The 109,180-nt window shown below is 50.4% G+C and carries 102 protein-coding genes, 6 tRNA genes and 1 pseudogene; 51 read left to right on the forward strand and 58 right to left on the reverse strand.

Going from position 1 to position 109,180, the window contains the following annotated elements:
* Positions 1-137: 137 nt before the first annotated feature.
* From tal to amiA, 3 genes are all read right to left on the reverse strand, one after another.
* Entirely contained in the window at positions 138-1,088 is a 951-nt protein-coding gene (gene tal, locus JK198_RS11210; RefSeq protein ID WP_212708447.1) for a transaldolase, read from the reverse strand.
* A 205-nt stretch (positions 1,089-1,293) separates the two neighbouring features.
* Positions 1,294-2,202: an oxygen-dependent coproporphyrinogen oxidase gene (hemF, locus tag JK198_RS11215; RefSeq protein ID WP_212708448.1), complete on the reverse strand. Its 909-nt coding sequence runs from the start codon at positions 2,200-2,202 to the stop codon at positions 1,294-1,296.
* Between the two features lie 36 nt (positions 2,203-2,238).
* Positions 2,239-3,093 carry an N-acetylmuramoyl-L-alanine amidase AmiA gene (amiA, locus tag JK198_RS11220; RefSeq protein ID WP_212710548.1) on the reverse strand — a complete coding sequence of 285 codons (855 nt, stop codon included), beginning with the start codon at positions 3,091-3,093 and terminating at the stop codon, positions 2,239-2,241.
* A 225-nt stretch (positions 3,094-3,318) separates the two neighbouring features.
* Here amiA and JK198_RS11225 point away from each other — a divergent pair, with 225 nt between their 5' ends.
* From JK198_RS11225 to JK198_RS11275, 11 genes are all read left to right on the forward strand, one after another.
* Positions 3,319-3,744 carry a GNAT family acetyltransferase gene (locus JK198_RS11225; RefSeq protein WP_212708450.1) on the forward strand — a complete coding sequence of 142 codons (426 nt, stop codon included), beginning with the start codon at positions 3,319-3,321 and terminating at the stop codon, positions 3,742-3,744.
* 50 nt (positions 3,745-3,794) lie between these two features.
* Entirely contained in the window at positions 3,795-4,253 is a 459-nt protein-coding gene (locus tag JK198_RS11230; protein ID WP_212708512.1) for a DUF2919 domain-containing protein, read from the forward strand.
* A 63-nt stretch (positions 4,254-4,316) separates the two neighbouring features.
* Positions 4,317-4,949, forward strand: coding sequence for an RpoE-regulated lipoprotein (locus tag JK198_RS11235; protein WP_212708451.1), 633 nt, complete (start codon positions 4,317-4,319; stop codon positions 4,947-4,949).
* A 95-nt stretch (positions 4,950-5,044) separates the two neighbouring features.
* Positions 5,045-5,944 carry a Dyp-type peroxidase gene (locus JK198_RS11240; protein ID WP_212708452.1) on the forward strand — a complete coding sequence of 300 codons (900 nt, stop codon included), beginning with the start codon at positions 5,045-5,047 and terminating at the stop codon, positions 5,942-5,944.
* Positions 5,945-6,157: 213 nt separating this feature from the next.
* Positions 6,158-7,171 (forward strand): thiosulfate ABC transporter substrate-binding protein CysP, encoded by a 1,014-nt coding sequence (cysP, locus tag JK198_RS11245; protein ID WP_212708453.1) that lies wholly within the window; start codon positions 6,158-6,160, stop codon positions 7,169-7,171.
* Positions 7,171-8,004, forward strand: coding sequence for a sulfate/thiosulfate ABC transporter permease CysT (cysT, locus tag JK198_RS11250; RefSeq protein WP_212708454.1), 834 nt, complete (start codon positions 7,171-7,173; stop codon positions 8,002-8,004). The genes cysP and cysT overlap by 1 nt, the downstream gene beginning before the upstream one ends.
* Positions 8,004-8,879 carry a sulfate/thiosulfate ABC transporter permease CysW gene (cysW, locus tag JK198_RS11255; RefSeq protein WP_212710547.1) on the forward strand — a complete coding sequence of 292 codons (876 nt, stop codon included), beginning with the start codon at positions 8,004-8,006 and terminating at the stop codon, positions 8,877-8,879. The genes cysT and cysW overlap by 1 nt, the downstream gene beginning before the upstream one ends.
* Complete coding sequence (cysA, locus tag JK198_RS11260; protein WP_212708456.1) at positions 8,869-9,957, forward strand: sulfate/thiosulfate ABC transporter ATP-binding protein CysA; 1,089 nt, start codon at positions 8,869-8,871, stop codon at positions 9,955-9,957. The genes cysW and cysA overlap by 11 nt, the downstream gene beginning before the upstream one ends.
* 82 nt (positions 9,958-10,039) lie before the next feature.
* Positions 10,040-10,924: a cysteine synthase CysM gene (cysM, locus tag JK198_RS11265; protein ID WP_212708457.1), complete on the forward strand. Its 885-nt coding sequence runs from the start codon at positions 10,040-10,042 to the stop codon at positions 10,922-10,924.
* 108 nt (positions 10,925-11,032) lie between these two features.
* A complete protein-coding gene (locus JK198_RS11270; protein WP_212708458.1) occupies positions 11,033-11,713 on the forward strand; it encodes a response regulator transcription factor in 681 nt (226 codons plus the stop codon).
* On the forward strand, positions 11,710-13,032 hold the full coding sequence (locus tag JK198_RS11275) for an ATP-binding protein (protein WP_212708459.1): 1,323 nt from the start codon (positions 11,710-11,712) through the stop codon (positions 13,030-13,032). Before JK198_RS11270 ends, JK198_RS11275 begins: the two co-directional genes overlap by 4 nt.
* A gap of 33 nt (positions 13,033-13,065) precedes the next feature.
* Here the strand turns inward: JK198_RS11275 and arnF are convergent, their stop codons facing one another.
* The 12 genes from arnF to cysZ all read right to left on the reverse strand — a co-directional run bounded on the left by arnF (position 13,066) and on the right by cysZ (position 26,212).
* Positions 13,066-13,449 (reverse strand): 4-amino-4-deoxy-L-arabinose-phosphoundecaprenol flippase subunit ArnF, encoded by a 384-nt coding sequence (arnF, locus tag JK198_RS11280; RefSeq protein WP_212708460.1) that lies wholly within the window; start codon positions 13,447-13,449, stop codon positions 13,066-13,068.
* Positions 13,449-13,784 carry a 4-amino-4-deoxy-L-arabinose-phosphoundecaprenol flippase subunit ArnE gene (gene arnE / locus JK198_RS11285; RefSeq protein WP_212708461.1) on the reverse strand — a complete coding sequence of 112 codons (336 nt, stop codon included), beginning with the start codon at positions 13,782-13,784 and terminating at the stop codon, positions 13,449-13,451. Before arnE ends, arnF begins: the two co-directional genes overlap by 1 nt.
* Positions 13,781-15,430 (reverse strand): lipid IV(A) 4-amino-4-deoxy-L-arabinosyltransferase, encoded by a 1,650-nt coding sequence (gene arnT / locus JK198_RS11290; protein WP_212710546.1) that lies wholly within the window; start codon positions 15,428-15,430, stop codon positions 13,781-13,783. The genes arnE and arnT overlap by 4 nt, the downstream gene beginning before the upstream one ends.
* Before the next feature lie 4 nt (positions 15,431-15,434).
* Positions 15,435-16,334 (reverse strand): 4-deoxy-4-formamido-L-arabinose-phosphoundecaprenol deformylase, encoded by a 900-nt coding sequence (arnD, locus tag JK198_RS11295; protein WP_212710545.1) that lies wholly within the window; start codon positions 16,332-16,334, stop codon positions 15,435-15,437.
* The gene (gene arnA, locus JK198_RS11300) at positions 16,331-18,313 is read right to left on the reverse strand and encodes a bifunctional UDP-4-amino-4-deoxy-L-arabinose formyltransferase/UDP-glucuronic acid oxidase ArnA (RefSeq protein ID WP_212708464.1); all 1,983 of its coding nucleotides are present in this window, start codon (positions 18,311-18,313) and stop codon (positions 16,331-16,333) included. The genes arnD and arnA overlap by 4 nt, the downstream gene beginning before the upstream one ends.
* Entirely contained in the window at positions 18,313-19,299 is a 987-nt protein-coding gene (gene arnC, locus JK198_RS11305; RefSeq protein ID WP_212708465.1) for an undecaprenyl-phosphate 4-deoxy-4-formamido-L-arabinose transferase, read from the reverse strand. Before arnC ends, arnA begins: the two co-directional genes overlap by 1 nt.
* A gap of 1 nt (position 19,300) precedes the next feature.
* Positions 19,301-20,440: a UDP-4-amino-4-deoxy-L-arabinose aminotransferase gene (arnB, locus tag JK198_RS11310; RefSeq protein ID WP_212708466.1), complete on the reverse strand. Its 1,140-nt coding sequence runs from the start codon at positions 20,438-20,440 to the stop codon at positions 19,301-19,303.
* A gap of 840 nt (positions 20,441-21,280) precedes the next feature.
* Positions 21,281-21,784, reverse strand: coding sequence for a PTS glucose transporter subunit IIA (gene crr / locus JK198_RS11315; protein WP_212708467.1), 504 nt, complete (start codon positions 21,782-21,784; stop codon positions 21,281-21,283).
* Positions 21,785-21,826: 42 nt separating this feature from the next.
* Complete coding sequence (ptsI, locus tag JK198_RS11320) at positions 21,827-23,554, reverse strand: phosphoenolpyruvate-protein phosphotransferase PtsI (RefSeq protein ID WP_212708468.1); 1,728 nt, start codon at positions 23,552-23,554, stop codon at positions 21,827-21,829.
* Positions 23,555-23,711: 157 nt separating this feature from the next.
* Positions 23,712-23,969, reverse strand: a complete 258-nt coding sequence (gene ptsH / locus JK198_RS11325; protein ID WP_038022729.1) for a phosphocarrier protein Hpr — start codon at positions 23,967-23,969, stop codon at positions 23,712-23,714.
* A 388-nt stretch (positions 23,970-24,357) separates the two neighbouring features.
* Positions 24,358-25,329, reverse strand: coding sequence for a cysteine synthase A (gene cysK, locus JK198_RS11330; RefSeq protein WP_212708469.1), 972 nt, complete (start codon positions 25,327-25,329; stop codon positions 24,358-24,360).
* 91 nt (positions 25,330-25,420) lie between these two features.
* Positions 25,421-26,212 (reverse strand): sulfate transporter CysZ, encoded by a 792-nt coding sequence (gene cysZ / locus JK198_RS11335; protein WP_212708470.1) that lies wholly within the window; start codon positions 26,210-26,212, stop codon positions 25,421-25,423.
* A 214-nt stretch (positions 26,213-26,426) separates the two neighbouring features.
* On the opposite strand from cysZ, the gene zipA reads away from it, so the two are divergent.
* Genes zipA through JK198_RS11350 form a run of 3 tightly spaced genes read left to right on the forward strand, consistent with a single transcriptional unit; the run spans position 26,427 to position 29,740 of the window.
* Positions 26,427-27,440, forward strand: a complete 1,014-nt coding sequence (gene zipA, locus JK198_RS11340) for a cell division protein ZipA (protein WP_212710544.1) — start codon at positions 26,427-26,429, stop codon at positions 27,438-27,440.
* Between the two features lie 60 nt (positions 27,441-27,500).
* Positions 27,501-29,519: an NAD-dependent DNA ligase LigA gene (gene ligA, locus JK198_RS11345; protein ID WP_212710543.1), complete on the forward strand. Its 2,019-nt coding sequence runs from the start codon at positions 27,501-27,503 to the stop codon at positions 29,517-29,519.
* A 2-nt stretch (positions 29,520-29,521) separates the two neighbouring features.
* Complete coding sequence (locus tag JK198_RS11350; protein ID WP_212708513.1) at positions 29,522-29,740, forward strand: DUF3820 family protein; 219 nt, start codon at positions 29,522-29,524, stop codon at positions 29,738-29,740.
* A 35-nt stretch (positions 29,741-29,775) separates the two neighbouring features.
* Here the strand turns inward: JK198_RS11350 and JK198_RS11355 are convergent, their stop codons facing one another.
* The 4 genes from JK198_RS11355 to JK198_RS11370 form a co-directional block, all read right to left on the reverse strand.
* The gene (locus tag JK198_RS11355) at positions 29,776-31,323 is read right to left on the reverse strand and encodes an efflux transporter outer membrane subunit (RefSeq protein ID WP_212708473.1); all 1,548 of its coding nucleotides are present in this window, start codon (positions 31,321-31,323) and stop codon (positions 29,776-29,778) included.
* Positions 31,320-32,894 (reverse strand): DHA2 family efflux MFS transporter permease subunit, encoded by a 1,575-nt coding sequence (locus JK198_RS11360; protein ID WP_212708514.1) that lies wholly within the window; start codon positions 32,892-32,894, stop codon positions 31,320-31,322. Before JK198_RS11360 ends, JK198_RS11355 begins: the two co-directional genes overlap by 4 nt.
* Positions 32,895-32,899: 5 nt before the next feature.
* Positions 32,900-34,039: an HlyD family secretion protein gene (locus JK198_RS11365; protein WP_212710542.1), complete on the reverse strand. Its 1,140-nt coding sequence runs from the start codon at positions 34,037-34,039 to the stop codon at positions 32,900-32,902.
* Positions 34,040-34,257: 218 nt separating this feature from the next.
* A complete protein-coding gene (locus JK198_RS11370) occupies positions 34,258-35,268 on the reverse strand; it encodes a bile acid:sodium symporter family protein (RefSeq protein WP_212708475.1) in 1,011 nt (336 codons plus the stop codon).
* 91 nt (positions 35,269-35,359) lie between these two features.
* Between JK198_RS11370 and JK198_RS11375 the strand changes: the two genes are divergently transcribed.
* A complete protein-coding gene (locus tag JK198_RS11375) occupies positions 35,360-36,277 on the forward strand; it encodes a LysR family transcriptional regulator (protein ID WP_212708476.1) in 918 nt (305 codons plus the stop codon).
* Positions 36,278-36,354: 77 nt separating this feature from the next.
* Here the strand turns inward: JK198_RS11375 and JK198_RS11380 are convergent.
* The 3 genes from JK198_RS11380 to JK198_RS11390 form a co-directional block, all read right to left on the reverse strand.
* Positions 36,355-36,430 (reverse strand) — tRNA-Val (locus JK198_RS11380).
* Positions 36,431-36,531: 101 nt separating this feature from the next.
* Positions 36,532-36,607 (reverse strand) — tRNA-Lys (locus JK198_RS11385).
* Positions 36,608-36,610: 3 nt separating this feature from the next.
* Positions 36,611-36,686 (reverse strand) — tRNA-Val (locus tag JK198_RS11390).
* A 270-nt stretch (positions 36,687-36,956) separates the two neighbouring features.
* Between JK198_RS11390 and gltX the strand changes: the two genes are divergently transcribed.
* Positions 36,957-38,372: a glutamate--tRNA ligase gene (gene gltX / locus JK198_RS11395; protein ID WP_212708477.1), complete on the forward strand. Its 1,416-nt coding sequence runs from the start codon at positions 36,957-36,959 to the stop codon at positions 38,370-38,372.
* Between the two features lie 40 nt (positions 38,373-38,412).
* Here the strand turns inward: gltX and JK198_RS11400 are convergent, their stop codons facing one another.
* On the reverse strand, positions 38,413-38,769 hold the full coding sequence (locus JK198_RS11400) for a YfeC-like transcriptional regulator (RefSeq protein WP_212708478.1): 357 nt from the start codon (positions 38,767-38,769) through the stop codon (positions 38,413-38,415).
* Between the two features lie 279 nt (positions 38,770-39,048).
* Here JK198_RS11400 and JK198_RS11405 point away from each other — a divergent pair.
* The 4 genes from JK198_RS11405 to JK198_RS11420 all read left to right on the forward strand — a co-directional run bounded on the left by JK198_RS11405 (position 39,049) and on the right by JK198_RS11420 (position 41,930).
* Positions 39,049-39,124 (forward strand) — tRNA-Ala (locus tag JK198_RS11405).
* A 42-nt stretch (positions 39,125-39,166) separates the two neighbouring features.
* Positions 39,167-39,242: transfer RNA gene (locus tag JK198_RS11410), tRNA-Ala, on the forward strand.
* Between the two features lie 207 nt (positions 39,243-39,449).
* Positions 39,450-40,577, forward strand: coding sequence for an AI-2E family transporter (locus tag JK198_RS11415; RefSeq protein ID WP_212708479.1), 1,128 nt, complete (start codon positions 39,450-39,452; stop codon positions 40,575-40,577).
* Positions 40,578-40,883: 306 nt separating this feature from the next.
* On the forward strand, positions 40,884-41,930 hold the full coding sequence (locus JK198_RS11420) for a glycosyltransferase family 9 protein (protein ID WP_212708480.1): 1,047 nt from the start codon (positions 40,884-40,886) through the stop codon (positions 41,928-41,930).
* Positions 41,931-41,988: 58 nt separating this feature from the next.
* Here JK198_RS11420 and JK198_RS11425 read toward each other — a convergent pair whose 3' ends face one another.
* A complete protein-coding gene (locus JK198_RS11425) occupies positions 41,989-43,179 on the reverse strand; it encodes a NupC/NupG family nucleoside CNT transporter (RefSeq protein WP_212708481.1) in 1,191 nt (396 codons plus the stop codon).
* Between the two features lie 388 nt (positions 43,180-43,567).
* Between JK198_RS11425 and JK198_RS11430 the strand changes: the two genes are divergently transcribed.
* Together JK198_RS11430 and glk are read left to right on the forward strand one after the other, a co-directional pair.
* A complete protein-coding gene (locus tag JK198_RS11430) occupies positions 43,568-44,806 on the forward strand; it encodes an Nramp family divalent metal transporter (protein ID WP_212708482.1) in 1,239 nt (412 codons plus the stop codon).
* 294 nt (positions 44,807-45,100) lie between these two features.
* Entirely contained in the window at positions 45,101-46,063 is a 963-nt protein-coding gene (gene glk, locus JK198_RS11435) for a glucokinase (protein WP_212710541.1), read from the forward strand.
* A gap of 47 nt (positions 46,064-46,110) precedes the next feature.
* On the opposite strand, the gene JK198_RS11440 is transcribed toward glk, so the two are convergent.
* Positions 46,111-46,842 (reverse strand): LytTR family DNA-binding domain-containing protein, encoded by a 732-nt coding sequence (locus JK198_RS11440; protein WP_212708484.1) that lies wholly within the window; start codon positions 46,840-46,842, stop codon positions 46,111-46,113.
* Positions 46,839-48,563: a sensor histidine kinase gene (locus JK198_RS11445; RefSeq protein WP_212710540.1), complete on the reverse strand. Its 1,725-nt coding sequence runs from the start codon at positions 48,561-48,563 to the stop codon at positions 46,839-46,841. The genes JK198_RS11440 and JK198_RS11445 overlap by 4 nt, the downstream gene beginning before the upstream one ends.
* Positions 48,564-49,123: 560 nt before the next feature.
* Here JK198_RS11445 and JK198_RS11450 point away from each other — a divergent pair.
* The 3 genes from JK198_RS11450 (at position 49,124) to JK198_RS11460 (ending at position 50,838) form a co-directional block, all read left to right on the forward strand.
* A complete protein-coding gene (locus JK198_RS11450; protein WP_212708486.1) occupies positions 49,124-49,594 on the forward strand; it encodes a universal stress protein in 471 nt (156 codons plus the stop codon).
* A complete protein-coding gene (locus tag JK198_RS11455) occupies positions 49,591-50,394 on the forward strand; it encodes a hypothetical protein (protein ID WP_212708487.1) in 804 nt (267 codons plus the stop codon). The genes JK198_RS11450 and JK198_RS11455 overlap by 4 nt, the downstream gene beginning before the upstream one ends.
* A gap of 147 nt (positions 50,395-50,541) precedes the next feature.
* On the forward strand, positions 50,542-50,838 hold the full coding sequence (locus JK198_RS11460) for a hypothetical protein (protein WP_249213314.1): 297 nt from the start codon (positions 50,542-50,544) through the stop codon (positions 50,836-50,838).
* A gap of 46 nt (positions 50,839-50,884) precedes the next feature.
* On the opposite strand, the gene JK198_RS11465 is transcribed toward JK198_RS11460, so the two are convergent.
* Both JK198_RS11465 and JK198_RS11470 read right to left on the reverse strand, forming a co-directional pair.
* Entirely contained in the window at positions 50,885-52,093 is a 1,209-nt protein-coding gene (locus JK198_RS11465) for an OFA family MFS transporter (protein ID WP_212708516.1), read from the reverse strand.
* A 156-nt stretch (positions 52,094-52,249) separates the two neighbouring features.
* Entirely contained in the window at positions 52,250-53,149 is a 900-nt protein-coding gene (locus JK198_RS11470) for a DMT family transporter (RefSeq protein WP_212708488.1), read from the reverse strand.
* Between the two features lie 174 nt (positions 53,150-53,323).
* Here JK198_RS11470 and JK198_RS11475 point away from each other — a divergent pair, with 174 nt between their 5' ends.
* Positions 53,324-54,190: an AraC family transcriptional regulator gene (locus JK198_RS11475; RefSeq protein WP_212708489.1), complete on the forward strand. Its 867-nt coding sequence runs from the start codon at positions 53,324-53,326 to the stop codon at positions 54,188-54,190.
* 9 nt (positions 54,191-54,199) lie between these two features.
* On the opposite strand, the gene JK198_RS11480 is transcribed toward JK198_RS11475, so the two are convergent.
* Complete coding sequence (locus JK198_RS11480; RefSeq protein WP_212708490.1) at positions 54,200-54,451, reverse strand: DUF2534 family protein; 252 nt, start codon at positions 54,449-54,451, stop codon at positions 54,200-54,202.
* 261 nt (positions 54,452-54,712) lie between these two features.
* A complete protein-coding gene (gene def / locus JK198_RS11485; RefSeq protein ID WP_212708491.1) occupies positions 54,713-55,216 on the reverse strand; it encodes a peptide deformylase in 504 nt (167 codons plus the stop codon).
* A gap of 1,335 nt (positions 55,217-56,551) precedes the next feature.
* On the opposite strand from def, the gene JK198_RS11490 reads away from it, so the two are divergent.
* Genes JK198_RS11490 through cydC form a run of 4 tightly spaced genes read left to right on the forward strand, consistent with a single transcriptional unit; the run spans position 56,552 to position 62,468 of the window.
* Entirely contained in the window at positions 56,552-57,994 is a 1,443-nt protein-coding gene (locus JK198_RS11490) for a cytochrome ubiquinol oxidase subunit I (RefSeq protein WP_212708492.1), read from the forward strand.
* Between the two features lie 16 nt (positions 57,995-58,010).
* The gene (locus JK198_RS11495) at positions 58,011-59,057 is read left to right on the forward strand and encodes a cytochrome d ubiquinol oxidase subunit II (protein WP_212708493.1); all 1,047 of its coding nucleotides are present in this window, start codon (positions 58,011-58,013) and stop codon (positions 59,055-59,057) included.
* Between the two features lie 7 nt (positions 59,058-59,064).
* Complete coding sequence (cydD, locus tag JK198_RS11500) at positions 59,065-60,825, forward strand: thiol reductant ABC exporter subunit CydD (RefSeq protein ID WP_212708494.1); 1,761 nt, start codon at positions 59,065-59,067, stop codon at positions 60,823-60,825.
* Entirely contained in the window at positions 60,822-62,468 is a 1,647-nt protein-coding gene (gene cydC / locus JK198_RS11505; protein WP_212708495.1) for a thiol reductant ABC exporter subunit CydC, read from the forward strand. The genes cydD and cydC overlap by 4 nt, the downstream gene beginning before the upstream one ends.
* Before the next feature lie 90 nt (positions 62,469-62,558).
* Here cydC and JK198_RS11510 read toward each other — a convergent pair whose 3' ends face one another.
* Together JK198_RS11510 and JK198_RS11515 are read right to left on the reverse strand one after the other, a co-directional pair.
* Complete coding sequence (locus tag JK198_RS11510) at positions 62,559-63,020, reverse strand: ester cyclase (protein WP_212708496.1); 462 nt, start codon at positions 63,018-63,020, stop codon at positions 62,559-62,561.
* A 14-nt stretch (positions 63,021-63,034) separates the two neighbouring features.
* A complete protein-coding gene (locus JK198_RS11515) occupies positions 63,035-64,459 on the reverse strand; it encodes a gamma-aminobutyraldehyde dehydrogenase (RefSeq protein WP_212708497.1) in 1,425 nt (474 codons plus the stop codon).
* A 281-nt stretch (positions 64,460-64,740) separates the two neighbouring features.
* On the opposite strand from JK198_RS11515, the gene JK198_RS11520 reads away from it, so the two are divergent.
* Both JK198_RS11520 and JK198_RS11525 read left to right on the forward strand, forming a co-directional pair.
* Positions 64,741-65,466 carry a GntR family transcriptional regulator gene (locus JK198_RS11520; RefSeq protein ID WP_212708498.1) on the forward strand — a complete coding sequence of 242 codons (726 nt, stop codon included), beginning with the start codon at positions 64,741-64,743 and terminating at the stop codon, positions 65,464-65,466.
* The gene (locus JK198_RS11525) at positions 65,466-66,185 is read left to right on the forward strand and encodes a cache domain-containing protein (protein WP_212708499.1); all 720 of its coding nucleotides are present in this window, start codon (positions 65,466-65,468) and stop codon (positions 66,183-66,185) included. Before JK198_RS11520 ends, JK198_RS11525 begins: the two co-directional genes overlap by 1 nt.
* Before the next feature lie 40 nt (positions 66,186-66,225).
* On the opposite strand, the gene JK198_RS11530 is transcribed toward JK198_RS11525, so the two are convergent.
* The 5 genes from JK198_RS11530 to JK198_RS11550 all read right to left on the reverse strand — a co-directional run bounded on the left by JK198_RS11530 (position 66,226) and on the right by JK198_RS11550 (position 72,225).
* Complete coding sequence (locus JK198_RS11530; protein ID WP_212708500.1) at positions 66,226-67,662, reverse strand: FAD-binding oxidoreductase; 1,437 nt, start codon at positions 67,660-67,662, stop codon at positions 66,226-66,228.
* 61 nt (positions 67,663-67,723) lie between these two features.
* Positions 67,724-69,049: an APC family permease gene (locus tag JK198_RS11535; protein WP_212708501.1), complete on the reverse strand. Its 1,326-nt coding sequence runs from the start codon at positions 69,047-69,049 to the stop codon at positions 67,724-67,726.
* Between the two features lie 118 nt (positions 69,050-69,167).
* Complete coding sequence (locus JK198_RS11540) at positions 69,168-70,628, reverse strand: APC family permease (RefSeq protein WP_212708502.1); 1,461 nt, start codon at positions 70,626-70,628, stop codon at positions 69,168-69,170.
* 363 nt (positions 70,629-70,991) lie between these two features.
* Complete coding sequence (locus JK198_RS11545; RefSeq protein WP_212708503.1) at positions 70,992-71,930, reverse strand: 2-hydroxyacid dehydrogenase; 939 nt, start codon at positions 71,928-71,930, stop codon at positions 70,992-70,994.
* Complete coding sequence (locus JK198_RS11550; protein ID WP_212710539.1) at positions 71,866-72,225, reverse strand: hypothetical protein; 360 nt, start codon at positions 72,223-72,225, stop codon at positions 71,866-71,868. The genes JK198_RS11545 and JK198_RS11550 overlap by 65 nt, the downstream gene beginning before the upstream one ends.
* Positions 72,226-72,286: 61 nt before the next feature.
* Between JK198_RS11550 and JK198_RS11555 the strand changes: the two genes are divergently transcribed.
* The 7 genes from JK198_RS11555 (at position 72,287) to JK198_RS11585 (ending at position 78,877) form a co-directional block, all read left to right on the forward strand.
* Positions 72,287-73,321 carry an MsnO8 family LLM class oxidoreductase gene (locus JK198_RS11555; RefSeq protein ID WP_212710538.1) on the forward strand — a complete coding sequence of 345 codons (1,035 nt, stop codon included), beginning with the start codon at positions 72,287-72,289 and terminating at the stop codon, positions 73,319-73,321.
* Between the two features lie 114 nt (positions 73,322-73,435).
* Positions 73,436-74,773 carry an LLM class flavin-dependent oxidoreductase gene (locus JK198_RS16990; protein WP_212708506.1) on the forward strand — a complete coding sequence of 446 codons (1,338 nt, stop codon included), beginning with the start codon at positions 73,436-73,438 and terminating at the stop codon, positions 74,771-74,773.
* Between the two features lie 2 nt (positions 74,774-74,775).
* Positions 74,776-75,714 (forward strand): ABC transporter substrate-binding protein, encoded by a 939-nt coding sequence (locus JK198_RS16995; RefSeq protein WP_212708517.1) that lies wholly within the window; start codon positions 74,776-74,778, stop codon positions 75,712-75,714.
* Positions 75,715-75,723: 9 nt separating this feature from the next.
* Positions 75,724-76,260 carry a GNAT family N-acetyltransferase gene (locus JK198_RS11570; RefSeq protein ID WP_212710549.1) on the forward strand — a complete coding sequence of 179 codons (537 nt, stop codon included), beginning with the start codon at positions 75,724-75,726 and terminating at the stop codon, positions 76,258-76,260.
* On the forward strand, positions 76,253-77,179 hold the full coding sequence (locus tag JK198_RS11575) for an amino acid ABC transporter permease (RefSeq protein WP_212708507.1): 927 nt from the start codon (positions 76,253-76,255) through the stop codon (positions 77,177-77,179). The genes JK198_RS11570 and JK198_RS11575 overlap by 8 nt, the downstream gene beginning before the upstream one ends.
* Positions 77,179-77,958, forward strand: a complete 780-nt coding sequence (locus JK198_RS11580) for an amino acid ABC transporter ATP-binding protein (protein ID WP_212708508.1) — start codon at positions 77,179-77,181, stop codon at positions 77,956-77,958. The genes JK198_RS11575 and JK198_RS11580 overlap by 1 nt, the downstream gene beginning before the upstream one ends.
* A gap of 10 nt (positions 77,959-77,968) precedes the next feature.
* On the forward strand, positions 77,969-78,877 hold the full coding sequence (locus JK198_RS11585; protein WP_212710537.1) for an ABC transporter substrate-binding protein: 909 nt from the start codon (positions 77,969-77,971) through the stop codon (positions 78,875-78,877).
* Between the two features lie 76 nt (positions 78,878-78,953).
* Here the strand turns inward: JK198_RS11585 and JK198_RS11590 are convergent, their stop codons facing one another.
* The 3 genes from JK198_RS11590 to JK198_RS11600 all read right to left on the reverse strand — a co-directional run bounded on the left by JK198_RS11590 (position 78,954) and on the right by JK198_RS11600 (position 80,229).
* Complete coding sequence (locus JK198_RS11590; RefSeq protein ID WP_212708510.1) at positions 78,954-79,139, reverse strand: hypothetical protein; 186 nt, start codon at positions 79,137-79,139, stop codon at positions 78,954-78,956.
* A gap of 113 nt (positions 79,140-79,252) precedes the next feature.
* Complete coding sequence (locus JK198_RS11595) at positions 79,253-79,585, reverse strand: DUF1622 domain-containing protein (protein ID WP_212708511.1); 333 nt, start codon at positions 79,583-79,585, stop codon at positions 79,253-79,255.
* A gap of 71 nt (positions 79,586-79,656) precedes the next feature.
* Positions 79,657-80,229 (reverse strand): HdeD family acid-resistance protein, encoded by a 573-nt coding sequence (locus JK198_RS11600; RefSeq protein ID WP_212710536.1) that lies wholly within the window; start codon positions 80,227-80,229, stop codon positions 79,657-79,659.
* Positions 80,230-80,531: 302 nt separating this feature from the next.
* On the opposite strand from JK198_RS11600, the gene JK198_RS11605 reads away from it, so the two are divergent.
* From JK198_RS11605 to JK198_RS11615, 3 genes are all read left to right on the forward strand, one after another.
* On the forward strand, positions 80,532-80,783 hold the full coding sequence (locus tag JK198_RS11605) for a DinI-like family protein (protein ID WP_212710535.1): 252 nt from the start codon (positions 80,532-80,534) through the stop codon (positions 80,781-80,783).
* A gap of 230 nt (positions 80,784-81,013) precedes the next feature.
* A complete protein-coding gene (locus tag JK198_RS11610; protein WP_212710534.1) occupies positions 81,014-82,642 on the forward strand; it encodes an ABC transporter substrate-binding protein in 1,629 nt (542 codons plus the stop codon).
* Positions 82,643-82,763: 121 nt separating this feature from the next.
* On the forward strand, positions 82,764-83,342 hold the full coding sequence (locus JK198_RS11615; protein WP_212709591.1) for a GNAT family N-acetyltransferase: 579 nt from the start codon (positions 82,764-82,766) through the stop codon (positions 83,340-83,342).
* A 67-nt stretch (positions 83,343-83,409) separates the two neighbouring features.
* Here JK198_RS11615 and oppF read toward each other — a convergent pair whose 3' ends face one another.
* From oppF to JK198_RS11640, 5 genes are all read right to left on the reverse strand, one after another.
* A complete protein-coding gene (gene oppF, locus JK198_RS11620) occupies positions 83,410-84,417 on the reverse strand; it encodes a murein tripeptide/oligopeptide ABC transporter ATP binding protein OppF (protein WP_212709590.1) in 1,008 nt (335 codons plus the stop codon).
* Positions 84,414-85,418, reverse strand: coding sequence for an oligopeptide ABC transporter ATP-binding protein OppD (gene oppD, locus JK198_RS11625; protein WP_212710533.1), 1,005 nt, complete (start codon positions 85,416-85,418; stop codon positions 84,414-84,416). Before oppD ends, oppF begins: the two co-directional genes overlap by 4 nt.
* Before the next feature lie 11 nt (positions 85,419-85,429).
* Positions 85,430-86,338 (reverse strand): oligopeptide ABC transporter permease OppC, encoded by a 909-nt coding sequence (gene oppC, locus JK198_RS11630; protein WP_212709588.1) that lies wholly within the window; start codon positions 86,336-86,338, stop codon positions 85,430-85,432.
* 15 nt (positions 86,339-86,353) lie between these two features.
* The gene (gene oppB / locus JK198_RS11635) at positions 86,354-87,274 is read right to left on the reverse strand and encodes an oligopeptide ABC transporter permease OppB (RefSeq protein WP_212709587.1); all 921 of its coding nucleotides are present in this window, start codon (positions 87,272-87,274) and stop codon (positions 86,354-86,356) included.
* Between the two features lie 74 nt (positions 87,275-87,348).
* On the reverse strand, positions 87,349-88,989 hold the full coding sequence (locus tag JK198_RS11640) for an ABC transporter substrate-binding protein (protein ID WP_212710532.1): 1,641 nt from the start codon (positions 88,987-88,989) through the stop codon (positions 87,349-87,351).
* A 930-nt stretch (positions 88,990-89,919) separates the two neighbouring features.
* Between JK198_RS11640 and cadB the strand changes: the two genes are divergently transcribed.
* Both cadB and cadA read left to right on the forward strand, forming a co-directional pair.
* Complete coding sequence (gene cadB, locus JK198_RS11645) at positions 89,920-91,221, forward strand: cadaverine/lysine antiporter (RefSeq protein ID WP_212710531.1); 1,302 nt, start codon at positions 89,920-89,922, stop codon at positions 91,219-91,221.
* Between the two features lie 25 nt (positions 91,222-91,246).
* A complete protein-coding gene (gene cadA / locus JK198_RS11650) occupies positions 91,247-93,385 on the forward strand; it encodes a lysine decarboxylase (protein ID WP_212710530.1) in 2,139 nt (712 codons plus the stop codon).
* 209 nt (positions 93,386-93,594) lie between these two features.
* Here cadA and pgaB (JK198_RS11655) read toward each other — a convergent pair whose 3' ends face one another.
* Positions 93,595-94,692, reverse strand: a complete 1,098-nt coding sequence (gene pgaB / locus JK198_RS11655; RefSeq protein WP_212709554.1) for a poly-beta-1,6-N-acetyl-D-glucosamine N-deacetylase PgaB — start codon at positions 94,690-94,692, stop codon at positions 93,595-93,597.
* Positions 94,693-95,168: 476 nt separating this feature from the next.
* On the opposite strand from pgaB (JK198_RS11655), the gene pgaA reads away from it, so the two are divergent.
* The 7 genes from pgaA to JK198_RS11690 all read left to right on the forward strand — a co-directional run bounded on the left by pgaA (position 95,169) and on the right by JK198_RS11690 (position 103,531).
* Positions 95,169-97,577, forward strand: a complete 2,409-nt coding sequence (gene pgaA / locus JK198_RS11660; protein ID WP_212710529.1) for a poly-beta-1,6 N-acetyl-D-glucosamine export porin PgaA — start codon at positions 95,169-95,171, stop codon at positions 97,575-97,577.
* Positions 97,578-97,581: 4 nt separating this feature from the next.
* Positions 97,582-99,594, forward strand: coding sequence for a poly-beta-1,6-N-acetyl-D-glucosamine N-deacetylase PgaB (gene pgaB, locus JK198_RS11665; RefSeq protein WP_212710528.1), 2,013 nt, complete (start codon positions 97,582-97,584; stop codon positions 99,592-99,594).
* Positions 99,591-100,919, forward strand: a complete 1,329-nt coding sequence (pgaC, locus tag JK198_RS11670; protein ID WP_212709551.1) for a poly-beta-1,6-N-acetyl-D-glucosamine synthase — start codon at positions 99,591-99,593, stop codon at positions 100,917-100,919. Before pgaB (JK198_RS11665) ends, pgaC begins: the two co-directional genes overlap by 4 nt.
* A 38-nt stretch (positions 100,920-100,957) precedes the next feature.
* On the forward strand, positions 100,958-101,368 hold the full coding sequence (pgaD, locus tag JK198_RS11675) for a poly-beta-1,6-N-acetyl-D-glucosamine biosynthesis protein PgaD (RefSeq protein WP_212711178.1): 411 nt from the start codon (positions 100,958-100,960) through the stop codon (positions 101,366-101,368).
* Positions 101,369-101,528: 160 nt separating this feature from the next.
* Positions 101,529-101,885, forward strand: a complete 357-nt coding sequence (locus JK198_RS11680) for a hypothetical protein (RefSeq protein ID WP_212709549.1) — start codon at positions 101,529-101,531, stop codon at positions 101,883-101,885.
* A gap of 251 nt (positions 101,886-102,136) precedes the next feature.
* A tRNA-Arg gene (locus JK198_RS11685) sits at positions 102,137-102,211 on the forward strand.
* A gap of 162 nt (positions 102,212-102,373) precedes the next feature.
* On the forward strand, positions 102,374-103,531 hold the full coding sequence (locus tag JK198_RS11690) for a tyrosine-type recombinase/integrase (RefSeq protein WP_212710527.1): 1,158 nt from the start codon (positions 102,374-102,376) through the stop codon (positions 103,529-103,531).
* Here the strand turns inward: JK198_RS11690 and JK198_RS11695 are convergent.
* From JK198_RS11695 to JK198_RS16830, 12 genes and pseudogenes are all read right to left on the reverse strand, one after another.
* A complete protein-coding gene (locus JK198_RS11695) occupies positions 103,528-103,725 on the reverse strand; it encodes an AlpA family transcriptional regulator (RefSeq protein WP_212710526.1) in 198 nt (65 codons plus the stop codon). The two genes, JK198_RS11690 and JK198_RS11695, sit on opposite strands and share 4 nt — an antisense overlap.
* Before the next feature lie 351 nt (positions 103,726-104,076).
* Complete coding sequence (locus JK198_RS11700; protein WP_212710525.1) at positions 104,077-104,292, reverse strand: hypothetical protein; 216 nt, start codon at positions 104,290-104,292, stop codon at positions 104,077-104,079.
* 163 nt (positions 104,293-104,455) lie between these two features.
* Positions 104,456-104,686: a hypothetical protein gene (locus JK198_RS11705; RefSeq protein ID WP_212710524.1), complete on the reverse strand. Its 231-nt coding sequence runs from the start codon at positions 104,684-104,686 to the stop codon at positions 104,456-104,458.
* Positions 104,687-104,799: 113 nt separating this feature from the next.
* Entirely contained in the window at positions 104,800-105,384 is a 585-nt protein-coding gene (locus JK198_RS11710; RefSeq protein WP_212710523.1) for a hypothetical protein, read from the reverse strand.
* A gap of 253 nt (positions 105,385-105,637) precedes the next feature.
* Positions 105,638-106,012 carry a hypothetical protein gene (locus tag JK198_RS11715; protein WP_212710522.1) on the reverse strand — a complete coding sequence of 125 codons (375 nt, stop codon included), beginning with the start codon at positions 106,010-106,012 and terminating at the stop codon, positions 105,638-105,640.
* 37 nt (positions 106,013-106,049) lie between these two features.
* Complete coding sequence (locus tag JK198_RS11720; protein ID WP_212710521.1) at positions 106,050-106,643, reverse strand: DUF669 domain-containing protein; 594 nt, start codon at positions 106,641-106,643, stop codon at positions 106,050-106,052.
* Positions 106,640-107,320, reverse strand: coding sequence for an ATP-binding protein (locus JK198_RS11725; RefSeq protein WP_212710520.1), 681 nt, complete (start codon positions 107,318-107,320; stop codon positions 106,640-106,642). The genes JK198_RS11720 and JK198_RS11725 overlap by 4 nt, the downstream gene beginning before the upstream one ends.
* 7 nt (positions 107,321-107,327) lie before the next feature.
* Positions 107,328-107,996 carry an exodeoxyribonuclease X gene (gene exoX / locus JK198_RS11730; RefSeq protein ID WP_212710519.1) on the reverse strand — a complete coding sequence of 223 codons (669 nt, stop codon included), beginning with the start codon at positions 107,994-107,996 and terminating at the stop codon, positions 107,328-107,330.
* A complete protein-coding gene (locus JK198_RS11735; protein ID WP_212710518.1) occupies positions 107,993-108,142 on the reverse strand; it encodes a hypothetical protein in 150 nt (49 codons plus the stop codon). Before JK198_RS11735 ends, exoX begins: the two co-directional genes overlap by 4 nt.
* Positions 108,132-108,332: a hypothetical protein gene (locus tag JK198_RS11740; protein ID WP_212710517.1), complete on the reverse strand. Its 201-nt coding sequence runs from the start codon at positions 108,330-108,332 to the stop codon at positions 108,132-108,134. Before JK198_RS11740 ends, JK198_RS11735 begins: the two co-directional genes overlap by 11 nt.
* 112 nt (positions 108,333-108,444) lie before the next feature.
* Complete coding sequence (locus tag JK198_RS11745; RefSeq protein WP_212710414.1) at positions 108,445-108,585, reverse strand: hypothetical protein; 141 nt, start codon at positions 108,583-108,585, stop codon at positions 108,445-108,447.
* Positions 108,586-108,636: 51 nt separating this feature from the next.
* Positions 108,637-109,180: pseudogene (locus JK198_RS16830) on the reverse strand (hypothetical protein); the annotation flags it as partial.

A 109,180-nucleotide genomic window follows, 5' to 3' on the forward strand; every position in this document is an offset into this window, starting at 1 on the left:
GCCATGCCCATCGGGGCACCCGGGTGACCGGATTTGGCTTTTTGCACAGCGTCCATACTGAGGGCACGGATCGCATTGGCGAGTTCTTTATGTGAGGGCATAGGTAGCTCCGGCTGATTTAAAAATAAGTAACAGAGTTAAAGTCGGGCGGCCAGCATATCTTCCAGTCTTTGCTGGTCAATGGCGAACTGACGGATACCTTCAGACAGTTTATCTACCGCCATTGCATCCTGATTATGTTGCCAGCGGAATTCATCTTCAGAGAGCGGGGCCGGCTGGTGAAATGCTTCCACCGGCGGCCGCAGTTTTTGTACCACCGGTACCTGACTGTTTTTCAGCGCCTGTAATAATGCCGGAGCAATAGTCAGGCGGTCACAGCCTGCCAGTGCAAGAATTTGTTCCGTATTACGGAAGCTGGCACCCATAATGATGGTGGTGTAACGGTGCTTTTTATAATAGTCGTAAATACTGCGTACGGATTTTACTCCCGGGTCCTGGTCTGCCTGATAAGGTGACAGAGGAGTACGGCTGTGGTGCCAGTCATAAATGCGGCCGGCAAAAGGAGAGATCAGATAAACGCCGGCTTCTGCACAGGCTCTTGCCTGAGCAAATGAGAACAATAGGGTCAGATTACAATTGATACCGTTCTGTTCCAGTTCCTCTGCGGCTTTAATTCCTTCCCAGGTGGATGCCAGTTTTATCAGTATCCGCGAACGGTCAATCCCCTGATCTTCATACATCCGCAGCAGTTTTTCGGCTTTTGCTACACACATACCACGGTTAAAAGACAAACGGGCATCTACTTCAGTCGAAACTCTGCCGGGAATGTTTTTCAGAATTTCCACACCGAGATTGACGGCAACGCGATCACTGGCATTAATGATCCGTGTTTCGGTATTCCCCCCTTGCCGACGGGCGTAATCGATAGCTTCGTCGATCAGATGGCGGCAGGCAGGTAATGTGGCTGCTTTTAGTACCAGAGAGGGATTGGTGGTAGCGTCCTGCGGCTGGTAGTCACAAATTGACTGAAAATCGCCGCTGTCAGCGACTACTGTTGTAAATTGTTTTAATGCATCAAGCGGGTTCATGCAGCGTTCTCATTCTTTCTAAAGCAGTTATTCCATCGGTGACGGAACAATTGGTAACAGGAATTTAACACTGTGCCGGAATTTATCGGGGAAGAAAATACGTTTTCTCCGATAATAGCGACAGGTAACACCATGAAACAGGCCAAAAAAAGGCAGGGGCGGGAGAATCATTGCTAAATATTCTCCCGTGTACAGGGATGGCAGGCTATACCCAGTCTTTTACAGGCAGGAATTTTTCATACAGCTCTGCTTCGGCAGAACCTGCAGACGGCTGGTAGTTATATTCCCAGCGTACCTGGGGGGGCATCGACATCAGAATAGACTCAGTTCTGCCCCCGGTTTGTAAACCAAACAGGGTGCCACGGTCCCAGACCAGATTAAATTCAACATAACGGCCGCGACGATAAAGCTGAAACTGCCGTTCACGTTCACCCCAGGTCAGGGCGTTACGCCGTTCGACAATCGGCAAATAGGCGTCGGTAAAACCGGTGCCTACGGCGCGGGTAAAAGCAAAACACTGGTCAAAGTCAGGGGTATTCAGATCATCAAAGAACAGACCGCCGATACCCCGCTGTTCGTTGCGGTGACGCAGATGAAAATAGTCATCACACCATTTTTTATAACGCGGGAAGAGGTCATCTCCGAAGGGCTGACAAATATTTCTGGCCGTCTGGTGCCAGTGAACCGCATCTTCGGTGAAACCGTAGAATGGTGTCAGGTCAAAGCCACCGCCAAACCACCAGATGGGGTCAGCGTCGGGTTTCTCGGCAATAAAAAAGCGCACATTGGCATGACTGGTGGGGATATAAGGGCTATGGGGATGAATAACCAGCGATACGCCCATGGCTTCAAAACTGCGACCAGCCAGTTCCGGCCGGTGAGCCGTGGCTGAGGCTGGCATATTCTCACCGTAAACATGAGAGAAATTAACGCCAGCCTGTTCGAATATCGCGCCATCTCGCAGTACACGGGAACGTCCGCCACCGCCGGCTTCCCGTTGCCAGGCATCTTCCGCGAATCCTCCGGAGCCGTCGGCAGCTGCCAGTTTTTGACAGATTTGGTCCTGTAATGAGAGCAGGAACTCCTTGACCTTATGTTTGTCGGGAACGTTCATATCACATCATTTATTGTGGGGTTTTGCTGATTATACCTAACTTATCCGGCGATTGTGGATAGCGGATTCATTATAATAATTTACAATCCCTGCGGTAATGGCGGTGGCAATTTTATGGCGGAAAACCGCAGAACCCAGCAGTTTTTCTTCTGCCGGATTGGTAATAAACGACGTTTCGACCAGAACCGAGGGGATAGACGGCGATTTTAATACGGCAAATGCCGCCTGTTCCGTGTGCTGACTGTGTAAATGGTGTACCGGCCTGATTTTATCCAGCACATGTTTACCGAGTGTCAGACTGTTTTTGATGGTATTGGTCTGGACTAAATCGAACAGAATCTGTTGCAGGTAGTGATCTTTCTCCTGCACTTTGAGTCCGGCGACATCATCGGCAGCGTTTTCCCGTTCAGAAAGATAACGGGCCATGGCGCTGGTCGCGCCGCGATTGGATAGCGCAAATACCGAAGCCCCGTGTGCCTCCGGGCTGGTGTAACCGTCAGCATGAATTGACATAAACAGGTTGGCGCCGTGCTGGCTGGCAATTTCCACCCGCTGATACAGAGGAATAAAATGGTCACTGTCGCGGGTGAGCCGGACTTCAATATGAGGATGGTCGTTGAGTAGCTGACGAATGGTGCCGGCAATTTCCAGTACCACATGTTTTTCCATGGAGCCTTCTTCACCGACCGCCCCCGAATCAATGCCACCATGTCCGGGGTCAATCATAACGATAAATTTACCATTACTCACGGGTTTTGCCGGCTGGGCGACGGGCTTGATGGTATGTTCCCGGGCTAACACACCACGCGGGGAAAGTACCGCTAATGCCAGACCGGATAAGAGTAACTGGCGGCGATTTACCAGTCGTTTCAGCGGGGATAATTTTTTCATCAGCACTTCCATCGTCATCCGGAGAGTTAGTTTAGATCAACATTCCATTGTTATATCGTAACATTCGGAGGATTGCGACAAGGCAAATATTTCAGCCTTTTACCGGGTGTTTCAGTTCTGTTCTTTACAAAAGGCAGATTTTTCTGCTTTTGTTCACCTCTCAGGGTTGCAGATAAAGGGGAAAACGCCATAATCTGCCCATATCTCAACGACAGAGGCCTCGCGATGGAAATTCGTGGATTTCGCCAGGAAGACTTTGATGAAGTCATCACCCTCTGGGAGCGCTGTGATTTACTGCGTCCCTGGAATGATCCTGAAATGGATATAGAAAGAAAAATGCACCATGATCCGGACCTGTTTCTGGTGGCAATCGCCGGCGGACAGGTGGTGGCAACCCTGATGGGGGGGTACGACGGCCACCGTGGGTCTGTATATTATCTGGGGGTTGACCCTGATTTTCGTGGCCGCGGGTTTGCTAATGCACTGATGAACCGGCTGGAAAAGAAACTGATTGCCCGCGGCTGCCCGAAGATCAATCTGATGGTGCGTGAAGAGAACGATATCGTACTGGGTTTTTATGAAAAACTTGAATACGAAATTGTGGATTCGCTGATTTTAGGCAAACGACTGATTGAAGATCGTGAGTACTGAGCATCAGCGTAGTGATACGGTTTAGTCCGTTCTGACAGGGTGTCTGGTGTATTTTGATCGATTATTCTCCCGAAAATTATGACAATAAAGGGCAACTGCGGTTGCCATTTTTATTCTGGCTGATCCTGATATTTCAGGCACGTACCTGGATAGTGTTAGTGGTTGCCGGTGCATCCCGGCAACAGGGGGAAACCCTGCTGAATTTATTTTATCCGGATACGCAGGGTTTTTACCCTGGTCTGGCGCTGGGACTGAGTGCGGTTGCGGCATTTTTCCTGAGCGGTTACCGGCGGCGTTTTCCTGTGTTATGGAGAGGCTGGCGCTGGTTATTAGTTGCCTGCTCGCTGGTGACTTTTGGCTGGCAGTGCTCACAACTGAGTTATGTATTGTTACAACAGTCTCCGTTACCATTAATTTTACTCATATTTGATCTGCTGTCGGCCTGCTGGTTGCTGACCAGCCGCCGGCTGAAAGACTGTTTTGTTCCGGAATTCCCGGCAGAAGAATAAACTTTTTGCGGTTTTATCACTCCAATCCGGCATTAGCTTATTGCGAAAGGGACAGAAATAGCGATGAAATTACTGAAAACCACACTGCTTAGCGGAGTGATCTTACTGTCAGGCTGTGCCGGCAGCGGAAATCATGATGTCTCCGGCAATGATCCTGTCAGATGGTGGAACCCACTGAGCTACTCCTGGTCATCGGCATTACCCTGGCACTGGTTTGGTGCTTCAGCCACTGTCAGCGAACAAGGTGTTGGCGGATTAACCGGGCTGACGCCGATGACCGAAGCCGGAATCAGTGAGGCGCTGGGCAGCGACTATCAATTGCGGCAGGGGATGCGTACAGAAAACGGCGATATTGTCACTTTCTGGCAGGCGTTACGTGACGGGCAGGTGATGCTGGTTATTCAGGGGCAAAGCACAGTGTCACGTATCGATGTATCTGATCCGGCGATTACTTCGGCCAGCGGCGTGAAAACAGGCAGTAAATTTTCTGAGGTCTACACCCAGGCCTTTGGTCACTGCCAGCCGCTGGAAAACGGAGAGCAGGTCAGTTGTCAGGCACCGGACAGCCAGCATATACGGTATATTTATCAGGGTGAGTGGCACGGACCGCAGGGGATTATGCCGGCAGATGAAACACTGAAAAACTGGACCCTGACCCGCATTGTCTGGCAGCAATCGCTGTCTGGCGGAGTATAATCCCTTGCTTTGATAAAGGTTATGTTAATGAATTTCCGGTATCATAGGGATATGAACAGAGACATTGATTTTACTGACTATCGGAGATACAGACAGTGACGGACTATCAGAGTGGTATTTTGCCGGAGCATTGCCGTGCCGGCCTGTGGCTGGAGGGCGCGTTTAACGGTGATTTAGCGCAGGCAGGGATGCAAATCCGCGAGTATCTCTCGCGGCAGAAAGCCCTGCAGCAAAAATACCCCGATGCGCGGCTGGGCAGTGTTATTGCCTTTGGTGCTGCACTGTGGCGTGATTTGAACGGTGTTTCAGCCTCTGCGCCTGAGCTTAAAGATTTCCGGCCGCTGGGTAAAGGTATGGCTCCGGCAACGCAGCGCGACGTACTGATTCATATCCAGTCCCAGCGACAGGATGTGAACTTCTCTCTTGGACAGATTGCGATGGAACTGCTGGGTCCGCTGATGGATGTCAGTGAAGAAACTCAGGGGTTTCGCTGGGTTGAAGACCGTGATCTGAGTGGTTTTGTTGATGGCACCGAAAACCCGAAAGGTGAGAAGCGTCAGCAGGTTGCCATTATTGCCGACGGAGAAGATGCCGGTGGCAGTTATGTGTTTACTCAGCGCTGGGAACATAACCTCACCTCATGGCATAAACTGCCGGTCGCGAAGCAAGAAGCAATCATCGGACGTACCAAAGACAGCAACGAAGAATTACCCGCGGATACTCGTCCGGTCACTTCTCACCTTAGCCGTGTCGACCTCAAAGAGAATGGTGCCGGGCTGAAAATTCTGCGCCAGAGTCTGCCTTATGGCACCGTCAGCGGCACGCATGGGCTCTATTTTATTGCTTACTGTGCACGGTTGCACAATATTGAGCAGCAATTACTGAGCATGTTCGGCGAAAGCGATGGTAAATATGACGGGCTATTGCGTTTTTCAAAGCCGGTTAGCGGCAGTTATTTTTATGCCCCGTCATTGTCACAATTATCTGCACTATAAACCGTTCCCCCGGGGTACAGGTCGGCGGAGTCGGTCCGCTGACCTGACTATTCCCGCGATCATTGCCTGATAGTATTTATCTGACAGCCCTTATGCGTTTTTATGCTTTTAAAGCAATAATCGGTATATAAAACCGCTACAGCTTTGCCCTGAGAAATAAATACACTAATTATGCGGCTAACAGCGGCCGCGTTTGTGTTCAGGGGTAAGTTAATGAAGGTAAAGGGTAAAAAACGGGTCAGTGGGGTACTGCTGATACTGTTTACTGCCGGTGCAGCACATGCCACCACTCTGCTTAACAGTTCTTACGATGTTTCCCGTGAGTTATTCGCGGCGCTGAATCCGCTTTTTATCGCCCAATGGGATCAGGCGCATCCGGCTGACAAACTCACCATTCGTCAGTCTCACGGCGGTTCGTCGAAACAGGCACTGGCTATTCTGCAGGGGCTGAAGGCGGATGTCGTTACCTATAATCAGGTCTCTGACGTACAAATACTGCATGACCGGGGCCAGCTGATCCCGGCCAACTGGCAACGTCGTTTACCTGATAATAGTTCTCCTTTTTACTCCACCATGGCTTTTCTTGTCCGCAAAGGGAACCCGAAAAATATCCATGACTGGTCAGATCTGACCCGCAGTGGTCTTCAGTTGGTATTTCCTAATCCGAAAACCTCCGGCAATGGCCGTTATACCTGGCTTGCGGCATGGGGAGCAGCAGCAAAAGCCGATGGAAATACGCCGACGAAAACGGAGGCCTTTATGCGCCGTTTTGTGAATAATGTCGCGGTATTCGATACAGGAGGCCGTGGCTCGACCACTACCTTTGCCGAACGTGGTATCGGTGATGTCCTGATAAGTTTTGAATCGGAAGTAAATAATATTCGTCAGCAGTATCCGGCCTCGCAGTTTGAGGTTGTGGTACCGCAGACCAATATTCTGGCAGAGTTTCCGGTGGCCCGGATAGACCGAAATGTCGCCGCAGATGGTAATGCTGAGGCGGCCAGCCAGTATCTCCGGTTCCTGTACAGTCCGCAGGCACAGAAAGTCATCACCAGTTTCTACTACCGCGTCAACAACCCTCAGTTAATGGCCGAAAATAAATCCCGCTTCCCGCAGGTGTCATTGTTTCGTGTTGAAGACCTGTTTGGCAGCTGGGAGAGGGCGATGCAGACCCAGTTCGCCAGTGGCGGGGAATTCGATAAATTGCAGTCAGCAGGACATAAGTAATGAAACAAATGCGTCATAAACGGGTATTACCCGGATTTGGTTTAAGTCTGGGCACCAGCCTGTTTTTTACCTGTCTGATTCTGTTACTCCCGATGAGTGCGTTAGTGATCCAGTTGTCAAAAATGACCTGGGCTGACTACTGGCATGTAGTGACCGAACCAGAATTAGTCGCAGCCTATAAAGTGACCCTATTATCGGCCGCACTGGCATCGGCTTTTAATGCCGTATTTGGCATGCTGATGGCCTGGATTCTGACCCGTTATACTTTTCCGGGAAAAACCCTGCTGAACGGGCTGATGGATTTACCTTTTGCTCTGCCCACCGCAGTCGCCGGTCTGACCCTGGCCGGTTTATTTTCCACCACTGGCTGGTACGGGCAATGGCTGGCACAGTTCGGGATTAAAGTTTCCTATACCTGGCTGGGCATCGCGGTAGCAATGGCATTTACCAGTATACCTTTTGTGATCCGTACCGTTCAGCCGGTGCTCGAAGAGCTGGGGCCGGAATATGAAGAAGCGGCAGAAACCCTCGGTGCACGGCCCTGGCAGGCTTTTTACCGCGTTATTCTTCCCGAACTTGCGCCGTCACTGCTGGCCGGGACCGCTCTGTCGTTTACCCGCAGCCTGGGCGAATTTGGTGCAGTGATCTTTATCGCCGGCAATATTGCCTGGAAAACTGAGGTTATCTCGCTGATGATTTTTATCCGCCAGCAGGAATTCGACTTCCCGGCATCCAGCGCGATTGCTTCAGTTATTATGGCGGCATCACTGGTGCTGCTGTTTGGGATTAATGTGCTGCAAAGCCGCTATGGCCGTCGTTTAGGGGGGCACTGATGACTGAAGTTACTACGCAGCCGCTGCGGGCCAGAAAATCGTTTCACCCGGGCCGTTTACTGCTGATGACTGCCGGGATATTGCTGTCTGTGCTGATGCTGGTGGTACCGCTGATTTCGATTTTCTGGGAAGCGCTGGGTAAAGGCATCGTTGCTTCCCTGGATAACCTGGCAGACCCGGATATGCTGCATGCAATCTGGATGACAGTGATGATCGCCTTAATCACAGTACCGGTGAATCTGGTGTTCGGTACTCTGCTGGCCTGGCTGGTCAGCCGGTTTAATTTCCCTGGCCGGCAATTATTACTGACATTATTTGATATTCCATTCGCAATTTCGCCGGTGGTGGTGGGGCTACTGTATTTGCTGTTCTGGGGAATTAATGGCCCTGCGGGACACTGGCTGGATGCGCATAATATTCAGGTCATGTTTGCCTGGCCGGGGATGGTGCTGGTGACTATTTTTATCAGCTGCCCGTTTGTGATCCGTGAACTGGTGCCGGTGATGTTAAGCCAGGGGAGCCAGGAAGATGAAGCAGCTATCCTGCTTGGTGCCAGCGGCTGGCAAATGTTCCGGCGTGTTACGTTACCTAATATCCGCTGGGCATTATTGTACGGGCTGGTACTGACTAATGCCCGTGCACTGGGTGAGTTCGGTGCGGTATCGGTAGTCTCCGGTTCGATCCGCGGCGAAACTTATACCCTGCCATTACAGGTCGAATTATTACACCAGGATTATAATACAGTCGGTGCATTTACAGCGGCAGCTCTGCTGGCCCTGATGGCGATTGTCACTTTATTTTTGAAAAGCGCACTGCAATGGCGTCTGGAGCGTCAGCATCAGCGTCAGCAACAGGACGGCAACTATGAGCATTAATATTCATCAGATTAATAAGTCTTTCGGTAAAACCCCGGTACTTAATGATATCTCTCTGGATATCGCTTCCGGAGAAATGGTGGCATTACTCGGGCCTTCCGGTTCGGGGAAAACAACCTTATTACGTATTATTGCCGGGCTTGAACACCAGAACAGCGGACAGATTTCGTTTCATAACCGTGATGTCAGCCAGTTACATGCCAGAGATCGCCATGTCGGCTTTGTTTTTCAGCACTACGCCTTATTCCGGCATATGACCGTGTTTGATAATGTGGCATTTGGTCTGACAGTACTGCCGCGGCGGGAACGTCCGTCCTCCGCGGAAATTAAAAAGAAAGTCACTCGTCTGCTGGAAATGGTGCAGTTATCGCACCTTGCAGGACGTTTTCCCGCACAGTTATCCGGCGGACAAAAACAACGGGTTGCGCTGGCCAGGGCACTGGCGGTTGATCCTCATATCCTGCTGCTGGATGAACCTTTTGGTGCGCTGGACGCTCAGGTACGTAAAGAATTACGCCGCTGGTTACGCCAGTTACACGAAGAACTGCAATTCACCAGCGTGTTCGTGACTCATGACCAGGAAGAAGCGATGGAGGTTGCAGACCGGATTGTGGTGATGAGTCAGGGAAATATAGAGCAGACCGGGACCCCGGAACAGGTCTGGCAGCAGCCTGTATCCCGTTTTGTACTTGAATTCCTCGGCGAAATTAACCGGCTGGAAGGCACCATGGCCGGTAATCAGTTACAGGTCGCAGGCCATCACTGGTCGCTGGCTGAGTTACCGGAAGTACAGGGCCAGGTTGAACTGTTTCTGCGCCCCTGGGAGACGGAGATCAGCCGTGAGTACTCAGCCAATACACCACTGGCGGTGAAGGTGGTTGAAGCCAGTCCGCGTGGTCATTTCTGGCAATTGCTGGTGCAGCCGTCGGGCTGGGAAGCCGCCGATCTGACCCTGGTCTGTGACGACGGACATACGCCGCCATCGCGCGGTGAGCGCTTATATATTGGTGTGGATCAGGCGAGAATTTATCAGGGGCACCGGTTAATACAACCTGTTGCCTTTGCAGAAACTGCCTGATACTTTCGTTACCTGGTCTGTAAAACAGCCTGGCGCTTTCACCGCGGACAGGCTGTTTTCGTTTTTATAGGCAGGGATCCCCGTGATAACTCTGGAAAGTACCATAGGTAATACCCCTTTAATCAGTTTGCAGCGGCTGGTCGCGGATAACGGCAGTCAGGTGCTGGTTAAACTGGAAGGTAATAATCCGGCCGGTTCGGTAAAAGACCGGGCGGCGTATTCGATGATACAGCAGGCGGAATGTCGTGGTGATATTGCGCCGGGCGATACTCTGATAGAGGCGACCAGTGGCAATACGGGTATCGCCTTAGCAATGATTGCGGCCATGAAAGGGTACCGGATGAAGTTACTGATGCCGGATAATATGAGCCCTGAACGCCAGGCGGCGATGAAAGCTTATGGCGCAGAACTGATACTGGTCAGCCAGCAACAGGGAGGAATAGAGGGTGCCCGTGATTTAGCCGCGGCAATGGCAGCCAGAGGTGAAGGCAAGGTACTGGATCAGTTTAATAATCCTGATAATCCTCTGGGGCACTTTATGACCACCGGGCCGGAGATTTGGCAGCAGACAGGGGGCCGGCTGACGCATTTTGTTTCCAGCATGGGGACAACGGGGACTATCAGCGGAGTGGGACGTTATCTTAAACAGCAGGATTCTGCGGTACAGGTGATAGGTCTGCAGCCTGAAGAGGGGGCGCAGATCCCGGGGATCCGCCGCTGGTCTGCAGCCTACCGGCCGGGTATTTTTCAGCCGCAATGGGTCGACAGAACCATCGATATGTCAGAAGCCCTGGCGACAGAAACCATGCGTAATCTGGCAAGGCTGGAAGGTATTTTTTGCGGTATGAGTTCCGGCGGGGCAGTGGCCGGTGCACTACAGATTGCCGCGGCCACGCCCGGTGCGAAAGTTGTCGCTATTATTTGTGATCGCGGCGATCGTTACCTCTCCACCGGGGTCTATGAATAGCAAATTATACAGCCGCAGACAGGGCATCATGTAAGGATAGTGAAAATACTGCGGTAACCCGCGCGGGATCGGGTCAGAATGGCGTTATTTTACAGAAAGAGAACGTTTATGAAGATTTTGCTGGTTGATGATGATCATGAACTGGGCAGTATGCTTAGTCAGTATCTTGAAGGTGAAGGTTTTAGCAACGCACTGGTGATGACCGGAAAAGAGGCTATCACCAGTGCGCTCTCAGGCCAGTACAGTGCGATGATCCTCGATATTATGCTGCCAGATATGAGTGGTATTGATGTATTGCGGCAGGTGCGCCATAGCAGCCGCTTACCGGTGATTATGCTGACCGCCAAAGGGGACAATATTGACCGGGTGATCGGGCTGGAGATGGGGGCAGATGATTATGTCCCTAAACCCTGCTATCCCAGAGAACTGGTTGCCCGTCTGCGTTCTGTGATGCGACGTTTTGATGAACAGCCCGCCAGGGAAGAGAAAAAAGAACAGCTTATTCACGGTGATTTGTCCCTGGACCCGGCGACCCGCGTATCCTCATGGAAAGGTCAGGCATTTGATCTTACCGCGTCGGAATTTAATCTGCTGGAACTGTTGCTGGCTGCCAGTGACCGGGTGGTATCAAAAGATGAACTTTCTGAAAAAGCCCTTGGTCGCCAGCGCGAAGCCTATGACCGCAGTGTTGATGTCCATGTCAGTAATATCCGGCAAAAGCTGAGTAAACTGACTAACGACCAACTGAATATCGAGACCGTGCGCAGCATTGGTTATCGTATCCGATGAACTATGATTATCCGGGACGCCTGTTCTGGAAAATGTTACTGGGGTTTATGCTGGTCTTTCTGGTGATCAGCCAGTTTTTATGGCTGGGATTCAGCCTGCTGGGATCAGAACCCCCGGAGCAACAGTTATTGAGACAGACATTAAGTCTGCAGCTGGATCAGGCGGCTAAACAGGTTGAACTACATGGGCCGGCGGGACTTGAGCAGGCAGAAGCCGAATGGCCGGCAGTGCTGCGCTCGGTGACACAGTTACAGCTGGCGAGTGAACGTCCTGAATCTCCCGGCGGCCCGCCTCCGGATCGCCTGACCCGGCAGGTAACGGCACCGGATAATACAGACTATGTGATTTCTATGGATATGCATGCAGACCATCCGCGAAGACGGGGCGGTACTTTGCCTGTTATCCAGCGTTTTCTGCATATACCGATGCCGGTGGTTGTGTTTGCTATCCCGATGGGATTACTGTTCAGTCTGTTACTGGCCTGGAATCTGACCCGGCCAATGCGGCAGTTACGGGAAGGGTTTCGTCATATTTCCAGCGGTGATCTGTCGGTTCGTTTATTCGGCAAAATGCAGCGCCGGCACGATGAATTTTCGGTGGTGGCACGCGATTTTGATGCCATGGTGGAACGGTTAGATGTGCTGGTAAAAGCCCGTGAAGAGTTATTACATGATATCTCCCATGAGTTGCGTACTCCGCTGGCGCGTTTACAGCTGGCAACCGCACTGGCCCGCCAGTCACCCGATAATGTATATGACTCGCTGGAACGCATTGATAACGAAGCCCGCAAGCTGGACAAAATGATCGGTGAACTGCTGACGTTTTCCCGCGCAGAACATGCCCATATGGTGCGCGAACAATATTTTGAACTGACCAGTTTACTGGATGCGGTGGTGGCTGATGCACGTTTCGAAGCTCAGGTTCCGCAGGTAGATATTCATGTCAGTTATGATGAGAATGCCGATTTTATGGTACAGGGTAACGCTGAAATGGTCCGGCGTTGTATCGAAAATGTACTGAGAAATGCCTTGCGGTTCTCTTCGGCCGGACAGTCCATTGATATTATTCTGCAGGCAGAACAGGAGTGGCTGACAATAGTTATCCGCGATCAGGGGCCAGGGGTAGAGCCGGATAAACTATCGAGTATTTTCGACCCCTTTGTGCGGGTTGCATCCGCGCAGTCAGGTAAGGGGTACGGGCTGGGGCTGGCGATTGTACGTAAAGTGATACTGGCACATCATGGGGAGGTCAGGGCCGGTAACCGGCCAGGAGGCGGTCTGGAGATCTCACTGCGGTTACCCCACTGGCATCCGCAATAAGTCAGGTCGTCGGCAGCATTTCGCTCCCGGTGTCTATTTTTTTGCGGTTGCCGGCAGACAGACTAATGTGACGCCGGCGATCACCAATAATATGCCCGTCAGGGTTTTTAACGAAAACTCATCTCCCTGCAGACCCAGCGCTAATGCCAGTGCCCAGACAACAATATAACTCAGGCTGAGCAGTGCATAAGCTTTACTGAGTGGCAGGTATTTTAAGGTCAGGTACCAGCAGCCCATTGATAAAGCATACCCGGCCAGCCCGGCGAACAGAAAACCGGTGGCGGAAAGATGTTGCAGGAAAAACAGACCGGTTTCGCTTATGCCAAGGCCGGACGGTAAACTGCTCATGGCGTATTTCATCGCCAGCTGGGCGAAACTGACCAGTAAGACACTGCACAGTGCCGGAAGATAGCCCATCAGATAGCCCCGCTAAGCAGAATTATTCCGGCTACAATCAGACCGGTGCCGCACCAGTGGCGCGGGCTGACGGGTTCATGCCATATCCAGCGGGCGGCGAGGGTGATCCAGATAAAGTTCATACTCAGCATCGGGTAGGCGATCCCTACGGGTAAGGCACGTAATACCAGCAGCCATAACAACATGGCCACGCCAAGACAGAGTATAGCCAGCCCCAGCCAAAGCAACAGATGCTGGTGGCGGGGACGGCCAGGCCGCGCAGAGGCGGCCTGTTTCTGACATAGCTGTCCCAGGCAGCTTAACAGACTGGACAGCAGCAGTAAGGCATAGGTCATTTCTTCGGACCATATTCAACATACAGCAGACGACCTTGCTGATAGCTGAAATCAGGTGCCGGTAGCTGCATTTGATCAAGGTCCTTGTTTTTCGGTAACAGGAATACCATCGATACCCCTTGCTGACGACGGGGAGCCAGCCAGTCAGGGAATTGCTGACGGGTGATCAATCGTCCTTTTCCGTCCGGATACGCCAGTCCGTAACGCATTTCTCCCGACTCATCAAACAGGTTAATATCCTGACGTTTTAACTGCCAGGCGATGCCGGAAGCGATACCGACATTTTCCGCCAGAATATAGTGACTGCGAGCCATCCGGTGACTGATTTGGTTAAGGAAGTCTTGTGGCTGTTTAGCATCACGGATACGTTCAGGAATGGTATAACCTACGGTCAGCACCAGCACTAACGGGCAGAGCACTGCCGCACACCAGCGTTTTTCGGGGCGCAGTAAGGTTATCAGCCCGATCACAGCCCAGAACAGAAACGCCAGTAATGCCAGTAGCAAACCGGTAATTTCATGGGGAGCAAATAACGGGTGTGACGGCATCAGATAGCTGACCAGTAGCGCAGTGACACCCAGCAGGCCAAATAACAGATTGATCCAGCCATTCGCCGTGGCACTGTGTTTTATCTGCTGGTAAGTGCGACAGGCAACATTTGCCAGCAGAATGGCCAGCGGGGCAAAGCAGGGCAGGATATAAGTCGGTAATTTGCCTTTTGCGATACTGAAAAACAGAAACGGCATCACTGCCCAGCCCAGCAGGTAGACTGCCCCGTGGTTTTGATGGCGTTGCTGCCAGCCGCTTTTCAGGGCTGCTGGCAGGTAACCCAGCCACGGCAGTGTGCCGGCCAGTAATACCGGAACGTAATACCAGAACGGTGCCTTATGCTGTGCATCAGATTCGGCAAAACGCTGAATATGTTCCACCCAGAAGAAATAGTGCCAGAAGTCAGGTTCACGGGCATTAATCGCCAGGGCCCAGGGCAAGGTAATCAGTGTTGCGCTGATGACTGCCAGCGGGCCGTAGATCAGAACTTCCCGCCAGCGGCGGGTGACAATAACCCACGGAATAATACTGATAACAGGAATGGCCAGCGCCAGGAAACCTTTGGTCATCACTCCCATACCGCAGGTCAGTCCTAACAGCAGATAAGCGATAGCCCTTTTTCCCGGGGTTTCGGCACTGGCTGCCAGCCAGAACGCGGCCATAGCAGCTGTCATCCACAGGGTAATCATCGGGTCCAGAACTGCATAAGTACCAATGGCGTATACCAGCATGCAACTCAGATAGATGACGGCAGAAAAGACAGTAATCCGGCGATCCTGCCAGATACGTGAGGCTATCCAACTGACCAGCAACGCGCTGACAGTAATTGAGAATACCGAACCAAATCGTACCGCAAAGTTATTGTGGCCGAACAACAACTGGCTGATATTGTTAATCCAGTAGCCGGCGATCGGTTTTTCAAAATAGCGCAGGCCAAAGAAATGCGGCACCACCCAGTTATGGTTTGCCAGCATTTCTCTGCTGATTTCCGCGTAACGGAACTCGTCCGGTTGCCAGAGAGACCGGAACTCCAGCGGCAGAAGATAGCTGAGTGCGTAAAGCACCAGCAGGGTAAATCCGTATTTTGTTGCTTTCATTGGTTTAACGCCGGGGTAGAAGAGTTTGACATCCCAGCCAGCCCTCACGGCCAGGCAGGGTACCACGGATAATTTTGCCGACAGGCAGTGAAAGTTCAGATTCAGGTAATAACTGGCTGAGCGGAACGAATTCAATCCCTTCCTCGCGGGCCATACCCAGCAACCGGATAAAATCCTCCAGCCCGATAATCCCTTCCACTTCCGCATGGATGGTATAGACCGGTGTTCCTGTGTCGTTGTGCATGGCATCAAGGATAAAACGGTTGAAGTTTTCAGCGGTGACCTGACTACCGACGACTTCATCCCAGGTGGGTAGTGTCACCGGGATCTGTACTGTACCGGGGGTGGATTCAGTGAGTTGCGGGCGGAACGGGGTGGTTCCCCTGCAGTCACTGTTATAACGAAAGCCAAACGGCTGCTTGGCTTTAACGACCCGCTGGTCAGCACGCCATCCTGCCACGGCGGAGCAGGCCACAGGGATACCGGTTATCGCTTCCAGCGCTTGTTTGCCGCGCTGGATTTGTGCAGATAACCGGGGGATTTTCCAGACACCTGCCCACATCTGCCAGGCATGATGATCCCAGGCGTGTAAGCCGGTTTCATGCTGTTGTGCTGCCCTGCGGATGATATCTGCATTTCCCTGACCAATCAGCCGGCCTGGCCAGGCGGTGCCGGCCAGCAGGATATCCCAGCCATACAATGACGGAGCGCCGGAGCGCAGCATTTTCCAGAGAAATTGCGGTTTAATCAGGCGCCATAAATGGCGCCCCATATTGTCCGGGCCGACACTAAAGAAAATGCTGGATCTGACCCCGGCATTTTCCATGGCATCCAGCAGCGCGGGGACACCGTGGCGGGTTCCCCGCCAGGTATCAACATCGATGCGCAGGCCCACTTTTTTCATTGGATCTGATCCGGGGTAGTGACTGTTTTCAGGAAGAAATCCAGTGTCTGTTCGACAGTTTTTTCCATTTCGATTTCCGGGGTCCAGTCCAGTAAACGACGGGCATTACGGATATCGGGTTTACGATGTTCCACATCCTGATACCCTTTACCGTAATAGCTGCTGCTTTCAATTTCACGGAATCCGGCAAACGGCGGGAAGTTATCACGCAGTGGATGCCGTTCGAAACAGCGGTACAGCATTTCTGCCAGTTCACGGATACTTGCTTCATTTTCCGGGTTACCGATGTTGATAATCTGGCCGTCACATTTACCGTTTTTATTTTCGATAATCCGGAACAGCGCTTCAATACCATCGCTGATATCAGTAAAGCAGCGTTTCTGGGCACCGCCATCAACCAGTTTGATTGGTGACCCTTCAACCAGATTAAGAATTAACTGGGTAATCGCACGGGAGCTGCCGATACGGGCTGAGTTCAGGCTGTCCAGGCGTGGCCCCATCCAGTTAAACGGACGGAACAGGGTGAAACGCAGATCTTCTTTTTCACCATAAGCCCAGATAACCCGATCCAGTAACTGTTTAGAAACCGAATAGATCCAGCGTTGTTTATTAATTGGCCCGACCACCAGATTGGAATTATCTTCATCAAAGGTCTTATCGGTACACATACCGTAGACTTCTGAGGTGGAAGGGAAAATGATACGTTTTTTGTATTTGACGCAACCACGGATTATTTTCAGGTTTTCTTCAAAGTCCAGTTCAAATACCCGCAACGGATTACGTGTGTATTCTACCGGTGTGGCAATGGCGACCAGCGGTAAAATGACATCACATTTTTTAATGTGGTAGTCAATCCATTCCGTGTGAATAGTAATGTCGCCTTCGACAAAATGGAAACGTTCATTCGACAGGAAGCGGCCAATAGCATCAGAACCGATATCCATACCAAAGACTTCGTAGTTATCGTCCTGTAACAGGCGTTCGGTCAGATGGTTACCGATAAAGCCATTCACACCGAGGATCAAGACGCGGGTGCGCTTTTTCACCGAGGTTACCGGCTGGCTGCTGAGCAGGGCACCTTCAACCAGACCCAGGGTATTGGCCAGCTCTGAACCCTGCATATAAACGCTGTTGTCTGTCTGACCGGTGACGACCTCCAGAGCCCCCTCAGCGGTCGCAATAATCAGAGGGGACGTTGAGAGAATTTTCCCCGGAACCGCCACCGGCAGGTCCTGGTGTACTCTGGATTTCCAGACGATAAAACGTGTAGTACCCACATAACCGAACGCACCAGGCCAGGGCTCACTGACAGCCCTTACCAGGTTATGCAGTTCTGTGGCGGTTTTAGTCCAGTCGAGTTTTCCATCCGCAGGCGTTCTGCGACCTACATAGGTGGCATTTTTTTCATCCTGCGGTGTCAGGGTGTGCTGACCGGCTTCAATCAGTGGTAACTGTTCTGCCAGCAATTGTTTGGCTGTATGGGTCAGTTTTTTATGCAGACGCAGGACATCATCGTTGGGATCGATAGAGACTTTGTGCTGACCTGCAATATCACCGGCATCCGCGCGCGTCACCATCTGATGCAGGGTAACACCGGTTTCGGTTTCGCCGTTCACCAGTACCCAGTTCAGCGGAGCGCGGCCACGATAGCGTGGCAGCAATGAACCGTGCAGATTAAACGCACCCTGCTGAGGAATGGCCAGGATTTCATCGCAAATCAGGTCACGGTAATAAAAAGAAAAAATAATGTCCGGTGCGCTTTGTTTAATCCGTTCAATCCACAATGGATGGTTAACATTTTCCGGGGAGAATACCGGGATATTATGTTCAGCAGCCAGATGAGCGACGGAACCGAAAAAGTGATTTTCTCCGGGGTTATCAAGGTGAGTATAGATAGCCGCAATCTGATAACCGGCGTCAATCAGTGCCTTAACACCAACACATCCCATGTCATGGTAAGCAAAGACAATAGCTTTCATTATAATTCTTCCTCAGTATCTGTAGTTGAAGCTGTGGCGTGATTGACGACACGCTGCACGAAATAGCGCGGACGGGCACGGACATCACTGTAAATCCGGCCGATATATTCGCCGAGTAATCCCATGCCGATAAACTGTGCGCCAATAAAAATAAATAAAATCGCGAATAAGCTGAAGACCCCTTCGGCACCCCAGCGGGCGCCGAAGATTAAGCGCAGTACCACCAACAGGAAGGCGAACAGGAATCCGGAGCAGGCAATCAGTGCACCAACCACACTGAGCATACGCAGCGGGGTGGTGGTCAGGCAGGTCACCAGGTCATACATCAGGTTAATCAGCCGCATAAAGCTGTATTTTGACGTACCATGCTCCCGCTCTGCATGCAGTACCGGAATTTCAGTCGTATGACGGGCAAAGGTATTCGCCAGAATCGGAATAAAAGTACTTCTTTCCTGGCAGTGCAGCATCGCCTCGATAATCGGGCGGCGATAGGCGCGTAACATACAGCCGTAGTCACCCATAGCCTTACCGGTGGTACTCTGGATAAGACGGTTAATCATTTTTGAAGCAATTTTACGGAACGGGCTGTCCTGACGATTCTGACGAACGGTACCTACCACGTCATAGCCTTGTTCTGCAGTAGTCACCAGCCGCGGAATTTCCTCTGGCGGGTTTTGCAGGTCGGCATCCAGAGTGATAATCAGATCTCCGGTAACATAGCTGAAGCCAGCCATAATTGCCGAGTGTTGTCCGTAGTTACGGTTCAGTAATACCGCCACGATATGGCTGTCAGGCTGCTCTGCTGCATCAATAATCAGCTGTGCGGATTCATCACTGCTGCCATCATCAACCAGCAGAATTTCATAGGGTTTAGCCAATTGTTCACAGGCGGCTGAGGTCCGGGAGATCAGTACTGGCAGACTTTCCTGTTCGTTATACACAGGGATAACGACCGATACTTTTTTTACAACATAAGAATTTAGCATTTCAGCTCTCTGCAATTTCATGAATAGCGGCAATAACTCTGCTGCAATCCTCGTCTGTCATATCCGGGAACAAGGGGATAGAACAGATACGATCACTGTTCCATTCAGTGGCGGGGAGGGATAATGACGGAAAGCGTTCGCGGTAGTACTTCTGGGTATGTACTGCCCGGAAGTGTAATCCGGTACCGATATTTCTCTCTTTCAGCTGCTGCATAAACTGATCGCGGTTCAGACCGCAGCGTTGTGGATCAATACGCAGTACAAACAGATGCCAGGCGTGCTGATGTGGCCATTCAGGCAGAGCCAGTGGCTGGAAAGGCGTATCAGCCAGTTCGCGTAAATAGCGTTGTGCGATAGCTTCACGACGGGCATTGATCTGCGGTAGTTTAGTTAACTGGTTCAGGGCAATCGCCGCCTGAATATCCGTCAGGTTATATTTGAAGCCCGGGGTAATCACTTCGGCCTGAGGCTTGCGGCCGAGGGTTTCCCGGTCGAAGGCGTCGACGCCCAGTCCGTGGAACTTCAGTGTTCTTATCCGGTTAGCCAGTTCATCATCTTCTGTAACGATCAGGCCACCTTCAGCACAGGTGACGTTCTTAATCGCGTGGAAAGAAAAAATAGCGGTCTGGCGGTAGCCGACATGTCTGCCCTTGTAATAACAGCCTGCGGCATGGGCGGCATCTTCGATCACCGGGATATTATGCTGTCTGGCAATGGCATGGATTGCGTCCAGATCGACCGGAGCACCGGCAAAATGGACAGGGATAATAGCTTTGGTACGCGGGGTAATGGCAGCTTCAATGGCCTGCGGAGTTACCATCAGGGTCTGCGGGTCAACATCGACCATCACTGGCTCTGCACCCAGCAGAGAAATCATATTGGCGGTAGATACCCAGGTCAGGGACGGGGTAATCACCTCATCTCCCGGACCTATTCCTAATGCCATTAGAGTGACATGCATACCCCCGGTAGCTGAGCTTACGGCAATGGCATGACGGGCACCGGTTAACTGACAGAATTCAGCTTCCAGTGCCTGATTTTTCGGTCCGGTGGTTATCCAGCCTGATTGCAGCACTTCACGAATTGCCGTGACATCATCTTCATTCAGTGCTGGTCTGGAAAAGGGGAGAAAGTCTGTCATAAGTTTTCCTGGCATTAACTTTAGTACTCACAAAGAGGTAGTACGTATTCCATAACAAATGAATACATGTCTGATGACTGCGATTTTATCTTTGCAGGGATATATCGACCTTCAACAGACAAGCAATGGTTTAATTCAGGCTGATGAATTTACTCCTGTATGATAACGCACTTAAAAAAAAGTTCATGTAGTTGAATAGAATAATTTTATTTATTTTTCCTGCCATAAAAAATTAATCTTTTCTTAATCCTTTATCAGTAATAATAGTTAAATAAAGAGTAAATGAAACTAATATTTCCTGGTTTTTTTTAAATCAACCCTCATTTTTCTGCGGTATGTCATTGACAAAATCCGGCAGTAGTCTACGCCTGTATGCCCTTATCGCCCGCGGGGTGGTGGTAGTCAGGCAACACTCCGATAAGTAAAAATTATTATTTAAGTTCAGCTCCCCCTGTTACGGGAGGCAATATGTTTTTTGCAGGTTGTTAATCGTTATCTGAGTGTTATTGTGCGGTCGCAATGCTTATCCGGAGAGGGGTTACGGACTATATTGACAGTACGGGAGTGGCGGAAAAAATCATGCCAGATTTAAATGAAAATCACGTTATGAAATCATATGACATTATTTTATGTATAATTGTATCAATTAATTATTTATGAAGGTGAGCTGTAACTGAAAAATGAATTTCTCCTGAAGCTGACCGCCGGGAGGACAACCAGACAAAATAACCGGAGCTTTTATGTCTGTGAATAACGACTGGAAAGGGAGTGTTATTAAAAGAAAACCAGCCAGAATGAATGCATTCTGGCTGGCGGTGTACGGATGGCGTCAGCCACCAGCTATTTTTTTATACGGATTACCGGAGTCTCTCCGGCAATGACCTGACCCGTCAGTTTCTGCAGTTCTTTAATTTCGTCCATATTAGAGATAACCACCGGAGTCAGTGTCGATTTGGCTTTCTCTTCCAGTAACGGAAGATCAAACTCGATAACCACATCGCCTTTACTGACTTTTTGCCCTTCAGCAGCAATGCGTTTAAAACCTTCACCTTTCAGCTCAACCGTATCGATACCAAAGTGAACGAACAACTCGATACCGCTATCAGATTCGATGGAGAAAGCATGGTTTGTTTCAAAAATTTTACCAATGGTTCCGTCGACCGGCGCAACCATTTTGTTTCCGTCAGGCCGGATAGCAACACCATCACCGACAATCTTCTCTGCAAAAACCACGTCAGGTACATCTTCAATATTAACAATCTCGCCAGACAGAGGAGCGACGATATCGATAGTACCAGAGGTACTTTCTGCTTTGTCGCCAAATAATTTAGAAAACAATCCCATGATCTTCTCCTGAGCAGTATTTTCGGGCTTGCGTATTGCAGACTAACAGAGAGTTTTTTCTTTAATGAATTGGTCCACCAGCTTCATTAAGTCTTCTGCGGTAGGCTGTTCCAGAGCCTGTTCTGCTAACGCTTTAACGTCCCCAAAATTCGTATTGCGAATAATTTTTTTGATACGTGGAATTGAAATGGCACTCATACTGAACTCGTCCAGCCCCATTCCCAGTAATAATAGTGTAGCACGTTCATCACCTGCTAACTCGCCGCACATCCCGGTCCATTTGCCTTCAGCATGTGAAGAGTCAATAACCTGTTTGATCAGCCCCAGTACAGAAGGACTCATCGGATTATAGAGATGTGAAATTCTATCATTACCACGATCGACGGCCAGAGTATACTGGGTAAGGTCGTTAGTCCCGATACTAAAGAAATCGACTTCTTTGGCAAGATGGCGTGAAATCACGGCTGATGCAGGAGTTTCTACCATGATTCCGATTTCGATGCTTTCATCAAAACTTTTACCTTCGTCACGTAATTGACTTTTAAGTAGCTCAATTTCGTTTTTCAGGAAGCGGACTTCTTCAACAGAGATGATCATCGGGAACATGATACGCAGCTTACCGAAACTGGAGGCACGTAAAATTGCCCGCAGCTGGGCATGAAGGATCTCTTTGCGGTCCATAGCAATACGTATGGCGCGCCAGCCGAGAAACGGGTTATCTTCTTTCGGCAGATTCATATATGGCAGATCTTTATCGCCACCAATATCCATGGTCCGGACGATAACCGCCTGAGAACCCATGGCTTCAGCAACCGCTTTATAGGCTGCGAACTGTTCTTCTTCAGAAGGCAGGGAGTCGCGGTCCATAAACAAAAACTCGGTACGGTACAGACCAACGCCCTCGGCACCATTACGCTCGGCACCTGCCACATCTCTTACGGTACCGATATTTGCACAAACTTCTACCTGATGACCGTCCAGGGTTATCGCCGGCAGATCTTTCAGCTTAGCCATGTCGGCTTTTTCGCTAAGATATTGTTCCTGGATATCTTTCAGGCCGGCCAGTACTTCTGCGGTCGGGTTGATATAGACCTGGTTATTCACACCGTCCAGCACCAGAAAATCACCATTGCTGACCTGGCTGGTGACGTCACCGGTTCCGACAATTGCCGGTAATTCAAGGGAGCGGGCCATAATAGAAGTATGGGACGTTCTGCCACCGAGGTCGGTAATAAAACCAAGCACTTTTTGCAGATTTAACTGGGCAGTTTCTGAAGGGGTCAGATCTCTGGCGACCAGAATAACTTCTTCGGTAATTGCGCTTAAATCGACAATATTCAGGCCCAGAATATTCTGCAGTAACCGCTTACCAATATCACGGACATCAGCAGCACGCTCTTTCAGGTATTCATCATCAAGGTCTTCCAGAGCGATAGCCTGACTTTCGATTACCTTCTGCGCAGCCGCATCGGCTGAGTAGTGATCCTTCCTGATAAGATCAATAATTTCCTGTTCCAGCTCTTCATCTTCCAGCAGCATGATATGTCCTTCGAAGATGGCAGCCTTCTCTGCACCGAAAGTTTCACCGGCTTTGATTCTTATGGCTTCCAGCTGGGTGGCAGCCTTGCTGCGGCCCTCGAGAAAACGGGCCACTTCCGGCTCTGCCTGAGCATCAGTGATTTTGTGCTGGTTGATGACGATCTCATCTTCTTTCAGCAGCAGAGCTTTGCCAAAAGCGATACCGGGTGACGCGAGAATACCTGAAATCATAATCTTACCTTTAAGTACGATGGCCAAAAAGAATGACGGGGTGCCATTTTCCGTAACAACAACAATCTACGGAAAAATAGCGCAGACAGTTTGTCCGCGATCAATACCTATACATTGTTTGTGTTAAATCTGCACCCTTTGCGCAGAAAAGCAACGATTATTCCAGCTCAGCCATTAGTTTTACTAAATGTTCGACCGCCTGCTGTTCATCTTCACCTTCCGCCGCCAGGGTGATGACCGTTCCCTGAGTTAACCCCAGGGTTTGCAGCTTAAACAGGCTTTTGGCACTGGCAGATTTGCCATTGGAAGTGACGGTAATTTCTGACTGGAAAGCTTTAGCTTCTTTTACGAATTGTGCAGCAGGGCGGGTATGTAAACCATTAGGTGCTGTGATAGTGACTTCTTGCTGGAACATTTTATTTCCCCAACGTTATCAGAGTTTATTATAGGTATCAGCACCGGGGACGGTTCCCCCGCAGAACTGTTACCCTATACACGTATAAAAAAAATGTTACATGCGGATGGCAGGCCGGGTTTATCAGGATAACCGGACTGATGCCGTCAGCCTGCGGGCCATTATGCCGCCGTTTTTAATTATGCCCTATCAGTAATTGTGCTGGTTTTGATCCGCTTCTAACAATGACTAATTATTTTAGGCTTCTAAATAAATAGTAGCGTGATAGCAGAACCGCCGGCAGTAAATCAATCTGATGTAGGGTAAAAGTGAGATCCAGAGCACAAAAAAAGCACCGCAAGGGTGCTTTAGTCGTTATCTGAACTGAGGGTTCGCTCGGAACTCAATGTTACTGATTCAGTTCTTTTTCCGTAAACAGGTCAGCAAAAAGTGCGGTACTCAGATAGCGTTCGCCGGAAGAAGGCAGAATAACAACGATAGTTTTATCCGCAAATTCAGGTTCTTGCTGTAGCTGAACCGCCGCAGCGACAGCCGCACCGGAAGAAATCCCCGCAAGAATACCTTCCGATTCCATTAACTGGCGGGCAGTTAAGATAGCATCTTCGTTAGTAATCGTTGCCACACGGTCAACCAGCGACAGGTCAAGATTTTCCGGAATAAAGCCGGCACCGATACCCTGAATTTTATGCGGACCTGGTTTGATTTCTTCACCGGCCAGCGCCTGGGTAATGACCGGAGAGTCAGTCGGCTCGACAGCCACACTGACCAGCGATTTTTTGCCTTTGGTATTTTTCAGGTAACGGCTGACGCCTGTCAGGGTGCCGCCGGTGCCAACACCAGCAATAAAGACATCCACCTCACCATCCGTATCCTCCCAGATTTCCGGGCCGGTAGTCTGCTCATGGATTTCCGGGTTTGCCGGGTTACTGAACTGTTGCAGCAGGACATATTTTGCCGGATTGGTCGCGACAATTTCTTCTGCTTTGGCGATTGCACCTTTCATTCCCTGGGCGCCATTGGTCAGCACCAGGTTGGCACCCAGTGCTTTAAGAAGTTTGCGTCTCTCCACTGACATTGTTTCCGGCATCGTCAGTGTCAGCTTATAGCCACGGGCTGCTGCAACATAGGCCAGCGCAATACCGGTATTACCACTGGTCGGCTCAACCAGTTCGACGCCGGGTTTCAGGATACCGCGTTTCTCCGCATCCCAAATCATGTTGGCACCGATACGACATTTTACGCTAAAGCTTGGATTACGCGATTCAACCTTCGCCAGAATACGCCCGTTACCAATACGGTTAAGTCTGACCAGTGGGGTATGGCCAATGGTTAACGAATTATCTTCGTAAATCTTACTCATAGCTTGTCCTTAACTATTTGAAATGTGGAGAACACAATGAGAATACGCTTTCTGTCGGGACAGTGAAGTAAAGAAATAGTATATCGTTATGTCAGGGGGCAATAACGCCCGGCGGGTTGTGTGCTTTTCGGGAAGCGTTACTGCCACGATACTGGTCAACCCACATTGCGGTTGCACCGCAGACTGCCACCGGCATGATCACCAGGTTAACCAGTGGTATCAGGGTGAACAGGCTGACGAGGGCCCCGAATTGCAGGTGAGCCGTTCTGTCGGCGGCCAGTGTCCGGCGCATATCACTAAAAGGGACCCGGTGGTTATCAAACGGATAGTCACAGTACTGTATGGCCATCATCCAGGCACCAAACATGAACCATAACACAGGGGCCAGGGTCTGGCCGATCAGCGGAATAAAATGCACCAATAGCAGAATAAGTGCCCGTGGCAGATAATATCTGAGTTTTTGCCATTCACGCAGCATCACCCGTGGCAAATCTTTAATCAGTCCTGCCCAGCCGCTGTCAGGTATATTCTGGCCCGTAAGCCGGTTTTCCAGCTGTTCGGCGAGTAAGCCGCAAAAAGGTGCCGCAATCCAGTTTGCCAGGGTCGAAAAAAAGTATCCGAAAATCAGCAATAACGACAGGATAGCCAATGGCCAGAGTAAATAATTGAGCCACTGCAGCCAGCCGGGAACATGCCCGAGTAAACGCGGGATCCACTGTTCAAGGCGAAAAAATAACCAGCTAAAGGCTGAGCCGACGAACAGAATATTGACCAGCAGGGGAACTATCACATAGCGACGGATGCCGGGTAAGGTTGCCAGTTGCCAGCCCTGACGAAAATAGCCGATACCATTTATCGTCGTACCGGAATTCCTGTTCTGCATTACATTATTCTCCTTATTACACTCAATGCGCATCATAACCTTGTTCTGTCACCGGACAAGTAAATTTTTGTTTGAAAAAGCAGCAGTTACACGATAGATATCAGATAATTTGTCAGAAAGTACTAAGCAGACTTGCACTTGTCGGGCCTGGCAAATACATTTAAGGGTAAAGGTGCCTTTAGCAAGGCAAGGTATTGGAACAACAGAGAATACAATGATGCAGGATTTGCGTCTGATATTAATCGTTGTTGGTGCGGTTGCCATCGTTGCACTTCTCCTTCATGGTCTTTGGGCCAATCGTAAGGAGCGGTCTTCCGTGTTTCGCGACCGCCCACACAAACGTTTAAAACAACGTGACAATGATGAGCTCAGTGTCGAAGAAGAACAAGGTGTTGCTGATTTTCGTGCCAGCCGCGAACATCATGAAGAAGAGCCTGTTTATCCTTCTCAGGATAAACGTTCTGAAAATACGCCTGCACCGGCCCCGGCCGCAAAAACGTCGTTACGCCATCGTCAGGAACCGGTCGCTGATCCGTTAATGGATAGCGCTCCCGGTCACGAGTCTGCGCCTGTCCGGCAGCCGTCTGAAGTATCCCATGACAATGAGATTGCTGATCAACCACTACATCAGCCGCAAGCACCTGTCTCTCAGCCGGTAACGCACAACGTTAGTCCTGAACCGGTGGCAGAGCCGTCACAGCAACCTGTGGCTGCTGAACCGGCAGCGCCTGCAGAGATAACTCCGGCTGAGGAACCCGACGCGGTCCCGGCGGCACCTGAACCCGCCCCTGAAGCAGCGAAACCTGCTGCCAAAGAGGCTGTGCTGGTATTACACGTTGCAGCGCATACCGGGGGCGAGCTAAACGGTGAAACCCTGCTGCAGGCAATTTTACAGGCCGGTTTCCAGTTTGGTGAAATGAACATTTTCCACCGCCATCTGAATCCGTCGGGCAGTGGTCCGGTATTATTCAGCCTGGCCAATATGCTGAAACCCGGTTCTTTTGATCCGGATCTGATGGGCGACTTCACCACTCCCGGTGTCTCTGTATTTATGATGGTGCCTTCGTATGGTGATGCCCATCAGAACTTTAAGCTGATGCTGCAGTCTGCACAGCGGATTGCCGATGATGTCGGTGCGGTTGTACTGGATGACGAACGCCGGATGATGACACCACAAAAACTGGAACTGTATAAATCACGGATCCGGGAAGTTACCGGGCTCAGTTAACCTTATTTACCGGTCATTATAACCCCCGCTTGTCGGGGGTTTTTTATCTTATGGGGTAGTATGAACGACATCCTGCAACAGCTAAATAAGCTACGTACACAGTTACGTCATCACGAGTATCTTTATCATGTGCTGGATGCACCTGAAATCCCTGATGCTGAATACGATAAACTGATGCAGGCGCTGAAAGCGCTCGAAGAACAACATCCGGAATTAGTCACCCGCGATTCACCGACCCAGAGGGTAGGGGCGACACCGGTGTCAGCGTTTGAACAGGTACGTCATGAAGTACCGATGCTGTCACTGGATAATGTGTTTGATGAACAGGGGTTTCTGGCGTTTAACAAACGAATTACTGACCGTTTAAAAGATCAGTCAGGGACAGATTATTGCTGTGAGCTGAAACTTGATGGGCTGGCTGTCAGCCTGTTATACGTCGGGGGGGAACTGGTGCAGGCCGCGACCCGCGGGGACGGGACTACCGGTGAGAATATTACGGAAAACGTCCGTACCATCCGGGCAATTCCACTGCGTTTACGGGGGGAGAATATACCCGCCCGGCTGGAAGTGCGTGGTGAAGTTTTTATCCGTCAGCAGGGGTTTGAACAACTGAATGAGGCAGCCCGCAAAAGCGGCGGTAAAATTTTTGCGAATCCGCGTAATGCGGCGGCAGGTTCATTGCGCCAGCTGGATCCTAAAATTACCGGCAAACGCCCCCTGACTTTTTACTGTTATGGTATCGGTATTGCTGAAGGCGGCAGCCTTGCGGACGGACACTACCAACGCTTGCAGCAGCTAAAACACTGGGGGCTGCCGGTTAATGAACTGGTCCGTGTTTGCCACAACCCGCAGGAGGTACTGGCATTTTATCAGCGTATCGCTGAACTGCGTCCGTCGCTGGGATTTGATATCGACGGCGTAGTGATCAAAGTTAATTCACTGGCATTACAGGAACAACTCGGCTTCGTGGCCAGGGCTCCGCGCTGGGCGACCGCCTTCAAATTTCCTGCTCAGGAGCAAATCACTACCGTGCGTGATGTGGAGTTTCAGGTAGGGCGCACCGGCGCAATTACCCCGGTGGCTCGTCTTGAACCAGTACAGGTTGCCGGGGTTATGGTCAGTAATGCCACCCTGCATAATGCAGATGAGATTGCCCGTCTCGGCATTCGTATTGGTGATACGGTGGTTATCCGCCGTGCCGGGGATGTTATTCCGCAGATCGTTAATGTTGTTTTGGATGAGCGTCCGTCCGACACCCGCGAAATCGTTTTCCCGCAACACTGTCCCGTCTGTGGTTCCGATGTTGAACGTACAGAAGGCGAAGCCGTCACCCGCTGCAGCGGCGGGCTGATCTGCGGAGCACAGCGCAAAGAAGCGTTCAAACATTTCGTATCGCGCAGGGCGCTGGATGTTGACGGAATGGGCGATAAGATTATCGATCAACTGGTAGAAAAGGAATATGTGCATACCCCCGCGGACCTGTTTCGTCTGAGTGCCGGTAAACTGACCGGGCTTGACCGGCTGGGACCAAAATCGGCACAGAATATTATCGATGCGTTGCAGAAAGCGAAACAGACAACCTTACCCCGTTTTCTTTATGCGTTAGGGATCCGCGAAGTCGGAGAAGCTACGGCACGCAGCCTGGCGTCGCACTTTACCGGTTTACCGGCGTTAATGGATGCCCCTTTAGAGGCGCTGACCGAGGTGGCCGATGTGGGCCCGATTGTGGCCAGTCATGTCCGTCATTTTATGGATGAAGAAAGCAACCGCGAAGTGATCCGTCAGCTGGTAGACGATATTGGTATTGAATGGCCGCAGCTGCCGTCACAGCCGCTACCGGCAGCAGATAACCCGTTCGCCGGTAAAACCGTGGTACTGACAGGGTCACTGAGTCAGATGACACGTGATGAAGCAAAAGACCGGCTGACAGCACTGGGCGCCAGGGTCAGCGGCAGTGTATCTAAAAAAACCGATTTGCTGATTGCCGGGGAAGCGGCAGGCTCCAAACTGGAAAAAGCCAATTCGCTGGGAATTACGGTATTAGATGAGCAGCAAATGATTGATTTACTGGGAGGCTGATTCTGGAAAAGCAGGATTTAATCGCACTGGCGAATACCCGAATGCCCTTCGGTAAATACCAGGGCAGGGTGCTGATTGATTTACCTGAGGAATATTTACTGTGGTTTGCCCGCAAAGAAATTTTCCCGCAGGGATATCCCGGTGAGCTCCTGCAACTGGCGCTGACGATAAAAATCGAAGGGTTGCAGGGATTAGTCGACCCGTTGCGTCAGCAGCCCTGACGCACTCTGTTTTACAGCGTGCGCCAGGGGAGAGACTAACCGGCGGTTACGCCTGTGGCCGGCGTATCGCCAAATACGGAATAGCGGGGCAGAGATATTTGCTGCTGGTTCTGCCATCCGCCGCCCAGTGCTTTATATAATGCCACCAGATCTGTCGCAGTCTCTGCCTGAACCTGCACCAGCTGTTGCTGAGTGGCGGATAGCTGGCGCTGGGCATCCAGCACATCAATATAGCTATTTATTCCTTTCGCATAACCTTCTTCAGAGAGTGAAAACGCGTGCTGCAGGGCGTCAGCGGACGCCTGCAGTGATATCAGTTGCTGTTGATCGGCACGGTAACTGACCAGCGCATTCTCTGCATCCTGTAAGGCGGTTAATACTGTCTGACGGTAGCTGAGAGCTGCTTCAGCCTGTTGCGCCCTGGTCAGTCTGACTTCTGATACCAGTTGTCCGCCCCTGAATATCGGCAGTGAGATCCCCGGACCAATACTGTAAAAATGGCTGCTCCAGTTATCGAGGTAGCCGGCATCGGTATTTCTGACACCAAGCTGGCCTGTCAGTGAGACGTCGGGGAACAGTTGCGCGACAGAAACACCAATAGCGGCTGTTCGGGCATGCAGTATTGCTTCTGCCTGACGGATATCAGGACGGCGACGGGCCAGTTCCGCAGGTACCCCGACACCGACGACCGCCGGCAGTGCCGGTAACGGACGCACAGTTTGCAGCTCGTTATCCAGTGCTCCCGGGGCTTGCCCTGATAATACCGCCAGGCCGTTCATTGCCTGGCTGATAAGTGACCGGTAACCGGGTAACTGTGCCTGCAGCGCGGTAACGCGGGCGGTCGCATTCTCAAGATTTGCGGCCGGAGCCAGTCCGTGCTCCAGCTGACTGGCTGTCAGTTGTTGTGTCTGCTGTGCAATATCAATTTGCTGCTCAATCACTTTTACCGTTGCCTGGGCTGCACGTAACTGCAGATAGGTGCGGGCGACTTCGGCTTCCAGAGACACCAGAGCATCGTTATGCTGTTCGGTTGCCGCCTGCTGCTCTGCCTGTGCCATCTCGGTCTGGCGCCGCGCTTTTCCCCACAGGTCAAGTTCCCAGCTGGCATCGAACCCTCCCTGATAAAAACTAACGCTGCCACTGGTTTTATCTAACAGGCTGGTTTGCTGGTCCGTCAGGTTGTCATAGGCATGATGTGATTTCAGTATTCCCTTTAGCCCGGCTTGCTGTCGTGCATAGCTCGCCTGAGCATCCAGGGTCGGGAGCAACGTTCCGCTGGCCTGAGTGACCTGTTCACGGGCTCCTGCAATACGCAGAACCGTTTGTTGCAGGGTCAGGTTTCCGCCGATCGCCCGGCGAATCAGGCTGTTGAGCAGCGGATCGTTAAAGTTTTTCCACCAGTCTGTCGCAGGATCAGCTGATGATGGTCTTGATTGTTGCGAGGAAGACAGCTGCTGCCATTGATCCGGCAGGTGATTGACCGGAGGACTGAAGTCAGGTCCGACACTACAGCCAGCCAGTGACAGGCTGATAAACAGCGTGCTTAGCCGGTAACGGACAGGTTGCATAGTTATTTCCTTCATGAGTGGCCTTCTGCACTGCCTTCACTTTTTACCGGAGCCAGTAACAGACAGAATGGGATCATTACCAGTCCTGCCAGACAGAACCCGGAGAATACATCGACGTAAGCCAGGAAACGTGCCTGGCTGATCATTTGTTGATATAACTGCCCTGCGGCCAGCAAACTGCTATCCCCGGCGATACTGGTAAAGTTTTTTATGGCAAAGGCCATCCGGGTAACGGCCTGATTAAACGGCTGATCGAGGAGGCTCATATGGCCGGAAAGATAGGCTGAGTGCACCTGTTGTCGTTCGGTGATCGCGGCTGTTGAAACGGAGATACCGATTGATCCGGCGACGTTACGGAACATCGTAAACAGTGCTGAGGCATCCCCATTCAGCCGCTGAGGCAGACTGATAAAAGCGATAGTCGTTAAAGGGACAAATAAGAAGCCTAAGCCGACAGACTGGATACTGCGCATAATGACCAGCGAGGTAAAATCGAGACCCGGAGTCAGGGTCAGGGCTGAATAGTAAAACGAGGCGGCCAGACAGATAAATCCGGCTATAATGATATAGCGTGTCTGAACGACAGGCATCAGCCGCAGCACCACAGGGATTGTCAGGATAATACAGATAGCCCCCGGCGTCAGCACCAGCCCCGCCAGGGTGGCGGTATAGCCGAGATCCTGCTGTGCCAGCTGCGGAATCACCACCGAACTGCCATATAAAATAAATGCCATGACTGCCATCAGCAAACCGGCTACCCGGAAGTTACGGTCACGCATCACCAGGATATCAACCACCGGTTTTCGGGCGTATATCAGCCAGTATATTGCCCCGATAATCCCTGTCGCAGCCAGTACCGCGAAGACAATAATAAACGGTGAACTGAACCAGTCTGCATCTTCCCCGCGGTCGAGGAATACCTGTAAACAGCCAAGACCTAACGTAATCAGGCTGATACCAATATAGTCAATACTGAGGGTCCCTTTGGCGGCTTTTCTTTCCCATGGCGGATCTTCCAGTAACTGGTATATGGCGAGGGTTGCGATAATGCCGATAGGAATATTAATAAAGAAAATCCAGCGCCAGCTGTAGTTATCGGTGATCCATCCCCCCAGTGTCGGGCCGATGACTGGCGCGACAATAATGGCAATCGAGGACAAGCCAAAGGCTTTTCCGCGGTCTTTCTTACTGAAATAATCCAGCAAAACCGATTGCTGGACGGGCTGCAGCCCGCCACCGAAAAATCCCTGCAAAATACGGAACAGAATCAGTTGCCAGAGTTCGGTAGCAATACCGCACAGGAATGAACACAGGGTGAACATCACAATACACAGCAGGAAATAATTTTTTCTGCCGAAATACCGGCTGAGGAAGGCGGATATAGGCAGTACAATCCCGTTTGCCACCAGATAAGACGTCAGCACCCAGGTTGATTCGTCGTAGCTGGAAGACAGTGAGCCAGCCACATGGGGCAGAGCCACGTTGACAATGGTGGTATCCAGTACTTCCATAAATACCGCCAGGGTAACGGTCAGGGCAACCATCCACGGGTTAGCGGAGGGTCGCCAGCTGGCGGGGGCACTGATGGCACTCATTGCACTCTCACCTCAGGCTCGGCTGACAATCCCAGAGGTAACGGCCGGTCGGGATCAAGGCCTTTATCAATCACAATTTTCACCGGAACCCGCTGTACTATTTTGACAAAATTACCGGTGGCATTTTCTGCCGGAAACGCAGAGAAGCGCGAACCTGTCCCCATCTGAATACTGTCCACATGGCCTTGTAACTTCAGGTCCGGCCAGGCATCGATACTGATATTGACAGCATCTCCCGGTTTCATATATTGCAGCTGTGATTCTTTAAAGTTAGCAGTGATCCAGATATCCGGAGAGACGAGGGAAAACAAGGCGGTTCCGGCCTGCACCAGACTTCCCTGTTGTATATTTCTGCGGGTCACATAACCGCTGAAGGGGGCCAACAGCCGGGTGTAAGAAAGGTTCAGGGTGGCGGTTTCCAGCCCGGCCTGTGCTTCACTGACCTGCTGCTGGCGTGCCTCGACATTGGTTTCCTGCTGGCGGATCTGTAAGGCGACCTGTGACGCAATCGCGACCTGTGCAGAAGCGTTCTGATATTCCGCCTGTGCTGAACGCCAGCGGGCTGTGGCACTATCAATATTGGTCTGGGTGGTTGCCTTAGGATCGACGCCGTGCTGACGACGATAAGCAGCTACTGCATTCTGCAATTCAGCGCCGGCACGAGCCCGGGCGGCGAGAGCCTGCTCCCGCTGAGCCGGATACCGGACTCTGGAAAGTGTCAGTTGTGCCTCTGCCTGCTGTAACTGTGCCATAGCCAGCCCTAGCTGCGCACGGGCCTGATCGAGCTGTGCTGTTGCGTCCCGTGGGTCAATTTCGGCCAGCAGCTGACCTTTGCTGACTTTCTGATTATCCCTGACCAGTAAGCGGACAATATAGCCGGAGGTTTTAGGTGCGATGATGACCGCATTACCGTCAGTAAAGGCATCATCAGTGGTTTCTGTACCACGGTTGATCAGCCAGAACACCAGCGCAGTGGCCAGCAGAAGGATGACAATCATTGCCAGAATAATCAGTGGTTTTTTACCGGGACGTTTCCGCGGCTCGGCGGAATCTGTCTGCGTGCTTTCTGCCTGATCAGCCGCAGACCAGGGAGTATCCGCGGACGGACCGGCATTGTCGCCATGAGTTTGTTTCATTTTTTTCCTGCCATTAAAAAGGGGAACAACAATCCTGAACGCCCGGAGTAATTTTTTTATAGGGTGGTGAATAAGGGCTGGCCCAGTGAGGTAATACTCAGAGGATTACGGATATAACTATCAGAAAAATCAGCGGGAATAAATACTTTCCGCGTAACACTCTGCTACGCGGAAAGCCGGATAATGCGTAAATACGCCCCCTCAAAAGGGGCGGTGGATTATTTTCTGGCGGGTGCTGGCTGTAATGGCTGGTCAGTTTCTGCCCGTTGCTGATGGCTTTTCTTATAGCGCTGGGCAATAAATGAGCATGCCATTAATTGCACCTGATGGAACACCATTAATGGCAGTACGATAATCCCTACGGTACTGGCCGGAAATAAAATATTTGCCATCGGAACGCCATTTGCCAGGCTTTTCTTTGAACCACAGAACAGAATTGTGATTTCGTCCGGCCGACTGAAACCAAAGGCACGAGCCGCCACCACGTTGATCACCAATACCACTGACAGCAGCAGTACACTGCCTGCCACAATCCATGCCAGGGTGCTGATGCCAACCTGATGCCAGATGCCGTTAACCACGGCTTCGCTGAAGGCAGAATAGACAACCAGTAAAATGGACGTCTGGTCCGTTTTACCAATCAGACTGCGGTGCTTCTCAACCCAGCCGGCAATCCAGCGGCGTGAGAAGTGGCCCAGCAGGAAAGGCACCAGTAACTGCAGCATGATTTTACCAATTTGCTCCACACCATTGCCTGGCATACCGCTATGGACATTCATCACCAGGTTGACCAGCAGCGGAGAAATAAACACCCCCAGCAGGCTGGATGCGGAAGCACTGCATACGGCTGCCGCTACATTCCCGCCGGCCATTGACGTAAACGCGATGGAAGACTGGACGGTGGCAGGCAGTATGCACAGATAGATAAAGCCGGTATAAATTTCCGGAGCAACATCGACCGGATGCCACCAGACCAGCAGCAGCCCGAGAATCGGAAATATGACGAAGGTACTGAATAAGATCCATAAATGCAGCCGCCAGTGGCTGCTGCCGGCAATAATTTTATCCCGTGACAGCTTGGCGCCATGCATAAAAAACAGTAAGGCGATAGCTGCGGTGGTAAGCCATTCGAAAAAAGGGACGAACCCGCCTTTGGCAGGTAAAAAAGTCGCAAGCAGTACAGTGATAATCAGTTTGATCATCATCGGGTCAAGACGAAAGAAGCCCATCGGTAATTTCCGGTCTGAAATAAAAAACATTGTGCTGTATCAGAGCTTAGAAATAAAATTGATTTATTAAATCAATCTATGAATTAAATAAATGAATTATACCCTCAGACAGTTAAAAGTGTTTGCTACCGTCGCCAGTCAGGGAAGTTTCAGCCTGGCAGGACAGATTATTGGCCTTAGTCAGTCGGCGGTCAGCCACAGCATTAAACAGCTGGAGTCTGAAATAGGCGTGAAACTGCTGGACAGGACAACCCGCGAGGTACTGCTGACCCATGCCGGGCAACGGCTGGCATCACGGTTAACTGTTCAGCTGGAAGAGCTGAACAGTACCTTACTGGAACTACGCCGTTATGGCGGGCAGCGCAGTGGCACCGTGCGGCTGGCAGCGAGTCAGACGATTTCGGCACGGCTGATGCCTTTATGTCTGGCGGAAGCCCGGGAATGTTATCCGGAAATTCGTTTATTGTTGCAGGACAGTGTTCAGCAGTCGGTATTGCAGAGTGTACGTAATGCGACAGTTGATTTTGGCATTGTGATTGATCCCCGTGGCGAAGAGTTTGACTCCCAGCCAGTATTGTCTGATCCCTTTTTACTGCTCTGCCGGGACGACGATCCCCTGAATCAGATCCCTGTTGTCGGATGGCACCACCTGCAGGGACGACGGATGGTATTGCAGGATTATGCGTCAGGCAGCAGAATTTTAGTGGATCGTATTTTTCAGCAACAGCAGATCAGCCCGGAAATTGTGCAGCAGGTCGGACATCCTGTCACGCTGTATCCGATGGTTGAAGCAGGTATTGGCATCAGTATTCTGCCGGGGCTGGCTTTGCCATTACCGGCCGGCAGCCGTTTACGGGTGCGCCGGATTATGCCGGAAGTCTGCCGCACGCTGATGCTGATCCGGCGAAAAAACCGTTCTCTGAGTCCGGCCGCGGAGGCTATCTGGGCACTGGTCTGTGAGCAGGCAGAAAAGTTAAACGGAGAACGGCCGTTATTACCGGACAGCTAATCGCCGGTACATGAGGGATAGCGGTTTTTTCTGAAGACGGAAACAAAAAAGCACCCGAAGGTGCTTTTTTGTCAATCTGGTGGGTGATGACGGGTTCGAACCGCCGACCCCCTCCTTGTAAGGGAGGTGCTCTACCAACTGAGCTAATCACCCAAATTTTTCCGGACACTTTCCCGGCAGGTCAGTGACTGTACGTTAAGCCAGTAATTGTCCTGTAAACGAAAAAAGCAACCGCAGGGGGCTCTTTTCTGAATTGGTGGGTCGTGCAGGATTCGAACCTGCGACCAATTGATTAAAAGTCAACTGCTCTACCAACTGAGCTAACGACCCGAGTGGTGGGTGATGACGGGTTCGAACCGCCGACCCCCTCCTTGTAAGGGAGGTGCTCTACCAACTGAGCTAATCACCCCCGCTGTGTGGAGTCGCATTATAGGGATAGTTGAATATGAGTCAACGATTTTTCTGAGTAAAATGTTTGTTCGTCTTAAAAGTAGCCATCCTGCGGTGCTTTCACACAAAATGTTTATTTTTTTGCCATAAAGTACCGATAAAGGCAGATCACCGGGCTGGCAATGATTGAGGATTCACTGCCAGGTGTTAAAATGAAATCACGGAATCCTGCATTTTTTCTGGTTTCTATCATTTGTGATCGAAAACCCGCGTCCTAAGGCAATGTTTAATGAAGATTAAAACCCGTTTTGCGCCAAGTCCTACCGGCTATCTGCATGTTGGCGGTGCCCGCACTGCTCTGTATTCATGGTTATATGCCCGCCATAATAAAGGCGAATTTGTTCTGCGTATCGAAGATACGGATCTGGAACGTTCCACTCCCGAAGCAATAGAAGCAATTATGGACGGGATGAACTGGCTGGGTCTGGACTGGGATGAAGGTCCTTATTACCAGACCAAACGTTTTGATCGTTACAACCAGGTGATTGACGAAATGCTGGTCGCCGGGACAGCTTATAAATGCTATTGCCCGAAGGAACGACTGGAAGCGTTACGTGAAGAGCAGATGGCTAACGGTGAAAAGCCCCGCTACGATGGCCGCTGCCGCGACAGTCATCAACATCACAGTGATGATGAGCCCTGTGTGGTGCGCTTCCGTAACCCACAGGAAGGCTCGGTGATCTTTGATGATCAAATCCGTGGTCCTATTGAATTCAGCAATCAGGAGCTGGATGATTTGATTATCCGTCGTACCGATGGTTCGCCGACGTATAATTTCTGTGTGGTGATTGATGACTGGGATATGGAAATTACCCATGTGATCCGTGGTGAAGACCATATTAACAACACCCCCCGTCAGATTAATATTCTGAAAGCTATCGGGGCACAGGTGCCTGTTTACGCACACGTTTCAATGATCCTCGGCGATGACGGTAAAAAACTGTCCAAGCGCCACGGTGCTGTCGGGGTAATGCAATACCGTGATGACGGCTATTTACCAGAGGCGTTACTTAACTATCTGGTGCGTATGGGCTGGGCACATGGTGATCAGGAAATTTTCTCTGTTGCAGAAATGACCGAATTTTTCCGCCTGGAAGCGGTCAGCAAGTCTGCCAGTGCATTTAATACTGAGAAGCTGCAGTGGCTGAACCATCATTATATTAATACGCTGCCGCCTGAATATGTTGCCACTCATCTGCAATGGCACATTGAACAGCAAAATATTAACACCTCAACCGGTCCTCAACTGACTGAACTGGTTAAATTGCTGGGCGAACGCTGTAAGACTCTGAAAGAGATTGCCGAAAGCTGCCGCTATTTCTATGAAGATTTCACTGCGTTTGATGCCGATGCGGCTAAAAAACATCTGCGTCCGGTAGCACGCCAGCCACTGGCCCTGGCCGCGGAAAAACTGGCTGCTATTACTGAGTGGACAGCAGAAAATGTTCATCAGGCTATTCAGGACACGGCTGCTGAACTGGAAGTGGGTATGGGTAAGGTCGGGATGCCGCTACGGGTCGCCGTTACCGGTGCCGGGCAATCCCCGGCGCTGGATGTCACCATTACCGCGATTGGCCAGCAGCGTAGTATTGCGCGTATTCAGCAGGCGCTGGCCTTTATAAGCGAACGCGAAGCGCAGGCGTAACGTCAAAAACCTCCGGAAACCTTCGGGCTTCCGGGGGTTTTTACTCAGCAGACTCAATGCCCAGCTTCTTCAGCATTCCTTTTATCCCTTCCCGTAACAGTAAACGGCTCAGTTGATCTTTTTCGTGATGACTCATCTGATTAATGCTGCCGATTAATAATCCGGCGAGCGGATCTTTATCAGCAAAATAATGGCCGGCCGGTTCTGAAATATGACGGATAGAGCGCAGAAATGCCTCCACGCCATCATCGATATGGATTAGTCTCGCTTTCCCGCCCTGAACACCGGGTTTGGGGAGAGTGGCCCAGCCTTCACGCTTTATCCATTTATTAATTGTCTGGCGGCTGTAACCCGTTTCCAGTGCGAGCTCTTCAGGTGTCATCCATTCCTTTTTCACGGTATATCCCTTTCCTGGTTAATGTGACAATGGCAATTAACTGAGAAAGGTAACGTGAACATGTAAAAAAGAAAAGCGCTTCACTGCGGAGCTATGGGCTGTTTCACTTTTTTGCAGCTGCCTGCTGTTGCTGACTTCTTGTTCCGTCCGGATAAATTAACCACAGACTCTGGCGTCTTTTTCATCAATCAGTCACAAACAGGTAATTTGCCGTTGACAGCTATTGGCCGGTTTCATATTATGCCGTCCGTCAGGCCAGCCCTGACAACTTTTCGGCGCGGGGGTATAGCTCAGCTGGGAGAGCGCTTGCATGGCATGCAAGAGGTCAGCGGTTCGATCCCGCTTATCTCCACCACACTCTTTAACAGGGTGACAGCTCCGAAAAGATTCCAGATGTGGGGGTATAGCTCAGCTGGGAGAGCGCTTGCATGGCATGCAAGAGGTCAGCGGTTCGATCCCGCTTATCTCCACCAATCCGGAATTATTTTTTTCTCTTCTGCTTTTTTAGCTAAAACTCCCGTGATATCCCCTGATTATTTAACTCTTCCTCAGTGTTGTTTGTTCTGTGTTTTCCGTTACCTCGTCCGGTACGACTGGCCCGCGCAAAGTCACTGTATTGTATTATTTTTATTATTTACTACAGTTAACAGCAGGTTATTAACAAATACTGAGATGAATCCATGAAAGTGAAGGGAATTAACACCGGTTTCTTTGTACTGCTGTTGGTACTGAGTACCCTGGCGTTCTTTATGGTCATCAGGCCATATTACTCGGCAATTTTTTGGGCCGTTCTGCTTGCCTTGCTGTTTTATCCGCTGAAAACGCGGATCAGAAAATGGCTCGGTGATAAAAACGGCTTATCAGCACTACTGACCTTACTGATTATCTGCCTGATTGTGTTTATCCCTTGTGTGATAGTGATGACGTCACTGGCGTATGAGGGTAACCAGCTGTATACCAGCCTTCAGCAGAATAATCAGGCATTTTCTTCGTCCGTAACAACCGCAATAAATCATTTGCCGGGATCGGTGCAGACATTCCTGAACCGTTATGACCTGACGAATGTTGATAAACTGCAGCAGAAAATTTCAGCGCTGGCGATGGAGGGCAGTCATACCCTGGCCAACAGTGCCCTGGTGATTGGCCAGGGGACCTTCAGTTTTACAGTAGGCTTTGTCATTATGCTGTACCTGCTGTTTTTCTTCCTCAAAGACGGTGCTTACCTGATTGGCCTGCTGTTAGATGCTCTGCCATTAAGCCGCTATATGAAACATCATCTGCTAAAAAAACTATCAGCCGTTTCAAAAGCAACAGTAAAAGGTACGGTGGTGGTTGCCCTGGTGCAGGGGGCGCTTGGTGGTCTGGCATTCTGGTTTCTCGGGGTGCAGGGCAGTGTACTCTGGGGGGCGCTGATGGCTTTCCTGTCGTTAGTCCCGGCCATCGGCTCGGCGATTATCTGGGCCCCGGTGGCTATTTACTTCCTGGCGGCCGGTCCCCTGTGGAAAGGGATATTTCTGGTGGTATTTTTCGTGGTGGTTATCGGTCTGGTGGATAATATCCTGCGGCCGTTACTGGTGGGTAAAGAGACCCGGATGCCTGATTATCTGGTACTGATTGCCACGCTGGGAGGCATGGAGCTGTTCGGGATTAATGGTTTTGTTATTGGCCCGTTAATTACCGCATTATTTATCGCCTGCTGGAATTTGTTCTCAGGACGCGATAATGCCGCAAATTCAGACCAACTGGATGCCGGATTCATTGCTGAAGGTCAGCAAGAGCAGTCACATTCCGGCCAGAAAGAAGACTGATTCTCCGGTATAACAGCGGATAAAGCCTGTGCCAGTGCACGGGCTTTTTCAATTTACCGGCAAGAATCTGTCTTTCGCCTGCAGCGTGCAACCTCTGGCGGTAATCAATGTCTTATCTGCGTAGTGAGTGAAACCGGTAATACCGGCAGATATTTTTCGGGCAGCGTAAAGCTGTATATAACAATAATAGTCATGGATGTTCACCCTGTGGCGGGCACTTTGCCGGGTAACAGGCTGATTACCCTTGTGACAGAACTCTTGCCTGGCGGTCGTCAGGCTGAATGATGATGGTGTATTAAATATAAAATGAAAATATTAGTTATTCGCAGAGACAATATCGGTGACTTAATCCTCACGACACCGCTGATCTCAGCGTTATCGCGCCATTTTGGCGGAAAAGTGGATGTGCTGGTAAATACGTACAATCAGTCGGTACTGGAGAACAACCCGCATATCGGTACGGTTCACTTGTACAGTAAATTGCATCACCGTCAGCATGGGCAGTCTGCCCTGGGGGTGATTTTACACCGGATAAAGACCTCCCTCAGTATCCGTCGTACCCGTTATGATGTGGCGATTGTCGCCAAAGAGCACTGGGATAAGCGTCCGCTGCAATGGGCAAAGTTATCCGGGGCTAAACGTATTATTGCTATCGGTGATAATACTCCGGCGATGGTGACAGACCCGGTAACGGTACCTGCGGGCCAGCAGCATATTGTCGAGTTACTCTCGGCGCTGGCTGCTCCTCTGGGGGTCTCTCAGCCTCCGCGCGGTCTGGAGCTTTATCCGCGTGATAGTGAGATTGCAGCTCTGCGCCAGCGTTTGCATCCCGGTGATGAACTGCCGGTGTACGGTATTCAGATCAGCGCCCGTAAACTCAGCCAGCGCTGGCCGGCAGAAAAATTTATCGACTTTATGCATAATATTGCCGCCCGCCACCCTTGTCGTTTCCTGCTGTTCTGGTCGCCCGGTTCTGCGGATAATAAAGCCCACCCGGGAGATGATGAAAAAGCTCAGCAAATACAGCAAGCCTGCGGTGATATTGCCCTGACTGCAGTACATACTTCCGGATTACGTGAACTGATTGCCGGTATGTCATTATGTCAGCAAATTCTGACCAGTGATGGCGGGGCACTGCATGTGGCCGCCGGGGTTAATGTCCCGACGGTTGCCATGTTCGGTGACAGTGATGCCTGGTTCTGGGGCCCCTGGGGAGTGCCGGCTGAGGTCATCGAAGCACCGAATCGCGATGTTTCACAGTTGTCAGCAGAGCTGGTCGCTCAACGGTTTATGGCCTTACGCCAGCAGGTATTGTCGTCTCAGGAAGCCGCACCGGACAGTGCAGTTGCCTGACGGGGCAAAAAAACGGGACCCTCAGGGTCCCGTTAGGTGACTGCGTTATATGGCAGATTTACCAGGCCAGAATCAGGCCGGCAATTGAGGCAGACAGAATACTGACCAGGGTTGAACCATACAGTAACTTCAGACCGAAACGGGAAACTACATTTCCCTGATGCTCATTCAGGCCTTTAATAGCACCGGCAACGATGCCAATCGAAGAGAAATTAGCAAAAGAGACCAGGAATACGGACAGGATCCCTTCGGAACGCGGCGTCAGTTGCCCGACCATTTGTTTCAATTCCATCATGGCAACAAATTCGTTAGACACCAGTTTAGTGGCCATCACACTACCGACTTTCAATGCTTCATCGGCAGGTACGCCCATCAGCCAGGCAAAAGGGTAGAACAGATAGCCCAGTACCCCCTGGAAACTGATACCGAAAATAGTATTAAACAGTGCATTAACCGCCGAAATCAGGGCGATAAAACCGATCAGCATGGCTGCGACGATAATAGCCACCCGGAATCCGGCCAGAATATATTCCCCCAGCATTTCGAAGAAACTTTGCCCTTCATGAGTGTTTTGTAACTGCAAGTCCTCTTCATTTTCCACGTCATAAGGGTTAATCAGCGATAGCACGACGAAGGTACTGAACATATTCAGTATCAGTGCCGCGACCACATATTGCGGCTTCAGCATTGTCATATAAGCGCCGACAATTGACATGGAAACCGTTGACATCGCAGTGGCGGCCATTGTGTACATACGGTTACGTGACATCTTGCCGAGAATGTCTTTATAGGCAATAAAGTTTTCAGACTGCCCAAGGATCAGCGAGCTGACGGCATTAAACGATTCCAGTTTGCCCATCCCGTTGATTTTTGACAGTACAGTACCAATCACCCGAATCACCAGTGGCAGGATGCGGAAGTGTTGCAAAATACCAATCAACGCTGAGATAAACACAATCGGGCACAGCACATTAAGAAAGAAGAAAGCCAGCCCTTTATCGTTCATTCCGCCGAAGACAAAATTGGTCCCTTCCGCAGCGTATTTCAACAGGGTATCGAAGAAAGCAGCGAAGCCTCTGACCACCCCGAGGCCTGACTCAGAATGGAGGAAGAACCAGGCCAGCAGCACTTCGATCACCAGTAACTGAACAATGAAGCGTACACGAATTTTTTTCCTGTCTTTACTCACCAACAGGGCAAGTAAGGCGACCACCACCAGTGCCAGAATAAAATGGAAAATTTGGGACATACGGACTCCAATTTTGAGGAGAGTTATATTTTGCAATGTATTCTATGAAACGTGACATATAAAAACGAGAGCAAAAACCCATTATAAGTAAGAGATATCACTAATTTTCTGAAAACTGTTGCAAAGACCTCGTTTCCGGAACGTGGCGGATATTTTTTGTCCTGACAGATGTTAACCATATTTTTTAAGCAGATTACCTGCCGGTTAATAGTATGGTTGCCGGTAAAAGAGATTGCTCAAATTTTGTTAATCAGGTAACGTTATTTTCTTTTTATAGCCTTTGCTATACTTTTTAGCATAGTCTATTGAATCGATAATTATTACCGATTTAACGGCCATCCGGCTGGCGGGTAAAGTAAACCAACAGATCCTATTACGGGGAAGGCAGATGTCAGAAGGTCAGACCGCCGAAAGCAATAAAAAGCAGAGAAAAGTGAAGCTCGCGCTGATGGGCCCTGCATTCATTGCGGCGATCGGCTATATCGACCCGGGCAACTTTGCGACCAATATTCAGGCCGGTGCCAGCTATGGTTATCAGTTGCTGTGGGTTGTGGTCTGGGCAAATGTAATGGCAATGCTGATCCAGCTCCTCTCTGCAAAACTGGGGATTGCGACCGGCAAAAATCTCGCCGAGCATATCCGCGATCGTTTTCCGCGTCCAGCCGTGTGGTTTTACTGGGTGCAGGCAGAACTGATTGCGATGGCAACGGATCTGGCCGAGTTCATTGGCGCGGCTCTCGGGTTCAAATTACTGTTCGGCATCACTTTACTGCAGGGCGCGCTGATCACCGGGGTAGCGACATTCCTGATCCTGATGCTGCAAAGCCGCGGGCAGAAGCCGCTGGAATGGGTCATTGGTGGTATGTTGCTGTTCGTCGCCGTGGCCTATGTGGCAGAAATGTTTTTTTCTCAGCCGGATCCCGCCGGACTGATCAGGGGAATGGTAGTACCGGCATTACCGGACGGGAATGCGCTCTATCTGGCAGCAGGAGTCTTGGGGGCCACAATTATGCCCCATGTTATTTATCTGCACTCGGCCCTGACGCAGCGTGATGAAGGCGGGACCATGCACCAGCGTTATTCATCAACCAAGCTGGATGTAGCTGTGGCGATGACTATTGCCGGGTTTGTCAATCTGGCAATGATGGCGACCGCCGCGGCGGTGTTCCATTTCAACGGCCACACAGGCATTACCGAACTGGATGAGGCTTATCTGACCCTGAAACCGTTACTGGGTAATGCCGCGGCCCTGGTGTTTGGTCTGAGTCTGGTGACGGCAGGATTATCGTCTACCGTGGTCGGAACACTGGCCGGGCAGGTCGTCATGCAGGGCTTTATCCATTTTACCATCCCGTTATGGGTCCGCCGCGTAGTCACTATGTTGCCATCATTTATTGTGATCATTGCCGGTATGGATCCGACCCGGGTGCTGGTTCTGAGCCAGGTATTTCTCAGTTTCGGTATTGCCCTGGCACTGATCCCGTTACTGGCATTTACCGGTAACCGTCAGCTGATGGGCCCCCTGACAAACAGTAAGAAAATCCATCTCTGCGGTATTGTGATTGTGGTACTGGTAATAGTACTTAATGTGGTCGTACTGAGCGGAGAACTACCGGGGTTGTTATAGCTTGCTGTTATTACTGAATTTTTATTCCATGATATCATGCCTGCCGCCAGGCAGGCAAAACCGTGGTATAGTATTTTTTTTGCCGGTATTGCCCTTATTTTCCGGAATCAAGGTTTGTCCGCTCCGGCGACGTATATTCAGCCTGTTACCTATGTGCATTGGCGATGCAGCAAGGTATGGTAGATTACTGTGAAAATAATCAAGTGATTGCATCGGGTTATCTGATGTATATAAGATTTGAAGAAGGCGATACAGTCTTCATCATTAATTACCCCCAAGCGGAGTAGCATAAGAATGACAAACTATGCCCTGGTCGGCGATGTTGGCGGAACAAATGCCCGTCTGGCGTTGTGTGACGTGACTAACGGCAGCATCTCGCAGGCCAAAACATTCTCTACCGATGAATACCAGAGCCTGGAAGATGTTATCCGTCACTATCTGGCAGAACAGGAAGCAGTAACCTGTGCCTGTATTGCTATCGCCTGTCCGGTTAAAGATGACTGGATTGAAATGACCAACCACAGCTGGGCATTTTCGATCAGCGAAATGAAGCAGAACCTTGGTCTGGAACATTTGGAAGTGATTAACGACTTCACCGCCGTATCGATGGCGATCCCGATGCTGGGTGAGGACGATGTTATTCAGTTCGGTGGCGATAAACCAGTGAAAGACAAGCCTATTGCTATCTATGGTGCCGGTACCGGGCTGGGTGTCAGCCATCTGGTGCATGTTAATAAACGCTGGGTCAGTTTACCGGGTGAAGGCGGACACGTTGACTTCTCCTGCGGGACCGAAGAAGAAGATATGATCATGGGTGTACTGCGTGCCGAACGCGGACGTGTTTCGGCAGAGCGTGTGCTCTCGGGCAAAGGGCTGGTCAATATCTACCGGGCAATTGTCATTTCGGATAACCGGGAACCGGAAAAACTACAGCCTCAGGATGTCACTGAACGTGCTCTTTCCGGCAGCTGTACCGACTGTCGCCGTGCATTATCACTGTTTTGTGTGATTATGGGGCGTTTTGGCGGTAACCTGGCCCTGACACTGGGCACTTTCGGCGGGGTTTATATTGCCGGCGGGATCGTTCCGCGTTTCCTGGAATTTTTTAAAGCATCCGGTTTCCGTGCTGCGTTTGAAGATAAGGGCCGTTTCCGCTCTTACGTACAGGATATTCCGGTGTACCTGATCACTCATGATCAGCCGGGTCTGCTGGGTGCGGGTGCGCATATGCGCCAGACTCTGGGCGTGGTGCTCTGATACTGCCTGATACTCCTGACCGGTACTGTCGGCAGGAGTATCATCTGCTACAAATTCATTAGCTGGCGGAATTCTTTTACTTTACTGCGGCTGACCGGTACCTGAAATTCAAGTTCGCGCAGTTTAATAATATAGGTATTATTAAACCACGGTTCGATCTCACTGATTTGGCTGAGGTTGACGCAAAATGACCGGTGGCAGCGGAAAAACTGATTTTCAGGCAATTTCTGATAAAACTCACTGATACTCATCGACATAATAAACTGCTCGCGCCGCGTGCAGACAATCGTCAGTTTCTCATGGGCTTCTGCGTAGCAGATATCATTAACATCCGTTACGATGATCCGGTCATCTTTGATCAGATTAATGGTCTGTTGCAGTCCATGATGATTCGGTGTGCTGGCGGACGGCCGCGGCAGCTGTTGCCACGATGTCAGCCTGCGTAACATACTGATAATACGTGATTCCTGATAAGGCTTGAGGATATAGTCAAACGCCTCCAGTTCAAAGGCTTCCACGGCATGATCTTTCCACGCAGTAATAAATACGATCAGCGGTTTTACCGCAAACAGGCTGATATTTTTGGCCAGCAGCATGCCGTCCAGTGACGGAATATTAATATCCAGAAAGATCACATCTGTCTGATGCTGCTGAAGATATTTCAGTACTTCCAGCCCGTCGCTGAAACAGGCATCAATGGTAATGTTACTGTGCTGTTGTATCATCCAGCGGAGTTCCTGCTGTGCCAGAAACTCGTCTTCGACAATAATGGCCTTCACGTCATATCCTCCGGACTGAATTGTCGTGTATCTGCTTTACTGGCAGAGGACGGTGAGTGTTTACGGACCGTAAAACTGATCTCGGTGCCGGGAGAAAGGCGGCGGATGTGCAGGCCCTCGCCGTACAGTAGCCGGACCCGGTGGTGGACATTCAGCAGACCAATTTTGTTGCCGGGCATCTCATTTTCATCCACCCGGCGAATAACATCTTCGCTGATGCCTTCGCCCGTATCGCGTACCGTAATAATTACCGTATCATCATCGTTACCTGCCCTGACACTGATGGTGACGACACCTTTCCCCTGTGAGCGCTGGATCCCATGCACAATGGCATTCTCGACTAATGGCTGTATCAGCAGGCTGGGGATCTTACAGGCGATATCCTCATCGATATCATAAATAACACTAAGCCGGTCGCCAAAACGTGCCTGTTCGATAGCAATATAATCCATGACCTGGTACAGCTCTTTACGGATATCAATCACTTCATCATCCTTAAGTTCGAGGTTATAACGCAGATAGCGGGACAGATTGATCACCAGCTGGCGGGCAGTATCAGGATTCATGCGGATAGATGACGAAATAGCATTCAATGCATTAAACAGAAAATGGGGATTAATTTTACTCTGCAGGGCACGAAGTTCGGCCTTATTTGCCATTTCACGTAATTGTTCGGCCCGCGACACCTCCAGCTGAGTAGAGATAATTTGTGACAGACCAACGGCCATCTCTTTCAGCGAACCGGTAATACGGTGTGCCCGCCGGTAATAGATTTTTAAGGTGCCTGCAACCTGACCTTTTTCCCGCAGCGGAATGACCAGAATCGAATGAATATCGCCGGTCCGGTAAGCTTCATCGTTATTACGGATAATAATATTGCCGCTGTTAATCGCCAGCAGGGTGGTCGGACTGAGGCTGACATTACCGGTCTGAAAATATTCTTCGCCGTAGCCAACATAGGCCAGAATTTCCTGGCGGTTGGTCAGCGCCACGGCATCCGCGTTAATATCATGGCGAATAATTTCACATACCTGACGCAGTGACTGGCTGTTGATATGACGGAACAGGGGCAGGGTCTTGTTAGCAATATCCAGCGCCAGTTTTGCCTGACGTGCCGCACGGGCTTCCCGTTCACCCTCCACACTTTGTACCAGCAGTACAATCAGGCCAATACTGGAAGAGCCGAGGATCATGGGCAGAGCAATTTCACTGACGATCTCTGTGCCGAGGCTGGCAGGACGTGCCAGCAGAACAATAAGTAGCATCGTCAGAATTTCACACAACATACCGCCGAGGATCCCGGCCCACCAGCGTCCGGACTTATCGATGTACCGGTAAATCAGCCCTGACACAATACCGGACAATACTGTGGTTATCAGGCATGGCACCGCAGTGACACCCTGCATATCTGTCAGAAAACGGTGTAATCCGGCAATGATTCCGGTGGCAATACCGACCCAGGGGCCAAACAGAATCCCTCCTGACATGACCGCGATAATACGCACATTGAGCAGGGAACCGTCGACATTGAGGCCAGACCAGGTGCTGAATACGGCAAACAGGGAAAATATCAGAGTGACCGCCAGTTTTTCGGTCAGCGTATAATCATCTTTTTGGAGCAGTTCACGGAAAGGGGCGGCACGGGTCAGGAAAAACAGACAAATCAGCATTAATGCTGCACGGTCAAAAACCGCCAGTAACTTATCAAGGTGTAAGAACATTGCGGCGGCCTCGGGGGAGCAGAGCAACAAGATATGGACCTATAATAAGAAAAATCCCTGCCCGGCACCAGCGCTTCACCGGCAACCCGCAGTCTGTTCCTGCCGTCAGCTCGCGCACAATCGGTGACGATTTTCCGTGGCCGGTTACTGACGCGGTGACTGGCCAGAAAGTGCTAACGCAGCCCGCAACAGTTCGGCGGGCTGCCACGAGCCTTGCGGGAGAAATTCTGGGAAATATATAATATACAGTGACTTATAGCTTAACCTTGCTGTGGTATGAAACAGCTGGTAACCGGATTACATCAAAGGTTATATTTTTGAAAATAACTTAAAATCTGGTTTTCCGGCGATGGTTATCAAACTAAAATTAGCCGTTTTCTGTCGCTGTAACTCTGATAAAGGTTCCCGCAGGGCGGAAAACTCGCCGGGAAATCCTCTGACACATAAAACAAAACAGGATACATTACGCGTGCCGGAGGATCTGACAGGTCAGTGGTCATCATGACAGGCCTGAACAAAGTCTGCCGGTATCTCCTGAATGTCCGGAATGGAGCTGCAGAATGAAAACATTATTAATGGCGGTTGATCGTCAGGCCTCAATGGCAGAAAAAATCATTAAAACGACCCTGCAAGAGGCGAGCGCCCATCAGGCGGAAGTAGTGATCATTTGTTGTGTGGCCGCCGATGATCTTTACGGCAATCAGCCGATAGAAATTGATACGGCCGAAAGCGGATCTTTATCGCTGAATGCGCTGGACAATCAAAACTCGGCAGAACAGATACTTCGTTATGCTCTGAATCCGTTTGCCGAAGCGGGTATTCCGGCCCGTGGATTAATTTGCAGTGGCGACCCTGCTGCCACGATCGTTGAACAGGCTGATCGTCTGAGTGCGTCAATGATCATTATGGGGCGTCGTCATCTCTCTTCGTTCAACCGAATACTGAAAGGGTCTGTCAGTGCAGCTGTCATTGAAAAAGCACATTGCCCGGTACTGGTTGACGTTACCAATGAGTCTTTATCCCCCCTATGACTGAAACGCTACTTCCCTCGCTGATTGCCCTGGTTATTACAGGGTTATTGCTGAGCTTGCTGGTACGCAAAAAATACCTGTCCCTGCGGGCAGGCCTGTTGCTGGTGATCTTACCGGTGCTGCTGGGAAATCTGGTCTGGTTTTATGTCTGTAAACCACAGCGTGATGCTGCACTGGCAGCACAACATTCTCTGGCGCAACTGGCAGCATTGCCCGGCTATCGGATCCTTAAACAGCAGGAACCCGCATTATGGCCGGTATTAGAACAGGCCTTCTTACATTCAGTCACCCGGGGAGAGAGTGTTCCTGAGGCTGCAGGGCAATTACGGGGGATGCTGGCAGATGTGGTTAACCAGCGTATTGGCCGCGCCAGTGATCAGGCAGTCATTGATTATATTACAGTTTCTGTTGATGAGATGCAGGCACTGGATAAAATCTCGGCCGAAGACTGTTTTCGTTTTCTGTATCCCCAGGTGAATGGCGGGGTGAATCTGGTTCAGTTACTGTCCCCGGCACTGAATGCCCGTGATGCACAGGCGATGGAACAATTATTGCTCACCAGTGAGGGGCCGGATAAACCGCTGGACAGAAAAATGGCCAGCGATACCCTGAAACAGGTTGTCACTGCCCTGTATACCCGCTGGGGTAATCAGTTGAAACAACTTAATGAACCCGGAGACACTTCATCGGATCATCAGACTCTGTGTGCGATGACAATTGATTTGTACCAGACCATTTTAAAACTGCCGGTGGCACAGTCGGCCAACCTGTTGCGTATGATGGTTGTCAGCGCCGATTAATCGCCGATTTTGTGAACACCTCGCTTCCGCCGCAAGAATATTCCTATTTATCCGCAGGGTATCGCTATCACAGGAAAATCTGATTGGCAGGCGCTGCGGATAGTTTAGATTAATAATACTTAATTATTTACTCTGATAAGAATAGGCATGATCAAAAAGACACTGATGGCCGTGTGGTGTGGAGGCCTGATCACAGCATTACTCAGCGGATGTGCCCGCCAGTACCCGGGGGGGTATGCGCAGGTTGCGACAGATAAACCGTCACACAGTCTGCAGTTTCGTTACACACCCGGAGCCGTTGACTTGCCGGCACTGAACACTACCGTCAGAGACTATTGCCATCAGCATGGTTTTGACAAGGTTGAACCCCTCCCGGAACAAGACAGTGGCTGGCCGGGTGAAAAAACCCGCTGGTTCCAGTGCAATTATGGGATCAAAAATTAAGTCTGAACTGCTCCCCCCTGTACTGGGTGGGGGGATTATCCCGGACTCAGTGCTGTAATGCGGGGGCTGTAGCGGCGGGTGACAGTGCCGGCTGGCGGACAGTGACTGACAATATCAGGGAAGCCACCAGTAACACCATAATCAGTATAAAGGTCACCATAAAACCGCCAAACAGTGATGCCACCAGCGAGCCAAGAATACTGCCGATCCCAAACCCGAGGTAAATAACACCGTAGTTTTTTGCCAGATTATTCAGGCCGAAGAAATCGCTGACCAGTGACGGGAAGACGGTGATCGTTCCGCCGAAACTAAAGGCAATACAGGCAACAGACAGTAAAAAGGTATTTTCGTTGAGTCTGGTAAACAGCAGTAATGCCATGCCCGCCAGAGAAATCACCTGCGCCAGGGAAATAACACGGATACGCGGCAGTTTATCGGAGAGTACCCCGAGCACCAGACGCCCGGCCAGGTTAGCCACGGCAATCACAGTAACAGCATTCGCTGCGGTCAGTGCCGACAAATGGACCAGGTTCTGCCCGATATCTTTTGCAATCCCTATGACATACAGACCACTCATACAGGCGGTAAGGAACATCAGGGCCAGCATCCAGTATTGTGGCTGGCGTATTGCTTCAGCCAGGCTGAAATCGTTGGTGGTCAGCGTACCTGCTGGCTGCTCACTGCGCGGCGCATCATTCATCAGCAGTGCACCGGCAGTAATCATTAGCATGGTAATCACTCCCCAAATCATAAAGGTGTGTCCGAGGGTCTGGTGGGCCAGCAGATAACTGCAGATAAATTTAAACACCAGACTGCCCAGCCCGTAAGCACCAATCGCGCAGGCAGAGATCACCCCCCGGTGTTCAGGAAACCATTTAACACAGTTAGACAAGGTCAGCAGATAGCCTGCGCCTACGGCAACACCCACCAGAATACCGGCACTCAGATAGAGCATCCATACGGATGATACGACGGCGGTCAGGAAAAAACCGATCGCCAGTAAAATACCGGCACCCAGAGTCACCCTGCGAACGCCGAAACGTTCCTGCAGCTTCCCGGCCATCGACGAGGCCAGAGCCAGGGTCAGACTGAGTACCCCGAAAGCGAGGGCCACCTGACTGACAGAGGCTGAAAGCTTTTCTGATAATGGCTGATTGAACAGGCTCCAGGTATATACAGAACCTAAAGCAAACTGGGTAATGATCGTCCCTGCTAAAGTCAGCCAGCGGCTGGCTGCGGGGGGATGGCTATTCATTTTCATTATTATGCTCGCGGAGATTTATGGTCTGCTTACAGAATAATTAATTACCACAATTTATGTGGGATTACACCATGAAGTGCCATTTTCGGGGAATGAAATGCCTGCGGCAGGGTATGAATGGCCTGCTCAGCCATTGATACCCTTACTATATCAGGCGATGCTGGTCCGTGGTCTGGCCGGCCGGCGGACAAACATAATCAGATTAGCCAGCGTGATAAATAACAACCCGGCGACTGAATGGGGCTGCCAGACAAAACCTTCATAGCGTGCCGAAATGGCGAGGGCGACCAGCGGGAATAACAGGGTGCACCAACTGGCCTTTGCCGCCCCAATCCGCGCCAGCAGGGTGAAATACGCCCCGAAGCCAAATACCGAACCGATAATTGCCAGGTAACTGACGGCGGCCAGCCAGCGATAGTCGAATGCAGGAGCCAGCGAATACCCCGCCACGATACTGACCATCGCCATCAGCAGTGCACCATACAGCATCGCATATCCGGTTGTTGTCAGCATATCCTGCTGCTGTCGCTGGTGACGGACACTCATCATATTACCCAGAGAAAACCCGAAAGTGCCCAGAGCACAGAGACCGATGCCGGCCAGTAAATGGGGCGAGTTATGATTTTCCATTAACCGGGGCCAGAACATCACCACCATTCCGCCGAGCCCGAGGAGCAGGGCCGGAAGAAATTGCCGCGGCGGTTTTTGCCGGAAAAAAAGCCAGCTGTTGAGCGTATTATAAATAACAGCCATAGAGAAAATAACCGACTCAAGGCCACTATTAATCCACCCGGCCGCATAATAGAAGCAGATAAAGTTAATACCAAAGGTACAGCATCCCTGTACTGCACAGCAGAAGTGAGTGTTAGCTGATAATTTTTTCAGGCGGCCGGTCAGCGTTAAGGCCATCAGCAGTACAGTGGCAGCCAGTAGAAACCGCCAGAAAACCGCGACCGGAACCGGAACCGCTGCGCTGTGTTGCTGGACAAAGATTCCTATCCAGGTGGTCCCCCAAATTATAACGACCGTAAAATAAAGTAATATGTTCATCTGTGTTTCTCCTTATTCCGGTCAGTATGCAGGGCAGGGGAGAGTGACAGCTTTTATTTTTCTGCGGTCAGCTTGCAGATCCCTGCGCTTTTTTTCGCGGATGCAGTAGCAGGACTGGCAGCGTATCCGGCCGCAGATTACACTGGCGGCATTAGCGGGGAGCAAGGAGATAAAATGTCGTATCAGACCTTTGATATTCTGCATCGGCATAAAGCGATGCTGCGTGAATCAGTGACACTGGACAGCGGCATTCAGCTGGCTTCGTGGTTTAATCGTAATGACCGGGTGACTAACCACAGTAACCATCATACTCTCAGCCTGTATATTGCAGATGGCTATGATACCTGGCACAAAACCCCTCATGGCTGGCGTAACGGGGGCGGGCCCGATCGTTTCTGTCTGATGCCGGCCAACAGTGAATCATCATGGGATGTCAGGGCGAGATTATCATTTGTCCATCTCTACTGTACCGAACAACATTTACTGCAACTGGCCGAAAAAATATGGGACCGTGCGCCATTACAGCTGGCACTGGACGAAAAAGTTTTTGCGGAAGATCCGCGAATTACCCATCTCTATCGGCACTTTCTGCTGAGCTGTGACTGGCAGCAACCCGCTAATCATCTGATGCTAAGCACCGCCAGCACTCTGCTGATGACAGGGCTGGTGCAGCAGTACAGCAGGGTTAACTGGCCATTACCGGTAGTCCGCGGAGGGCTTGCACCACAGGTGCTGAAAAGGGTACAGGCATTTATCGCGGATAACCTCAGTCAGCCACTGACACTGGCTGATTTGGCGGCAGAAGCCGCGCTCAGTGATTACCACTTTGCGCGCATGTTCCGTCAGACCACCGGCCAGTCTCCCCACCAGTATGTGATGCAGCAACGTATGGATAAGGCCCGGCAGTTACTCAGAAAAACACAACTCAGCTTAACTGATATTGCGTACGACTGTGGTTTCTCGTCCCTGAGTCACTTCAGTAACCGTTTTCGCGTCTGTTGTGGCGTCAGTCCCTCGGTTTACCGGCAGTCACGGTACTGACGGCTATTATCACTGTTGCTGATCATTTTCGCCGAGGAAAAAATACCACAGGGGAATCGACAGTAATCCGGTAAACACGGTGGTGTAAATCAGGATCATAAAGAACTGTGTTACACAGAGACTTGCCGGCCATTGACTGAAGGGGAGGTGATATTCTTCGATGGCACCGCCAATGATCGCTCTGATCATAATGGCTGATACGATACAGGCAACCACCACGACGCCACAGATAAAATGGCGGTTTTTTTTATTTTTAAGCATGATCACTGTACCTTATCCGGATATTATTGACGGCTGTGTATATTATTACTCACCGTTATTAATAATATATTGCTGGTCTGTTATCACAACGGGGGCATAGTGTAACCCGGTAAGCAGGGAAAACCGACACTGCGGATATATTTCCAGGCTATTAATGCTTTAATGTTATATATAACCCATCGTTAATACTTAATATATATAAAAGCAGCAGGTAATATATTAATAATATTTCACCTGCCCAGTTAACGGCAGACCGGGGGATTATTTTTTCAGCTGTTTGTGTAGCCGGGTCAGTAGCCGTTGTTTTTTCAATGGCGACAGATAGCTGGCGGGCGAACGTCCCTGAAGATGGTCAAGGGTATGTTGCAGAAATACTGCCAGATATCCCTGTGCATCCAGCTGTTTCGGGTGCCCTTCAGGGTCGCGGTAGTTGACACTGATGGCAACCGGGCGCCGTGTTTCTATGGTCTCTCCGGGCAGTGAAGGACATTGCTCTTTAAAAGCTGCTGTTTCTGCCGACAGGGCAGTAATGACCGGGTTAATTAAGACATAGTTCTGGCGGCGCGCCTGTTCATCGGTGATATCAATAACGACTATTTGTCTGGCTATCCCCAGCTGGATTGCCGCCAGAGCGGATTGCTGGTGGGTGTGCATGGCCTCGCGGATACTGGCAATATCCTGTGCCAGCTGAGCATCAAAGTGACTGACCGGCTGACAGACTTGCTGCATTTCCGGCTGGATAATCGAATAAATCAGGTTGTTCATCTGCTGTCCGTTCCTCTTCACTGGAGGCGGATAGCATAGCCCGGAGCCTGTAGCGGGAAAAGCCAGTATCGCCGGCTGATTATCACATCCGCCTTATCCCGGTGAGGCTAAACGGCTGCATAAACTGAAACCGTTGTATATCCTGATGACAGGGGCGGGGGATCAGTCGTGCCTCGCTGCGGCAGCATGAGACGGGCTACAGTGGCAACCTTTACGGGTGTTCAAAAACTGCCACAGTGCGCAACAAGCATTAAAAGAGAGGGCTGATCAGCATACTCTCTGTTATAGCCTGTCAGTCGATTAGCTAAATAGCCGTGGCTGCGCCTGTTCTGCTCAGGTGCCGGGAGATAGTGCGGGGCGGCTGTGGTGCGATACGCGACAACAGCATGCTGAGTAGTGATGGTCGGCGGTACACCTTTTATGCAATTATCCGCTACTTTTCTCAGGCTCACGGAGAATAAATTCTTATTCTCAATAGCTAAATGTTACGGAAAAGTTATATTAGTTATTAAATGTAGTGATAATTATTTTTTGTGTTTACCTTATGGTATTAATAATGATGTTTTTTTCCCGCGGGTTATCTGTTTTTATATTACCTGTAAGTTATTATACATCGCTGGTATTAATGCTGTTGTGCGACTTCTGAATATTAGCCACAGAAAAACGGCATTAATTGCCGGGATGGACATTAAGATAAACTTATGATTTAAAACATTAAAATATCATCAGTGTTATCGATGTAAGATGCGGGAAGATAATTTTTAATCCGCGGGCAATTAAGGAATAATTTTCTTTTGGTTACAATTGATTCACTCAGCCATGAATATTATCTTTGTTGTGAATGAATATAATACACCCCGCAACAAAATATCAGTTTCCCTACATTTTTCTTGACAGGATCCGGGGCTAGAGGAATATACTGGGCTTCATTCGGACTACACAGAACCAGTTATTGTGCTCTTTTGACAATATATGCGTCTCTAAAATCTGGGTACATCTCTATATAAGCAAATTCAGATTCAACAGTAATTTGCTTGTCGCCGGGTACTGCATAGCGCTTATCCAATAAGTTTCGTCGGCAAAGGCTTCTTTGTGAGCGTTGTTGTACCCTCATGTTGGCAATGGTATGGGGGTAGTGACGAATTTTATCCTGTGTATGATTTCTGTACAGGGATATGCGCTATAGGAGTACCACGGCGTTAAGAGAAAAAGGATGGTGCGACACCTTGTTTCTACTCTTCCTGTTCTGCTCTTATCATTTTACCTGCCTGATAAGGGAAAGGGCATATAGGTGTCGCGGGCTAATACGGTCACTTAATACAAAAGAAGATAGCAATGTTAAGTAATGATCTCACATCGCTGATTACGCGTATTGACTTCGCGTTTATCTCATCAGTTCATATAATTTATCCGCCACTGACCATCGGTCTGGCCCTGCTTCTGTTCATCGCTGAAGTTATGTGGGTCAGAAAAAATGATGAGAAGTGGTATCGCATATGTCGTTTTTTTGAAAAGCTGTTCATCATCAACTTCGGTGCCGGTGTGGCTACCGGGGTTACCATGGAAATGGCTTTTGGTATCCTTTATGGCCGATTCTCCCAGGCCGCCGGACCGTTCTTTGGTCAGGTGCTGGGGTATGAAACCATCACCGCCTTTATGTATGAGGCCGGTTTTATCGGTCTGATGATTTTTGGCTGGGGCAAAATCAGTCGCAGGATGCACCTGTTTGCCACCTTCAACGTGGCCCTGTCTTCCACCTTATCGGCCATGTGGATTCTGGTCGCGAACTCGTGGATGCAAACCCCGACCGGTATCGAACTGAAGAATGGTATCTTCGTTGTCACCGACTGGGTTGCTGCACTGCTCAACCCGAATGTCAGCTCGGCTTTCCCGCACATGCTGCTGGCAAGTTTTGAGTTATCTCTGACCTTCGTTGTCGCGGTCTGTGCGTTTTACGTACTTAAACGCCGCCATATCGACATTTTCCTGAAGCCTCTGAAATATTCCCTGGTCGCGCTGGCGGTTGTCTCTGCTGCGCAGATCTATATGGGTGATGTGCTGGGTGAAAATGTGCTCGAGCATAAACCAGCCGCGCTGGCTGCGATGGAAGGGCAGTATGATGCCTACAATGCCGAAGGCCAGGTCAACAATGCCTGGAACATTATCGGCTGGCCGAACAAAGAAGGTACCGGTCTGGCGTGGTCTGTTTCTATTCCGCACGGTCTGAGCCTGATCGAAACCAAAACCTGGAATGGCCCGGTACGCGGACTGAACAGCTTCCCTAAAGATGAACAGCCACCGGTCGCATTACCGTTTTATACCTTCCGTGTCATGGCTGCAGCGGGTGGTGCTATTCTGCTGGTCAGCTTGTGGGGCCTGTGGCTGATGTCCCGTCGTCGTATGACTGCGGAAAAAGCGTCAGGCAACAAATGGTTCCTGATGATTGCCGTTGCGATGGTGGTACTGCCTTATCTGGCGATTATCGCCGGCTGGTGGACACGTGAAATTGGTCGTCAGCCGTGGATTGTTTACGGACTGATGCGTACTGAAGATGGTATGAGTGCAATGACGACTGGCCTGGCAATTTTCTGGCTGGTCGGTTTTGCAATCTTCGAATCAGCGGTTGTTGCCGGTACGATTTGGTTCCTCGCGAAAGTTGTTCGCCAGGGCCCTGATTTAACCAGCAAAATCCCGGGTGAAGGTCATGAGCACCTTGGTCACATTGATCTGCCGGAAGGCGAGCATGCTGATCATCCCGAATACATAAGACCGGTCTGATACGGAGAACACACTCATGGATATGCTTACACATACTCAGCAATTTCTGACAGTTGCCTGGTGGCTGGCGTTCGGTGTCAGCGTGCTGTTATACATTGCGCTTGACGGCGCAGATCTCGGGGCGGGTATCTTCTCGCTGTTTGTAAAAGATCATGACGAACGCGGCGCGATTATGGCGGCGATGGCTGGTACCTGGGATGCTAATGAAACCTGGCTGATCGTAGCCGGTGGTATTATGTTCGGTACCTTCCCGTTTGTTTACGGTTCAGCATTCAGCTACCTGATGGTGCCAATGGCACTGGTATTATGGGGCATTATGTCCCGTGCTGTGGCACTGGAATTCCGTCATCTGGCGTCGCCGTTCTGGCAGCGTTTCTCTGATGGCGTATTCGGTATTGCCAGTCTGACCGTGACTTTCTTTGGTGGTATGAGTGTCGGTGCCATCCTGAAAGGCTTTGCGCTGGATAATCCGGCAGTGGGTGTTCCGCATTATGCGGGCGGTGCCTTTAACTTCATCTCGGCGTTCTCTATCTGGACAGGTGTGGCTTCCTGTATTGCCATGACCTTATCCGGGGTGTTGTTTGTACGGGCCCGTTTTGAAAAAACCGAACCGCTGCGTCAGATTGCTGCCCGCTGGACTGCCGGTATCTTCTGGCTAGCGATTATCGCCGTTGTTGTCACCTGGATCTGGAGTGCAGTGGACTTCGACTGGGCACGTGCGAAATGGTTTGGTCCGCATTTCTGGATCTGGGGACTGTTCGGTCTGATTGCACTGTTCTGTATTGAGAAAGTGCGCCGTGACACCCTGAAAGATAAAGATCTGGCGGCTATCCTGTGGTTTAACGGTGCTGCGCTGATCCTTGGTTTTGGTATGCTGCTGACCATGTTCCCGTGGATTGTGCCGAATACCTGGACTGTCTGGGCAGGTGCCAGCCCGCAGGTGTCCCTGATTACCTTCACCCTGACCATGGGTGGGTTTGTACCGGTAATGCTGATGTATAACTGGTATCAGATTTGGGTATTCCGCGGCCGTATCTCTAAACTGGTTGGCTACGGACACTAAACCCATTATGTCGTCTCGCCCACCTATTAGTGGAGCGGCCGCTCGCCTGGCGGAACGCTGGCTTTCAAGCCAGCGTCGCCAGGCTGGTGCGCTCTTTTCCCTGTCGGTCACCATGGCAACACTCAGTGCTGTGATGATGATTGTCCAGTGCTGGTTGCTGGCATGGCTGATCAGCGGGGTTGTTATTGGCGGCAAAGGATTGTCCGGCCTGTTTCCGGCGATCTGGCTGCTGCCGGTCGTCATGATCCTGCGTGCAGGTCTGGATATGCTGCGTCAGGGCTTTGCTTTCGAAAGCGCTGCCCGTATCCGTCAGACATTGCGTGCAACCTTACTTGAACGTATCTCAGCACTCGGTCCCTCCTGGAGTCAGCAGCAACGTACCGGCAGCCTCGCCAGTACGCTGGGGGAAGGTGTTGAAGCTATCGAAACCTATTTTTCCGCTTTCCTGCCGCAAAAAATCATTATCGGTATCGTTCCGCTGGCAATCCTGGTGGCATTATTCCCTGCCGACTGGATTTCCGGACTGATTATGCTGGTGACCGCGCCCTTAGTGCCGCTGTTTATGATTATTGTCGGGAAAGGCGCGGAAAAAGTCAGCCTCAGACAATGGCGTAAGCTCAGCCTGATGAGTGCCCACTTTTTTGATGTAATTGCCGGCCTGACTACCCTTCGGCAGACCAACGCAGCCCGTCGTCAGGCGGCAATTATTGAAGCAATCTCGGAAAATTATCGTCAGACGACGATGAAAGTACTGCGTATTGCCTTTCTTTCTTCTCTGGTTCTGGAATTTTTTGCCACCATCAGTACCGCTATGGTGGCTGTCTATGTCGGTTTCCGTCTCTATTATGGTGAGCTGGCATTCCTGCCAGGGCTGTTTGCCTTATTACTGGCACCTGAATTCTTCCGGCCGCTGCGTGACCTGGGGGCCCATTATCATGCCCGTATGGATGCGATTGGTGCCACCGAGGGTCTGCTGGATATTCTGAATACGCAGCCTGCGGAACAGCCTGCCGCGAAAGCATTGCCAGCCAATGCGCCGCAGGAAATTCGTGTTGAAGGTCTGGGTTATCAGCACCAGCAAGGTGCCGGTATTGAAGATATCTCTTTCACCCTGCGTCGCGGAGAGACACTGGCGATTGTCGGGGCGAGTGGTGCCGGTAAAACCACCCTTGCCAGGTTACTGTTACGCTTTATCAGTCCGGCGACCGGCCAGATCCTGATTGACGGGCATAATCTGTCGGATCTGAGTCTGCAGGACTGGCAAAAACAGATCGGCTGGCTCCCCCAGCGGCCGACATTATTTGCCGGTTCTGTTGCTGACAATATTTGTCTGGCACACCCGCAGGCCAGTGAAAGTCAGTTGTTCGCTGCCGCGCAGCTGGCACAGGCAGACACCTTTATCAACGGCTTGGCCGAAGGTTATGCCACTCAGGTGGGTGACGGCGGACAAGGGCTATCCGGAGGCCAGATCCAGCGGGTCGCGATGGCGCGTGCGGTACTGACGAAACCACCGTTACTGATCCTTGATGAACCGACAGCGTCGCTGGACAGCCACACGGCGCAACAGATGATGGCGTCACTGGTTGACAGCTTACCGGACTCAGCACGGCTGGTGATCACCCATGATACTTCCGTTGCGACGCTGGCAGACTATGTGCTGGTCATGGAACAGGGCAGGGTGATTGAATCAGGTAAACCTGCAGAGCTGTTACAGGCTGGCGGTGTTCTTGCCGGGCTGGAACGTTTGCAGAAAGGAGCGACAGAATGAATGACTTACGTCATCTGTTAAAACTGGCGCGGCCGTGGCGGTGGCGGATGGCAGGCGGAATACTACTGTCGGTAGTGGTTATCCTGTCTAATGTGACGCTGTTGTCACTGTCCGGCTGGTTTATTGCCTCAATGGCGCTGGCCGGGGTCGGAAAAATGACCCTTGAGTTCTTCACGCCTGCGGCTGCCATCCGTGGTTTAGCCGTACTGAGAACCTTTGCCCGTTATCTGGAACGTCTTGTCACCCATGATGCGACCCTGCGGCTGTTATCTGTGTTGCGGGTCTGGTTCTATAAACGTCTTGAACCTCTGGCCCCGGCCCGGTTACAGGAATTCCGTGACGGTGACCTGCTGACGCGGCTGAGAGCTGACATTGATAGCCTGGATAACTTTTACCTGCGTATTCTGGCGCCGGCAATTGCTGCCCTGATCTCATCGCTGGCTATCCTGTGCGTGCTGTTCTGGTTTTCGCCGGCAATTGCAGGCATTGATGCCATGATGCTGTTAGTCGCCGGGGTGGTTGTGCCGGTAATCGTGGCCTGCTGCACCCGCAACAGCGGTCACAGGGTGGCGACATTACGCGCTTCCTTGCAGGTGGCATCAACGGATCTGATCCGCGGTTTGGGAGAGTTACAGGTCGCGGGGGCAGTCAGCCGTCAGACCCGTCATCTGTCACAGTTATCACAGCAGCTTATTTCTGCGCAACGTCACCAGGCGTGGATCAGTGCGGCGGGCAGTGCCCTGTCGGCACTGGCCGGCCAGGCGGGGATGTTCTGCGCCTTTGTGCTGCTGATCACTGCCGGGCAAGGGAGTATGCTGGCCGGAAATGACATTGTGATGCTGGTATTCGCCGTGCTGGCCAGTACCGAAGCAGTCGCAGCGTTACCGGCGGCGTTTGCGGCATTGGGGGTTACCCTTGAAGCGGCGCGGCGTATTTTCTCTCTGGCAGATCTGAGCCCGGCGATCACCTTACCGGCAGTCAGTCAGACACCGCAGCGTTTCGATCTGGACTTCTCTGCTGTGACGATGCGTTACGCCGCCGGTAAACCAGCGGTGCTGGACTCTCTGAGTTTTCAGGTACCGGAAGGACATTGTCTGGCGTTACTGGGGCCCAGCGGGGCAGGTAAGACCACCATACTGAACCTGATTCAGGGATTCTGGGATTGTGAAGCCGGTACGGTTTCCATCGGCGGTTATCCGGTCAGGGAGCTTTCTGACCCTGTGCTGCGTCAGGTGATTTCGGTGGTAGGGCAAAAAACCTATCTGTTTAATGCATCTGTGCGTGACAATCTGCGGATGGTGGCACCCGATGCAGATGATGAGAGGTTATGGCAGGTTCTGGCCAGAGTGTCACTGGATGATGAAGTCCGTGCATTCCCGCACGGTCTGGATACCCTGGTGGGTGAACTCGGAGCACGTTTATCCGGTGGTCAGGCCCGCAGGATCGCTATCGCCCGCGCATTCCTCTCTGAAGCTCCGGTCATCTTATTAGATGAACCGACTGAGGGTCTGGATGCCACCAACACAGATCTGGTGCTGCGCTCTCTGAAAGCGCTGGTGAAAGGTAAAACAACCTTACTGGTCACCCACCAGATCCAGCCGCTTATCCTGGCGGATAGCCGTCTGGTACTGGAAGGTCACTAACCCTGAACATCAGCCCGGCGGTTAGTACCGCGGGCTGACTTTTTATCCAATGGCCCGCTTCGATCCCTGTATCTGACTCACTGCCCTGACTTATTTCAGCTCCCTGCTCAGGGTGGCCGAATCATAATAATCCCCCTGCCAGATTATTTTTCCCTGTTTTAGCCGGATAAAAGAGACTCCGGTAAAACGTACTTCCTTACCCGTTGCCGGGCTTCCTGACCAGTTCCCCGTATTATGTCCGGAAAAGACCCATTCAAAGGCAATCGCAGAGTTATTCTCTACAGGCTGGCCGGTCATTTGCCATTTCAGATCCGGGACTCCCTGCATAAAGGGAGCAATCACCTGTTGCTCTGCGGCAGAACGGCCGGTGACTGGTTTGCCCACTGACGCATCGTAATACACTCCCTGCGGAGCAAAATAACTGGCTGCCTGATGTGCATGGTGCTGATTCCAGGCCGCCATATACGCTTTGACGATCTGCTGCGGGCTCCCGGCGGCCGAACAGTTCTGCAGGGTGGTCAGGGTAAAAATAATGCAGATCACTTTTTTCATTACCGGTATTATCCTCAGGAAATATCACTCATCACATGTTTGATACGGGTATATTCTTCAAGAGAGTAGGCGGACAGATCTTTGCCGTAACCTGATTTCTTAAACCCGCCGTGGGGCATTTCGGCACAAAGAGGAATATGGTTGTTAATCCATACGGTACCGAAATCAAGATCATTACTGATCTGGTGGGCGCGGCGATGATCCTTTGTCCAGACACTGGCTGCCAGACCAAAGTCCACATCATTCGCCATCGATAATGCCTCATCCGCAGTGCCGAAAGACTGAATAGTCATCACTGGCCCGAACACTTCACGCTGAATAGCCTCATCCTGCTGATGCAGCCCGGAAATCAGGGTGGGTTCGAAATAAAAGCCGTCACTGTCGGCCGCTTTGCCACCGGCCTCAATTGTTGCATGGGCGGGCAGGCGTTCAATAAAGCCTTTCACCTGTTCCAGCTGCTGCTTACTGTTGAGTGCGCCATAAAATGCGCCGGTGTCATCGGGTAAACCGTAACGCAGCTGACGGATTTCGCTCAGTACTGCCTCAAGAAACTGCGGATAAATACTGTGCTGGACGATAAGACGGGTGGCAGCGGTACAGTCCTGGCCGGCATTAAAAAAACCAGCGGCACACAGGGTACTGGCGGCTTTGGGAATATCAGCATCGGCAAAGACAATCGCCGGTGCTTTTCCCCCCAGTTCGAGGTGGGCACGGGTCAGGTTTGCGGCCGCAGAGGCAGCAACCTGTAATCCGGCACGCACTGAACCGGTGATCGACACCAGCGAGGCCTGTGGCGAAGATACCACCAGCGCCCCGGTGGCGGCTTTGCCCAGCACGACATTGATACAGCCTTCAGGAAAGAAAGGCGCCGCAATTTCGGCCAGTAACAGCGTGCTGAGCGGGGTGGTGTCGCCGGGCTTCAGTACCAGAGTATTACCGGCGGCTAAGGCCGGGGCAATCTTCCAGATCGCCATCATAAACGGGTAATTCCAGGGAGTGACCTGTCCGACCACTCCCAGAGGTTCACGGCGGATCACTGAATTAAAACCACTGATATATTCTGCGGAGGCTTTACCTTCCTGACAGCGGGCAGCCCCGGCAAAAAAACGGACCGTATCACAGGAGGCCACAATCTCTTCCTGGCGGATAAAGTGTTTAAGTTGTCCGGTTTCCTGGCTCTGCAGTTCAATTATCTGATCTGCATGCTGCGCTATAGCATCAGCCAGCAGCAGTAATGCTTTTTGTCGTGCGGCCGGTGTGGTCTTCTTCCAGAGACGGAACGCCTGTTGCGCGGCATGGTAAGCGGCATCGACCTCCTGAGGACCGGCTTCCGGACACAGGGCATATGCCTGTCCGTTGACCGGACTGATTAATTCGAAATAGTGGTCACTGTTTTCCGGCAGAAAAACATTATTAATAAAGTGAGATAATTTACGCACGGAGAATATCCTTTAACATAATATTTATTATGTTTTATCACCGGTCTGTGGAAAATTACAGGGTCAGTGCCATATGATTTTTATATGGCTGCCGGGTATCAGCAGCATCAGAATATGGCAGAATGACACAGGGCTGCCATATTCTGTATTGTTCAGCATCTGGCCAGACAACCCCGTTTTCTCTGGCTCCGGCGCGGGAGTTACGTATATTTGTGGCGGGTTTTGTGGTATCAATATTCCCCCTTTTCTTTTAAGCAATAACACAAGAAATCACGAGGTCTATGATTACTCATGCTGTGATTTTCTCGCCTATTGGTCAATCCAGCCGTTCTGATCAGATTATTCAGCGACTGGCGAATGCCATTATTTCCGGCTTACTGGCAGCCAATGAGCAACTGCCTAATGAGGCAGATTTAGCACGGATGATGGGGGTCTCCCATATCACCATTCGTGAGGCGCTGAATACATTGCGGGCTAAAGGACTGATTTATACCGCCCGCGGACGTAACGGTGGCAGTTTTGTTGCTGAATCGATTGCCAAAGATCGGTCTGCGTTCGATGCGCTGCAAAATATCAGCACTGAGTATCTGTCAGATCTCGGTGAATGGCATTGTGCGATCTTTGTCCACGCCACACGGCTGGCAACGTCGCGGATGACAGACCGTGACGTCCATGGATTATCGCAGTTCATTGATACTCTTGAGCAATCAGCGACACCGGAACTTCGTTGTCAGTCAGATATGCGTTGTCTGCTGACCATTGCCGCTAACTCTCAGTCGGCGCGGATTGCCAACCAGGAACTGATGATCCAGGCGGAATGGGCGGCACTGGTGACCCCGTTATATCAGTCCGATGACTTTCACCGTACCGTCGTCCTGAGTTACCGGCAGTTGCTGGCCGCATTCCGTAATAACGAAGCATTACAGGCAATGGAGGTTGCCGGACAACTGATTAATCAGTTTATTTCCAGACTGATCGAGTTGAAATTCAGTATTCATACAACATAGTGAACAATATGCTCAGTGATGATGAATGTAAAAAACAACTGGCAGAGAAAACCGGCCATCTGCTGCAGGCGGTCACCGCATCTGCACAACAGCTTTCACGATTACTGGCCGAACGGCTGACCCGTATGACAGCCGGTGAATCTTTGCCGCAGACATTACCGGACAATCGGTTACGAAAAACCCTGTTCCCGGCGATAGAACAGGTTCTGACTGAGAGCGATTATTGCTTTGGTGCCGGTTTCGCCAGCCATCAGTATTCGGCTGAGAATCATCAGCCTTACTGGTTCCTTGAATGGTGGTTTAAAAGCCCGGGCAGTCACCGGACGTCTTGCCTGGAACTGGATCAGGCCACCCAGCAACGGCTGGATTTCAGTACGTTTGACTGGTTTAAGCAGCCGCAACAGCAAACCGTCAATCTTCACGGCCCGTATGTGGATTATATCTGCACCTCGGCGTATACCATGACCGCTTCTTCACCGGTAATCACTGGCGGCAGGCTGGCAGGTGTGGCGGTGGTGGACATGCTGGTGAGCGTTATTGAAGCCGAGTTACTGACACTGATCCGTCAGTGCCGGAAAAAACCGGTCATTATTAATCGCCACGGGCGGGTGATGGTGTCCAGTCATCCGGGTTACCGGACCGGTTCGCTGGTGGAGTATCAGCATCACAGAGATATTATTCACAGTGACTTTTTCCGGATTTTCTTCCCGGAAGCGTAGTGCCTGTCTGCCTGTCACCGGAATGACAGGCGGGGCAGGATCAGAATGAAATCATTTTACCCGGTGTTAATTTCGCCGAGATCCCCAGCAGTGTCTTGGCCAGCGGAATGGCGACCGGTGCCAGCTGACGACCAAGCAGTAACGAGGTGTGCTTAATCGAGGTCAGCATCCGGAAGTCATCATTCCTGCCGGTAATATCATCGGTAATCGCTTTGCCGATTCTCACCGTCTGGGCCACCCCATGACCGCTCCAGCCATGGACTGAATATATCTGGCTGTTTAGCCCGGATTTCCGGCAATCTGTTGCACCGTTGAGGGTTAAATCGGTGGTGCCGCTCCAGGCAAAATCCAGTTCAATATCTTCGCGCTGAGAAAACACGGTACGCAGGCGTGAAGTCAGATAATCAACTGTGCGGTTATTATCCCAGCGCATACCGGTGCCTTGCCCGCCGAACAATAAACGCTGGTTCCGTACCGGGCGATAATAATCGATCTGTAACTGAGTATCATAGACCGGCTTACCGGTTGGCAGCAGTGTCTGGTGACCACCGTCAATTGGTGAAGTGACCCCCACATAGGTATAAAAGGGTAATGTGGTTGCGTTATTTTGGTTAAGCAGTGCGTGGGTGGCGTCATGGACGGCGATCACCACCCCCCGGGTAGCGGTAATCACGCCGGATGCGGTATGTACCCGCGTACCGGCCGGTGTTTCTTCAATCTTTATTACTTCACTGTGTTCATGCACACAGCCACCGTTATGCATAAACCCGTAAATCAGGCCACGGTTCAGTGCCAGAGAATGAATCTGTCCGCCGCATTCATCCAGCACCCCGCCGTAGTAAATATCTGAGTGGATATGTTCCTGAAGCTGATAATTACCTAACACCGTCACCTGACTGTCGCCAAGAAATTTCCTGGCATCCGCAGCCTGTACCAGGGCATTCATATGGCCGGGATGCACGGCTGCCGTCAGATGCCCGTATTGACGGTCGAGCTGTAACTGATAACGGCTGGCGATATCATCGATCAGTGACATTGCTTCGGCAGAGGTAAAACGCCACAGACGGCGGGCTTCATCTTCAGGCAAATGCTCCAGCATTGACTCAGCCTCCCAGCGTGCCAGCCCCGGGGTCAGTTGCCCGCCGTTACGGCCGGAAGCGCCGGAACCGACAGTGTTTTTCTCCAGCAGTACCGTATCGATACCTGCCTCTGCCAGATGAAGAGCGGTCGACGCGCCCAGCAGGCCTCCGCCAATCACTACGAGTTCACACTGCTTGTCGGTTTCCAGTGGCGGAAATGACATCCAGGGGGCGAGCGTAGACTCGTAGTAATTCGCGGCAATCCCGGGGTCAAATTTGAGGGTATCTTCCTGTTGTCTTACCCAGTTCCAGTCCCCGTTAATACTGATATCACTGGCAGGGAGCGTTTTGGCATCATTAATTAACTGTGGCTTGCTAAACTGATTTTTTATATCCATTTTTTATTTCCGGCAGATTAATAAAATCACAGGTAAACACACTGTGCATAACTGGCCCCGTTTATTCGGAGGCCATCACTGATGATTTACTGACACTGTTATAAATAACCCAGACTAAGCCTGCTGCGGCCCATACGGATCCCAGTACAAAGGCATCATGATCCAGGCTGACCCACATAAAGGCGACGCTGGCTAACCCGCAACAGGGTGAAATAAGGTGATTAAAAATATCCCTGAATGAAGCGACTCTTTTTTCCTGACAGGCAAATTTTGCGATAACGCAAATATTTACTGAACTGAAGGCGACTAATGCGCCGAAGCTGATTAACGACACCGCAGTATCCAGACCAAAAAATATCGAACTTAAGGAAATGATCCCTGTCAGCAGGACACAATACAGAGGTGTGTTAGTCTTCGGGTGAATATATCCAAATACCGGAGACGTCAGGCGGTTTTCCTTACCCATAATATTCAGCAACCTTGCTGAACTGGCATGGGAGGCGAGTGCTGAGGCAAAGGTATTACACAGAATAGCCACCAGAAATATGGACTGGAATAACCGGCCACCGACATACAGTACAATTTCCGGTAATGCCTCGGTCGGATTTTTAAATGCGGAGTTGTCCGGGTAGTAAAGCTGAATAAACCAGGCAGCGACGAAGAAAATAACCCCGCCACTTAAGGCCGTATAAAAAATGGCTTTCGGGATAATCCCAGAGGGATTCTCTGTTTCTCCGGACAGGGTGGTGACAGCGTCAAAACCGAGATAAGAAAAACAAAGAATAGCGGCTCCGCTAATCAGAGGCATAATACTGTGATGCTGGTTAAGCAAGGGGGCGAGGGTCATTACCCGCTGAATACCGTGACTGCTACTCAGGTCATGGACCACCATATAAATAAATACCACCATCAGTAAGACAGGCAGCCCGACGAATAAAAAGTTTGCATTGGCGAGGATTTTAATATTACAGCAATTAAAAAAGGTCACCAGGCTGGTGAATATCAGAATAGAAACCCATACCGGTACAGCCGGTAGCAGGGACTGCAGATAGATACCGGCTAATAATGAGTTAATCATTGGTAACAGGATATAATCCAGCAGTGACGACCAGCCAACCATAAACCCCGTATGAGCGCCGAATATACTGCGGGTATAAGTGTAGGCAGAACCGGATGACGGGTATTCTTTGACCAGTCGTCCGTAACTCTGGGCTGTAAATAATACCGCAACCAGTGCAAGCAGATAAGTCAGCGGTACTCTGCCGTAGGTCACTCCGGAGACAATCCCGAAGGTATCAAATACCGTCATCGGTGTCATATAGGCGATACCGATAATAACGACCTGCCACAAGGACAGGTTTCTTTTTGAAGTTGTATTGGATTGCATAATTATACCTTTCAGGGTTGGCGGGTACAGGTATCCTGCTGCGGCATACGCGGACAGCGATAAAAAATAAAATAACGACAATCTGCAGCGGGCCAATTTTTCGCCCGCAGCAGGTTAATCAGTCAGTGGTAATATCCGGCTGATAATGGGTACCTTGTTCTGTGTTGTGGTCTGGTCGTGCGAGCAACAAATATAAAGCACCGGACAGAAAGACCACCGCCAGTCCGGTGACCACAATCCACTGATCAGCAAGATTGCTGCCGGGACCGGGCTGACAGAGCAGGTAAATACCGGCCAGGCCATAGGCAAGGGCCAGAATATTCACCGGCAACCCGTAACGGCCTAAAGTCCAGCTGCCGGCCGGTTTCCGGCCCTGCAGCCGTTTGCGCAGGGCTGCAAGCACCACCATCTGGAAAGAGATATAAATCCCTGCCACGGCAAACGCGGTGATCCTGGCAAGATTATCGGGCTGGTAATATACCCAGACACACATCAGCAGGGGTAACACGCAGCTGACGATCATAGCGTTGTCAGGAACATTATTTGCTGAGATTTTCGCCATCCAGCGGCTGGCGGGTAGCATATTGTCGCGTGAAAAGGAGAACAACAGTCTGCTCAGAGCTGCCTGCAGTGACAGAATGCATGACAACATAGCAATAACGGCGACCCCGACAAAAATCTTCTCTCCCTGCGGACCGAGGGCATTATTCAGTATTTCAGCGATCGGGTTGGCAATTTTTCCCGACACAATCCCTTGCAGGTCCGGATAAGAGAGCAGATACCCGGCCACGGAAATAATCGCTGAAATAGCACCAAACAAAATACTGAGCATCATCGCAACCGGAATTTTCCTGCCGGGATTCTGCACTTCTTCAGCGACATTACCGCAGGCTTCAAAACCAAAAAACATAAATAGCCCCAGCAGTGATGCTGACATAAATGCATGGCTGTAACCGGCAGGCCCGGTAACAACGCCCATAGCATCGAAAATCACCGACAAAGGCTGGGTTCTGTGGAAAATTAACAGGTAGATGCCGAGTGCAATCACGCTGACAATTTCGCACCAGAAGCCGATACGTGCCACCCGGGCCAGATTTCTGGTACCGGAAAGGTTCACTGCCATCATCATTAATAGCAGCACTACCGAGGTTAATAACAGGTGAAATGCTGACGGAGTATAACTGAACAACGTTGCAACAAAGGTTGCACTGTATTCGGCAATCGAGGTGATAGTCACCACCAGAGCCCACAGATAGATCCACGCAGCGATCCACGCATACTTTTTCCCCCACAGGATACGTGACCAGGGATACAGCCCGCCGGTAATCGGGTACTGTGAAGCAACTTCGCCGAAGACCATAGCAACCAGCATTTGCCCTGCGGCGGCGATCAGTATCCACCAGATTGCCGGTGGTCCGGCAAGGGTCATGGCCAGAGCAAATAATGAATAAACGGCGGTGAGTGGCGATAAATAGGTAAATCCTAAAGAGAAGTTAGACATCAGGCCGATTGACCTGGTAAACCTTTGTTCGTCCGGTGGAGATGACAGGCTGAGGTCTTCAGTGGGGGAATTGCGCATTTACGCCTCCGGTATCTGGCTCTTGATTAAGAATTTTAAATTTATAAAACATAATATTTTTTATGTATATATAACCGGGAGGCTTATTATTTTAATCTATTGATTTTTATTGATAAATCATACATACCTCTTTCTTATGACCCTGGTGAATGCGGCGTTCATCGGCGATTTATCCGGCAAAAAAGACCAGACACTCCGGGCAAAGGGACAGATAAAGAGGCGTTAACCGGCAGGCGGAACATGGAAGGGAAGATGATTGTCTGAGGCAGTGGCCAGGTCACAGCAGTACCCGGCCTGATAAGCAATATCGTATAAATACAGCGGCAACCCGGCCGCAAAGAGCGGGGGGTTACCCCGGGTTGATCAGCGGCTGATCACCGGTGTCAGTAACGGCTGTCCGCTAAAATATGCGCTGATATTATCGGCGACCAGTGTTGCCATCGCTGCCCTGGTTTCATGGGTCCCGCTGGCAATATGGGGTGTGACCACCACATCAGGCCGGTTAAGCAGTGCCGCAGGAACCTGAGGTTCATGGGCAAACACATCCAGCCCCGCACCGCCGATCTCCCCGCGGGTAATGGCTTCCACCACCGCATCTTCATCTGTCACACTGCCACGGGAGATATTGATCAGAATCCCTGTCGGGCCAAGCGCTGTCAGCACCTGCCGGTTAATCAGGCCACGGGTCTCTGGATTCGCACTGACACAGACCACCAGAATATCGCTGTTCTCAGCCAGAGTGATCAGACTGTCGTAGCGGGTCACCTCCGGATCGGTGACCGGACTGTTATTGAAACAGGCAATCGGCATCGCAAACCCTTTAGCACGCCGGGCAACGGCTTTACCGATCCGCCCGTAGCCGACAATACCCAGCCGTTTACCGGTCACCTTACTGGCCAGCGGAAAAGAGCCTGAGGCCCAGCGTCCCTGTTCGACAAATTTTTCCGCGGCGGTGATCTGTCGCGATACACTGAGTATTAAAGCCATACCCAGATCAGCCACATCATCGGTTAAAATATCCGGCGTATTCGTGACAGTGATACCTTTCTCCGTTGCCGTATGGATATCAATACCATCGTAGCCGACCCCGAAAACGGCAATCAGCTTTGCCTGCGGGAACTGGCTGATAAACTCAGCATTTACCACTGATTCCCCGCTGGCAACAATTACCCGGACTTCTGCAGCGAGCCTGCGGATCTCGTCAGCGGATAAACGGGAATATTCATATAACTGATAATCAGATTTCAGTTTTTCTTTCAGGGTCTGTGGCACTTTGTCGGCTAATACCAGGGATGAAGACATCGTTTTTATCCTGTATTAATGGAGTGAGAACCGCCAGCAGACAGGCGTGACTGTTGGCTGGTGGTCCAGTAAAACTAATACATAATCGGTGTGCTGTATAGTCTGCCGGCACCACAGACAACGCTCCTGTAAAGTGAGCACCACCCTGCGGCTTGTCGCCGGATATTACCGTGCCCGGCTTTTTAACCCGGCATCGGTCAGGACGGTTGTTTTCAACGTGACCCGAAAATATTGTTATCCGCTGAAAAGTTATATTTAAATTTAATATAACTAAGGGATTTTTTGATGTTTCCATTATTCACCTTCAGGCGCTAATAATTATTCCATAGTGTCATTATCAGTAAACGGAATAATAAATGCCTTATCAATTGAGTGTACTGGATAAATGCCTGGTGCCGGATAATGAAACCGCTACCGGCGCACTGAATAATGTGGCGGAACTTGCCCGCTTAGCCGAAAACTGGGGCTACCATCGTTTCTGGCTGGCGGAACACCATAATACATCGTCACTGGCCAGCCCTTCGCCGGAGATCGTGATTGCCTGGATACTGTCCCGTACCCGGAAAATAAGGGTCGGCTCCGGCGGGGTGATGCTGCAGCATTACAGTCCTTATAAAGTGGCAGAAAATTTTAATCTGTTGTCGGCGCTGGCCCCCGGACGGGTTGACCTGGGGGTGGGTAAAGCGCCCGGCGGGCTTCCCCTTGCCACCGGTGCGTTGCAGGAAGGCCGTGACAGTGCAAACGCCGCGGACTTCAGTACCCGCCTGAAACAACTGGACGACTATTTACAGACCCGCGAGGCGGCAGACCCGGAGAATGCCTTACTGGCCACCCCAATCCCTGCGGTCAGTGCCCGGCGATTTTTACTGGGTGCCAGTACCGCCAGCGCCAGCCTGGCAGCAGAGCTGGGCTGGGATTTCGTCTTTGCCGCCCATCTTAACGGTGACCGGCAACTGTTAAATACCTTTACCCGCTACTGGCAGAAGCACAGTCAGCGCCCGGTGAGGGTCGCCATTCAGGCGATTGTCAGTGAAGATCCTGACGTCGCCATGCGTCAGGCGGCAGAGCAGCAGTTATGGCAGGCTGAACTGGTCAATGGCCAGCGTGTCACGCTGGCCAGCCAGGCACAGGCCGAGCGGTTTATTCGCCAGAGCGGGAGTGAAGCTAAGTCGGTTACCCGCCGGCAGGCGGCAATTTTTGCCGGTTCAGCACAGTCGGTGATTGGGCAGCTTGACGCGCTACACCGTGACACCGGGATCAGTGAGTTTATTATTGATATTCCGGTCAGTGACCCGGCGGTGCGCAGAGAGACCTTATATTTACTGGCGCAGGCAAAAGGCAATATTCAGCCTCAGAAAGTGCCGGCAGAAAATATCATCCGGACGGCCTGATAACGGTCAGATTATATAATTATCCGCCGGGTATACAGGGGGGAATTCATCTGTCCGGTATTTAAATAGCAGTATCACTCAGAAAATAAAATATTACTTTTATAAGGGATCGCTATGTCTGTAAAACGTCAGTTAAGACTGGGAACTATTCTGCACGGAGCATCAGGTAATATGTCGGCGTGGCGGCATCCGTCGGCCACCGCTGATGCCAGCATTAATATTGATTTCGCCACAGAAACTGCCAGAAAAGCAGAGCAAGGGAAACTGGATTTTCTGTTTGTGGCTGACGGCTTATATATCAACGAAAAATCAATTCCGCATTTTCTTAATCGTTTTGAACCCCTGACATTATTATCCGCACTGGCCGGGGCAACCCGTCATCTGGGGCTGGTCGGGACGGTATCGACCTCCTACAGCGACCCTTTCACCGTCGCCAGACAGTTCGCCAGTCTGGATCATCTGAGCGGTGGCAGAGCCGGCTGGAATGTGGTGACTTCTCCGCTGGAGGGGTCGGCAAAAAATTTCTCCCGTCAGCAGCACCCTGAGCATGGTTTACGTTACCGGATTGCCAGTGAATATCTGGACGTGGTGAAAGGGCTGTGGGACTCATGGGAAGAAGGGGCGTTTATTCGTGATAAACAGAGCGGAGTGTTCTTCGATAAAGAAAAACTGCATACCTTAAACCACCACGGCGAGTTTTTTGACGTTGCCGGGCCGCTCAATATTGGCCGTACCCCGCAGGGCAGGCCGGTGGTCTTCCAGGCCGGTGCCTCCCGTGACGGTAAAGCGCTGGCGGCCAGACACGCGGATGCTATTTTTACCCATCAGAAAACCCCCGATGAAGCCAGAGCATTTTATCGTGATGTCAAATCACAGCTGGCGGAATATCAGCGCAGCCCTGACCAGCTGCATATTTTCCAGGGAGTCTCTGTCATTATCGGTGATGATGCTGACGATGCTGAACGTCAGTACCAGCAAACGGCGGCACTGGTTTCCATTGAGGACGCGCTGAATTATCTGGGCCGTTATTTCGAACATCATGATTTTAGTCAGTATCCGCTGGATGCTCCTTTCCCTGAACTCGGCGAACTGGGCGGTAACAGTTTCCGCAGTACCACCGACGAAATTAAACAGAATGCCCGTGAACGGGGTTTAACCTTACGCCAGGCGGCGCTGGAAGCAGCAACACCCCGGCCAGTATTCTCCGGGACGGCAGAGCAGGTGGCCGACGGACTGCAGTTCTGGTTCGAAAGTGGTGCGGCTGACGGCTTTATTATTAATGGCGGAACCCCGGAAGTGTTCGCGCGGTTTGTGGATGAAGTCATCCCGCTATTACAGCAGCGCGGCCTGTTCCGCAGGGATTATCCGGGATCCACCCTGCGTGATTCATTCGCGCTTCACCCGCCGGTAAACCAGTTTCAGTCAGCCCCGCAGGTACAGGAAGCCCTATGACAATGTTCAATAACAGATTACGCCGGTTTATCGTGCTGGCCGGACTGGCAGCTGCTTACAGCAGTGCCGCCGATGTCAGGATCAACAATACCAATGTCAGCCTGGCAGCCAATGCCCGCCCGGTGGATACGGTGAAAAATCCGACAGCTATCAGCCAGATACCGAAAAACTTTCACTTTGTTCACCCCGGGGAATTTACCGTCGCCGTCAGCGGGATGACCGAACCGCCGTTAGCCGTGATGGCTGATGACAATAAAACCCTGATTGGCAGCGAACCGGACATTGCCAGGCTGATTGCCGACAGCCTGGGGCTGAAACTGAATATTGTCCAGACGTCCTGGGATGACTGGCCTCTCGGTGTCAGCAGTGGCCGGTATGATGCAGCAATTTCCAATATCACGGTGACCAGAGATCGTAAACAAAAATTCGACTTTGCCACTTACCGTAAGGATCTGCTGGCCTTTTATGTCAAAGATAACTCTCCGCTGAAATCAATCACCAAAGCTGCGGATATTGCCGGGCTGAAAATTATTGTCGGCTCAGGCACTAACCAGGAAGCTATTTTACTGGCGTGGGATAAAGAAAACCGCAGCCACGGGCTGGCCCCTTTTACTCCGGTATATATGCCTTCCGGTTCTGCAGAGAGCCTGGCGTTACTCTCCGGACGGGCTGATGCCTATTTCGGGCCCCATGTACTGGGTGCATGGAAATCGCAGGTTACCGGGCAGACACGGTTTGCCGGTGCCGTTGATGGCGGCTGGCCTAAAGCGGCGCATATCGCGGTCACCATGAAAAAAGGTAACGGACTGGACCGGGCGGTACAGACTGCCCTGAATGGCGTGATTAACAATGGCGATTATCAGAAAGTATTAAATCGCTGGGGAGAAGGGCTGGAGGCTTTGCCATCGTCTGAAATTAATCCCCCCGGGCTGGGTGACTAGGAGGCAATGATGACAGCGACCGGCTTTCGGATTGTTTCTCCTGATGCACAAGAGTTACAGCCGATTCTTAAAGGGTTATTTGCTGAATACGGACAGCGTTATGGTGACTATTTCCGCGGGCATCATCAAGAAGAACCGACGGATTATTATCTGGCCCCGCGCGGACTGTTTCTGGTACTGGAGCAGGACGGTGAAATTATCGGGACCGGGGCATATAAATATTTCGACGATCATACGGCCGAAATAAAACGTATCTGGACGCGGGCATCATTACGCGGACAGGGGATTGCACAGCGTATGGTCACCCGACTGGAACAGCATGCGAGACAGGCCGGTTACCGTGCTTTGTATCTGACCACCGGGTTTCGTCAGCCGGAAGCGGTCGCGCTTTATCTGTCGCTGAATTACCAGCCGGGCTTTGATGTCCGGCGGGATTTTGAAGAATACAGCCGGCCGCCGTATGACGGACGGCTGAGGTTTACAAAATCGCTGGTTACCCCGCTGGCTGCGGCGGAACCCCATTACGGAGCTAACAGCCATGTCTGAGTCACCTGTGTCGAAGAAAGTCGTACCGGTCCGTTATCCATGGCGCATTGCCGGCACTTTAGTGTCGGTACTGATTTTTGCCGGAATTATTCAGTCGGTCGCGTTTAATCCCCGCTGGGAATGGGGGGTATTTGCGAAATGGTTTTTTAATCCGGTGATCCTGCAAGGCCTGGGACGTACCTTACTGATGACCCTGGTGAGTGCATTACTGAGTGTGGTGATCGGCGGTGCTCTGGCACTGGCCCGGCTGTCTTCATCCCCGTTACTGAAAGCGCTGGCCTGGGGCTATATCTGGCTGTTTCGTTCTCTGCCGCTGATTGTGGTGCTGATTATTTTGTATAACTTTTCTTATCTGTACGACACCCTGTCGCTGGGTATTCCCTTCACTCCCTTTAACTGGGGACATTTTCAGACGGTGAATGTGCTCGGGCAGTTTCAGACGGCAGTGATCGGGCTGACACTGGTACAGAGTGCGTATACGGCTGAGATTATCCGCGGCGGGTTCCAGTCGGTTGACTTTGGTCAGTATGAGGCGTCGGCAGCTCTCGGGTTACCTGCATGGCGCAGAACCTGGCGGATTATTCTGCCACAGGCATTGCGGGCCATCTTACCGACAGGCTTTAACGAGATTATTGGTCTGGTGAAAGGCACCTCAGTGGTTTATGTACTGGCAATGCCGGAACTTTTTTACACGATTCAGATGATTTATAACCGTAACCAGGAAGTGATTCCGTTACTGATGGTCGGAGCCAGCTGGTATCTGGTGATCACCAGTGTACTGGCCGTGCTCCAGTTGCTGGCAGAGAAAATGCTGGCCCGCAGTGAGCGTAAAGCTGTCTCTGCTGCCGTCCCCCGTCGTTCGCGTATCTGGTCGCGGGTCGCTACCCAGCGCCGTGGTCTGTCAGAGGAGGTCTCCTGATGTCAGTGAATACCGATAAAAAAGGAAAGATTTCTGTCAGCGGCGTCAGTAAATCGTATGGTCAGTTCCGGGCGCTGGATCACATTGATCTGGAAATTCCGCCGGGATCCGTCACGGTGATCATCGGACCTTCCGGTTCAGGTAAGTCAACCTTGCTGCGTACCCTCAATCGGCTGGAAAAACCGGACGAGGGCTTTGTCCGGCTGGATGATGACTATATTGGCTATCGTGAGAAAAACGGTAAATTGTATGAATTACCGGAAAAAGCATTGCTTAAACAGCGTCTTAATGTCGGCTATGTGTTTCAGAATTTTAATCTGTTCCCCCATATGACCGTGCTGGACAATATTATTGAAGCGCCGGTAGTACATAAAAAGCTGTCACGCAGTCAGGCCAGACAAAGGGCGGAAGCGTTGCTGACGATGGTCGGCCTGCAACAGAAAGCGGATGCCTGGTCACGTCATCTGTCCGGGGGACAGCAGCAGCGGGTGGCGATAGCCAGGGCACTGGCACTGCAGCCAAGGGTATTATTATTTGATGAACCGACCTCAGCCCTCGACCCCGAGCTGGTGGGGGAAGTGCTGGACGTTATTGCCAGGCTGGCAAACTCCGGGACGACGCTGGTGATTGTCACCCATGAGATCGGTTTTGCCCGCCAGATAGCTGACCAGGTGGTGTTTATGGTTGATGGAAAAATCGTCGAGCAGGGCAGCAGTGAACAGGTGCTGAACAATCCCCGTCATACGCGGACGCGTAATTTTTTAGCCAGTGTTCTGTAAGGAGAAATCCATGGGGTATCAGCCGGTTATTTGCTCACTGATCATCGGGATGGCTGTCAGCTGCGGGGCCCGCGGGGCAGCATTACCCGATCTGCAACAGAATCAGACCCCGATACACACCCCGCTTAACCGGGCGGCGGTCGCACTGATACCGCCCGGCTATCATTTTGCCAGACCGGGGGAACTGACGGTGGCGATTTCTGCACAGAATTCCCCGCCACTGGCCCTGCTGGCGGATGATAATCAGACACGGATCGGCAGTGATCCTGATATCGCCAGGCTGCTGGCTGATAGTCTGGGGCTGAAACTGAATCTGGTCCCCGTCAGCTGGGAAAACTGGCCGCTGGGTATCAGCAGTGGCCGCTATGATGTGGCGCTGGTCAATATTGCGGTCACTGAACAGCGTAAACAAAAATATGATTTTGCCAGTTACCGGACTGATTCTCTGGCGTTCAGTGTCCGGAAAAACAGCCCGATCACCCGTATCAGTAAGGCAAAAGATATTGCCGGATTAAAGGTAGTTGTCGGTTCAGGCACTAACCAGGAACGGATTTTACTGGGCTGGAATCAGCAGAATATTAACCGGCACTTACCTCCGGCAACCCCTGTCTATCTGACAGATGATGCGGCGGATAATCTGGCATTACTTTCCGGGCGGGTGGATGTTATTTTCGGGCCACAGGCAGCCGCAACCTATAAAGCCGCGCTGACCGGTCAGACGCGGGTTGCAGGCACGGGGCCGGTACAGGCCGTGGTGGCAGCCACCACCCAAAAAGGGAATAAACTGGTATTTGCGGTGCAGGAAGCCCTGAATGGTGCTCTGCGTAACGGCACCTATCAGCAGGTAATGAACCGCTGGGGGTTACAGGATGAAGAGATTACTCATTCGCAGGTGAACCCGCCGGGCATCACTTATTAAGCAGGCAGGGGAAATATATGCGGGGCTCTGCTGATACGGAGCCCCGCAAATACGGCTGATATAACAGCGGTCTGTGTTACTTATTATGGTTTTTTCTATGAAAAGCCAGACGTTCTTCAAAGAACTCTTTCAGCTCACCTTCCAGCCCGTGTATTTTTTTCTTCAGCTGATTCAGAAGAAATTCATCACTGTTCATATTTTCAATCTGCATCATCGCCAGTTCATCGACATAGCGTTTTTGCTCCGAAGTCAGTTTGGTCATCAGTCTGCGTCTCTGTTACTCGTATTGTGGACGGAAATTTCCGTAAATGATGCTGCTCCAGTGGTCTTCTGCAGCAGCACAGGTCTGTAAATCACAGTGCGTTACCGCCGGGATTATTTTTCCTGCGGCGCATGTTCCAGTTCCTTTGCCAGGAAAAAGTTCAGGAAGGTACGTATGACGGCAATGATCCCCAGTTTAATCAGACTGTCCAGATCAGGGTCGACCGTTGTGGCGAGGATATCTGCAGCTAACTGAAACTCCAGCGCCATCGCCAGCCAGTTACCAAAGCAGTAACGGGCAGCAGCCCCCCCTCTGCCGCGGCACAGTACCCGCAGTGTGCGCAGTAATCCGATAACCACACAAATGACCGAAATCGTTTCCAGTGCTAACTGGAAAAAATGCACACAACTGACCAGTCCTTCACGCCAGTAAGTTAAATCCCACATCCCGGACCCCGAATTGATTGTTATACCCTGCGTTTAATACTTCCCTGTCAGCGCGCTGCTGACGACACGCGTTATTTTTCTGTGCGGAATAGTGCCGCAATCTGAAACAGGGCAAAAGAGCTGAACAGCATTTCCAGGCCGACAACGACGGTGACCAGCATAAAGGACATTTGCGGGCCGGCGGTCAGCAGGATCACGGCAATAATAATATCGAGAATACCGACAATAATTTGCAGCCAGCCAGCGTTATGACCCCGCAGACGGAACCCGGCAGACAGACGAATAATCCCGCCAACCGCGAACAGTACTGCCAGGATAACAGACATGGCCATAATGCCTGCCACCGGACTGCGGATAAAAACATATCCCATAATCAGATAGGCAATCCCCAGCAGGATCCCGCCGAGCATTGGCCCGAAATTATGGCTGCGGTTGGCGATCATCCCGATAATCAGGCCGACGCCACTGAGCAGAAACATCACGCCGGCAAGGGTGCTTAAGGCGACCCCGGAAGCAAAAGGATTGACCAGACAGAAAATCCCCCCGGCCAGTAACAGGCAGCCGGTGATCAGCAATAATACCCGCTGTTTTTTAACAACATCCTCATTCAGACTCAGCAACTGTTTACGGTCGATATTTAACATGCATCACTCCTTTCAGACATAATCAGACTTCTCCGGTTTACGCTTAACTATAGACTAATCAGCCAGAGACGATGGTCTGAGTGATTTTTTTACGCCCGCGGCGGGCTGCGTCATAATCAATAACATTATCTGTCGCCAGTCACCTTTCAAATCAGCCAGATATACACCTATACTCAGTAACGTCGGCCTGTCTGTATACAGGGTGCCGGGCCGTACTGACCAGTTTATGTCCTGGCCGTTATATTGTCTGAATAGCTGATAAGTGCCCTCAGGTTAACGGCCTCAGAGCGGAGGAAGTGTGTATGGAGATTAAAATCAGTATTGCCGGGACGGATATTGCAACGCTGTCCGGACAACAATATGAAGCCTTTACTTCAGAACTGCGTGTCCGGGTACATGAAGTTTATCCCCAGAGTCAGTTACTGATCCTCAGAGAGGGTGATGAAACCCGGTGTATCGCTGATGGTTTTCATCAAAATGAACATGTCAGTGTGGTGGTTAATGAGCTATTGCAGGATGTCCTGCTGCACGGTTACTGGCGTAAACCCGGCTAGTCTGTCTCTGGTCTGTCTGCCGGGTCACCGGCAGTCGGGTTAAAGGCCGGGATCTGCCTGCGATACACCCGTCATTTCACCGCGACTGTGCTTCGCATGTCGCCGGTAAATCTGCAGTCAGAGGATTTTCCTCTGACGAATTATCTGTAAATACTCTTATATTTTAATAATCCGGGGCAGTGTGATATTCATAACCTCATAATTATTAATAAATAAGTAAGGGTATATTTATGCAAGGACAATATTCATATCTTAATAAAATCCGGCTGTCGATGGTACTTGCCGGACTCTGCGTTTCACCATTGGTGATGGCGGCGACTGTGCCCGCCGGGACATCGCTGGCGACCACCCAGAACCTGGTGCGCGGTAATGGTGCCGAGCCTGCAACCCTCGACCCGGACAAAGTGGAAGATAACAGTTCGATGGCTATCATCAATGACTTGTTTGAAGGGCTGGTCAGAGTGGATGATAAGGGGATCGTCACTCCGGCACTGGCCGACTCATGGCATACCAGTGATCATAAAACCTGGATTTTTCATATCCGGCCCGGGGTCCGCTGGTCTGATGGTTCGCCGATTAGTGCACAGGATTTTGTCTACAGCTGGCGCCGGTTGTCGGCACCTCAGACCGCATCTCCCTATGCCTCGTTCACTGCGAATGCCCATATCCTTAATGCGCAGGCCGTCATTGACGGAAAAATGCCGCCTGACCAACTGGGAGTGTCTGCCCCCGACAGTTCAACCCTGAAAGTGGTCCTCGATCAGCCGGTATCTTATTTCCTGCAATTTGTTGCTCATCCGTCACTCTTCCCTGTCAGTGAAAAAGACGTGGAAAAATACGGTGATACCTGGACGCAGCCCGGCCATATGGTCAGCAGCAGTGCCTATCAGCTCACGGACTGGGTGGTTAATGAAAAGGTGACCCTGAAGCGTAACCCGCGTTACTGGGATAATGCACATACTGTCATTAATCAGGTGACGTTTTTGCCGGTCAGTGACAGCAGCGCAGAACTGAACCGTTATCTGGCCGGTGAGATCAATATTACCTCGACAATCCCGGCGATTGATTTCAGCCGGATGAAAAAAGAAAAACCGCAAGAGGTGTTTGCTGCACCGGAACTGAGCGTGTTCTATTTTGATATTAACAGTGGCCGGGCACCGTTTAATGATGCCAGGGTCAGACAGGCCCTTAACCTGGCCCTGAATAAAGATATTATCAGTGAAAAAGTGCTGGGAATGGGGCAGAAAGCGGCCTGGACGGTGGCACCGTTGTCTATGGGCGGGGTCAGTATCACCCCCCCGGCATGGGCAGGCTGGACCCCGGGCCAGAGAATTGCCAAAGCCCGTGAGTTACTGAAAGAAGCCGGATATAGTGCCTCCCGTCCGCTCCGTTTCTCTGTGCTGTATAATAACAATGCAGATAATCAGCGTATTGCCATTGCCGCTGCCTCTATGTGGAAAAGCGCCCTCGGGGTCAGTGTGACGCTACAAAACCAGGAATGGAAATCGATGCTGGATACCATGCATCAGGGGCAGTTCCAGCTGGTACGCTATACCTGGGGGGCGGATTACAATGAGTACTCCACGTTTCTGAATACCTTCCGTAGCGGTGACAGCAATAACACCGGTAATTACAGTAACAAAGCTTTTGATCATGAAATTGCTGCCGCACAGCTGGCGCAGACCCCGGCAGAGACCGCCACCGATTACCAGAAAGCGATGGAGATTGCCGCCAATGACGCGCCGGCGATCCCCGTTTTTTATGGTGCTCAGGATTATATGGTTAACCGCCGGGTCGGGGGATTTGCGCCTTCATTACTCGGTTTTTATTACACCAAAGATTTATATCTTAAGCAGTAAGTGTGCTGACCGGTGCCGGTCCTTGCGCTCAGAGGGCAGACCTGGTGCCGGTTATACGGAGACGCGGATGTTTCAGTATATCCGTATGTTGTGACATGATTTTTCCTCAGAAGGACTTCGAATGACAACGCCGGCGTTAGAAACATCGCGTCTGTATCTGCGTCCGCTGCAGGCCGCTGATGCCGTACAGATCCAGTCGGTTTTCCCCCAATGGGAGATTGTCCGCTATCTGGCGGCACGGTTTCCCTGGCCATACCCGCAGAACGGGGCGGCAGATTTTGTGAATACTGTCGCGTTGCCTGAAATGGCACGTGGCCATGGCTGGTTCTGGTCGATCCGGCGCAAAGAGGATCCGCAGGTGCTGATTGGGGTGATCAGCCTTTCGCTGACCCCGGATAATAACCGTGGCTTCTGGCTGGATCCCGGCTGGCAACGGCAGGGATATATGACAGAGGCTTGTCAGGCAGTGACGGATTTCTGGTTCTTTACCCTTGGACAGGAGGTGCTCAGGGCCCCGAAAGCCAGTCTGAACAGGGCATCAAGGCAGCTCTCCCTGAACAGCGGTATGCGGCTGATCGCTACCGGCACGGAACATTATCTGGCCGGAGAACTGGCGTCTGAACTGTGGGAAATTACCCGTGAAGAATGGATTGCCTTCACGGCGCAGTCGTCGCCGGAACAGGGCGGGCCGGCCGGATAACCGTTTGCTGAGGGTGGAGGGATGGTAAGCAAACGCCGGGGAACCCCGGCGTTTGGCTGGCCTGATATCAGAGAATTTCGGCCTTCAGGCAGGCTACCGTATGTGTTTCTGGTCCGCGGATATCCGGACGGTTTGCCCGGCAATGATCATCAGCCAGCGGGCAGCGGGTCGAGAAGACACAGCCGGCGGGCGGATGAATCGGCGAGGGCAGTTCACCCTCCAGTAACTGAATGGTTTTATTACGCTCCAGTGCCGGGTCCGGCAACGGGACTGCGGTCATCAGTGCGCGGGTATAAGGGTGCGCCGGGACGCGGTACAGCTGCTGATATTCGCCGGTTTCTACCGCATGGCCCAGATACATTACCATCACCTTATCGGAAATATGTTTTACCACCGCCAGGTCATGGGCAATAAAGATCAGAGCCAGACCCATTTCACGCTGTAACTTACGTAACAGGTTCACCACCTGCGCCTGGACAGAAACATCCAGCGCCGACACCGGTTCATCACAAATCACCAGTTTCGGTTCCAGGATCAGTGCCCTGGCGATGCCGATCCTCTGGCACTGTCCGCCGGAAAATTCGTGGGGATAACGGTTGATCATATTCGGCAGCAGACCGACTTTTTCCATCATGGCCTGAACACGCTGTCTGATTTCGGCACGGGAGGGACGCGGTCGCTGACTGCGCAGGGGCTCAGCAATAATATCGCCAACGGTCATCCGCGGATCAAGGGAGGCGAGGGGATCCTGAAAGATCATCTGAATATCATTACGGGCAGCCTGCCAGTCAGCAGCCCCTTTTCCGGCAAGCTCTTTACCCATCCAGCAGATACTGCCTTCGGTGGCTTTAACCAGCCCGATAATGGCCCGCGCCAGGGTAGACTTACCGCAACCGGACTCTCCGACGACTCCGAGGGTTTCCCCCTGATGCAGACGGAAACTGACCCCGTCGACGGCTTTCAGGTGCTGAGGTGGCTGCCAGAACCACTGTTTTTGCTGTTTAATATCAAACCAGACTTTCAGATGGTTAACTTCAAGCAACACCGGTCTCTGTGGCTGATGTTCTGTGATCATTGTAATTCCTCCGGCGTTCTGTGGCAGGCGCGGATCCTTCCCCCGGCACCGGACAGGGGCTGAGGTGAGGTGTCACACTGAGCAATCGCATACTGGCAGCGTGGCCGGAAGGGGCATCCGCCAGGTAAATTAAGCAGATTCGGCGGGTTACCGGGAATGGTACGCAGCTCTCCGTCATCCCGGTCAAGACGCGGAACGGCCTGTAACAGACCGCGGGTATAAGGGTGTTGTGGTTCGGCAAACAGGGCATCGGTGCTGGCATATTCCATCGTCCGCCCGCCGTACATAACCAGTACTTTATCGCAGCCGCCGGCCACGACTCCGAGGTCGTGGGTAATCAGGATAATAGAGGCAGAAAATTCGCGTTTCAGCTCGTTGAGCAGAGTCATGATCTGTGCCTGAACCGTAACATCAAGCGCGGTGGTCGGCTCATCAGCAATCAGTAAACGTGGCTGACATAACAGTGCCATCGCAATCATCACCCGCTGACGCATGCCCCCGGAAAATTCGTGAGGGTACATTTTCATCCGCTGACGGGCCGCCGGAATTTTTACGGCATCCAGCATTCTGACACAGGCCTCAAAGGCATCATGACGGCTCATACCTTTATGCAGCCGCAGCACCTCAGTCAGCTGGTCACCGGCTTTCATATAAGGGTTCAGTGAGGTCATCGGGTCCTGGAATATCATCCCAATCTGTCCGGCTCGCAGTTTATTCAGCTGTTTTTCCGGCATATTCACTAACTGCTGACCGTTAAACAAGGCGGATCCGCTGACTTTACCATTACGTGCCAGCAATCCCATTAAAGCGAATGCGGTCTGGGATTTTCCTGAACCAGACTCTCCGACAATGCCTAAGGTTTCGCCCTCATTCAGCGCAAAGTTAAGGTTGTTCACTGCCGTCACCTCACCGTCATGGGTGGTAAAAGTGACCCGCAGATCATTAACGGTTAGCAAGGCGGGGGTGGCATTACCGGCAGTGCTTAGGTGTTCAATTGTCATTCCCTGGCTCCTTAGCGATCTTTCGGGTCGAGGGCATCCCGTAAGCCATCGCCGATAAAGTTAAAACAAAACAGTGTGATAACCAGAAAACTGGCAGGAAACATCAGTAACCACGGAGAGACTTCCATCGAGTTTGCACCGTCACTTAACAGCGCTCCCCAGCTGCTTAACGGCTCCTGGGTACCCAGCCCGAGGAAGCTGAGAAACGATTCAAACAGGATCATCCCCGGGACCAGCAGTGAGGCATAGACCACCACCACACCCAGCACATTGGGGATGATATGGCGGGTGACTATACCGCCGGTGGATACCCCTGCGACCCGCGCGGCTTCGATAAACTCTTTGCCTTTCAGGGCCAGGGTCTGACCACGAACAATACGCGCCATATCCAGCCAGGACACCATGCCGATAGCGACGAAGATCAGCAAAATATTGCGGCCGAAGAAAGTGACCAGCAGGATCACGAAGAACATAAACGGAAAAGAGTTCAGGATTTCCAGCAGACGCATCATAAAAGTATCGGTTTTACCGCCGACATACCCGGCAACTGAACCGTAGAGGGTACCGACGACGACGGCAATCGCTGCTGATGCTATCCCGACCATCAGAGAGATACGTCCGCCGATGGCGACACGTACCAGCAGGTCACGTCCTGAGGAGTCGGTGCCGAACCAGTGGCCCGATGCCAGATCCGGTGCCGCAGACATCATATTCCAGTCCGTATCATCATAGGCAAACGGAGACAGCATCGGGGCGAAGATCACAAACAGAATGATCACTGATAACAGTAACAGACTGATTAATGCTGCACGGTTATGGAGAAAGCGTCGCCCCGCATCCTGCCACAGGCTGCGGCCGGCAATCACGTTATCGCCGGTAATGTTTTCACTGAATTGCTTATTCTTTTTAAATAAAATCATTATAGAGTCCCGCCATCAGTAACGAATTTTCGGGTCGATGACTGCATATAAAATATCGACGATAGCGTTAAATACGATGGTTAATACTCCCACCAGAATTGTCAGGCTCAGCACCAGTGAGTAATCCCGGTTCAGTGCACCATTGACGAACAACTGACCGATGCCCGGTAAACCAAAGATGGATTCGATAACCATGGAGCCGGTGATAATGCCGACAAAGGCAGGCCCCATATAGGAGACAACCGGTAACATTGCCGGGCGCAGGGCATGGCGAAAAACGATCCGGCTAAGGGGCATCCCTTTAGCCCGCGCAGTGCGGATGTAATCTGAATGCATAACTTCAATCATGGAACTGCGCATAATACGGGCAATACTCGAGATATATGCCAGTGCCAGGGCAATCATCGGCAGTAACACATACTGCCACTGACCCCCGTTCCAGCCACCGCCCGGTAACCACTTCAGGGAAATCGCAAAAATCAGTACCAGTAAAGGAGCGACCACAAAGGACGGGATAACCACCCCGGTCATGGCCAGCCCCATCACTGCGTAGTCAATGAAACTGTTCTGCCGCAGTGCGGCAATAATTCCGGTCGCGATACCGAAGATCAGTGCGAAGCAGAACGCGGCCAGCCCCAGTGAGGCAGAAACAGGGAAAGCCTGGCCGATCAGATAATTGACGCTGAAATCCTGGTATTTAAAGGAAGGGCCGAAGTTACCGTGGGCCAGTTGGATCAGATAATCGAGATACTGTTTACCGATAGGGTCATTCAGATGATAACGGGCCTCGATATTCGCCATCACTTGCGGGGGCAGGTTCCGTTCACCGGTAAACGGACTGCCGGGCGCCAGTCGCATCATAAAAAAGGAGATGGTAATCAGTATTAACAGGGTCGGGATAGCCTCAGCTATACGCCGTAAAATGAATTTCAACATTGCGTTACCTTAATTGCTCACCGCTGTTGTCGGGAAAACCGGCCAGTGCACAGGCACAGGCCGGGGCCGATAAATTAATGTTTGATGATATACAGGTTTTTATCGTAGATATGATCGAGAGGATCTTTACCGGTGTAGCCGCCAATGTAAGGTTTCACCAGCCGGGTGTTGGCGTAATAAAAGACCGGCACAATCCCCGAATCTTTGTCCAGAATCTGCTCTGCCTGCTGGTAATCTCCGGCACGCTGATGACTGTCTGTTGCATTGGCGGCATTTTTCAGTGCCTGATCAAAAGCAGCATCAGAGTAGAACGCGGTGTTGTTGCTGTCGCCGGTTTGCATCGTGTTCAGGAAAGCACTGGGTTCGTTATAGTCGCCGCACCAGCCGGCACGGGCCATCTGGTAGGTGCCCTGATGACGGGAGTCGAGATAGGTTTTCCATTCCTGGTTTTCCAGTACCACGTTCACACCCAGATTTTTTTTCCAAAGGGAGGCGGCGGCAATCGCCAGTTTTTTATGCAGATCCGAGGTGTTATACAGCAGGGTAAAGGTCAGGGGATGCCCCGGGCCATAACCGGCTTCCTGCAGCAGTTTTTTTGCGGCGTCGTTGCGCTGCGCCTGCGTTTCTTTATACCAGGCTGGCTGGATGACATCGATACCCTGAGTCGCCGGGTCGGTCAGGCTGTAAGCCGGGGTCTGCCCCTGGGCCAGTACTTTATTCACGATAATGTCACGATCCAGCCCCAGTTTTATGGCGGTACGGACACGGGCATCATTAAACGGCGCTTTTTTATTATTCAGCTCGTAGAAATAGGTGCAGAGATAGGGATCAACATGCAGATCCTGCGGGTTATCTTTTTTTAGCTTGCGGAACAGTTCGATAGGCAGGTTGTTAAACGTCATATCACTGCCATCGGCAGAGTAAAAACGGTTAACGTCATTGACCTCTGAATCGATCGGCAGGAACGTCACTTTATTAATTACCGTTGCTGCGTTATCCCAGTATTCCGGGTTCCGCACAACCACAATACGTTCGTTAACAATATGGTCCTGAAGGGTATAAGCGCCGTTACCCACCCAGTGTTGTGGCTGGGTCCATTGATCCCCATATTTTTCCACTACCGGCGGATAAACCGGTGACAGTGCGGGGTAGACCAGTAACTGGTCGAAAAAAGGCACGGATTTTGTCAGAGTGACCTGCAGGGTATGGTCGTCCAGTGCTTTTACTCCTAACTGGTCCGGGCTTTTTTTACCGGCCACAATATCATCGACATTTACCACATGGCCGTATTGCAGATAACTGGCATAAGGAGACGCGGTTTTAGGATCCACCAGTCTGCGCCAGCTATAGACAAAATCCTGAGCGGTGACGGGCTCTCCGTTTGACCAGCGGGCATTCTTTCTCAGATGAAAGGTCCAGATCTTACCGTCTTTGTTTTCCCAGCTTTCTGCGACTGCCGGGACAACCTTGCCTTGCGGGTTGACGATTGCCAGACCTTCCAGCAGGTCATAGCTGACATAAGACTCAGGAGAACCTTCAATCTTATGGGGGTCCAGTGACTGAACCTCTCCCCCGTTACCGCGGACAATTTCCTGTTTTGCAGCCAGTGTCACCCCTTGCGGGACATCAGCGGCCTGTGCCCGGATTAATGCCAGCTGACTCATGGCAACAATAATCCCCGCGGCGAGTATTTTTTTATCGGGAGAAAATTTCATTTTACGAAGCTCCATCATTGCGGATTGTGTTTGCTATGGGAAAACCGCAGACCGGCCCTTAGTCTGTTTCCGGGCCTGTTATTTGTCCGGTTACCCTGTCTGTATTTTTTATTTAAAATTAAGTCTGTTGCATCGCTACAGGCATTTTTATTTTCTGCCATCTCCTGTTTATGATTCATAAAATGAAACATAATCCGTGCTCTGACTGAATTATCATAATAAAAAACTATCTTATGCATTATCTATGCCAGAAGTTATTGTGATAACCGGAAGTTAATTCGTTTTGAGGTCTGTTACCCGGCAAGTAAAGTTGTCATAAACCGCGGTTTAACAGATAATGATCAGAAATTAAACTTATATTATCAGGCGGGTTATTAATAAATGGAATGCGTTGCACCATAAAGGAACAGACTCACCATAATGGTGACCCGTTTTGGTGACTGGCAGGGCGGGTCGCGAATTAAGTCAGATCACCAGCCAGTATGCCACGCTGAACGGTAGCCGGAAAAATCGTAGCTGTCTGCATCACGAGAAACTCTGAAGGCGGCTAACCCAATGGTTAAATGACTGCCGGTTAACAACCGCTTTTTCTCTGTTTCCATACTTAACATTTAATATCACACTGTTTTTCATGGTATCACTGATAACCGATAAAGCCTCCGCCGAGAATATATAGTAACCGTGAGTGATAATTTCCGTTTTTTCCGTTACAGTCTGTGTTGTTATTTATTCTCGCCGCCGTTTTTTTGATGTAATGATTTAAAAAGCAATAAGTTAAACAACGAAGATAATGTAATCTTTATTATTGTAAAGTATTTGCATCAGCAGAACCATAAACTATATTTAAATATAATTATCAGGCAAGTTAATTACTAATCATCCTGCCTCTGTCTCCGGATAACTCTGTAATTATTTTATGAGGGTATTATTGTGGCTGAAATTAAACAGATTGGTTTAATAGCCTGCATTGGTATTGTTGCGGGAAATATGATGGGCAGTGGGATTGCGTTATTACCTGCTAATCTGGCATCTGTTGGTGCTGTATCTATTTTTGGCTGGGGGATCGCACTGCTTGGTGCAATGTCCCTTGCTTATGTTTATGCCCGGCTGGCAACAAAAGACCCGCAAGAGGGCGGACCTATTGCTTATGCCGGAGAAGTTAGTAAAGATCTCGGTTTCCAGACCGGAGTACTTTATTACCATGCAAACTGGATTGGCAACCTTGCCATTTCAATTACTGCGGTTTCGTATCTGTCTACTTTTTTCCCGCAACTGAATAAACCTGTTCCGGCGGGTATCGCCTCACTGGTGATTATCTGGGTATTTACTTTTATAAATATGCTCGGCGGTTCATGGATAAGTAAGCTTACAACGTTCGGTGTTACGCTTATTTTAATCCCGGTAGTCGGGACCGCAATATTCGGATGGCACTGGTTCAGTATAGATGTTTACAAGGCAAACTGGAATGTCTCGTCCCATACAGACTATCAGGCAGTACTGAATAGCACATTATTATGCCTGTGGGCGTTTATCGGCGTGGAGTCTGCTTCTGTCAGTGCCGGCCTGGTGAAAAATCCTAAACGTAATATTCCGGTGGCGACGATTGCAGGTACCTTGCTGGCCGGGATTGTGTATGTGGCCGCGACTCAGGTTATCGCGGGAATGTATCCTGCATCGCTAATGGCGGCTTCCGGCGCACCTTTTTCAGTAACGGCGTCAACCATGGCTGGTAACTGGGCCGGGCCGGTTGTTTCTGCTTTTACCGCAATTGCCTGTCTTACTTCTCTGGGTTCCTGGATGATGCTGGTCGGTCAGGCCGGAGCCCGGGCAGCACATGACGGTAATTTCCCCGCAATTTATGGTCAAATGAACCGTCAGGGGGTCCCTGCAAAAGGATTGTTACTTGCTGCACTACAAATGACAGTTCTGCTGGTGGTTGTCACTGTCATGAATATGCATGGTGGTAAAACATCCTCGGTATTCGGTGACTTAATCAGCATTGCTGTATTACTCACAATGCTGCCTTACTTTTATTCTTGTATCGATCTTATCCGGATGGATGGTATTAATATTAAGAATCTGCTCAGTTTTATTACCGCCTTGTTGGGAAGCCTGTTCTGTTTTATCGCCATGTTAGGATCTGACTCTTTTATACTGGCAGGTACATTTATTACCAGCCTGATTATATTTATGTTCTACGCTGAAAAAATCAGTAAGAATAAATCCGTCTGATATTCTTTTTGAAGAGAGATAAGAAATGAATTATATAGCCATTTTAAACGACTCTGACGAGTCTTATAAAAGTAAAGTAATGCTTTCTATCGCAGATGAGTTAAATAGCATTGGGTTTAATACGGATGTTTATGATGATGAGCAGGATATGATTTCATCCATTGAAAATAATGCCAGGCTCTGCGGTGTTATCTTTGACTGGGACCGGCATGATTTGTCACTTTGCCAGAAAATCAGTCAGATAAATTCCCGGGTACCAAATTTTGTTTTCGTCAGTAAGAATCATGGATTTGAAATAAAGCTCAGTCAGTTAACTATCAACCTGCGTTTCCACGAATACCTTATCGCGCATATTCCTGATATTGTCATCAAAATGCAGCAAGCCATTGACGAGTACCGGGAGACTATTCTTCCGCCATTTACCAAAGCTCTGTTCAGCTATGTCGGAAAAGAAAAGTATACTTTCTGTACGCCAGGGCATATGGGCGGAACGGCCTTCGAAAGAAGTCCTGCCGGCGCATTATTTTATGATTTTTATGGTGAGAATACCATGCGTTCAGATATTTCTGTCTCTATGGACGAACTGGGCTCATTGCTCGATCATTCCGGACCGCATCGCGAGGCAGAAAATTATATTGCATCAGTATTTAATGCTGATCGCAGCTATATTATTACAAACGGCACTTCAACGGCGAATAAAGTGGTAGGTATGTATTCCTGTCATGCCGGAGGGACCGTACTTGTTGATCGTAATTGCCATAAATCGATAACACATCTGATGATGATGAGTGATATTACACCTGTTTATCTTAAACCAACGCGTAATGCTTATGGTATTCTTGGCGGGATCCCAAAATCTGAATTCAGTCATGAGCATATCGAAGCACTGCTTAAAGCACAAGGCATCGGGCAGTGGCCTTGCCATGCAATCATTACCAACTCAACCTATGATGGCCTTTTTTATAATACGCAGTTTATTAAACAAACACTCCCGGTGAAGTCCATCCATTTTGATTCAGCCTGGGTGCCTTATACACAGTTTCATCCTGTTTATCAGAATAAATCAGGCATGGGGGGCGAACCGGTCAGTGGTAAGCTGATTTTTGAAACACAATCCACACATAAATTACTTGCTGCCTTTTCTCAGGCTTCAATGATCCATGTGAAAGGGGACTTTAATGAAAGTACTTTTAACGAAGCCTATATGATGCATACCTCAACATCGCCCCTCTACAGCATTGTGGCTTCCTGCGAAATATCCGCAGCGATGATGAAAGGTGCCGCGGGCGTAAGACTGATGGAAAAAACGATTGATCTTGCCATCTCGTTCCGGAAAGAAATCGTCCGGTTAGGTAATGAATCAGAAGACTGGTTTTTTGATGTATGGCAGCCCGATAACATCGATGAAGTCTGTTGCTGGCCGTTGAATTCGGTTAATAACTGGCATGGTTTTAAAAATATCGATGACGATCATATGTCCCTTGACCCGATAAAAATTACATTATTAACTCCGGGTCTGGACAGGCACGGTAATCTCGCTGACGTGGGAATACCGGCATCCGTAGTGGCCGGGTTTCTGAGTGAATATGGAATAATTGTTGAGAAAACGGGTCCTTACTCGTTACTTTTTTTATTCAGTCTCGGTGTTGATAAAACAAAATCATTAACGCTGCTCAAGGCTCTGAGCGAATTTAAATATTTTTATGATAAAAATGCGCTGGTGCATGAGGTATTACCTGAATTATTTTCGAAGGATCCTGTTTTTTATAAAAATATGCGAATACAGGCACTGGCTCATGGTATTCATAAACTGATAGTGAAACACAGATTGCCAGAACTTATGTACGAGGCATTTGAAACATTACCGCAGATGGCGATGACACCTCATCGTGCATTTCAACAGGAAATCCTTGGCAACACCTGCGAATGTCTGCTGTCAGAAATGACAGATAAAATAAGTGCCAATATGATCCTGCCGTATCCCCCCGGGGTCCCGCTGATTATGCCCGGAGAAAAGCTTACCGGGCAGAACCGTCCGGTACTGAGTTTTCTGGAGATGCTGTGTGAAATAGGATCTCATTATCCCGGCTTTGAAACAGATATTCACGGTGTGTATCGGAATGACCAGGGAGAGTATATGGTGAAAGTGCTGACTCAGCCTTAAGCATGATTTAATCACCCCGTAGTAACTGCTCGATATCGAGGCCGTATTTTATGATTTCTCATAAAATACGGCCATAGCATCTGTCTTCAGGCGAAGCGTTATATTAATGACCGCAGATCCGGTGCTGATTAATTCCTTTGCCAGAGCACAACGCGATATAACAGAATACATTTTACCGGGAACAGTCGTTCCATGGATGATATAGGTAATTAATCTGATGCCGGTTCGCTGATCAGCGAACTGATACTTTCCGCGGAGGGCTGGTTATTAAAAAAATCATCAGGGTAGTAGCCATAATTTTTAACCCCCAGACGTTGCAGTAATTTAATCCAGTCCGTCATCGTTTGATCCGTTACGGGTGTATCCGGTGACGTATTCCAGTCGACAGACTGTAATTCAATAATTGTGCGTTCAAGGGCATTCTCCCTGCCGGCAATTTTCCTGACAAGGCTGGTTAACCATGCCTGACTGTCTGCAAGTGATACTCCCTCCATCAGTGGCATTGCCATAGGAACGACCCAGTCATAGTTCTCCAAAAAGTCATCCGGGTTTTGCGCGAACCAGGTTTCACTGTCCGGTTCGATGACGGGTAAAGCATAGAGATTACGCGCTGATTTTACGTTATCACCACGGATTGCACGGACATGTGCCATCAGTGTATTGGTGAGCTTAATCAGTGCCTGGCTTTTTAACCGCGTCCAGGTTTGCATGGTCGCGGCATTTTCACGGATAATTTTTATTGACGGTGATAAGCCTGCATTCTGACAGGCTTGTATGGCCTCCGGGCAGGCATCTTCGAAATCAGTCAGAAATGCATCATCGTGGAATAAAATACCGTCAAATAGATTGCCAGAGGCAAGGTCCTGATAGATTTGTACAATTTTACTCTCCGCTTCGGCGCTAAAAGGCGAAAGACGCAAATACTGATTCTTATCAGTGAAGGTGTTATCTTTTTTCAGATTATAGGTTAATACTTTCGGTATATCTTCCAGCTGGAAAGCGAGAACCGGCATCCAGGCATAGACATTTACCCCCGCCCGCTGACGTAACCCGTTGCACACCTGACTGAACAGGTCTGCACGTACAGGTAACAGGCTATTCGGGAAATATAATGATTTAATATTTCCGTTACCCTCAGGATCGGCAAAAGCCTGCAGGAAAACAGTATTAACCTTCAGGTTAATAACGCGCTGAATTAATAATTCAGTATTAATTTCCTGCTGTTTTTGATTATCATCAAACACATAATCAAGATCAACATGGACCATATGCAGGTTTGTATCATCGTTAATCATTGTATTGGTCATAACCTCTCCGGGAATTATCAGGCTGAATTAAATTCATTTCAGACTCTGGTTAAATTAATAAATAATGAAAATAAAAAGCCAGCTGGCAGAGCAATATACTGTCAGTCGTCAGAGACGTCTCTTGTAAGGGCAGCCACAGAACAAAAATAATAAAAATTTTAATAAATAAAAAATTCTCATACGTGATGGCAAGGGATGATCTATTTCATTAGTTATTACAAGGTTATTGAAGGTGATTAATGAGAATCTTTACTGTTTATATTCAGAATACTGAAAACGGATTCCATAACAGCCGTGAAGCATAAAACTTGTCGCTGGCCTCCCGCAGACCATGATTGACGGTAGTTGCCGTTTATATCACGAGGAAAATAATTACTTCATACAGAGAAGCAGGTAACAAATCCTCTGGAATGATAAATAATTCTTGATATAATATTTATCATTATTATTTTTTGTTATAAAAAATTTTTTATTATATGCAAATCTTTACGTTAAAACCGAAACTGTTGCTGGTTTCTTGTCTGTTGTCATGCCCGCTAAGCGGTTATGCGCAAACGCAATATGACTCTTTAATTATTCAGGCCCGGGCCGGGAATTATCAGCCAGTACTTAACTGGCTGGCGAAAGAAAATAATCAACGCCGGCTTACGCTCAATGAACGTGCCGATTGGTTACAGGTAGCAAGCTGGGCCGGAGAAGATAAGCTTGTGGTACAACTGTGGCAACAGCCGCAAACGCAGTCGCTGCCAGCGACTGCGAAAATTGCGGTTGCCCGGGCTTACCGTAATCTTCATCAATGGCCACAATCCCTGTCGCTGCTTGAAAGCCTCGGAGCGGGTTCATCGTCAGCCAATGCTGATTTACGTGAGCTATACATAATGACGTTAGCGGATGCCAAAAGAAATGATCAGGCATTAACCCGCGCATTGAAATTTTGTAATGATAAAAAAGATGCCCGCAGCTATTTAACCCTGAGCTATGTTTATCGGGCGATAGGACAGCCGGATAATGCATGGCAGGCAGCGACCAAAGCGTATAGCCTGGATCCGTCAGATAAAGAGATTCGCAGCACCTATATTTCAACATTAGCTGAACAGCGTATTGTCAGTGGTCAGTGGTACGTTTATCAGGCAGCACCGGGGACGATCAGTGAGCAACAGGCGGTTGCGCTTCAGCAGGGTGCCGAGCTGGTGCGTGACAGCCTGGTCAGTGGCCGCAGTGAAGCTGAACGGTTTCTGGTTGCTGATAAAGCGCTGTCGTTCTATCAGCAAAATATTGCTCGCTGGCAGCAGCAACCCGGTAATCAGCCGGTGATACGCAGAGCCCGTATTGACCGTATCGGGGCTTATGTTGCTCGCAGTGATATGGCGCAGGCGATTGCTGAGTATGAATCGCTCCGCCAACACGGCGATGTGCCGGGATATGCAGAGAACTGGGCAGGAACCGCTTATCTTTATCAGCGTCAGCCGGAAAAAGCGCTGAGTCTTTGGCGCAATACTCTGGATATGAATAACAGTGATGACGTTAATAGTTATTTTGTCGCACTGACCGAAGCAGAAAAACTCAGTGAAGCACAGCAGTTTGCAGAACAGCTGAGTAAAAAAACGCCTTATCAGATCCCTGTGTATGGGCTGCCGACACGCGCCAATAATGAAGAGTGGTCAGATGTGCAGAGTATGCTGGTCACGGTGTTACGCAATAATAATAATCTGCCTGAAGCACAAAAACATGCCGAAGCATTATCGGAAACCGCTCCGGGTAACCAGTCTTTAGCTGTGGATGTTGCGGACTTATATAATCAGAGAAACTGGCCACGTAAAGCAGAATACCGGCTAAAACGGGCAGAGAGTATCGAGCCGTCCAGTATTAACCTCGAAACAGAACAGGGACAGGTCGCTCTTGCGTTACAGGAATGGCACCAGGCCAGCCTGCTGGCTGATGATGTAATTAAACGTGCGCCTGAAAATAAATCCGCTCAGCAACTGAACGATGACCGGAATATCCGCAATAAAGCTGAGTTAAGTATTGAGGGCGATAAAGGCATTAAATCAGACAGCCCGGTGACCGGCTCCCATGACTTTAATCTGATGGCTGTTTTATATACGCCACCGATTGCCGAAAACTGGCGGGTTTATACGGGGGCGGGTTATGCCAATAGCCGCTTTGAAGAAGGCACCGGGATAGATCGTTCACAGCTGGCCGGGGTCGAATTCACCAATCGTAATAACTGGCTGCAGTTTGATGTCAGTCATCATAATTACGGTCATGGCAGTAAGGCGGGAGTACGGCTGTCAGACTGGCATGATTTTAATGATGACTGGCGTGTCGGTGCTCTGTTCGAGCGTCTGGGCAGCAGTACCCCCCTGCGAGCTATGAAAAATGGCATCTCGGGGAATACTGCCGCCGGTTACGTGCGCTGGCAGCAAAATGAGCGGCGGCAGGTACGGCTGGATATTTCCGGGACACATTTTTCTGACGGTAATAACCGGCAGAATTACAGTGTGTCTGCACAGCAGCGGTTATACAGCCAGGCATACTGGTGGCTGGACTTCACCCCTTCTGTCAGCGCGGGTTATAACAGTAAGCCGGGGGGGGCGTACTACAGTCCTGCGCGGGACCTGACCCTGTTACCGGCATTAAGCCTGGAGAATATTCTCTATCGCCACTATGACACGCAATGGAGTCACAGTTTTTCCGTGGGCGTCGGGCGTTACTGGGAAAAAAATTATCCGGCCCGCCTGATGACAACGATTAGCTACGGGCAGCGATTACAACTCGCGAAAGTCTTCGAAATTGGTGCCTCCGTTAACTGGAGTAAACAACCTTATGACGGCGACAGAGAAAAAGATTTGTCACTGTCATTTGATATGGATTATAGGTTTTAAAACTATGTTATTACGTATATTAAGCCGGCTGCTATTTAGCCTGGTTGCTCTGAGCTATTGCAGCCAGAGTTATGCTGATCAGTCGTCGTCGTTTATTTCTCCGGTACAGCGTGTTCAGCTTCAGTCAGGAAAGCCCTGGCCACATAATAAATATCTGGTACTGGCTTATCATGATGTCTCTGATGGCGCTGCTGATCAGCGATTTCTGGCAGTACGTTTTAGTGCGTTAAATGACCAGTTTGCATGGCTTAAAAATAACGGGTATCACGTCATCAGTATTAATGATGTGCAGGCTGCGCAAAGCGGGCATAAAGATCTGCCGGCGAATGCCGTTATGCTGACATTTGATGACGGTTACAGCAGTTTTTATAAACGGGTATTCCCATTACTTAAAGCCTATCACTGGCCTGCAATTTTAGCGCCTGTCGGTGAATGGGTGAGCACCCCTGCCAGCCAGCCGGTTAATTTCGGGGGATTAATTACCCCGCGGGAACATTTTCTGAACTGGTCTGAAATTAAGGAAATGTCGGACTCGGGATTGGTGGAAATTGCCGCCCATACCTATGCAGAGCATAAAGGTATTACTGCTAATCCGCAGGGTAACTCTGAACCCTATGCCGCCAGTCGTATTTACGATAAAAAAACCGGGCGTTATGAAACAACTGCTGAATTTAATCAGCGGGTCAGTATTGATATCGCAAAAATTACCGAACGTATTAAAACTACCACCGGTAAATCACCCCGCGTCTGGGTATGGCCTTATGGTGCCGCGAATGGTGAAACCATCGCGAATGCTAAAAAAATGGGATACCGCTATTTTATGTCATTAGACAACGGATTAGCGGATGTTAAAAATAATGACAATATTCCCCGGATGCTGATAGCAGGGAACCCTGGTTTGCAGGCCTTCTCACAGTCAGTATCCAGTGTCAGAGAAGCCATTACTCAGCATATTGTCCATGTCGATCTGGATGATGTGTATGACGCGGACAAAAAGCAGCAGGATCATAATATTGACGTGCTGGTTCAGCGTATTGCTGATTTGGGTGTGGACACTGTCTTTCTGCAGGCATTCGCTGACCCGGATGGTGATGGTAATATTAAATCACTCTATTTTCCCAACCGCTGGTTACCGACCCGTGCTGATTTGTTCAACCATGTTGCGTGGCAGCTAAATACCCGCGCCCATGCCAGAGTATTTGCCTGGATGCCGGTACTGGCTTTTCAGATTAAAAATACGCCGCAGGTATTAACTTACGATCCGAAAACGAACAAGGCTGTACCGGACCCTCACCAGTATCTGCGTCTGTCGCCTTTCAGTGCTGACGCCCGGCTAAAAATAACGCAGATTTATGAGGACCTTGCTGCTCATGCGACCTTTGACGGTATTTTATTCCATGACGATGCTTTTCTGACTGACTATGAAGATGCGGGGCCGGATGCCCTGCAAGCCTATAAAAAGGCGGGGTTACCGGATTCTGTCAGGGAGATTCGCAGCAATCCGGAGTTAATGCATCGCTGGACACGCTTAAAAAGCCGGACTCTGATTGACTTTACTAACTCTCTTATGCAGAGCGTCAGAGCGATACGCGGGCCTCAGGTGAAATCAGCGCGTAACATCTATGCGTTACCTATCCTCCAGCCAGACAGCGAAGACTGGTTTGCCCAGAACCTTGATGATTTCCTGTCCAATTATAACTGGACTGTCCCGATGGCGATGCCACTGATGGAAGGGGTCACCCCGGATAACAGCCAGGCATGGCTCAGAAAGCTGGTTGATACCATCAGTTCCAGGCCGGGAGCGCTGTCCCGCACCATTATTGAGTTGCAGGCAACGGACTGGAGCAAAAAACCGGCGCAGCCGGTACCCGATGCAGAGCTGGTGGGCTGGATAAAACTGCTGCAGGCCTCAGGGGTACAGAATTATGGATATTATCCGGATAACTTTTTAGAAAATCAGCCGGCCTTAAAGAATATTCGTCCAGTAATTGCTAACAAATGGTTTCCTTTACCATGACTGACAGATTAATCGCTTTAATAATTCTTTGTGTTGTTTTAAGTATCCCGCTCGGTTTTGTGCTGGTATTTACCGGCCAGGTTGCGCTGAACTTTGTCTTTTACTGGCCACTTTTTATGGCCGGGATATGGATTGCCGGGGGGGTCTATTTCTGGTTCAACAAAGAGCGCTTCTGGCGTCAGGACAGTGAGATCACACTGCCCGGTAATCCGTTAATTTCTATTTTAATTCCCTGCTATAACGAAGGCCCGAATGCCCGGGAAACGATACAGGCGGCATTAAACCAGAACTATACCAATATTGAGGTTATCGCTGTTAATGACGGGTCAAAGGATGATACCGGCGAAATACTGAACCAGCTGGCCAGTGAACATAACAATCTGCGGGTTATTCATCTGGCTAAAAATCAGGGGAAAGCCGTTGCGTTAAAAGCCGGGGCCGCTGCAGCGAACAGTGAACTATTAGTCTGTATTGATGGTGATGCCATCCTCGACCGTAATACGGCTGCCTATCTGGCAGCCCCGTTGCTTAACTTTCCCGGGGTAGGGGCGGTCACCGGAAATCCGAGGATCCGGACCCGTTCCACGCTGATTGGTCGTTTACAGGTAGGTGAGTTTTCCTCAATTATCGGTCTGATAAAACGCGCACAGCGGGTTTATGGTCATGTATTCACGGTCTCCGGTGTGATTGCTGCATTTCGTCGAACGGCATTAGCCGATGTGGGTTACTGGAGCGACGATATGATAACGGAAGATATTGATATCAGCTGGAAGTTACAGTTGAAAAACTGGAGTATCTTTTACGAGCCCAGAGCATTGTGCTGGATCCTGATGCCGGAAACTCTGAAAGGCTTATGGCAGCAACGCCTGCGCTGGGCTAAGGGAGGCGCTGAAGTTTTTCTGAAGAATTGCATCAGTATCTGGCGCTGGCAGCACCGCAGAATGTGGACCCTGTTACTGGAGTTTGCTCTGTCGACAATCTGGACCTATATGTACCTCCTGAGTATCATTTTATTTGTACTCGGACGCTTTACAGAGATGCCAAAAAATCTGTATGTCGATTCGCTGATGCCGCCCGGTTTTACGGGCCTGTTATTAGCGGTGGTGTGTATTATCCAGTTTTCTGTCAGCCTGATGATCGAGAGACGCTACGAATCTGATATTTTTAAATCATTGTTCTGGGTTATCTGGTACCCGATTGCTTATTGGCTGCTGAGTTTCTTAACTACCCTGGTGAGTTTCCCCAACGTTATGCTCAGCCGTAAGGGAAAAAGAGCCAGATGGGAAAGCCCGGATCGCGGTATTGCTCAGAAGCACCTGAAGTAATTACCTCAATACATATTGAATAAATTTGTTGGTTGAAAATGAAAGATAACTTGATAGTAACTCAGCAGGATCCTGTCAGTATGGCGTTTGATGTTTTTTTAACCATTATCGCCTGGGTCGGTTTCCTGTACCTGATAGGTTCCGGTATTTATGACAATATCACCGATAAGAACTTAAGTTTTATCAAAGGCACATGGTCTGAAACCACCGTGACACTATGTTTATACTTTTCTCTGATGGTGATATTCGCAATATTGCTTTATGGCTGGGCGAAATATAATTACTTCAGATACCGGGGGAAAACCTCACCACGAAAATCTGACCTCACCAGTCATGAGTTATGGGGGACTTTTAATATGCAGGATGATATCGGTGCCGAACTCCAGCGGAAAAAAGTAACTGTTGTTCACCATGATTCAGAAGGGCAGATTTATTCCGTAACGGAATAATCAATCCCGCAGGGTGATGTGGCCAGCGCTTCCCTTATCCGCGTTAGCAGAGGGAAGCGCTGGCAATGGTGTTTTTCTGTACCTGAAGCTCAGCCGTATCTTTGTCCCCCCGCGGCTGCCAGAAAAGATATCCGCCCTGAGTGAGCAGGGGGAAAAATCAGTGAAAGAAGTCAAAGCAAGGAATCCGCAGCAATTATCATTATGTTGCGGTCAGCACAAACTACTGGTTGTTGAAACAAACATCACCTCAACTTTAAACAGTGTATACGCTTCATTACGTTATGCTCTCTACCATTGCTGGCTGCGGTTGTTAAATAACGGAGGCGCTGTGAGGAAAAGAGTCTGGTATGGCTGGTTGTTTATAGCAGTATCCTTCGGCGGTTATGCTGAAGGAATTCGACATATAAACACAAAACCTGCCTGCGGGGTGGTATCTCATTCCCGTCTGACTGATACATCAGAAAGGCCTGATGAGCATGTCAGCGAGAAAATTCCTGAACGGATTACAAAACGCTAAGCTGTAAAACAGCTATCCATTATGCCCCGGGTCTGCGGGACTGTTTTATTAACAGAACGCACAGTGATGCAGAGATAGCGGGGCAGAGTTCCGCCGGACCCGTTTCCGCCCGGCCCTGGTTTACAGGGTGCATCATCCCTGAGACTTACCGCATAAGTTTCCGGTGAAAGGGCAGGTAATACTTGTAAAAACCTGAGTGTTTACGGTAGGATATGTCCCGTCGTACTCTGCTGATCCGGTGCAGAGTGAAGGTCTCCTTAGTTAAATGGATATAACGAGCCCCTCCTAAGGGCTAGTTGCAGGTTCGATTCCTGCAGGGGACACCATTGAAGCTTCCATGACCCTCCATTGACCTCCACGAATTCCCGATAAACACTGACTCCACCTGAATTTAATTTCCATACACGTCCATACAAGTCCATTGACAGCCGCATACCATCTTGGGTAAAAATTGGGTAAAGTTAATTTACTAGGAATTATTTTACCCAATGCTGACTGTGAAGCAGATCGAATCGGCCAAGCCGAAAGATAAACCATACCGCCTCCTGGATTCGGACGGCCTATACCTGTACGTGCCGGTCTCTGGCAAAAAGGTCTGGCAACTGCGCTATCAGATGTTGGGTAAAGAAAAGATCATGACCCTGGGTAAATATCCGTTCTTAACCTTGCAGGATGCCCGGGTAAAATCTTTTGAAGCAAAGCGAGCGCTTGCAGCTGGTGATGACCCAATGGCATCTGGTCGGCGGGAAAAGTCAGACAACTCTTTCGACTCTATTTTTGAAGAGTGGTACGGCAATAAAAAACAGGTATGGTCTGAAGGATATGCATCCGAGTTACTCGGCATGTTCAAAGATGACATATTGCCGATGATCGGAAACATGGATATCAATACGATTGAGCCGATGGATATTCTTTCTGTTATCCGCCGGTTTGAAAGTAGGGGCGCTCACGAACGTGCCAACAAGGCCAGACGAAGATGTGGAGAGGTTTTCAAATATGCGATAGTTACCGGCAGAGCTAAGTATAATCCATCCCCTGATTTGGCTGATGCCATGCGTGGGTATCGAAAGAAGAACTATCCCTATCTGACTGCTGACCAGATTCCTGGGTTTAACCGGGCGCTATCATCCCATACCGGCAGCCAGGTAACCATCAGTGCAACCAGGCTTCTTCAGTACACTGCCATGCGAACGCTCGAAATGAGGTCAATGCGCTGGAGTAACGTTGACTTTGATAATCGCATGATAACCATAGATGCAGAATTTATGAAGGGGAGAAAGGTTCATTTTGTCCCGATGAGTAATCAGGTATTTAGTTTACTGAAAACACTTCAGCCAATAACTGAAAGTACAGGGCTGGTATTTCCGGGCAGGAATGACCGCGCCAAACCCATTAGTGAAGGAGCTGTATTGCAGGTGATTAAGCGAATTGGATATGAGGGAATTGCTTCAGGCCACGGCTTCCGCCATCAGTTCAGTACAATACTGCATGATAACGGCTGGCCGACAGAAGTTATTGAAAAGCAGCTTGCTCACTCTGACGGTAATGCCATCCGTGGCATTTATAACCATGCTCAGTACAGTGAGAAAAGAAGGGAGATGATGCAGTGGTGGGCTGACTGGATAGATGACTGCTGTGGGGGTTAATGCTGAGTTATTTCTTCCTGGAGAAATTTTTGAAACTTCTGAACATCTTCGACACGCCACAGGCTTTTGTGTCCTCGCTTTAGTGGCGGTGCCAGATTTCCTTTTGCTATCTGGCTATAAAGGTATGATTTTTTATACCCGGTGTTGGCTTCGATGAACTTCATCGTAACCAGCGCTCCTGGCTCTACGTACATAGCATTCTCCTTTACCCAACCCGCAGGCACGACGATTCCGCCGGTGACCGGTGCGGGAATAGGGTGGTTTGGTTTAGTGGGTGAGGTTATTTGTTATTCAGTAAACTGATGATGTATTTCGGCGTGTCTCTTACAAGTATCGTATCACCGTCGTTCATTGTAATAGTCGTAAGCTTTCCTTCTCTGGAAATAAATTTTATGTCGTCCTTTACCCAAATTTCACCTGCAGAAAACCCCATATCAGACATGCGAGTGAGCTTAATGAATTTCTTGGTATCAGTATTGATCCTCTCGTTAGCTTCCCTTTGCTTAGATAGTCTTCTTAAAAATGCCGGCTCTTGCATACTGACCTCAGTGGCGTTTAAATCTGGCGGCGCGTTCGTGCTTTTCTGCATCTTCACGACATTCAGGGCAGCAGTAATTGGATTTCGGTAACGATGCTGTTCCGCAGTCACCGTTCAGACAAATTGCTGAGAATGGCTTCGGCTGGGTACGGTTAGCCATTGCTACCTCTAAATGCTGTCTTTCAAGCTCTGACGCCTGATCTCCTTGGTCGACATAATTCATAATTTATTCCTTTCGACTTCGCCACACAATAACTCAGCCGCCGGCCGCCGCTCATGCAGTCGGTTGATGATGGCCTGGCATTGCATTTCGGTGGGGTAGATTGTTTCAGTGAGGGGAGTTGCCTGGTTACCGGAGAGAATGAGGATGACGTATCCGGCGAGTATCATCTTTCGAGTGCCTCAATTTTTCTCATGAGGTCGTCATACTGTTTTGTGCTGACTGCCCCTTCAGAAATGGCATGTCTTATGTCCTCAACATCTTCATCGCTCAGGAAATCATCACGGTAGTCCTGCCAGCTAACAACGCATAGCTTCCCGCCCAAAATATCCATGCCAAAATTAACTCTCGGTTCCTTGCTGTCTTCGTACTCAACAACGAAAGTAACCTTTCCCATCACTTCCTCCTGTACGCATCCCAAAGAGCAATGCGGAACGCTATTCGTTTAATGAAAGCAGGGTAGTTGCCTGCCAGTATGCGAGAGGTTATCTGGGTCATTTTCTCTCCTGACTATTCAGTCACTGATTTTTGCTCTGCCATAACCAATTGCCCATTGATTAGCGCATCAACGATGGCGGTAAACTCCCAACACCATACGCGGCTATCAACGAAGACTCGCAGGCCATCAGGGTAATCGTGGGCTTTGCGTTTAATGAATGCCTCGGCCGCATCACGGGTCAGGTGGGAGTTTACGTATTCCCATTCCTCCTGATAGCCATAGAGGTTTAGATAATCCCGGTCACCCAAAAACTCCCACTGATCTTCTTCGTCTAAATCTAGGAAGAAACTGTCGTTTGACTCTAGGCATTCTTCATTCAGGGATTTCTTTTCGTCTAAATCCAGTGAGTTCCAGTATTCCTTTGGTGAAAACCATTCACGTTCGTGGTCTTCATCAGTAAGCATCCTTTCCGGCTCAAAGGAAAGGTCAATGCCTGTCACACGGCGTAACCTTTCAACGTTAAAAATGGCATCACGGGTACAGTGACGCTCTACGCCTTTACCGGCGACGTCATGCCGGAGCCGGTTCACAAAGTCATCAAAGGTTTCTTGGGTCAGGGGTGCGCGTGTTGCTAAAGATAATTTTTCTTCTGTCATACCGCCTCCTGCTTATTAACAACGGCAATGAAACGGGAGGGTGACCAGTCACAATATGTATCGGTTTCTGTATGCCCAAACATGGCCTTACAGCGGCGGATATGGACGCAATTGCCGCACGATAACCCTTGTGGTAATCGCATCTTGTCTGGGTCAGACGGATCGTAATTAAGTTTCTTTAAGCTGACGGCCGCTAATGTTTCCACTGTTTCCCCTCCAATAAGTAACCCTCCGGATAGGGAGGGTGAATGAATTAATCGCCGAAACCACCTCGCCCTGACGTGTTGGCTGTCGGGAATGTTACTTCCTGCGGCTTATGCTCCTGCCAGTAACGTCGCCATCCTTCGGCTCTGTCCTTTTCCCTTTGTTCGACTATCCATGCAGGCAATGGCGGGTTGACTGATGTCAGCTTATTGTTGTGCCTGACCATCATCTGATTCAGCCGCGGGTGTGACTCTCCATTTTTAGCGGCGGTGAGTGCTTCCATGCACCCCATAACAATCCGTTGCCTGACCAGCCATTCCTTGCGCTCACGAACTGTCATCCGGCTTAGATTCCCGAGGGTGATATTTCTGTGCTTTTCGGTCAGGCGTGACAATACCGCCGATTCTTCCGGTGACAGTTCCATGATGTGGCCTTATTTGGTTAGAGTGGGGAGGGTACTTTTATGCGAAAGGGTCGAAACCATCGTCATATCCGGAGTTGTTATAGCTGGAACTGCCGCTATTTCCGGTCGATTTTTTACGCTCGTCTTTGTCTTTCAGGCCAGATACCATCTTATCGACGGCCTCTGCGTTTTTACCTTCTGACTGTTCAAGCAGTGTTTGGTGAGTCTGTGCAATGAACGGCATACGAATATCCAGGCCGTAAGTGTCTGAGCCATCATTTTTGCTACGGAGGACTTTTTGCAGAACCAGTCCGACACGCTTGCCGGCAAATTCCGGTGCCACATACTGACCGGCAGCCTTCATGTGTTCGGTTAGCTGATTAACTCCGGCACACCCCATAATGGCGTGAATCATGTTGACGCCAAACGTGTTAGCAGAGCCGTCCTTTTTGGAGACATACACGCTGAGATATTGCACCTTACGGCCGTCATCGGCTTCACCTGAGAACTCGATAGCCTTTGCGCCGCCTTGTGATGTAGTCAGTGCTGCTTCAGTAATGGTGATCACGTATGCGCCGCTCTCATTGATAAAACCGCCCTGACCGGCGGTTAAGGCTGCTTCCTTGTTGTAGCTGAAAATTACATTGCTCATGCTGCTGATTCCTTAATGTGGTGGACGTTGTTGATCCCCCAGTATTCGCAGATGGTCTTATCTACAAATGCCAGGTCGTTATCAATTTCGTTAGTGTCGAACATACCCATCGGGGACTTAACTGTGTCAGCCCCGTTGTTTTTTGTGGTGAAGAAGAACTGGTCATCGCGGGTAAGGGTGCGAAGAACGACAGTGAACATCCCTTCCACTGTGATTTTTTCATCAAGCATTCTGCCGATGGTTTTCATTTTGACGCGGCCCATTTGCGTTTCTTCAGTGTGGGCCATGAAGTACACGCGAAGGTCATCAGGAGCATCCTGTGCTGCCTTGATGATGTCCCAAGCGTGACGGCCTATCTCAGTGAATTTGTCGAATGACTTTTCATCTGAGCGCCGCATAAACTCATTGCTCATGACGTACTGAAAGTCATCGATAATGACAATATTCTTGTTGATAGCTTTGGCATGCTTAATTATTCCGGCTATCTTCTCGGATTTGTCGGTTGAGATAACGGTTCCGATTTTTTTCTCGCTATCGAATTTAATCCATTGCCTTGATCTGAAGGGGAGCGGCTTTCCTACCGGACGGATAAGTATCGTTTCCTCCGGATTGATATTTCGCATGCTGGTCGATTTACCGGTGCCAGACTCACCGAGAATTAATGTTGCAGTGCCCATATAAACCTCAATTTTTCAAATGGTGTTTAATTGTGAACTTCATGTCCTCAGACATATCTGTGATGTTTAATGCTGCCCAGCGAAGCCAGCCAGGATCATCTTTGGCAACATCTGCATAAGTCTTTCCACGGTGTTTGCCCATATGCAGAGTGCGAAGTAGAACAGGCTGGCTAGTGATACCCAGCATTTCCTCAACCGACCATCCCGACTCAGCCTGTATCTTCCTGAACAGGCCGGCGGTGACATAGCAGTCATACAGTGCCCGGTGAGCATGAAGTTTTTCTGGAACCCAGGGCTTTATATCCAGCGCATACCTCAAATACTGGTTAGAGTGGCTTTCCAGTTCCGGCCACAGTCTGGCCGCCAGTTTGCGTGTGCAAATCCATTCGCACCCCATGTCAGGCAGGACGCCTTTATCAAACGGGGCGTTGTGCGCTACCAGATAATCAGCTGCCTGATACTGCTGATAGACTTCTTCAATTGGCGGCTTATCTGACACCATATCTTCCGTAATGTGATGGATAGCCATTGCTGAAAATCCGATAGGACGGTCAGGCTTAACAAAGTCGCTCATGGGATTGATGATTTCCCCAGCGACAACATCAACGCTGGCCACTTCAACAACCCCGCCCTCAAAGCCACAGGTTTCCGTGTCGATAACGCGAAAAATAGTCATGAAAAATTCCCTTCAAATTCCTGCCAACTGATAACCGGATTCTGGCGTTCCGTTGCCAGGTCGATTTGTTCTTGCTGAATGGCCTCTATTTCCTCGCCGATCAGCTCTTTCATTTCTGCGATGAAGTCGCCGTCATTACGCCACATGGTCAAGCCTCCGCATTGAGTCCACCCATTCAACCAGCAAGTCAAAGTCCTGATACGCGCAGAACTCTGCCAATTGCTCCCGGTTCAGCGTTTCAATCTGGCAATCCTCAAGAGATACGCTGACCTTCCCAGGCCTCATTGCTCCGCGCATCTGTACGTCTGAGCATTCGATTTTCAGGTTCAGACTCATTTCGACCTCCGGAAATCTCTGACCATGTCTAAATAACCAGCCGGTGTATTCGGATAGAAGTGAACCGACCCGCTGAATGCGATTACCAGCTCTGGGCCATGAATGATGTACCTCATGCGAAAGCCTCCGGCCCCGGACGGGCAGCATCATTGACGAATTTCTGAATGCGATCCAGCTGGGTAGTGGTGAATGATTTAACGTGGTTTAACAGGTTGGTAGCAGCGCCAATGACGCCGCCGATGGTGGTAGCCATTAGCGATACTCCGTTGGTTAGTAGTTGATGGTTACTGCTGGTACCTGACCTTTAGCGATTGATTTGATACATGCTTTTGCACAGTCCTCGGTCANGCTCGACCTGAGCGGCTTTGCGGCGTTCGGCCTCGATAGCTTCCCGCTTATCACGCTCAGCCAGTTGCTGGGCTTCGATACGCTGCTGTTCGGCCCGTTGTTCTGCTGCGATACGTTCCTGCTTTTCCCGCTCGGCTGCGGCCTGTAACTCACGCTCCCGGCGCTCAGTCTCTTCACGTTCACGTAGGGCCTTTTCCTCTGCCTCGCGCTTAACTCGCTCTTCAGCTTCCCGGGCGATACGCTGCTCATGCTCAATGCGTTGTTGCTCTGCCAGGCGGGCAGCTTCGGCACGGTCGCGGTCGAACTTGTCATTCATCAGCAGGGCGATTTCATGATCGGACTCGAATTTCTCAGCCACTGCTTTGTCGAATACTTCGTTCATTTCCAGCGCTTCGGCGTGGGCGGCAGCTAGTGCTTCTTCTGCCTTGATGCGTTCCTGCTCGGCTTCCCAATCGGTCACCGGCTGACGGATTTCGATAGCCAGTTCATCCAGTGCCTCG

The sequence above is a fragment of the Tatumella sp. JGM91 genome (genome assembly GCF_018257575.1).
GTDB lineage: Bacteria > Pseudomonadota > Gammaproteobacteria > Enterobacterales > Enterobacteriaceae > Tatumella > Tatumella punctata.

Excerpts from the sequence above, each read along its gene's own strand:
- tal (WP_212708447.1), bottom strand. The coding sequence starts at position 1,088 with ATGAACCCGCTTGATGCATTAAAACAATTTACAACAGTAGTCGCTGAC.
- hemF (WP_212708448.1), bottom strand. The coding sequence starts at position 2,202 with ATGAACGTTCCCGACAAACATAAGGTCAAGGAGTTCCTGCTCTCATTA.
- amiA (WP_212710548.1), bottom strand. The coding sequence starts at position 3,093 with ATGAAAAAATTATCCCCGCTGAAACGACTGGTAAATCGCCGCCAGTTA.
- JK198_RS11225 (WP_212708450.1), top strand. The coding sequence starts at position 3,319 with ATGGAAATTCGTGGATTTCGCCAGGAAGACTTTGATGAAGTCATCACC.
- JK198_RS11235 (WP_212708451.1), top strand. The coding sequence starts at position 4,317 with ATGAAATTACTGAAAACCACACTGCTTAGCGGAGTGATCTTACTGTCA.
- cysP (WP_212708453.1), top strand. The coding sequence starts at position 6,158 with ATGAAGGTAAAGGGTAAAAAACGGGTCAGTGGGGTACTGCTGATACTG.
- cysT (WP_212708454.1), top strand. The coding sequence starts at position 7,171 with ATGAAACAAATGCGTCATAAACGGGTATTACCCGGATTTGGTTTAAGT.
- cysW (WP_212710547.1), top strand. The coding sequence starts at position 8,004 with ATGACTGAAGTTACTACGCAGCCGCTGCGGGCCAGAAAATCGTTTCAC.
- cysA (WP_212708456.1), top strand. The coding sequence starts at position 8,869 with ATGAGCATTAATATTCATCAGATTAATAAGTCTTTCGGTAAAACCCCG.
- JK198_RS11270 (WP_212708458.1), top strand. The coding sequence starts at position 11,033 with ATGAAGATTTTGCTGGTTGATGATGATCATGAACTGGGCAGTATGCTT.
- JK198_RS11275 (WP_212708459.1), top strand. The coding sequence starts at position 11,710 with ATGAACTATGATTATCCGGGACGCCTGTTCTGGAAAATGTTACTGGGG.
- arnF (WP_212708460.1), bottom strand. The coding sequence starts at position 13,449 with ATGGGCTATCTTCCGGCACTGTGCAGTGTCTTACTGGTCAGTTTCGCC.
- arnE (WP_212708461.1), bottom strand. The coding sequence starts at position 13,784 with ATGACCTATGCCTTACTGCTGCTGTCCAGTCTGTTAAGCTGCCTGGGA.
- arnT (WP_212710546.1), bottom strand. The coding sequence starts at position 15,430 with ATGAAAGCAACAAAATACGGATTTACCCTGCTGGTGCTTTACGCACTC.
- arnD (WP_212710545.1), bottom strand. The coding sequence starts at position 16,334 with ATGAAAAAAGTGGGCCTGCGCATCGATGTTGATACCTGGCGGGGAACC.
- arnA (WP_212708464.1), bottom strand. The coding sequence starts at position 18,313 with ATGAAAGCTATTGTCTTTGCTTACCATGACATGGGATGTGTTGGTGTT.
- arnC (WP_212708465.1), bottom strand. The coding sequence starts at position 19,299 with ATGCTAAATTCTTATGTTGTAAAAAAAGTATCGGTCGTTATCCCTGTG.
- arnB (WP_212708466.1), bottom strand. The coding sequence starts at position 20,440 with ATGACAGACTTTCTCCCCTTTTCCAGACCAGCACTGAATGAAGATGAT.
- crr (WP_212708467.1), bottom strand. The coding sequence starts at position 21,784 with ATGGGATTGTTTTCTAAATTATTTGGCGACAAAGCAGAAAGTACCTCT.
- ptsI (WP_212708468.1), bottom strand. The coding sequence starts at position 23,554 with ATGATTTCAGGTATTCTCGCGTCACCCGGTATCGCTTTTGGCAAAGCT.
- ptsH (WP_038022729.1), bottom strand. The coding sequence starts at position 23,969 with ATGTTCCAGCAAGAAGTCACTATCACAGCACCTAATGGTTTACATACC.
- cysK (WP_212708469.1), bottom strand. The coding sequence starts at position 25,329 with ATGAGTAAGATTTACGAAGATAATTCGTTAACCATTGGCCATACCCCA.
- cysZ (WP_212708470.1), bottom strand. The coding sequence starts at position 26,212 with ATGCAGAACAGGAATTCCGGTACGACGATAAATGGTATCGGCTATTTT.
- zipA (WP_212710544.1), top strand. The coding sequence starts at position 26,427 with ATGATGCAGGATTTGCGTCTGATATTAATCGTTGTTGGTGCGGTTGCC.
- ligA (WP_212710543.1), top strand. The coding sequence starts at position 27,501 with ATGAACGACATCCTGCAACAGCTAAATAAGCTACGTACACAGTTACGT.
- JK198_RS11355 (WP_212708473.1), bottom strand. The coding sequence starts at position 31,323 with ATGAAGGAAATAACTATGCAACCTGTCCGTTACCGGCTAAGCACGCTG.
- JK198_RS11365 (WP_212710542.1), bottom strand. The coding sequence starts at position 34,039 with ATGAAACAAACTCATGGCGACAATGCCGGTCCGTCCGCGGATACTCCC.
- JK198_RS11370 (WP_212708475.1), bottom strand. The coding sequence starts at position 35,268 with ATGGGCTTCTTTCGTCTTGACCCGATGATGATCAAACTGATTATCACT.
- JK198_RS11375 (WP_212708476.1), top strand. The coding sequence starts at position 35,360 with ATGAATTATACCCTCAGACAGTTAAAAGTGTTTGCTACCGTCGCCAGT.
- gltX (WP_212708477.1), top strand. The coding sequence starts at position 36,957 with ATGAAGATTAAAACCCGTTTTGCGCCAAGTCCTACCGGCTATCTGCAT.
- JK198_RS11415 (WP_212708479.1), top strand. The coding sequence starts at position 39,450 with ATGAAAGTGAAGGGAATTAACACCGGTTTCTTTGTACTGCTGTTGGTA.
- JK198_RS11420 (WP_212708480.1), top strand. The coding sequence starts at position 40,884 with ATGAAAATATTAGTTATTCGCAGAGACAATATCGGTGACTTAATCCTC.
- JK198_RS11425 (WP_212708481.1), bottom strand. The coding sequence starts at position 43,179 with ATGTCCCAAATTTTCCATTTTATTCTGGCACTGGTGGTGGTCGCCTTA.
- JK198_RS11430 (WP_212708482.1), top strand. The coding sequence starts at position 43,568 with ATGTCAGAAGGTCAGACCGCCGAAAGCAATAAAAAGCAGAGAAAAGTG.
- glk (WP_212710541.1), top strand. The coding sequence starts at position 45,101 with ATGACAAACTATGCCCTGGTCGGCGATGTTGGCGGAACAAATGCCCGT.
- JK198_RS11445 (WP_212710540.1), bottom strand. The coding sequence starts at position 48,563 with ATGTTCTTACACCTTGATAAGTTACTGGCGGTTTTTGACCGTGCAGCA.
- JK198_RS11450 (WP_212708486.1), top strand. The coding sequence starts at position 49,124 with ATGAAAACATTATTAATGGCGGTTGATCGTCAGGCCTCAATGGCAGAA.
- JK198_RS11455 (WP_212708487.1), top strand. The coding sequence starts at position 49,591 with ATGACTGAAACGCTACTTCCCTCGCTGATTGCCCTGGTTATTACAGGG.
- JK198_RS11460 (WP_249213314.1), top strand. The coding sequence starts at position 50,542 with ATGATCAAAAAGACACTGATGGCCGTGTGGTGTGGAGGCCTGATCACA.
- JK198_RS11465 (WP_212708516.1), bottom strand. The coding sequence starts at position 52,093 with ATGAATAGCCATCCCCCCGCAGCCAGCCGCTGGCTGACTTTAGCAGGG.
- JK198_RS11470 (WP_212708488.1), bottom strand. The coding sequence starts at position 53,149 with ATGAACATATTACTTTATTTTACGGTCGTTATAATTTGGGGGACCACC.
- JK198_RS11475 (WP_212708489.1), top strand. The coding sequence starts at position 53,324 with ATGTCGTATCAGACCTTTGATATTCTGCATCGGCATAAAGCGATGCTG.
- JK198_RS11480 (WP_212708490.1), bottom strand. The coding sequence starts at position 54,451 with ATGCTTAAAAATAAAAAAAACCGCCATTTTATCTGTGGCGTCGTGGTG.
- def (WP_212708491.1), bottom strand. The coding sequence starts at position 55,216 with ATGAACAACCTGATTTATTCGATTATCCAGCCGGAAATGCAGCAAGTC.
- JK198_RS11490 (WP_212708492.1), top strand. The coding sequence starts at position 56,552 with ATGTTAAGTAATGATCTCACATCGCTGATTACGCGTATTGACTTCGCG.
- JK198_RS11495 (WP_212708493.1), top strand. The coding sequence starts at position 58,011 with ATGGATATGCTTACACATACTCAGCAATTTCTGACAGTTGCCTGGTGG.
- cydD (WP_212708494.1), top strand. The coding sequence starts at position 59,065 with ATGTCGTCTCGCCCACCTATTAGTGGAGCGGCCGCTCGCCTGGCGGAA.
- cydC (WP_212708495.1), top strand. The coding sequence starts at position 60,822 with ATGAATGACTTACGTCATCTGTTAAAACTGGCGCGGCCGTGGCGGTGG.
- JK198_RS11510 (WP_212708496.1), bottom strand. The coding sequence starts at position 63,020 with ATGAAAAAAGTGATCTGCATTATTTTTACCCTGACCACCCTGCAGAAC.
- JK198_RS11520 (WP_212708498.1), top strand. The coding sequence starts at position 64,741 with ATGATTACTCATGCTGTGATTTTCTCGCCTATTGGTCAATCCAGCCGT.
- JK198_RS11530 (WP_212708500.1), bottom strand. The coding sequence starts at position 67,662 with ATGGATATAAAAAATCAGTTTAGCAAGCCACAGTTAATTAATGATGCC.
- JK198_RS11535 (WP_212708501.1), bottom strand. The coding sequence starts at position 69,049 with ATGCAATCCAATACAACTTCAAAAAGAAACCTGTCCTTGTGGCAGGTC.
- JK198_RS11540 (WP_212708502.1), bottom strand. The coding sequence starts at position 70,628 with ATGCGCAATTCCCCCACTGAAGACCTCAGCCTGTCATCTCCACCGGAC.
- JK198_RS11545 (WP_212708503.1), bottom strand. The coding sequence starts at position 71,930 with ATGTCTTCATCCCTGGTATTAGCCGACAAAGTGCCACAGACCCTGAAA.
- JK198_RS11550 (WP_212710539.1), bottom strand. The coding sequence starts at position 72,225 with ATGGAAACATCAAAAAATCCCTTAGTTATATTAAATTTAAATATAACT.
- JK198_RS11555 (WP_212710538.1), top strand. The coding sequence starts at position 72,287 with ATGCCTTATCAATTGAGTGTACTGGATAAATGCCTGGTGCCGGATAAT.
- JK198_RS16990 (WP_212708506.1), top strand. The coding sequence starts at position 73,436 with ATGTCTGTAAAACGTCAGTTAAGACTGGGAACTATTCTGCACGGAGCA.
- JK198_RS16995 (WP_212708517.1), top strand. The coding sequence starts at position 74,776 with ATGTTCAATAACAGATTACGCCGGTTTATCGTGCTGGCCGGACTGGCA.
- JK198_RS11570 (WP_212710549.1), top strand. The coding sequence starts at position 75,724 with ATGACAGCGACCGGCTTTCGGATTGTTTCTCCTGATGCACAAGAGTTA.
- JK198_RS11575 (WP_212708507.1), top strand. The coding sequence starts at position 76,253 with ATGTCTGAGTCACCTGTGTCGAAGAAAGTCGTACCGGTCCGTTATCCA.
- JK198_RS11580 (WP_212708508.1), top strand. The coding sequence starts at position 77,179 with ATGTCAGTGAATACCGATAAAAAAGGAAAGATTTCTGTCAGCGGCGTC.
- JK198_RS11585 (WP_212710537.1), top strand. The coding sequence starts at position 77,969 with ATGGGGTATCAGCCGGTTATTTGCTCACTGATCATCGGGATGGCTGTC.
- JK198_RS11590 (WP_212708510.1), bottom strand. The coding sequence starts at position 79,139 with ATGACCAAACTGACTTCGGAGCAAAAACGCTATGTCGATGAACTGGCG.
- JK198_RS11595 (WP_212708511.1), bottom strand. The coding sequence starts at position 79,585 with ATGTGGGATTTAACTTACTGGCGTGAAGGACTGGTCAGTTGTGTGCAT.
- JK198_RS11600 (WP_212710536.1), bottom strand. The coding sequence starts at position 80,229 with ATGTTAAATATCGACCGTAAACAGTTGCTGAGTCTGAATGAGGATGTT.
- JK198_RS11605 (WP_212710535.1), top strand. The coding sequence starts at position 80,532 with ATGGAGATTAAAATCAGTATTGCCGGGACGGATATTGCAACGCTGTCC.
- JK198_RS11610 (WP_212710534.1), top strand. The coding sequence starts at position 81,014 with ATGCAAGGACAATATTCATATCTTAATAAAATCCGGCTGTCGATGGTA.
- JK198_RS11615 (WP_212709591.1), top strand. The coding sequence starts at position 82,764 with ATGACAACGCCGGCGTTAGAAACATCGCGTCTGTATCTGCGTCCGCTG.
- oppF (WP_212709590.1), bottom strand. The coding sequence starts at position 84,417 with ATGATCACAGAACATCAGCCACAGAGACCGGTGTTGCTTGAAGTTAAC.
- oppD (WP_212710533.1), bottom strand. The coding sequence starts at position 85,418 with ATGACAATTGAACACCTAAGCACTGCCGGTAATGCCACCCCCGCCTTG.
- oppC (WP_212709588.1), bottom strand. The coding sequence starts at position 86,338 with ATGATTTTATTTAAAAAGAATAAGCAATTCAGTGAAAACATTACCGGC.
- oppB (WP_212709587.1), bottom strand. The coding sequence starts at position 87,274 with ATGTTGAAATTCATTTTACGGCGTATAGCTGAGGCTATCCCGACCCTG.
- JK198_RS11640 (WP_212710532.1), bottom strand. The coding sequence starts at position 88,989 with ATGAAATTTTCTCCCGATAAAAAAATACTCGCCGCGGGGATTATTGTT.
- cadA (WP_212710530.1), top strand. The coding sequence starts at position 91,247 with ATGAATTATATAGCCATTTTAAACGACTCTGACGAGTCTTATAAAAGT.
- pgaB (WP_212709554.1), bottom strand. The coding sequence starts at position 94,692 with ATGACCAATACAATGATTAACGATGATACAAACCTGCATATGGTCCAT.
- pgaA (WP_212710529.1), top strand. The coding sequence starts at position 95,169 with ATGCAAATCTTTACGTTAAAACCGAAACTGTTGCTGGTTTCTTGTCTG.
- pgaB (WP_212710528.1), top strand. The coding sequence starts at position 97,582 with ATGTTATTACGTATATTAAGCCGGCTGCTATTTAGCCTGGTTGCTCTG.
- pgaC (WP_212709551.1), top strand. The coding sequence starts at position 99,591 with ATGACTGACAGATTAATCGCTTTAATAATTCTTTGTGTTGTTTTAAGT.
- pgaD (WP_212711178.1), top strand. The coding sequence starts at position 100,958 with ATGAAAGATAACTTGATAGTAACTCAGCAGGATCCTGTCAGTATGGCG.
- JK198_RS11690 (WP_212710527.1), top strand. The coding sequence starts at position 102,374 with ATGCTGACTGTGAAGCAGATCGAATCGGCCAAGCCGAAAGATAAACCA.
- JK198_RS11695 (WP_212710526.1), bottom strand. The coding sequence starts at position 103,725 with ATGTACGTAGAGCCAGGAGCGCTGGTTACGATGAAGTTCATCGAAGCC.
- JK198_RS11700 (WP_212710525.1), bottom strand. The coding sequence starts at position 104,292 with ATGAATTATGTCGACCAAGGAGATCAGGCGTCAGAGCTTGAAAGACAG.
- JK198_RS11705 (WP_212710524.1), bottom strand. The coding sequence starts at position 104,686 with ATGGGAAAGGTTACTTTCGTTGTTGAGTACGAAGACAGCAAGGAACCG.
- JK198_RS11710 (WP_212710523.1), bottom strand. The coding sequence starts at position 105,384 with ATGACAGAAGAAAAATTATCTTTAGCAACACGCGCACCCCTGACCCAA.
- JK198_RS11715 (WP_212710522.1), bottom strand. The coding sequence starts at position 106,012 with ATGGAACTGTCACCGGAAGAATCGGCGGTATTGTCACGCCTGACCGAA.
- JK198_RS11720 (WP_212710521.1), bottom strand. The coding sequence starts at position 106,643 with ATGAGCAATGTAATTTTCAGCTACAACAAGGAAGCAGCCTTAACCGCC.
- JK198_RS11725 (WP_212710520.1), bottom strand. The coding sequence starts at position 107,320 with ATGGGCACTGCAACATTAATTCTCGGTGAGTCTGGCACCGGTAAATCG.
- exoX (WP_212710519.1), bottom strand. The coding sequence starts at position 107,996 with ATGACTATTTTTCGCGTTATCGACACGGAAACCTGTGGCTTTGAGGGC.
- JK198_RS11735 (WP_212710518.1), bottom strand. The coding sequence starts at position 108,142 with ATGTGGCGTAATGACGGCGACTTCATCGCAGAAATGAAAGAGCTGATC.
- JK198_RS11740 (WP_212710517.1), bottom strand. The coding sequence starts at position 108,332 with ATGAGTCTGAACCTGAAAATCGAATGCTCAGACGTACAGATGCGCGGA.
- JK198_RS11745 (WP_212710414.1), bottom strand. The coding sequence starts at position 108,585 with ATGGCTACCACCATCGGCGGCGTCATTGGCGCTGCTACCAACCTGTTA.